The organism is Pseudoalteromonas sp. CNAT2-18.1 (assembly GCF_022347865.1).
GTDB lineage: Bacteria > Pseudomonadota > Gammaproteobacteria > Enterobacterales > Alteromonadaceae > Pseudoalteromonas > Pseudoalteromonas ruthenica.
The window spans coordinates 288357-402334 of the sequence record NZ_JAKRFR010000004.1; the positions used below are offsets into that span (position 1 = coordinate 288357).

A 113978-nucleotide genomic window follows, 5' to 3' on the forward strand; every position below is an offset into this window, starting at 1 on the left:
GTCTTGGTAATACTCAATGCCCTCATCGGTGAGTGCGAGGCTGATATTAAAATCTTTAAAGTTACTGCCATTAATGCCACCTCCTGCGGATAACGCATTGATCCATCCTTGATTTTTTAGCAGTGAGTGCAAGGAACCCGGGCCTTCGTAGCCTAATAAGTGAGCCAAAAAGCTCACCGTTTTGTGTTTATAAAAGGCATCAATGCTGGGCATAGCAAAACTAATTATGAGCTTTTGTAAGTGCTTGTGCGGCTCAATATGCAGCTCAACCCCCAAGTCCTGCTCTCGGTATAATGGCTCGGTGATCGCAGGTTTAGGTTGCTGGGTGCCAGAGATGGGGGTGAAAAGCTCCAGAGCCCATTGCTTGAGCTCAGACAAAGAGTGAGGGCCGCTCAATACCAATGTCATCCACTGGGCTTGATAATGTTGCTTAAAGAAAGCCAGCAAATCATCGCGAATAGCGTTTTGCTCATCACTTAATGTGTTGCTGTTGCCCACAGAGAACTTGGCAAAAGGGTGTTTTGGGTTCACCGTTTCTTTGTGCGCCTGGTATATGCGCCGGCCATCGTCCTTTATTTTAAGTTTAAACTCGGCGTCAATGGCGTTACGTTCTTTATCGACCTCTTCGGCGTTAAATAACGGTGCATAAAAAAGCTGGCTGAAGCGTGTTAACGCTTGGTAGTAATGCTCGTTGGCGACATCAAAGTAGTAGCAACTGTGTTCGGTGCCAGTCCAAGCGTTACTGCTACCACCATGATGACTGATAAAATCGTGGAATTCTCCGGAGGCAGGGAAATCTTTGGTACCGAGAAATAACATGTGCTCTGTGAAATGCGCTAACCCTTGTCGGTGCCAAGGATCATCAAAGTGCCCGGTATTCACTGTCAGTGCCGCAGCGGCTTTTTGGCTGTCTTGATCCTCAACCAACAACACCCTAAGACCATTGGGCAGTGTCAGCGGTTGGTAGAGTCTGTTATCATTGCGGCTGATATTCAAACAATGCTCCTGAAACTAGAGAAGTTGCAAGACGTTCAGGGCCAGCTGTTACGGCTTGGTGCCTACCCGAATATCGATGGTTAAGCTAGACTATAGCGAACATGCAACCAAGATGGCTAGCTTTTAGGTTAAAACTTTTTTGCTAATTAGTTGATTTCTTTGCAATGAAAACCATTTTAATCATGCGCCATGGGGAAGCTCAAGCGCTACAAGCGCAGGACCACTTGCGCGAACTGACTCAAAGAGGTCGGCAACAGGCTGATCATGTAGGCCAATGGTTAGCACAAAGGTTTAATCCACAAGGCTTGTTAGTGAGCCCTTATGTGCGCGCTCAGCAGACTGCCGAGTGTGTCAAAGAACATTGCCGAGGTTTCACCTTGGAGCAAACGTGCGATGACATTATCCCCAGCGCTAATGCGAAAACCGCCGTTGACTACTTACAAGCACTCACCGAAGTTCATACTGAAATAGACACTTGGTTGGTGGTGGCACACATGCCAATCGTCAGTTACATGGTCGCGGAGTTCTGCCCTGAGCAAATGCCCATTTTCGCAACCTGTGGGGTGGCTCATATTGACTATGATCCGGGCACCATGAGAGCGCGCTGGCAGGCGTTATATAGCCCTAACTAGAGGCTAACCGCCGGCAATTTTAACTTTGAAGCCCTGAGCTTCAAGCAAACCTTTAAGCTTGTTGCGATCGTCGCCCTGAATCTCAATCACTCCCTCTTTAACGGCGCCGCCTTGGCCCATTTTTGACTTCAGGGTTTTTGCCAGCTTTTTCATATCATGCTCGTTTGGATCAATGCCCACAACGAGCATGACTCCTTTACCTTTGCGTCCTTTGGTTTGACGCTCAATACGCAGTGCACCGTCTTTAAAAAGCTTAACATCCGGCTGTTCACTTTGTTTTTCAGGTCGAATGCGGCCAGAGTCGGTAGAGTAAACCAAGTTATTATCGCTCATGGGTTGCTCCAATTAATAAACATAAAGTGTCATCCTAACATATTTTGGTGTTGTCATTGCGAAATGGCTGGCAAGGTTTATATTTTAAACAGGTAGATTATCAGTGGCTTAGGAGCGGGTATGAGTTTACAACAGCATTATGTTGAGGAAAAACAAAAACTAGTGATAGTGATAAAGGAAAAGTTTGACTTTAATCTTGTGCAAGATTTTCGTACAGCTTATGCAGATGTTCATGCCGACACTAAGCACGTGGAAGTTGACTTGCGAGAAACCAGTTACATGGATAGCTCAGCGTTGGGTATGTTGCTCAATATGCATAAAGCTCTGAAGGGGCAGGTAGAGGGTATTACCATCAGCCATGCAAACCCGCAGTTAAAAAAGATTCTCCAAATTTCGCGTTTCGATAAGAAATTTACCATTGACTGAAAAGTACATTTCCTTTCCTTCACATGGGCTTAGCGAAGACTTGCCCTTAGTGCTCATTGTTGATGATGAGTCCATGAACCGGCGTATTCTGCGAGCGATGCTGGAGCGTGACAACTATCGCGTCATTGAAGCTGAAAATGGCATTCAGGCGCTAGCGCAATGTCAGGCTCACGATGTTGATGTGGTACTGCTGGATATTCTTATGCCCGAAATGGATGGCTATGAAACGGCAGCGGAGCTTAAACGCACCAATACACGAGTTTATACCCCCATTATTTTTATTACCGCTTTGGAAGATAACCCTTCATTGGCAAGATGTTTGGACGTAGGCGGTGACGACTTTATGCCCAAACCGTTCGATTTACAGATACTGCGAGCCAAGTTACATGCACACCTGCGTATTCGCCATTTAGTCAGCGAGTCAAATAAGCAAACGGACGCGTTGACCTATTATCAAAATCAAACCGAACGCGAACACGAACTAGTCGAGCATATTTTCAATAATGCCCTGCAACATAAGGATAAACCCAAGGGGGTCGACTCACACTTGTCGCCCGCTTCTATGTTTAATGGCGACGTGTTTCTCAATGCCTTGGGGCCAAATGGCTCGCAATATTATCTATTAGGCGATTTTACTGGGCATGGGTTAGCCGCTGCCACCGGGGCGCTGCCAGTGGCGCGTATTTTCTACACTATGGTGGAAAAAAACTTGGCCGTAGGAGATATAGCCAGAGAGTTAAATGCCGCTTTATACGATTTGTTGCCAGCGCATATGTTTTGCGCTGCAACTATTTTCGAAATTAGTGCCAATGCACAAAGTGCGACGTTTTGGATGGGCGGCTTGCCTGATGGTTACCTTATTGACCACTCGGGCTACATGCTTAGTCAGCTCGAATCAAAACACATGGCATTGGGTATTTTGGATGATGAGGAGTTTGAGCGTGATGTGCGCCATGTCACGCTTAATGAATATAGTCGTATTGTGGTTTACACCGATGGCATCATTGAGGCCGAAAATGCACAACAGCACCAATTTGGCTACAGCGGTTTGCTACGCACCTTGGCGTCGCAAGCGATGATCCGTACTGACAACATCATTGCCGCTGTGCATTATTTTACCGGTAATGAAGATCAACAAGACGATTACAGCGTGGTGATTATCGACCCACAACCTCAAGCGCCATTACAACCCATTAATCACACCATAAGTCCGCTCCCTATTGAGCTTGAGGTGGTGTTAAGTGCCGAGGAGTTAAAAACGGTGGACCCAGTGGCGCAATTGATGGACCTAGTTGGTCACTTGCCAGGGCTGAACACCCACAAATCGACACTGTTTATATTGTTATCAGAGGCTTATAACAACGCTCTAGAGCACGGTATTTTGGGGTTAGACTCTGCTTTAAAGGCCGATGACGACGGCTTCTTACAATACTACAGTGAGCGTGAGCAACGCCTAAGCGAACTCACCGAAGGTGAGATATGCCTGCGTGTTTGTTATCAGCCACAGCAACGAACATTGCTTTTAAGCGTTAAAGACTCGGGAGCTGGTTTTTCCCTCGAGCCAGCAGCAGGTAGCCAACTCCAACACAGCTATGGTCGTGGTATTGAGCTACTTAAAGAGCTGGCGGAAGATGTGGAATACAACCAAGCGGGAAATGAAATACGCATTCGCTACCATATCGACTAACCCTCTCATATTGCCTCCGAACCCTATTTTTGCCCTTAAATGACTGGCTTAGTGTCGAAGTGACGGTTTTGTATTGCACGGTAATAAAAAGGTGTGCTAGCATCCGGCTAAATGTTTAGATGTTTGGATGGCTAAATGCTTTTAAGCTACTTAGAAAATGCACAACTTAGCGCTGAGCCCAAGTTAGTGGCGAATAAACAACAGGCGCTACAGCAATACCTTAACAATGCGAGTGCCGATGTTCGTTGGCAATATCAAATTCCCGAGTTGGGCGAGGGTGGGGCGTGTAGTTTATTTGGTCATCTGCAAGAGCAGCCCTTCAATTTACGCGAACATTTGCCCTCAAGCAGTGAAGCAAAGTTGAGAAAGCTTCAAGCGATTGTCGATTTTGTTGTTCAAGAAAGTGGCGTAGACTGGTTTGGTATTTATCAAAGTCAACATATTGAAGGTCAGCCACAGCTACTTAAGCTCGCTTATTACGGCGCACCTAGTCGTCCTCTTTTTCCTATTAACCCTGACTTTGCAACAACCAGCAATAATGTGCAGGTTGCACTCAGCGGGGTTGCTCGGGTGATAAATGATGTGGAAGACTATGTTGCCAACGGTGGCGAATACTATACATGTGACCCCAAAGTGAAAGCAGAAAGCTGCTTGCCGCTTTATGACGAGACAGGTAAAGTAGTGGGCATTATTGATGCTGAAGCATTTACCGACAAGTTTTTTACCCCTGATCAGGTTGCGTTGCTAATAGCTGCGTGTTTAGAGATTAGCAAGCACTTACCAACCAGCCGTCAGGACTAACCTAACCTGAGATAATAAAGAGAGTTCCATGTTCTCACAATTAAAACCTTTACCGACAGATCCAATTCTTGGGCTTATGGCTGCGTTTAAAGCCGACACCAATGACAAAAAAATTGACCTAGGTGTTGGCGTATACAAAGACGAGCAAGGGCAAACCCCTGTATTGAAGGCCGTTAAAAAGGCTGAAGAGTTTCGTCTCGCCAATGAAACCACTAAGTCATACATTGGGCTGGCCGGTAATTTGGAATATTGTCAGAAAATGGAGCAACTGCTACTTGGCGATGCTCACCCGGCTTTGCTAGCGGACCGTGTGCGTACAGCTCAGGCCCCAGGTGGCACGGGTTCGTTACGGGTGGCGGCAGAGTTCATTAAGCGTTGTAATGAGCAAGCCACGGTGTGGGTGACTACGCCAACATGGGCTAACCACATTAGCCTATTTGAAGCGGCTGGCCTGAATGTGAAAGAGTACCCTTACTATGACTATGATAACAAAGGTTTGTTATTTGATGACATGGTGAATACGCTCAGCCAAGTGCCTGCGGGTGATGTGGTGCTGTTACATGCATGTTGTCACAACCCAAGCGGCATGGACTTGAATTTTGCGCAGTGGCAAAAAGTAGCTGAAATCGCTAAAGTTCAAGGCTTTACAGTACTGGTTGATATCGCCTATCAAGGTTTTGGTACGAGTTTGGATGAGGATGCTGCGGGTTTGCGCCATTTGGCCTCGCAGGTAGATGAGCTAATCATTTGTTCGTCATGTTCGAAAAATTTCGGCTTATACCGTGAGCGTATTGGTGCCTGTTCGGTGATCTCAAAAGATCAAGCCACCGCTGATATTGCTAATTCAGTGATGCTCAGTGTGGTACGCAGTATTTACTCGATGCCGCCGGCACACGGTGCGGATATTGTTAATACTATTCTTAGTAGCGATGAGCTAACTGCGATGTGGCACCAAGAGCTTGATGATATGCGCTCTCGTATCAATGGTTTGCGTTCATTGCTTAAAGATAAGTTAAACGACAAATGCGAAGGCATGGACTTCTCATTTATTGAACGCCAGCACGGTATGTTCTCTTTCCTAGGGATTAACAAAGAACAGATCGAACGCCTACAAAAAGAGTACTCAATCTACATTGTCGGTTCTAGCCGTGTAAATGTGGCAGGGGTAAGCAAAGATAATATCGATTACTTTGCCGATGCCGTTGCAGCGGTTACTAAGTAACGCGAATGATAAAAAAAGCCAGCAATGCTGGCTTTTTTTATGTCTAAGAAATAGCTTTACGCCTCTTTGGCTTTGAGCTCAGTAACATTTTCCTTATCACTTGGCTCTTTGCTGGCTTTTTTTGTGGCCTTTGCTGCAGGCTTGGTACCTTTAAGTACGTGCATAAAGTCGTCTTTTTGTTTTGCTATTTCCAACGACAGGCTTTCTACTTGTTGCTCACTTAAGGGAACATCAACGCCGCCTAATAACTCTTCTAAGCTTTCGGCAATATCGAGCATCTTATCATAGGCATCGGCTTCTTTTTTGCTAGTAAAGGTCATGCGCTCGACTCCGTCTCGTTCTACAACGTATTTAGTTACAACAGCCATGGCTTCTCCTCAAGGGTACTGTTTTTTTATACAGTAAGGGTAGTGGTTGGCGATTCGCCCGTCAAGGGTTTTAATTATTCCTTTTAAAGGGTTAAGCATTTTTACCACAAAAAAGCACGATTTTATCGTTAGTTTTATTTGACACATCTCAGTAATTATTCTTTATTTACTGTTGAAGTAACAAGGACTTTTACTTTAACTTCTAAGGAGAGAAGCATGAAGCTACTAACCGCACTCTACACCACCTGTGCGCTTGTACTTACCCCAGCGGTGGTCGCTGCTGAGGCACCTCAACAAGCGAGTGAGCAGGTAACCCCAGCCAAACTTGATATTAACCAAGCATCCGAAGAACAGCTACAATCGCTGCCGGGCATTGGCCCCACTAAAGCAGCCGCCATCATCGAATATCGTCAGGTGCAAGGCAATTTCCGTAGTGTTGATGAGCTAGATGCTGTGCCAGGTATTGGTGCAAGTACGTTGGCGCAAATTCGGGAATTGGTGAAGGTAAGATAGTGGCAAAGTATTGCTGATAAACCAAAGGGCAACGTTTAGTTGCCCTTTTTATGTGCGGCGATGGCTTCATCAAGGTGAAACAGCGCGAATGCATGGCGCACTGGGAGCACAATAATAGGATAGGCGATGCCGGCTAAGAGCAGCCATGGCAACATGTGCCAGCCTTCAAAGCGCACCAGCAGCAGAAATAGTGGGGTGATCAGCAGCAGTTTAATAATATTGAGCATGACTCGGCGCTGCGCTGATAGCCTGTTTAATGAATCCGCCACTATAGCGAGTCGCTCATTGTGACTGAGCGACTTGAGTTTCGGAATTTGACTGGGAAGAAAGTAAATCATGAAGCCTTAGGTTTATAAAAAAAGCTGCTTAAGGTAATGATAATTGCAACGACTGCCATCACCGCAAAGATCACTTGCATCCACCCAGGCATTGATAACCCCATAAATTGCCAATCAATGTTGCCACAATCACCGGTAGCAGCAAAAAAGCTCGGCAGCCACTCGTGTAAAGGCATAAAGCTTGGGAAGTTAGGTTCAAATTCGCATACGAAGGCAAACGGATCTGTGGTGGTTTGCATCATGATATGTTCTTTGGCGAGCAAGAACCCCCATATACTGGCAACCAGCCAACTCGCCAGCGCCACTAGGCGTAAATACATATTTTGTGGATTAATACAGCCTAGTAAGGCCGCAAATAGTACACCCAAGACTGCTGTACGCTGATAAATGCACATAATGCATGGCGCTAAGTCCATGGCATATTGGAAATACAAAGCCGTTGCTTCGAATACGGTGGCAATCACCGCTAACAGTACCCAAGGCGCACGTTGGTGCGATAGCTTACCTAACCAGCTCATAGTTAACTCACGTCGTTGTTGATGGGCTGATTATGCCACGCCTTCGGCGCTATGCAAGCGTCTTTGCGGGCGTAAAGGTAAGCTCATTGGCGTGCCTAAGCACTTAATTTAGCGCCATTTGTGTACAAGCTAGCGTTGTTAAGTGAACAAAAAAGCTAATGAATCATTTAAAGCGGTAGGCTGGCTTCCGTTTTTGCTTATGAATCAGTGAAAATGAACAAAAAAATTATTTATTGAATTGATCGAAGAGCTATACACAGTGCGGAGCTAATGCCGATATTGAACGAATCAAAGTCTCGGCTTTCGACTAAATAAGTCCTTAATCTCTGGAAAGTACTTATAGGGGAGCATAGTATTCTCAGCATCAATTAGTGTTATATTCGATTTGCAGGTGAATGTAATAAGGAGGTTGTATGCGGGGAATTATATCTAGGTGAGCATGAATAGAGTCGCAACGTTAGTTGGGTCACTTTGAAAAGCTTATCCGGAAATAGAATCTTGTAAATTCGAACTAATTTTTTCTTTCCCTACTGAAGAAGCGGCCAAAGAGTACTTCAGAAAAACCTATCACTGGGAACATCATGATGGGATGATTAAATATCAACTTAACGGTGAATGTTTCTCGGGCTTTAAGACTGAAATAGAATTAAATGCCAACTATATTAAACACTTAACGGGCTGTTATGTAGATTTGGCATCAGAAACCCAAGGTAGCCTTCACCGTTGGAAGCTATGGATTTGAGCCTTAATAAGAACGAGCACCAAATGGAAATCAAAGTAAGGAAAACTAAAACAACCGACAGTGGCACATTGTGTATGCTGTGGCAGTTTTACCAATATCACCAAAGTTCATTTGATCAAGAGGATGTAGGTACTGACGGGCGCTTTGATATTGATGAACAATACCTCAATTCCATTGTTTGCGGTGAACAAGAGTGTGCCGCTTATCTAATTTTTGTTTCTGACCAGGTTGCAGGCTTTGCCACTGTTGAGACGACCGAGATTCGGGGTAAAGAAATGCCGGAATTGGCTGATATATTTATCCTCCCTAAATATCGAAAGCAAGGTGTCGGGAAATTTGTCGTTCAACACTTGATGCAAGCTGTGAGCGAACAATGGCATGTAGCAGTTTATATAAACGACAGCTTGGCGTTGAAGTTTTGGAGTAACTTGTTTACTCAATTAAATGTGGCTCTTGTTGAGAAAGTGGAGCCTGCTGAAACAGAAGGCTTTCACGAGTTTGTCATTACCAATGCCTAACAGAATAAATACGTGAACGACGTTGTAAGCTTGGCTGACACTTGCTTCCCGCTCAAGCTTAAAACAGCTCGTATCATGGAGCAGAACACACAAGGAAAGTTATGATTAGAACTATCTTGATAATATCGGGGGCTTTTTTTGCCAACGTTTCTATTGGCAAAGAAATTAAAGATATATCTGAGCTCACAAAGCGTTTGGACGATGGTGTACCGCAAATTTTAGAAAAGCACAAAGCTCCCGGCGTTGCTCTGGCATTCGTTAGTGGAAGTAGAGTTGTGGGCTTTCGTTCCTATGGTTTTGCTGACGTTGCGGCTAAAACTGAAATTACTCAAAGGACTTTGTTCAATGTAGGCTCTATTTCTAAGCTGGTTACTGCTTGGGGAGCAATGCAATTAGTCGCTCAAGGCAAAGTAGATCTCGATACACCAATTAATCAATATCTTAAACGCTGGCAAATTCCCCAATCTGATTTTGATGTAAAAAAAGTCACACTAAGAAATATTCTGTCCCACACTTCCGGCCTGTCTTTGGGGCCTTATACCGGGTGGGAGTCTCGCGACAAGTTATCCTCTATTGTCGACTCACTAAATGGTAATAACAACGGCGCTGGACCCGTTGAACTTATCCATGCGCCAAATACAAAGTGGTCTTATTCCGGTGGTGGATATTCAGTGGTACAACTGTTAATTGAAGATGTATCCGGCATGACATTTGAAGCTTATATGCAGAAAAATGTATTCGAACCTCTGAATATGAAGGATTCAACGTTCAATATTACTGAGATAGTAATGAGTAAGTCGGCAACACCTTATGATGATACCGGTAAAGTCACGGGGATGGTGTACTTCAATGAACAAGCAGCGGCGGGCTTACAAACAACGGCTGTAGATTTAGCTCGCTTCAATATGGCAGTTTTGCGTAATAGTGATGGACATTACAACGGTTCAATTTTGTTGCCAGAAAAGCTCATAGATCTAATGATTAAGCCAGCTCCAAATACTAACGGGCGCTGGAGCATGAGCTATGTTGTGGACACAGAAAACAACAGTCTCGGATTTGCTGGATTTAATCGAGGCTGGGTCTCTCTATCACGTTCTGTCACAGACCTAAATTTTGGTTACGTGATATTAAATAATAGTAGTATCGGTGCTGTGAACAATGAAATTGATAGCCTCATACTTTCTACCGTTAAACAAGAGCGCAATTAAATTACATAAAAAACACTTTCAGTGGATAGACTGCGGTGCCTGCGTGTTATGTGTCGAGGAAGCTATGAAGCCCAAGAAGCCAACAATCATGGGAATGGCAGAGTTTGAGCCATCAGCGAGGTGTCCTAATTGTACATTGATAATGTATTTGGGAAACATATGTCCGCATTGTGATTATTTACTTAGCCAGTCAGAACAAAGAGCTCAAAATTTGTTTTGGAGAAAGTCTAGAAACACAGGTTATGTGTATGGCTTTATGTTTTTCATTATTTTCCTATTTATACTGCCTTGGTTGCTTAGCATGTAGCCTCAATCAAAGGTGTCTAAGTTTTATGCGGAGCTGTAAATTTAGCCAACTATGTTTAGTCGATTATAAAGGTGCTTGAAAAATCAAGGTTCAATATATGTTCTGGAGAAGTTTGTTAATTGGATTAACAACAGTGTTTGCTTGGCTACCTGCATCATTTCTTATGATATTTGCGCTAATCGGCTTGTTTGGTGGCGTTGCAAATATTTTCACTATGCCGATTGGTTTCAGCTTACAATGGATTCTTTGTTCCTTGGGTGGAATACTTGGCTATGTAGCATTAACCTCTGTGAGTTGGGGTTTCAAGCTCAAGCATAAAGTTCGATTGTTATTTCTTATTTTTGGCTTTTTGTCTCTAATATTCACTCATTCCTCAGTCATTGACCTTGATGGTGACTTATTCAAATTAGGTGATGGTTGGGTTGAGCTCTATATGCTTTTATGCCCAGCTATATTTTTAGCTGTTCACATAGTCTTGCACTTGTTTTGGATGTCGCAAGACAATTTAGCAAGTGCATAATCTATTAATGGGAGTTAAACCCTTGACTAGCGTTTGTCTTTCGCTCGCTTTAATCATGTGCATGCAGCTATGAACGGGCGTTACTTTCACAGGGGATGATATGGAAATCGAAGACTTAATAAGCATTTTACAATCTGGCAACGAACGTGAGATATCGGATATTTCATATAGCCTGATGAATGTGTCAGACAATACCTTTTTACAAAATCTCGCGGGCAGCCTTGAGTTAATAACGCCATTGTCTAGTTCTTCTTATTGGTCCTCTCAAGGAAATAAGCACCGCGTGCGTGTATCAATAGATAGAATTACAACGTTTCTCGAGGCTGTGAGAACAACGGGCTGCAGGTGCGCGAAATACCTCCAGCTACCTTACTTTGCCCACAGTGAAGCGGATAAAGGCATGATAGAAATAATATTAAATGAGGCAGACCCACAAACGAGGAAGTCGAAAATCACCTGTCAATGTACAGCTTGTGCTCAATACTATGTTGCGCATGAGTTCGACGCGGGATTTGGGCGCAGAGCTCAGTGGGAAAAGCTCGCAAAACCATGAAAAAGATGCCTTCTACTGTTATTCCAATTTAAGAATCGGCTCGGTTACGGTAGGGTTGTTTTTGAGAATTCATCACGTAAAGAGGAATACTTACTTGGAAACGGATCTTCAACAAAAATTGACAAATATTTTTAGCACCCGGCTGTTCAAATTTAACGGGCTTCCCGAAAAAGTAATATCAGAGCTTAATGCATTAATGCTTGAATATGGCGCAGAGCAATTACTGTTAGCCTGCCAAGCATTGCGACCTAAATTTGAACAAAACGCCGACTTCACACGCGGAAGTAGAGGAAAGTCTGGCTTAGGTGGTGAGTTTTATATGGCCGCTGCAATGGAGCTCAAATACCTTCAGGAAGCCATGGTTTATATAAGAAGCAAAACCACCGGGGCATCATAACCATGTAGTGTGGTGCTCTGCTATAAGGCTGGAGCATAAGCCAATTAGTTATGCAATGAAGAAAAGAAAGGGATGACTATGAATGAACACTTGGATAAGAAGTTATTAGGATTTATTGAAACGTATAACAAGCTATTATCAACTTTTGACTATGGAGTAGGTGAGTTTCAAAGAGATATTGCCTTAGGAATGATTTATGTTTTGGTCGACGCTCAGGCTGCTTGTTGGAACTCTCTAGAGGAGTTAAAGCTGCAGCTCGCAATCAATGCGTTCAACTCTGATGAAATGCTTAAAAACATTAGAGACGATGTGTCGGACAACACTTCTCTGAGTTTTAATTATTGCTATTCCCCAATTGCTATGAAGGCGTTTGCAGAGTTAGGCTATCTAAATCTTTCCACGCTTATTTATATACGAGATCGGTTGGCTCATGAAGTTCATAAGCACAGGAATGCTAGCCCAATGGCGGCCTGTATGCTTAACGTTCAGGGTGATTCTATGAATTGCAGCATTCTTAATGACTGCATTGAAATTATGGAGAAAAGAGTTAACGGAGCGAATGCATAAATAGTGCTTGCCATCAAAGTAGATTCAAGTATGGCCGCATCCATATTATTTATTAACTGCGTGGAAGGTGATATTCGCGCTCAAAGCAAGTCTAAAAATTGAAGCAGCGGTATGTTGGTGGCGAATATGGTGACTTTGAAAATATGCAAACACTGTGTATTAAAACAGTTTTAGCGCAGTCGCTCACATAGTCAAGGAAACGGCCCAATTGCGTGCTTTTGTCGCAAGATAAAAACGGGCAATAGCTATTTTTAATAATACTGGCAATGAGTTAACTAGTCTGTTAAGAATATATCATTCAGAAAAGTGAGCGGCAGCGTAGTAGAAAAACGCGCGGTTCGCTCGCTATAAACATGTCAGGGCTCACAACAGGACAAGTCATGATTGAGAAACAATCCCCTTACCTTGCTCATCAACATAGGCTTGCTGATGTAATCGCTGCAATCCAGGTAATGGGTACATATAGGTATTCGGGACGCAAGGTAGAGTCATGGGCTAATTTGCTCGGCGAAAATCCAAAGAGCGCGAATGACTGGCAATCCATTTTTAATGAGCATCCCGAATTTTTTCGGGCCGGTATAGGCGATGACGATTTTCAGTCACTAGTCGTTCGGCGCGCTCAACCTAGAGTCTATAACACACAGACTGAAGAAATAATTACGGTAGAGCAATTCAAAGCATTGCCGAAAGACAATAGGTCTCATATCTCCCGTTTGCCTCTGTCCTCGGAACAAATCCTTGCATTAATAGATGTAGCAGTGAAGCTACAAACTCAAGCAGTTGTTCGTCGTAAGGAGCTTCGATGGTGGGTACCGGTGGTCATCGGCGTGTTGTCCTCATTGGTTGGTGTATTTGTCGGAGCAGCAATTAAAGGTGGGTAGCGCTAAGTCACGCCCTAACAATCGCAGGCAATCCGACAGCTTTTCCGTTGCGCCAGCGGCTCCACAAAAAAGCTGCGGTTGCTGCGGGCTTTAGCCATCTATTCCGAGCCATGGCTTAACTACAGAGGAAGTAATGGAAAGTACACTAATTGAATTTGATGAAAAAGTAGCCGAGCTTAAAGATCATGTAGATCAATTAAAAGATTACATTGGTGATATTGCTGTTTCTAAAAAGATAAGAGATGGTTTTAAATCGTTCTACATGCATCTAGATAAGTATTCAACTTCTACAGATAATGAAGATATAGAAAACATTGCTAGCTCAGCAAAAACAGTTGCATTATATGGGCAAACTATTGGTCAAGGGATAGCTCAGTTTGAAGAAGCAGATAACCAAATGAAATCTCTTGGTTCAGTTCTGCTAGATAAGGCATCTTCTTTCAGAAATTGGATAGAAAAAAGTCCTCTTGAAATTCAACCAATGGAGTTCATTAATTCAAACAACTCTAATCTATCATTAGCTAGCTTTCAGTCAGTTAAAAATAATATGAAAAAGCTTGCCAATGATCACTTAGAGCATGACAAGAGAATAAAAAAGCTACTAACTGAAGGTGAGTCCAACGCAAATAATCTAAAAATCCGGATTGAGAAAATTGAGCGCGATGTAGAAGTTGAAATAGAAAAAATAACGTCTTTGTATAAAGATTCATTGGCTGAAATAGAGGCTAAAAAACAACAAATAGACGATATTCTAGGACATGTTTCAGGTCGAGCTGTTGCTGGTGATTTTGAAACAAGTTCAGCCGAAGAAAAGAAAATGGCAAATTGGCTAAGGTATTCATCTCTTGCTTGCATGGCTTTCATCGTTTGTGTTGTTGGTTATTCTTTTTGGGAAACAACAACTACCGAATTCCACTGGCAGAATTCTGTTTTTCGTATTGTTCTAGCTATTATGCTTTCAGTGCCAGCAGCATACCTTACCCGAGAATCAGCCAAGCATAGAGAGCAGCAGTATAGCCATTTGCAAACCTCGTTAGACCTAAAAGCCATTAGCCCGTATATAGCTTCACTACCAATTGACGAGCAACATAAAATAAAGATTGAGGTTGCTAGTAGACTCTTTGCGGCAAGGGATTACTCAAAAGTTGGAGCCGATCCTTACCCAGTCAATGTTCACGAAATAGTTATGGAACTAATTAAAAAACTAGAACTAAATAAACAAACCAAAAGCGATAAAAGTGGCTAACAAGTCAATCAACTTCGCGTCTTTCAGGCGCCGGACGCAGTAAACTGCGCCGGTGTTTGAGGCGTTACCAAATAAATACTCTAACTGGTTTCTGTCCAAAAACGAGTTAGATTCAATGTCCGTTCTTATGGCTTTATTAAATCTTTGCTGGAGTAGCTCAGCGGCTCAACTTGGCACATATCTGACTGCCAAATTCAACTAAGCCTATTTGTTAAGGTAGAGCAAGGTTACTGTGGTTATAAATTGATTTAATTCTTGCCTCTCCCCCCACCCTGAAACAATGAGGCTTAAAAGCTTATTGCTAAATTTGTCATTTAAGCTTCAAAGATAAATGACTCTTCACTAATCAAACCCTCTTCATGGGAGTGGTTAGAGTCTCACACTGTGTAACAATCTCACCTTTGCTGTGTATGACCAAAACCGTGACTGGGTGAGTGTGCTTGTTAGTTGCTTCGCATCTGGTACAATCAGTATGTTAAGATCAATAATAATATTTTTAGTAGTGAAGTGGACGTTAGATGAGAATATTCAAAGCCAAAAGCCCAGCTGGATTTGCTGAGGAGTACATAGTTGAGTCCATCTGGAATGGCGAGTTTCCGCCTGGCTCAATTCTTCCAGCTGAGCGTGAGCTATCGGAACTGATTGGCGTCACTCGCACTACCTTGCGTGAGGTATTACAACGCCTAGCCCGCGATGGTTGGCTGACCATTCAGCACGGCAAGCCCACGCGCGTGAACAACTTCTGGGAAACCTCAGGGTTGAACATTCTTGAGACCTTGGCCCGTCTTGATGAAGACAAAATGCCGGAGCTGACCGACCAGCTGCTTTCTGCACGTACGAACATCAGCGCCATTTACATGCGCGCAGCGATTAAGATAAACCCTGAACGTGTAAAAGAAATTGTTGCAGATAGAGAAACTGTAGAAGACACAGCGCAGGCCTTCGCCGATTATGATTACCTTGTCCATCACCAGTTAGCTGGGGCAGGGAACAATAAAATCTATGTATTGATTTTAAATGGCTTTAAAGGTTTTTACTCCAAAATTGGCTGCCACTATTTCTCTGACCCGCGTACTCGAGAGCTGGCGCGTCAGTTCTATTCAGACTTAGCCGAGCTGGCCGAGCAGCAAGATCACGATGGGGCGATTGCCTTGATGCGTCGCTACGGCCATAAGAGTGGCCAAATATGGCAAGAGATTCGTGGCAATATGCCCGAAGATATTATGGATTAAGTAACCTAAAAGCCCGCACTAGCGGGCTTTTTTGTGCCCAAGGCAAAGGCGTTGGTGTCAATCAGTTTTATCGATGATAGCTATCGCTAAATGCGATTGTTCTTTTGCGCACAGGGTCAGTACCATATTGCGCAGAATTAGGTGCAACGTGAATTTTGCGTGATGGGGTTGGTTTTTGCTTTTTCGTCACTATATTTAGTTGCACATACATAAAATGCTTTGACGCATTTGCCGTCAGAGCCACTGTGTTAACGATAAACTCAAACTATTGGAGATTACAATGGGTGTATTAGTAGGCCGCAAGGCACCAGATTTCACAGCAGCTGCAGTGCTAGGTAACGGCGAGATCGTTGAAGACTACAACCTACACGAAAAAATCAAAGGAAAGAAAGCGGTTATCTTTTTCTACCCACTTGATTTCACATTCGTTTGTCCTTCTGAACTTATTGCTTTCGACAAGCGCTATGAAGAGTTCCAAAAGCGTGGTGTTGAAGTAATCGGTGTTTCTATCGATTCACAGTTCTCACACAACGCATGGCGTAACACTGCTGTTGCTGACGGCGGTATCGGTAAAGTTAAATATGACCTTGTTGCTGATGTGAAGCACGAAATTTGTCAAGCGTTCGACGTAGAGCACCCTGAAGCGGGCGTTGCTTTCCGTGGTTCTTTCCTAATCGACGAGGAAGGCACAGTACGTCACCAAGTAGTTAACGACCTACCGCTAGGCCGTAACATTGACGAGATGCTGCGCATGGTTGACGCTCTAGCGTTCCACAGCGAGCACGGTGAAGTATGTCCAGCTGGTTGGACTGAAGGTAAAAAAGGTATGGACGCAAGCCCTGAAGGTGTTGCTAAGTTCCTATCTGAAAACGAAGGCGACCTATAAGTCGACCCCAGGTTTCAAGAAAAACCGCGCTTTAGCGCGGTTTTTTTATGTCTGAAAACAGCTGTAAGCCTGTACTACAATAACTAAAATCGGTACCTTCATCATAACTTCATTCTTCTCAACTAAGATTTTAGTTTTTATAACAAGGATATGTGACATGCGCGCAGTATTTTCTATGATGCTCATTCTGTTTTGTAGTGGGGCGGCTTACGGCCAATCGGCTACTCAAAATCCCGCCACGATGCCCGCCACGGTGATCATTTCCATCGATGGTTTTCGTCATGACTACATTGAGCATTTCGATACCCCGGCGCTGGCTAAACTAAGCCGTCAAGGAGTGCGGGCGCTGCGCATGAAAACGGTTTATCCGAGTAAAACTTTCCCCAACCACATCAGCATCGCCACAGGTCTGCTGCCCAGTCATCATGGTATCGTGGGTAACCGTTTTTGTGATAAACAGCGGCAACAGTGCTATGCCATGGGCAAAGGGCAAGCCGATACCAGCTGGGTGTCGGGTACGCCACTGTGGAATTTAGCTGAGCTACAAGGGGTGAAAGCCGCTACCTATTACTGGCCAGAATCGGATGCGCGTTTCAATGGCCGCACTGCGTCTTACTTTTATCCGTATTCTAGCCATGGCAAGCAGTCCCATCGCGTAGAGCAAATCATTCAATGGCTTAAGTTACCCAAGCAGCAGCGCCCCAAACTCATTATGAGCTACTTTTCTGAGGTTGATAGCCTCGGCCACAAGTATGGGCCCAACGCGCCGCAAACCAAAGCAGGGGCCTTAGGAATCGATCGCCTTATTGGTGAGCTGTGGCGCAGAATAAATACCGAGTTAGACACCGAGGTGAACCTGATTGTGGTCTCTGATCATGGCATGAGCGAAGTAAACCCCGATGCCGGCATTCCTTTAGCATCGCTCAACATCGATGATGGGTTTAAAGTGATTAACTCTGGTACCCGGGTGGCTATTTATCAACATAAGGCGTCTACGCGCGCTTTACAGGCACTGCGAGAGCGACTGCACAAGCAGGCGGCGGATCAATATCAGGTGATGAGTAAGGAGCTACTGGCTCAATATGGTGTCACTATGGGGCCGAGGCAAGCTGATATTGTGCTACAAACGCGCCCACCGGTGGTGTTTACGCAGCCTGATCATCATTATCTGGGCACCCATGGTTTTATCGATGATGGCAATATGGACGCTGTGTTCTTAGCGGTGGGCCCAAGTTTCCACCAAGGAAAAACGCTGGCACAGGTGCGTAATCTTGATATTTACCCTATGGTGGCACATATCCTCGGCTTAGAGATACTGACCCCCGTCGACAGTGACGGCGCTACCTTGTGGCCAGCCTTGTTGTCACCGCCAAAGCGCGAACCTGACACGCGCAGCAACTAGGAGTTGTTGCTAGGCTGAAATCCAGACACAAAAAAACCGCCATAACGGCGGTTTTTTATGTCATTTAAGGCTTATTGAAAGCTTACTGCTTTGCGCTCTTTACGCTGGCCACGGCCTTTAGCGTTAGGGTCGCGGAAACTACGCTTTTTGCCTTCACCTCGTGGTTCACGTGCCTCACGTGGTGCACGTGCTTCGCTTTGGCTAAGAGTCAGCTTCATAGGACGCTTGCAGATATACACTTTTTGGAAGTGAGCCAGCTTGTCCTCAGGCATACCCTTTGGTAGCTCAACGGTACTGTGAGCGTCAAATAAACGAATGTCGCCGATAAACTTGCTGGAGATATCCGCTTCATTAGCAATGGCACCGACGATATTTTTAACTTGTACACCGTGCTCGCGACCCACCTCAATACGGTACGTATCCATTGGCGTGTTAGCATCACGACGCTCGCGGCGAGGTTTTTCACCGTCGCGACGACGATCGCCTTTGCGCTCACTGCGTTCACCACGCTCTGGACGTTCCTTCGCTTTGATTTCCTCGACCTTCAACGGCGACTGTTGCTGTGCCAGATAAAGTAGCGCGGCGGCTAAGTCACCTTGGCTCAATTGCAACTTGTTACCTAGGGTATTGGCTACCTGTGCAAAGAACTCGCTGTCTTTGTGCTCCAGCGCAGCGGCCACTTTCTTCTCTAGACCATCAATACGCTTTTGCTCAACGACTTTAGCGCTCGGCAATTCCACCTGAGCAATGTCGCTCTTGGTGTGGCGCATGATGTTCTTAAGTAAGTAACGCTCATTGCCCTTAACGAACAAAATAGCTTTACCTTGACGACCTGCACGGCCAGTACGACCAATGCGGTGTACATAGGCTTCGCTGTCTTGTGGGATATCATAGTTAACCACTAGGCTGATGCGTTCAACATCTAGGCCTCGTGCTGCCACGTCGGTAGCTATAACAATATCAAGTAAACCATTTTTAAGGCGGTCAACGGTGCGCTCACGCGCCTGCTGGTTCATATCACCGTTTAATGGTGCGGCAGAGAAGCCTTCGCGCTCAAGGAGCTCAGCCAACTGCACAGTGTCGTTACGAGTACGCACAAATACAATGGCAGCATCAAAGTCTTCGGCTTCTAAAAAGCGCACAATGGCTTTGTTTTTGTGTACACGCGCTTGCCAGTACACTTGCTCGATAGTGGATACTGTGCTGTTGCGTGGCGTAATACGCACTTGCTCTGCGTCTTGCAAATAGGTTTTGCAAATAGACTGAATCTGTTTTGGCATGGTCGCCGAGAACAAACAAGTTTGCTTGTCTTCTGGTGTTTGCGCCATGATGCTTTCTACATCATCGATAAAGCCCATGCGTAGCATTTCGTCGGCTTCATCCAATACCAATGCACTTAAGCGTGATAAGTCGATAGATTTACGACTGATGTGATCAAGTAGACGACCCGGAGTCGCGACAATGATTTGCGCACCGCGACGTAGGGCGCTGAGCTGAATACCGTAGCTTTGGCCGCCGTAAAGCGCGAGCACTTCTACGCCCTTAGTAAATTTTGCGTATTGCTCGAATGCTTCTGCAACCTGGATTGCGAGTTCACGGGTGGGAGTAAGCACAAGCACTTGCGGATATTTCGCATCCGCATCCAAGTTATTCAACAATGGTAAGGCAAAGGCGGCGGTTTTACCCGTGCCTGTTTGTGCCATTCCCAATACGTCCTTTTTGTCGAGTAAAAGAGGAATACATTGAGCTTGGATCTCGGAAGGAGTCTCATAACCCAATTCGCTCACTGCTTTTAAAGTAGCAGGAGAAAGGTGTAACGACTCAAAGGTGACTGGTTCTGACATTAAAACGCCTCAGGGAATTCAAAGAGGCGCGCATTGTACAGGAATGAAGCAGTAATTGCTTGTATAAATTACAACTATTTCCTATGTGCTTGGTTTTGTATGAAATTTAACCAATGGTGTTCGTTGCACTTAGATTTAGTCACGGAGAAATCACGTAAATTTAACGGTTTAACGCGTGTGTACTCAGCCTGTTTTGTTGCTATAAATGCATTAAAAACTGACGGGCCAAAAGAGAGTTTGTCAGCTCGAAAATGGCGCGCAGGGGGCAAAAAAAGCCGAGTATGATCCCGGCTTTTTTATCGTATTAGTCTTGGTATAGACCTAAATTTTCTTTCGCGTAAGCTTCGAACTCAGTGAACCCACCAATATGCGCCTGATCGATAAAGATCTGCGGCACTGTTTCACATGGTTTGCCGGCTGATTTTTCTAAATCCGCTTTGCTGATCTCTTCTTTAACGATATCGATATAGCGGTATTTGAAATCATCGCGGCTTTGCGTCAGTTGCTCGGCAACATCTTTTGCGCGTACGCAGAAAGGGCACCCTTCACGGCCAAAAATAACAGTTAGCATAATTCTCTCCAGTGCAGTTAAAAACGTTAGGTTTGCAGTGTAGCGAGGTTCGTCGCCGGGGTAAAATAAGCAAAAACGATTTCTATATTCGCTAAAAGCGATTAACTACGATAAACGGTTTTAATTAGGTGGTAACCAAACTTGGTTTTCACCGGCCCGTGTACTTCCAATAGCGGTTTTTTAAACACCACATCGTCAAAGGCTTTGACCATAGTGCCGCGCTGAAATTCACCCAAATCGCCGCCACGTTTTTTTGATGGACAGGTGGAGTATTGTTTCGCGAGTTTATTAAAGTCGCCGCCTTTGTCTAACTTGGCTTTGATAGCCAAGCACTCTTCTTTGCTCTTCACTAATATGTGATATGCACACGCTTTTGCCATAACTGCGTCCTAAAATGAATATCGATAAGGGGTGACCACGTCGAGCACCTTTTGCTTTTCGCCCATGCCGCCAATGCGATAGGCGGTGCCTTGGTGACTCAGTAAACCCCGGTGGTCCATGGTGCCCTGTTGGGCATGCTCTAAACGTTGCCAACGATTAGAATCAGTATCGAAACGCCATACCTGATTTGACGGCGAACTGGGTTTACCATTATAGCCGATACCGTTGTAGTTATAAGGGTTAGGGGAGCCCGCCATAAACACCAGCTGGCCATTGATTGTTCCCGCAGCCATACGATAATGACTCTTGCCGGTGGGGTGGCTAATCATACGCCAATCAATTTTTGTTGGCTTGTCGGGGTGGATGATCCCTTTAAAACACTGGGCTTTGCCATCGAAGCCTCGGCGTTTATCAATATAAGCAACGGTTTTTACGCCATCACACACCACCATGATATTACCTTTAATTGCACCGGCGTGACCAAATACCGGCTCGCCTAAAAATGGCGACGCTTGCTGCCAAGTATTATTAGCAATATCATAGACTTGCACTAAGTTCACATTACCATCATTGTGCCAGCCACTGATCAAGTAGATAAACTTGTCTTGGTAATTCAACGCAACGCTATCATCGACAGGCACCGGCATATCCGCGAGGCGCTGGTAGCTGTTGGTTAGCACATCAAAACGATAGGCGTCGGGCGCTGAAATTTCACTGTGATCGTCGGCCACGGTATAGCCACCAAAAACATAAGCGTATGGGCCCACTCCCACAGCAGTCGCCGCCAATCGGCCTTTTAATTCGGTACTGGCGGGAACACTTTTTTTGCCTTGCCATTGCCCCTGGCCAATTTTTAATGCCCACACTTTATTGTGCACGTCCTCGTGACTTTTCCCAGCACCTAACCCCATGAAGCTAATAAAGTAAGGCCCTTGTTCCGTTGTCACTTGGGCGACCGCATTATTGGTCACGGGCTCGGGTAACGCTGGCAGGGGTTTTGTGGCCCACGTTGGCGCGCAGAGCATGCTCAGCGCCGCGACAAAGCAATGTCGTTTATTCATCTCTACCTCGGTATTTTATGCCTAATTCACTGGAGTAGCCCATAGAGCGGGCAGTTATGCGCAGTGATTCATCAATAACATAATAGGTTGGGAATGCAGATATTTTATATTGCTTAGCGGTTTGTGCGCTACCTAAAAGTATGGGCATGGATAAAGAGAGGTCAGCGACAAAATCTTGTACTTGTTGCTCACTTTGATAATCAAGGGCAACGGCCACAGCGTTAATATCGCCATCATCCATTGCCGATTGTAAGTTAGGCATGGACACCTTGCAGATAGAGCACCATGGCGCAAAAAAGTATACCACGGTGGTTTGCCCCTGGAGTTCTTTGATGCTGTATCGCCCCTGTTCATTGAGTTGTGTTAAGGCAAAGTAAGGCGCGGGGGTGTGATCGGTACTGAGCAGATTGCGCTGTTGAAATGCGCTGACAGCAAAGAAAACGATCGCAATAACAATAATCTGCAATAAAATTTTTTTCATATTTAACTTAAAATTCATAGGCTTAATAAATTAGACCGGATAGTGGCAGAAAAAATTTTGCATCTTTTTCTTGAAAATAAAGACGCTGTCCATACATCAGTTAGTGAGGACGCCGGAAAGGGTCCCAAACTAAGTAAACTTATTGATTTAAAACGTAAATGTTACTTGTTCATCGTGAAAAGTAGCAACTAATATCGCTTAATTATGAGGATATCATTATGCGTACAGTAGATTTATCACCACTATATCGTTCATTCATCGGTTTTGACCACCTTGCATCACTTATGGATGCGGCGGCACGCACCGATAAGCAGCCAAGCTACCCACCTTACAACATCGAGGCATTGGGCAAAGACCAGTATCGTATCACCATGGCGGTGGCTGGATTCAGCGAAGATGAGCTGAGTATTGAGTCAGAGAACAATACTCTGAAAGTCGCCGGTATTAAGGCTGACAAAGACGACAAGCAAGAGCGAAAATTCATTCATCAAGGTATTGCTGAGCGCAACTTCGAACGTAAGTTCCAGCTTGGCGACCACGTTAAAGTGCTCGGCGCAGGGCTTGAAAATGGGCTCCTAGTCATTGACTTAGAGCGAGAGATCCCTGAGGCCTTGAAGCCACGTAAAATTGAAATAGGCTCTGGCAATTTGCTTGAGAGCAAATAATTTCTAGTCATTCTCCCTGTGTTTACGCCGCCCAACCGGGCGGCGTTTTTGTGTGGATAAACCAATGCGTAAAAGCGATAAGAAAAAAGACAATGCACTGCGTAAAGCGCTGACCCGCTTTTGTAATGAACATTGTGAGCCATTGTCAGGTTTTGAGTGGCTGACCCATGTTATTGATTGGCAGCGAACCGACAACATCAAAGTGATTGTGGTGTTCACCACCGATGAACAGTTACGTTCCTTTTTAGGCTCACAAATGCGCCTGCAATTGGAAGCGCAGTTGATGGCGGTGCTCAAGGCCGAGGACTTAGCTATGCACAACCCGAAAAAACAGATAGTCTACGACACTGAACAGCAGTGCAAAGTAGGCCACAATGGTAACTGGGCACGGCGATTAAGCCACCTTTAGAGAGGATCTATGCCTACAGCGGCCATTTTTGTAGATGTACAAAATATTTATTACACCTGCCGTGAGAGCTTTGCGCGCAATTTTGACTACAACGCCTTTTGGCGCGAGGTAAGCGCTAAGTACGAAATAGTCACCGCCATCGCTTATGCCATTGATCGTGGCGATAGCAAACAACGAGAATTCCAAAATATCCTCCGAGCCATTGGCTTTGAGGTCAAGCTGAAACCCTATATTCAGCGTGCTGATGGTTCGGCTAAAGGCGATTGGGATGTGGGTATCACCCTTGATGCTATGGAGCATGGAACGCAAACGGATACCACCATTTTACTCTCTGGTGACGGTGATTTCGATATGCTCGTCGCCAAACTACGTCATGAACGTAATAAGCGTGTCGAAGTGTACAGTTGTGCACCGTTGACGGCGACATCTTTGATCAATGCCGCCAGCCATTTCCGCGCTATAGACGATACGCTATTGTTGGGCTAATTGCTCTTCCAACTGTTGCTTGGCTTGCTCTAAGGCGGCAATTTTATCCCGAGCAAACTGCAGCTGTTCCGGCGAGATGCCTTCTCGCTCTCCCCGCGCTAGCCAAGTTTTAAGGAGCGCAACTTTATCTTTTGCGGCACTGATATAGGCGCGTTTAAAGTCGTTGTGCTGGCGCTGTTGGTAGCGCTGATAAGCTAGGTGATCGTGCAAATCACCCTGATAAGCGCCGTCTTGTTGCCGGTCTTTGGCGATAGGAGGCACATATTCCGGCTCTGTGATAGGCGCTTGAGCGCTTATCTGTTTAGGGGGATCAACGGCTTGCGAATACTGTGTTTTACTCTGGCGAGCAGAGACCGCCTCTTCGGCTGCCACTGCGGGGGTATCACGCACAGACAGCAAGGTGGACGAGTCGCTGCGGGCTTTGATAGCCCCAGCATCGGCGCTCAAATACCAGGCTAGAGCGCCTATGAGCAGTATTAAAAGCACTGTGACTGGTTTCATCCGGCTGCCTCCATGTGCGCGCGCCACGCCTCAAATTGTGCTTCATAGTTCTGCTGTGCCTGCTCCTTAGCGAGTGCCTCAATGGCTTGGTAACGCACCGTTTCGCTGTTTTTAGCATAGTATTCATAGGCTTTTTCCGTGCTCATTAGTACTAGCCACTTGTTTGCAGGCGTGCGTACTGGGCGCGATAAGGTATCTGTTGGCAACGTGAATGCCAGTTGCTTGGCAAATACCGGGGCGCTGTCGTTATCGCGACTTAATACGCTATTTTGTTTGCCGAATACATTTTCTTTGTCGCCCATTGCGCTAATAAAACCCTGACTTTTGGCTTGTTGATAGAACTTTTGCGCTTGCTCATGCTGATCAAACTGAACACCGTAAGCTCGTACTTTGGCAATATAGCGAAAGCGCTCGCGGTGACGCTCATAATAGGCAACGATATCTTGCTCTTTGATGTCCTGTTTGAGGCGCTCCAGCTCACCGCTGCTGCCGTGCATGGTTTGTTGTACGCCGAGCTCGGTTAATAGGCTAGGGCGAAGAATATCTGCCAAAGCGATGTCTTGTAGGCGCTCAAGGCTGAGCTGATGGCTCTTGAGCAGAGGGCTCACCAATAGGGCGCTTTGACGAAATCGATGCCAACGTTGCAACTCGCTGTGAAATACGGACATGTCACCTTGATGCAACTTATATTTTATCTGCATCGACATGCTCTGGTAAAAATCTGCCATGTTTAAGGTGTTGGATAATGCGGTGGCATCCAGTAGCTTGATGCCTGCGAGCTTATTCACAGTGGCGCCCTCAAGAGCACCATCGGCCGGGTAGTTCCCCAGTGTGCGGCGTAACCAATCATCATTGTAAGCAGGGTTAAGCGCCAACGGCGCCATAGCATTGTCGTCTAACCAGCCTTGAGCCTGCCAAGCGCTCAGTAAGTAGCGGCGCACATGATAGTGATTGTTGAAGCCCACGGTAGCTTGGCGAACCACTAATGATGGAAAACGCTGATGTGCTTGGTGTAGCAAAAAAGCATTCTCCACCAACCTTTGACGGGTGTGCGCCGCTAAATCGGCACTGTGTTGTTGGTATACAGTGCGCATAAAGCGCACTTCAGCATTGCTCGGCAGTTGCGAGAATGACGAAAAAGATAGGCCAATAAGGCCTATCCAGATAAAAATCCTGAACCCCATTAACGCTGCTCCATGGCATGGTTAAGCAGGTGCACGACCATGGCAATAGCATGAGGAATAACAAGGCGTCCGGTGTTGACCCGATCGTAGTGATCTTCAGAGTTAAGTACGATGCCGCCTTGAGCGTAACTAAACGCCCCCCCTTGCGTGAGGAGTGGGCGAATATCTTGTTGTTGTGGGTCAAGGGCGCTAAAGCTATCCATGGCATCACGCACTAAGCTCATATCATTGAGCTGCTCTTGGTCATAATAGTCTTTTACCCAACCCTCCCAACTAGAATGGTTAAGTGCTGAGGTTGTCCAGGTATGGTGTGGTTGCAATAAGTCTGTGGTGTGAAAGACAAATCCCAGCACCTGCGGGTTGCCGCTTTGCAGATAGCTTTGATACCAGTACTGGCCTAGGTTATCTAAAGGTTGGAAGGGCATATCCTCAAAGTCATCGTACATACTGTATTGTGAGTGGCTATCGATACGATAGTTGCGCTCGGTGACGCCATAGCTATTGTATTTGCTACTGTCGGCATTGAACCAACCGGTCTCACCACCTTGACCATCATCGAGGTAGTCTCCCTTGAGCCATGTGGCGGCTAGTTTATCTACATCGCCCCAGACCGTGAGCTTTTGATAATTGTAGCCACCAAAATCATTGCCGTGCACGTCGGCACCTTGGCTGTGATTTTGAAAGTGCCAATAACTGGTGTATTTAACGATGCTTTTCGCAGCACCCCAAAGTGGCGCTTGAACGCACGACCCGGTTATTGCACCGCAAAAGAAGGTATCTTCAAAGTCATCCACATCATAAGCTGACTGGCCCAGTAAATCGGCGAGAATGTCCACCGACATATTGTTTTGTTGTGCATACTGCTCAAGCTCAGCATAGGCTGTGGTATTCGGATTCTGCTGCATGTAAGCAACGGCATCGATAACGATACGCTTATGAGTCTCTTGGCTAAAAGCATGTGCTTGGCTGGTGGCCGCACTTGCTATCAGCAGTGCGGCAATAAGGTGTTGTTTTTTCATAATGTTCCCGTTTTTTAAATGGTAAGTGTATTAAAATGGGAACGTCTTACATTGAGGTTACATAAAGGTTAATTATTTGATCTATTTTTATGTCTTTATAATTTCTCTACATTATCGATGCACCACTGCGCTCGTTCTAACACCTGCTGTTGCTGGCGCTTGTCTTGTTTATCCCAATTTCGGTAGATCATGCCGATGCGGTGATTATTCCCGAAGCGCTCGCGGTGGCGAACCATAAAGTGCCAGTAAAGACTGTTAAATGGGCATGCCTGCTCGCCTACTTTTTCGCGAACGTTATAGTGGCAGTGTTTGCAGTAATCGCTCATTTTGTTGATGTAGTTGCCACCACTGCTGTAAGGTTTGGTAGCAATAATGCCGCCGTCGGCAAATTGGCTCATGCCCCGGGTGTTGGGCATTTCCACCCATTCAATGGCGTCTACATAAATACCTAAGTACCAGGCATCGACGGCATCGGGGTCAACGCCAAGTAGTAGGCAAAAATTGCCGGTGATCATTAAGCGCTGAATATGGTGAGCGTAGGCATAATCAAGGCTTTGACCAATAGCATGGCTAAGACAAGCCATATTGGTTTTTCCATGCCAGAAAAACTCCGGCAGTGGCGCCGAGGCCTCTAGAGTATTCAACGAACTGTATTTGGGCATGTTAGCCCAATAAATCCCACGCACATACTCACGCCAACCGAGGATTTGTCGAATAAAGCCTTCTACCTGAGCTAGGTTTATGGCGCCATCACTTTGCTCATAGGCCGAAGTGGCCGCGTTGATCACTTGCATGGGGTGCAGCATTTTACTGTTTAGCGCGAATGATAACCGGCTGTGATAAAGGCTCCACTGGCTGTCACTTTGACAGGTCATGGCGTCTTGGAAGGTACCAAAACAAGGCAGTAAGTGGTCACAAAAATAGCGCAGTAATTGCTTGGCCTGTTTGCGGCTCACAGGCCATAATAACCTGTCACTGCCTTGGCCTATCGTATTTACCTTATGGCGGGTGATGCGCTCTTTGATACTGCGCACATCGTTGTCAAAGCACAGTGGCTGAGGCAGTTCGGCGAGGTCTTGTTGGTTTAGCTTATTGCGATTTTCTTTATCAAAATTCCACCGCTCTCCCAAAGGCTTGTCGCCCTGCATCAACACCTTAAAGCGTCGGCGCATTTTACGGTAAAACTGCTCCATAGTGTGATGGGTGTCGGCCTGAAAGTAATCGCTCAGCTCATTAAAGCCCAACAAGAAGTGTTCACTATCATAGGCGTTCAAGGTGATGTCTGCACCGAGGTTTAAGTCGCGCAGTTGCTCATATAAGCGATATTCATCAGGCAGTTGGTAGCTGAGGGTATTGGCACTAAAGCGCTTCACCTGCGCCTTGAGTAGGTGCGCTAAATCATCGTAACCCTGTGTATCATCGAGAGTCAGGTGAAGAACACGGTGCCCAGCTAATTCCAGGGCTTCGGCAAAGCGAGCCATGGCAGCGAAAAAAGCACACACTTTTTGAATATGATGCTGGGTATATTGCATTTCTTGGTGTAGCTCAGCAATGATATACAGTACATCGTCGCACTTGTGCTCAAACCAGCTATGCTGCGCATTTAACTGATCGCCGAGAATAAGGCGGATTTCTTTGTAGTTTTCACTCATGAGTCACGCCTTGTTGGGGCCAGCCGGTGTAATCTTGATAGTCGATGTCGCTTTGGCTCGCTTCGCCTTGCCAACGGCTAATAAACTCGCCATCGGGATCAAATTGCTGTTGTTGTTTCGCTAGATTGAAATGACGGCCGCCACGAGGGTCGGCGCCTACGCCCGCGATATATTGCCAATTGCCATAGTTGCTGGCGCTGTCGTAATCAATCAACATACGCTCAAAATAGGCGGCGCCATAACGCCAATCAAGATTGAGTTCGTTGACAAAGCAGCTAGCAACAATTTGTCTGCCCCGATTGGACATCCAGCCGGTGGTATTAAGTTCATGCATCAGGGCGTTAACCAACGCATAGGGGGTGTTGCCTTGGCACCACGCTTGGTAGCGCTGAGAGTAAAAGCTGGTTTGTGGCTTAGCGCCATTGGCGCCTGCAAAACAATATAATTGCTTACCTTGTTTTATAGCCAGCCACTGAAAGTACTCGCGCCACAATAGTTCAAAGTAAATCCAATACGTTGATTCGTTGGCACCGTGCTGTGCTTCATAGTTACGCAATTTGCTCAGCATCAGGCGTGCACTTAAAGCGCCGTTTGCTAACCAAGGTGACAGTGCCGTCGAAAAGTGCTGACCTTGAAGCGCGTTGCGCGTTTCTTTATAGCGACTGGGTGCATCCGTCGCAAAATAGTTCTCAAGCGCTTGCGCAGCGCTTTGTGCAAACCAAGGCGTGAGTACAGAGGTGGATGCATCACCTTGGACATAAAGGTTTTGCCTAACGGGGACGCTAGGAGCAAGCTGTGTTGGCGCTGCAAGCGGTTCATCGGCACTTAGCTCAGACTCAACGGCTTTGCGGAATTGACTAAAGGTGCTGGGTAACTTATCCACAGGGCCTGGGAGTTGTGCCAAGGTGAACAGCGTATGATCATGATCTTGAATCAGCTCAATAGCGTTGTAGCGCTCTTTAATATGAGCGATAGCCATTCGCTCATCCCAGCCATGCTGATGCCCTACGCCTAGGTGAGTGATGTCATGAACGCCAACCAGTTCGTCAAGTGTCTTAAGATTATCAATGCAGCACAGTGAGTGATGATAAGGCGCTAGTGCTTGGCCCAGGTGGTGTATTGTTTGCTCAACAAATGCAGTGCGCGCAGGCCCTTGCTCGCGAGCATTGTAAATGGCGCGCGATGGCACAGTGAGTGTGTGCAACGGACAATACGCCAATATAAGCCGATCAACTTGTGAAGATAATCGCCTAAGTGTCTGATTGTCTTCTAATCTCAGATCGTGATAAAAAAGATAGAGCCCCGTTTTCATGGTGCACCTCGGTTATTACGAATACCGCTGTGGTACGTTTGAAGGCCGCACATGGATCCTTCGCATGTGGCTATGCATCAGCTAGACTTGAGATAGGTACGCGCTCTGGCGCTTAGGAGAAAAAATGATTCGCTTGTTTGTTATAACAGTGTTTACCGCCGCTTTACCGGTGAGTGCTGGCACCACAGTATATCAATGCACCAAAAATGGCACTGTAGAATTTTCGCAGCTCCCTTGCTCTAAAGATGCCAAGACAGTGGTGGTTAATACCATTGCCGCCGACACTTCAAGCGCAGATAAGCCGCAAAGCGACAGTGATATTGAGGGGTATATACGCAATCAGCAGGCGGATAAAGAAATTGCCCAACACCGCGATAAAATAGAGACTTACACACGTCAAATGCAAGAAGAAATTGCGCGCTTGAAAGATCAGTCAGATGCCCAAGTTAATAACCTCACTGGAGCTGAAAAAGACCAAGCCATTGCCAAAGAAATGGAGGCGGTGAGTAAGCGTTATCAAGCGTTGATCGATCGGGAGCAAATGCATATTGACCGTTTGCTGGCCCAAAAAGAGATCTTTAAAGACAGTGCAGCAAATGCCCCAGACAGCATCGACAGTTTTATTCGCTTGCAGCAAATTGACCGCGATATGCGCCAGCATCTGGATAAAATTGACACCTATCACACGCGGTTAGACAATGAATTAGAAGCGCTGCAAGAGGAAGCGGCGCAAGCTCCGGATAACCTCGTTGATGCTACTTATGACAATGCCTTGTCGCAACGTATGTCAGCAGTAACGGCTAAGTACACCACCTTGATTGATGTTGAACAAAAAGGGTTAGCACGCCTATCTCAAGAGCGCGCCGAATTAATGCAAAAAGCCAAGGAAAACAAAGACACGAACTGATGTCCACCAGCGCGATTCTGAGACTCGCGCTGGTGGAGTAAGGTTAGCTTTTGAACTTCAGCTCTAGAGGGCTAACCCAATTGCGCCATGCTCAGTGCACTATCGACACTAATAACAGGCGCTTTGGCGAAGAAATTAAAATCAGTGCTCGTTGTCCATGTGTAAGCGCCCATATTAGCGGTAAATACTCGCTCGCCATCCTGCAGTTGCGCCATATTCACATGCTCTGTAATGACATCTATGCTATCGCATGTTGGCCCCGCTAAAACACACGGCTGCTCTGGGGCTTGGTGCAAAGTGTAAAAGCGTTGCGCAGGCTCGCCGTACACGCGGCCGCTAAACGCACCATATACCCCATCATCCATATAATACCAAGGCTTACCGCCGCGCAGGCTTTGGCCCATTACACTCATTACATGCACCATGGCCGAGGCAACAATATAACGACCAGGCTCTGCAATAAAATGGGTGGTTTGCGGCCACTGCGCCAACGCTTCGCGAATGGGTGCACAATAGCTATCGATATCAATGTTGTCGTTTTGATAACTCACCGGAAAGCCACCGCCAATATCCAATGTATTCATGGCAGGCAAACCCGCGCGTCGAGCTAATTCAAAGACTTCTTTACATTGCTCTATTGCTGCCACGTATTTATGAGGATCGCGTGTTTGTGAGCCTACATGGAATGACAGCCCGCGCACGCGAATACCCATGCTATGAGCTTGTTGCAACAATGGCAAAGCTTGTGCTGGTGTTACGCCAAACTTTTTCGACAAATCAGCAGCCGCATCTTCATTTAAGAAGCTTAAACGCAGTAACAGCTCAACCTCATGGTTATAAGGCGCAAACTTATGTAACTCATTGGCACAGTCGAATACAAAGGTATTGCACCCATAAGCCAAGGCATGCTCAATATCGGCCACGCGCTTGACCGGGTGAGTGTGAATGGTTTTACTTGCTGGCACAGCACACTGAGCCACCACATCCACTTCACCATTGGTCGCGAGGTCAAAACTACCGCCCAGCGCGTCTAAGGCGCGTACCACATCTGCATGAGGTAGGGGCTTTAGAGCATAGTGTAAAGTCACCCCCGGAAGCGCAGCATGAAGCGCTAGGTAGTTTTCGCGAACACGGTCAATATCCAGCACCAGTAAAGGGGTACCGTATTGATTGGCAAGTTGGTCGGCTTGTACGAATTGCTCGGTAAATGAGTGAGCAGGAGCTCGCAAAGAAGAAACAGACATAATAACTCCAAAATTGAATTTGGATAGTTACTCTTCGCCTTGGCTGGAGGGCTGTACTAGGATTGGCTATCGAATTAAAGTGGCGCAATAATAGTTAAATTATCGCGCCATGCAAGCAAAAATTTAAAATATTTTTAGTCTTTAATTTTCAATAGCTTATTGGGCTATATCAAAGGTAACTTGAGCGTCTTCACCGCTTGTCACCGTGACTGTCTGTTGCTGATACAGCGTAAACGACTCATCGAGGATTTCGGCGTCATCAATGTGTGCAGCACAAGTGTAGGCTAGCTGATATTCACCTGGAGCGACAAAGCCGATTTCGAACTCATAACGTTCATCTTCCTCATCGTAGCTCACGCCACCGGTCGCGATAGGTGCATCAGCCGCAACCGTTTCGCCGTCAAGGTACAAATCTTTAGGCTCACTGACATCGCTATTATAGAGATATACGGCATGACCGAACCCCCCGGTGGCAGGCGCGATATCTGCATTGTCAGTTTCGCAGTTTTGTACCAACTGCTGGCTAACTACACCCTCGATATCTTCCACTTGGGCAAGGTTTTCTAGGCGAATTCCTGTAGGTTTAAGCTTAACTTCGTTACTGTTACTTGGGTTGACCAAAGATTTTTTCAGGTCAAACTCAAGCACGAAGTCGTTGTCACCACTGACCAAAGTGAAGTCATTAATTTGAATTTCACCGATGCCGTCATTGCCTTTACGGGTGACAACAAGTGGCACGACAGTGTCATCGTTATAAACCAGATGTGAAGTCATCTCGATATTGGCCATGTCGCCATTGACTATATCAGCGCGTAGCCATTCGTAGTCACCGGCAGCAACAAGCTCATCATCGATAAGCGCAAACACATCATCACCAGTGTAGTCCAGTAAGTTTACCATCACGGGTTGATCTGGGTTCTCTTCAGAGCGGGTCTCAAAGGTTGGCATCTCACCATCGCCCGCGTTCAAGGTAATGCTGTCAAAGGCAACCCACACTGCTTTAACGTCACTTACTGGCGCATCAGATACGCCTAACGAGAACTCTGCTTGTGTCGGCTCTGGGTTGGTGATGTTGTCGTCATTATCGTCCGAACCCCCACAGCCACTAAGTAAAACGGTGCTAATTGCACTCGCAAGAATCAGTTTATTCATTAAATGTACTCCGTCAGATTGCCCACTTATCTAGCGTAGCAAAGTTACCTGAACACTGTTTTAACTGTGTGCTGCGAGGGAGTGATAAATTTCTTGATAGCCTTGCTTGTGGTTATCAAACAGGAACTGGCGCAGCTGTTTTTTGTTGGTGTTACGTATAAATGTGACAGCAATGAGTGAGCCTTGTTGCCGCGCTTTTTGCATCTCCAATTGCATTGGCGGATAGTCTGGCAGGATTAACTTGGCTGTGGCCCTTTGTGGCGCATGCTTGATTTGCTCAGCATCAATCACTGCGCCTGTAGAGGATAAAGAATGAATAGGAAGCTTTCGTCCGTCGTCGGTGAGCAAGTAAATACTCGTGGGATTATCAAAGCGCCAGCTGCGGTGCTGCCCAAGAGCCTCGAAAATTTCTGGTGCTTCCAGCGCGGGCTGTAAATCACCGTTTGCGGTTAATGACAGCGAGAGAGGAAACCAAAGTTCAAAGTGCCCGACCTCTGCCAACATACATAACCCAGGCTGCTCAAATAGGGAGGCAACATAATCCGGTAACTCCGAACGAAGGGACAAGCCGGTGGTGTTAACATCGTCGCCCTGCAACGTGTTTTCGCTAAATACCTGCTGGAAAAAAGCCAGCTCTTGTTCGGTGAACTCCATCTCTGTACCCCAAATAACCCTTTGCGACTATAAAAAAATAAAATCAAATATGCAAAATTTGGGCGCAAATTTAGCAGACACTCGCTGAACGTTTAAAGAACAACAAATTATAACCTAGAGCGTTATTCTAATTTTTGAATTAAATTGAATTAGTTTTGCTTAGCTTGCTTTGTGGCGAATGTCTTACAAAATTTTAAAAACAGGCAACTAGAAGACTGATTTATCGATATTTATACGTCCATAAAATCCCCGTTATATACCCAAGTAAACGGCCGTTTAGGGAAATGTTTAACGTTCATAAACGTGCTTCATCATAAACAAACGTTTTAAATCCCCAAATCTCAGTTAATCTTCTCATCGTTGTTTGAAGCACACCAATAACGGGTCAGGATGCGAAAGCAAAACGTTATAAAAATCTGTAAGTTGGCGCTAATGCTAGCAAGTTTAGATGGCTCCATAGCCACCGCAAATGAAGTTAGTCTAGCCATGTATGGATATATAAAAGCCCGTTGTTCTGTTGCGTTTCATCAACATGATGTTGAGTTGAGCAATACAAGGTCCTCTCAGGCTGAATTGGATTTACGCTGTAATTCACCCATGACCCTAACGCTTTATTCTCAAAATGGGGGGTTAAGCCATCATAACAATGATGTGTTAGTGCCTTACCGAGTGACGTTGACCGTGCCGAAAGCCAAACGGGAAACAGTATTTTCAGCCTTGCAGTTGAAGCAAGGAAAGGCGATTCACTTCGAGCAGGTGTTGTTCTCTGAACGCGCTTCTCTCGCGGTACAGCTGCAGCAGCAATTGGTTTTTGCCGGGCGCTATAGCGACGAAATTCGCCTTGAAATCACGCCTGATCTATATGGTCGAGGCCTATAACGATTATTATTTAAGCAAAAGGACATTACACATGAAAACAGTACTTATCTCTGCTGCGATTGCTCTGACTCTTAGCGCAACGGCGCATGCTTCAAGTAGCCTGAATCTTAACGGACAAGTTGATTCTGTATGCACCGTTTCTAACTTGACCAACAGCCAAACCTTCTCTTCTTTAAGTTCTGGTGCGACAGCGATGTCAGACGTTACATTGCTATGTAACGATGCTGATGGCGCGACTGTGAGCCTGACTTCAGCAGAAGGGAACCTGCAAAATACCGACAATGAAAACCGTGGTATTGACTACAAAGCCTCCCTTACCGCTGGCGCCGTTGCCCTACAGTTAATGGCCGACACCGGTGAAAACGAGAAACGTGTTAGCGTTGATGTTGACGGTTCAGAAGAGCTTGCTCGCGGCGTCAATGGTCAAATTCAGCTAGAGCTATTAGAAGATGCCTTGTATGCAGGCACTTATTCAGACACGCTGCAAATTGCTATTACCGCGCGTTAATCCAATTTCCATGTTGAGTTGGGCAGCCTTCGGGCTGCCTTTTTAGGTTTATGTTATGAGAATTGTACTGCTTACTCTTTTACTTTGGATAGTCGCCCCAGTTTACGCGTTCCAAGTACAGCCTATGGTGGCCGAGCTTGCGCCTATGGGCAAGCAAGCGCAGCGTAATATGCGTATCGTAAATATTGAGGATACACCTCTGACGGTGGAAGTCAGTGCTAAGAACTTGGTCATTAACAGCCAAGGTGAAGAGCAACTCACTAATAATGACAGCGACTTCTTAATTCTGCCAATGACAGCGGTTATTCCGCCAGGGCAAGCGCAAACAATCGTCGTGCGTTACATTGGTGAGCCGGCGCTAGTCGCGTCGAAAGCGTACCGTATTGTCATTGACCAAGTGGCTCTGCCAAATCAAGCGCAGTCCTCTGTAGGTATGGCTCTGAGCTTTCGTACCTTATTTAATGTGGCTCCTGAAAACGCTAAAGCAAATCTTGCGATTACTGACATTCGTAGCGACGAAAAAGCGTGGCAGGTCAATATCAGCAACTCAGGTAACAAGTATATTCGCCTTATTAAAACCAAATGGATACTACAACAAGGCGAAGAACAACGAATAGTACAAGGTCCGGCGCTGTCTGCGGCTTTGCAAACCAGTTTTATTCCTCCTAATAGCGCGCGCGTGATTGGGTTTACGCCTCCTCCTGGGTTTAAAGCTGAAACGACAAAAGTGCGCATTGAGCCCTTGAGTCACTAGTATGGCTAAGTGGTTGTTGCTCTTTGGCACTCTGATCACCAGCCACTTGCTAGGTGCTGTCGAGGTCACACCCATGGTGCAGCATATTAGCCATAAGCCGGGGAGCCGTGGTTATTTTGTTATTCATAACCCAAGTAATCGTGAGTTTGCGTTTGAGCTGGGTGTTGAGCGTATTCACTTTCAAGATCAAGGCTATAGTTCGAGTGAAAGTGATGACCTGATGGTCTTTCCGCCAGCGATGATTTTAAAGCCAGGGCAGTCGCAGCGTGTTCAGATAGTGGTCGACAACATACCAGCTAACGGTGTAGAGGCTAGTTACTTCGTGCGGTTATTGCAGCAGTCGCTGATATTATCGCAGCCACAACTGCAGATGTTATTAGATATTAATGTTGTTGTGCACTTGGATGTAGCGGGTGCAAGCAGTGATGTGCGCATAGTGGACTCGAACATTACTGCGCACAATGCAAGCTTAACGGTTCATAACCAGGGAAACGCGAGAGCATATCTTAGTTCACTACCTCTGGTACTTATCAGCGCTGATGGTGAAAAAGTTCTTTTACGCGACAGTGATATTGCGCGGCTCTCTGAGGACAGCTTATTGCCTGCTAAGAGCAGCCGTAATATTAGCTTAAGCTCGCAATGGCATCAGTATTTACTTTCAAAGGCAGTAGGGAAGGCGCCATGGCGGCTCGCGTTGCGCCAGTAATTAGCCTGTGCTTATTGTTACTGATTGGCTGCTGTTGCTCCGTTGCTCATGGGGCGCTGAATCCAACAGGCCAAGACCTGGATTTGAGTGTGGAGCTTGTCGTAAATGGTGCTAATTTGAGTGTGGTTGATATTCGCATTGCAGCAGATGACACCATTTATGTTGATAGTGATGAGTTTATACACGCGCTAACACCACTGGTACTGCCGACAATCACAGGCTCATTAGCGCAGCCACAGAAAAAATGGTTACCTTTGCTTACATTACGTGAGCAGGGCATTCGCGTGCAATTCGATATGAGTCAGTTCCAGCTAGTGACCTCTATTGAGCGTCAGCTATTGCAAAGCCGCACGGTGTCAGCGGCGCAACAGCAACCGTTCTTGGAAGCGCATAAAATGGCTCCCTACAGTGGTTATCTCAATAACTATCTGAGCGTTATTAAAGAGCAAGCATCGAAAGAGAGCCTCAGTGAGGAGCAACTTACCTGGCGCACCGAACTTGCACTGCGCGCCCATGGTTGGCTGTTGGAGTCGGAGCAGCAACTTCAACACGGACGCTCGGCTCGGGCGAGTCGATTAGGAACTCGTGTCAGCTATGACTATGCGGATATAGGAGCGCGTCTTAGTCTTGGTGATAACTACGTACTCGGTGGCTATTTTCAGGGCAGTGAGTCGAGTTTAGGCGTTGCCTTTGTTAAAAATTTTGCGCAAATTACACGCCACTCCCCACGTCCCTCTGCTTCACAGAGCTTCACTCTCGAGCGCCCCTCCAGCATTGATGTGATCGTTGAACAGCGAGTCGTAAAACGTTTACAGCTTGGTCCCGGAGTCTACACGCTTGCGGATATTCCGTTGCAAGAAGGCAGCAATGATGTGTCGTTAAAAATAACGGATGATGCGGGTAAAGTGGAGGTGATCGAGTTTGATATTACCACCGGCTTAGATTTGCTCGCCCAAGGCGATTTGCAACTGCAAAGTTTTGCTGGTGTATTAAGTCAAGCCTCTGCAACGGGGTATGACTACCTTTGGCAGCAACCCTTTATTAGCGCGAGCTTTGACTATGGGTGGTCGCCTAATCTAACCTTAGGCGCTGGGCTGCAATGGCATGAGCAAAGTACGCAATTGAGCGCTCGGGCTACCTATGCAATGCCGTGGTTTATTGCCGCCAGCGAATATGCGTTGAGTCATCACCCTCACTTAGGAGCTGCACAGGCCTACCGAGCATCTTTACGCAGCTACCGGTCTAACTCTGGCAGCGAATTTCAGCTCGGTTACGAATATGTAGCGAAAGCCTACACTCCGTTGCAGGTAAGTACTGTTAAAGCGGCTCGCTCATTGCCAGTGCAGCACCAGTGGCAGTTTGACTACAGCTATGTATTTGATAATGCCAACACAGTTAACTTTTCCCTCAATGCGCAAAAACGTCATCAACAAGGTAGCAAGAAACAATCTTGGCAGCGCAGTGCCACTTTGAGTGTAGGCGGGCATAGTTGGCAGCAAGGTTGGTCTTGGCGAGTATTTACTGGAGTTCGTGATGAGGGTCAGCGGGATTACAACTTAGGTTTCAACATCAGTTATCAATTTGCTCAAGGTAAGCGCCTACGTTTGTACGCACAACAGCGAAAACACCTTGAGCGCTTAGAATACAGTTTCCAGGGGAGTGCTCAACATATTGGTGTGAGCCAATTCACGGCTGGCATTGAAAACAGCATTGATTATCAAAGCGCCGTCGATGTGAGCATGCGATACAATGGCAACCGTTTTGGTAGTGCACTGGATCATGGCAGCTTTTATAAGCGTTTACAGGCTAATGAAGGGCGGCATCAAACCCGTCTCTCACTCTCAACGGCCCTGGCGTTCGCGCAAAATCAGTGGGGGGTGGGGCGTACAATTAACGATAGTTTCGCTTTAGTCGATACGCACTCGAGTTTAGATGGGTTAAAGGTACGTTTGACCGACCAAGGTCAAGCAATACGCGTTAAAAATGATGGCTTAGGGACCATGTTGCTGCCTGATCTTAACGCCTATAGCCAAGGTGGAGCGGCGGTAGATATTCCTAACTTACCCATTGGCTATGACATCGGCACGGGGTTATTGCGGTTCTATCCTCACTATCGCTCTGGTCATTACATCAAGGTCGGCTCCAGTGCCAATATTACCGTGATGGGAACACTTATTGATGACGATGAAACGCCCCTTGCTTTAACCGTGGGTGAAGCGGTATGTGGTGATGATGTGAAAGCTTTTTTTACTAATCGTCAAGGACGTTTTGCCATCACCGGCATGAAACCGTGTCGCTATCGCATTCGTTTTGATGATACCCACTTACCGAGTGTCTCGCTGGAAGTTGAGGATGAACAACAATTGCAAAGAAAAGGGGTGATTTATGTGCGTTAAATGGGTGTGTTTAGTATTAGCGCTTGCTGCTTTGCCAAGTACAGCACAACAAAGCTGCACGGATATGCAACTGCACATTGAAGAGCTCAGCGACACCTTGGCAAGCTACCGCCCTCAGAGCACGGCGCAGGCGAGCTATCTATTGCGTATTACGCCTAGGCAACACGAAGACTGTGAATTTCAACTCAGCTTACACTCTCAGCAGCAGTTCCGCCTACATGGGGATAAGGCGCGCCTTAGTTACGATGTGCACAACGACCAAGGTCAGGCACTGGCGATGCCTATGCATGTGCGCGGCGCTCAAAGCACCATTATCAATCTCAAATTAAGGCGTCAACAATCAGCACCTGCTGGGTTCTACGAAGACACTCTGCTTATTACCGGGCACTTCCAAGGGCAACTAATAACGCAAGCAAATGTGGTGGTTGATACTCATCTGCCACAGCGCTTTTCGTTGACCTGGTTAGGACACAATGCGCGCCAAGCGAGCGTCAATCTTGGTGAGCTGCGCAGTAACAAAGAGTATCATCACCTTCCTAGTTTACAGGTGCGTAGCAACACTGACTTGAGGTTATTGATGCGTTCACAAAACCAAGGGTATTTACTGCATGATACGCAAAAATCTGCTTGGCGTATTGGCTATTCGCTAGCTGTGGCTGGGCGTTGGTACGACCTACAACATGCGCGACAATTGCCAATCGCTGCACAGCAGTCTACTCAATTGCTGCCGCTGGCCATTCGCTTGCAAGATTTTGAACGTCAAGTGGCAGGCCGATACAGCGATATTATTTACTTTCGAGTAGAGCCTCGCGAGTTGTAATTGTTCAGGTCAGATGCTGCTGCGACCAAAGCATGGCTTGTTGTTTGTTTTTCACACCGATTTTTTGATAAATCTTATGTAGGTGAACACGCACGGTCGCATCGCTGATGAATAATCGCTCGGCAATGCTAATAAGCGGCATTCCAGAGGCCAGTAACTTAAGTACCGTCATTTCTTTTTCGGTCAATAGAGACTTTTGGCTTTGCTGGTGCTCTTCTGTGGCTAGGTAATGGCGCATCCAGTGATCCGTTACTTTACGTGGGAACCACAGCTTTCCTTCAGCAATGGCTTGCAGGCCTTGCATCACCTGCTCATCAGTACTTGGGGCAATAAAAACACCGCGCAGATTAGGCCAACGTTTAAGGTGGCCGAAGTTCATATCGCTGGGCACATTGGCTATGACTAAGTGCTTTAACTTGTTTTGATGCATAAAGCGGGTAACGGAGGTTGGGTCAACTAAATCACTGATTACCTGATAATCAAGTAATAGAGTATTGAATTGTGGGTAACTGCTGATTAGTTGGGTGGTCGTGTCCTTGACGTGCGCTGAAGTCATTTATCTCTATCCTTATCTTAACGACTTGCAACGGATACTAGCACATTTGTATTAGGGATGTGAATAAAGAAGGGACGCGCCACAATGCCATGACGCGTCGTAATCGCTTATTTAACTTCTTTACCTGCTGCTTGTTGGTCAGCATGATAGCTAGAGCGTACAAAGGGACCACAGGCTGCTTGGGTAAAGCCGATGTCATCTGCGTACGCTTTTAAAGCGTCAAATTCCGCTGGTGGCACGTAACGTTTTACCGGCAAGTGGTGTTTCGAAGGCTGTAAATACTGGCCTACTGTGAGCATATCGACATTGTGCTCACGTAAGTCGCGCAGCACTTCTTCGATCTCGCTCATTTCTTCACCTAACCCTACCATTAGGCCTGACTTGGTGCGCACCTCAGGGTGTGCTTCTTTAAAGCGCTTTAATAGCTCTAAAGACCATTTGTAGTCTGCGCCTGGACGAGCCAATTTATAAAGGCGTGGAGCTGTCTCTAAATTGTGGTTAAAGACATCTGGTGGTGTCTCGCTGAGGATCTCTAATGCTCGGTCCATGCGACCACGGAAATCTGGCACTAGAATTTCAATGGTAATGCCCGGGTTGTGTTTACGAATCTCGCGAATACAATCGGCGAAATGTTGGGCCCCTCCGTCACGTAAATCGTCGCGGTCTACCGAGGTGATCACCACGTAGTTGAGCTTCATGTCCTTGATAGTCAGTGCCAGCTTTTCTGGCTCTTGAGCATCAGGTTTCAGTGGACGACCATGAGCGACATCGCAAAACGGACAACGACGCGTACAAATGGCTCCTAAGATCATGAATGTGGCGGTGCCGTGATTAAAGCATTCAGAAAGGTTAGGGCAGCTCGCCTCTTCACACACGGAGTGCAAGCCGTGCTTACGCATTGCCTGTTTAATGCCATCAATGCGCTCGTTAGATTTAGGTAAGCGGATTTTCAGCCACTCTGGCTTACGTAGCATTTCGTCTTTTTCAGTCGGTAGGACTTTGACCGGGATAAGCGCCATTTTCTCAGCGTCACGTAATTTTACACCCGGTTGCATTCTTACTGATGATTTCGTCATTCTTTCGCTAACCCTTGTTGATACTCAACGTGTTCGGGGTTGAGTCGTTTAATTAATTGCTCGACAAGCCCTTGACCGGCTTGCTCTGTGGACTGAGGCCCATTTAAATCTTTACATTGCACCATTTGCATACCCGCATAGCCGCACGGGTTAATGCGCAAGAAAGGCTCCAAATCCATATTGACGTTCAAAGCCAAACCATGGAAGGAGCAGCCTCGACGCACGCGCAAACCTAAGGAGGCAATCTTGGCGTCATTAACATAGACCCCAGGTGCATCTTTTTTGGCGTAAGCGTCGATTCCATATTCACCAAGACTGTCGATGATACTGTCTTCTAGCCAGGTAACCAGGTCGCGTACACCGATTTTCAATCTTCGTAAGTTGAAAAGTACGTACAGCATTTGCTGTCCTGGGCCGTGATACGTGACTTGTCCGCCACGGTCTACTTTGACCACAGGAATGTCACCGGGCATTAGCAAGTGCTCGTCTTTGCCTGCTTGGCCTTGCGTAAATACAGGTTCATGTTCTACCAGCCAAATTTCATCGGCACTGGCCTCGTCACGGGTGTCTGTGAAGGTTTGCATTGCCTGCCAAATAGGCATGTATGGGCGAGAGCCCAATTGGCGTACTATTAAGGTGCTCAATGTCAGTCCTTAAAAGGCTTACAGAACGTAGCGTACATCATCAATGCTACCTAATTCAGTATAGATAACTTCGATATGCTCTTTTGATGTCACCGTCGCAACTAAAGTCACTGACTCATAATTACCTTTACTGCTCGGTTTCGTTTTTGGTGCATAGTCGCCAGGGGCGTGCTCTTGCATAACCGTTAATACCTGTTCCGTCAGGCTCACGTTAGCAAGACCCATCACCTTAAATGTGAAAGGACAAGGAAACTCTAGATATTCATCAAATTTGGTATTTTTGACCGGTTTGACCACGACAATAAACCCTCTTAACTACAGACGACGGTGTGTTTAAAGTATACGGAGCAAAGCTCTTAATAGTGCGTATTCTAGCATTTTTTAAGGTAAAAAAAACGCCCCAACAAGTGGGGCGCTCGGTAATGTGTGATCCGCTATAACAAATCAGCAGCGATTACATGATTTGTAAGCGCAAATAGTCGTAGATCTTGCTGAAAAAGCCACCTTCTTCAATACTTTCCAGTGTTACCAGTGGGTAGTTGGCCACATCTTCACCGTCAAGTTGTAAGTACAAAGTGCCTACTTTGGTGCCTTTCTCTAGTGGCGCTTCAAGTGTCGTATCGAGCTCAAAGTTCGCTTCTAGGTTCTTCTGTTGGCCACGAGGGATAGTGATAGGCGTGTCTTCTAAAATGCCTAACGCCACAGTCTCTTTGTCGCCCATCCAGATGCGTTGGTCGGCAAATTTGTCGCCAGCTTTATACGGTGTGATGGTTTCGAAAAAACGAAAGCCGTAGTTAAGCAGTTTTTTGCTTTCCACTTTACGTGCACGCTCAGAGCTGGCACCCATGACCACGGCTATTAAACGCATATCACCCTTAGTGGCAGAAGACACTAAGCTATATCCGGCTTCGCTAGTGTGACCAGTTTTAATGCCGTCTACGTCGAGGCCTTGATCCCACAGCAAACTATTGCGGTTAAATTGTTTGATACCGTTGTAGGTAAAGTCTTTTTCTTTATACAGCGCGTATTCGTCTGGCACATCACGGATAAGTGCAGCACCTAAGGTCGCCATATCCCGAGGGGTAGTGAAATGCTCGTTGGTGTCTAAACCATGGCTGTTGATAAAGTGGCTGTTATCCATGCCAAGCTTCTGCGCGTGGGCATTCATGAGATCGGCAAATGCCGATTCACTTCCCGCAATATGTTCGGCCATCGCTACACACGCATCGTTACCCGATTGAATGATGATACCGCGATTTAAGTCTTCAACGCTTACTTGCTTACCGACTTCGATAAACATTTTTGATGACTCTGGGAAATTTTTCGCCCATGCATTTTCACTGACGGTCACCATATCTGAGGGGGAGATGTTACCGGCATTAATTTCTGTACCGATGACGTAGCTCGTCATCATTTTCGTAAGGCTAGCGGGTGCCAATTTAGTGTCGGCTTCGCCTTCGGCGATCACCTTGCCCGTTGTGAAATCGACAAGAAAGTGGCCCTTAGCGTTAACTTCAGGTGGAGCCGGAATGATCTGCGCTTGAGCGGCAAACACTGAGCTTGCACACAGTAATCCGCCTAGGCCTTTGAGAAGAGAATGTTTAATTGATTTCATTATGCTTTTAAATATATTTTAGGTGAAAATGCGAATTGGTTAATATCTTAAAGGGCATGGTCATCATAAAGCAAGAAAGCTTGGGCGAATTGGCCACTTTTTAATTGCTTCAATAGCGACTGTGCCTGATTTTCATCAGTTATTGGACCTAAGCGTAAGCGAAAAATTCCATCATTTTGCTTTTTAATATTCGTTGGTACGTGATACTGCTGCTCCAATTGATAAGCCAATGCTTCAATATTAGCGAGTCTTGAGCCCGCAGCGACTTGAATATACTTAGTACGAGGTTTTGCGTCGGCAAGGGTAACTGCTTCGAGCTTAACCCGCGCTGTACCTTGGCGGTGATAGCCCAGTTTGTAGGCTGCTGAGTATGATAAATCAATAATCCGGTCGTCATGAAACGGGCCGCGATCATTGACGCGAACGATCACGCTTTTGCCGTTATCGAGGTTGGTCACTCGAACGAAGCTGGGTAAGGGCAGGGTTTTATGGGCTGCGGTCATGGCGAACATGTTGTAGGTCTCGCCATTGGAGGTGTGATAGCCATGAAACTTACGGCCATACCACGAAGCAATACCTTGCTGTGTAAACCCTCGTTCGTCAAAAATAGGCACGTAATGGCGCCCACGAACTTCATAAGGACGATTTGCAGCGGCACTTTTGGGTTCATCGGTGATCACCGCGTCTTGCAGCTCCAGCGCAGTAGGCTGGCGTAAAGGTGCGGCATCATGGCGCATATGATAGCGCCCCGATGGCGTACTACAGGCACTTATTAAAAGTGTTATAAGAGTAAGAAAAAGCGCACGAACTGCCATTATTTATTTAACATCCGTTTTTCTGTGGCGATACTCATAATAATGCCAAAACCCGCCATCAGAGTCACCATTGAGGTGCCGCCATAACTGATCAGTGGCAAGGGGACGCCTACGACAGGTAATAATCCAGACACCATACCGATGTTGACAAACACATAAACGAAGAAAGTTAGGGTTAAAGCCCCTGCGAGTAACTTACCAAAGGCTTCTTGGGCATTCACGGCGATGTAGAGGCCGCGAGCGATAATGAATAAATACACCCCTAAGAGGATTAACACGCCAATTAGGCCAAACTCTTCACTCAGTACTGAGAAGATAAAGTCGGTATGGCGCTCAGGTAAAAACTCCAACTGCGATTGGGTGCCTTGCAACCAGCCCTTGCCTTCTATGCCGCCCGAGCCAATGGCGATTTTTGACTGAATAATATGGTAGCCAGCACCGAGGGGGTCGCTTTCCGGGTTTAAGAAAGTAAGGACTCGCTGCTTTTGATAGGCGTGCATACCATAGTGCCAAAATAAGGGAGCACCGGCGCCAACGAGCACAGCCAAAGAGCCAATCAGCTTCCAGCTTACACCGGCCAGAAACAACACAAAAATCCCCGAGCTGGCGATCAGAATAGATGTCCCCAAGTCGGGTTGTTCTTTAATTAGCAAAGTGGGCACCATGACGATAACCAGCCCGATAAACAAATGCCCCAAGCGAGGCGGCAGATGATTGCGGCCAATATACCAAGCAACGCCCATGGGCACCGCAAGCTTCATAATCTCTGAAGGCTGAAAACGAATACCAATGTCGAGCCAGCGCTGTGCACCCTTGGAACTGACACCGACAAACAACACCGCGATGAGCATCAAGGTGCCCATCAGATACAAAGGCACAACAACACGCTTTAACGTAGGTGGAGAGACCTGTGCAAACACTAACATAGCCACTAGAGCGCCACCCATCCGGGTGCCGTGGCGCATCATCATATTCCAATCTTGGCCGCTAGCACTGTAGACGATGCACAAGCTTGCGAACATCATGGCGAGCAAGGCTAAAAACAGCGGCAGGTCGATATGCACGCGTTGCCATAAAGAGTTGTGCTGATGTAATGGCGTCATTGCGATTCATCCTGTACTTCGCTGGCAATGGGGTTCGCAAGGAAATAGTAGTCCATTACCTCGCGGGCGATTGGGGCGGCCACCGAGCTGCCACCACCACTGTTTTCAACAATGACTGTGACAACGATTTGCGGGTCGTCAAACGGAGCAAAACCAACATAAATGGCGTTATCACGATGGCGCTCTTTGAGCTTATCAGCGTCGTAACGCTCGCCCTGGGCAATGCTCACCACCTGTGCGGTGCCTGTTTTACCGGCTGGATCATAATTAGTCCCTTTGAATGCCTTATGCGCCGTACCTGTGACTTTTTTCACGGTATTATGCATGGCATCTAAGGCAATTTGCCAATGCTCAGGTTTTTGTAATTTTACCGGTGGCTTTTCGTCGTCATTAACGGTGGTAATATCGCTATCACGGCGTAATTGATGAACTAGGTGGGGCGGATTGTGTACGCCGCGATTGGCCATGATGTTGACGGCATTAGCAATTTGAATCGGGGTTGCTGTCCAATACCCTTGGCCGATCCCTACAGAAATCGTATCGCCACGCCACCAAGACTCGCGAAAACGGTCTTCTTTCCACTCCTTGGAAGGCAAAATAGCCGTCGTTTCCTCGTGGATATCAATACCGGATAAATCGCCAAAACCAAACTGCGCCATAAAATTACTAATTTTGGTTATGCCAGCACGGTAAGCGATGTCGTAAAAATAAGTATCGCATGACTCTTCTATGGCTTTATAAACGTCGACATGGCCATGACCCCAGCGCTTCCAGTCGCGCCATTTGTGTTCAACGTTGGGAATTTGGAAAAAGCCAGGGTCCCACATTTTTGTTTCTTCGGTCACCAATCCCTGCTCTAAGCCAAAAATCGCCATATGTGGTTTGATGGTTGACGCCGGGGCATAGCGGCCTTGGGTAGCACGGTTTATAAGCGGTCTATCAGGGTTAAGCAGGGCTTTGTAATTTGCTGAGCTAATACCGTGAACGAATAAGTTAGGGTCATAGCTGGGGTTAGAGTACAGCGCTAAGATGCCTCCCGTTTTTGCATCTAATGCGACAATGGCACCACGTTTATCCTTTAATGTCATTTGCGCGATTTGCTGCAGCCCAATATCGAGGGTCAGCATTAAATCTTTACCGGGCACCGGAGGCGTTTCCTCAACGCGACGTAATACTCGGCCTCGGTTATTAATCTCCACCGATTGCGAGCCTACCTGACCATGTAACTGCGACTCATAAAACTTCTCAAGCCCGAGCTTACCGAAATCCCGGGTGGCGCGATAATTGGTGGCCAAGCCTTGCGCTTCCAGGTTGGTTAGTTCTTTTTTATTCAGTTTGGCAACATAACCAAGAGCATGAGTGAGGGTATCTCCGAAGGGGTAGTACCGGGCTAAGCGAGCCTCGACACTGAACCCTGGGAATTTATGTTGGTTTACAGAAAATAGCGCTACTTCTTTGTCATTCAAACGGCTTTTTAGCACCTGACTCTGGAAGCGGCGGTTGTGGCGGATATCGTCGAGAAACTCTGCACGCTGCTGCTCGCTAATATTGAGTAATGCGCTAATATCGTCCAGCGATTGTGTTAGGTCATCCACCTGTTCGGGGATCACCTCGAGGTTATAAACCGGCTTGTTCTCGGCCAGCAAAGTGCCGTTCCTATCGTAAATTAAGCCTCGGTTAGGGGCCACAGGCAACACTTTAATTCGGTTATCGTTGGAACGGGTTTGATAGGTTTTGTGCGCCACCACCTGTAGGTTGTAGAGATTCGAAATTAAAATGGCGACCAGAATAAGAACAAAAATAAAAGCCGTAAAAGAACGGCGCGCAAACAAATTGGCCTCGGCGGAATGATCGCGGATAGGAGTGCGTTTACGCAGCATAAAAACGGCTATTCTCGGTGATAGGGGTGATTGTTATTTAAGCTCCAGCCTCGATATAGGCTTTCCGCTACGATAATGCGAACCAGCGGGTGAGGCAAGGTTAAATTCGATAACGACCACTTTTGCTCGCTGCGGGCAATGCACTCGGGAGCTAGCCCCTCAGGGCCTCCGATAAGCAAACTGACATCACGACCATCGAGTTGCCACTTTTCCATGGCCTTGGCAAGCTGGTGCGTGTCCATCGCTTTGCCTGTCACTTCTAAGGTAACAATACGATTTCCCTTTGGAATGGCCGCTAAGGTGCGCTCACCTTCTTGCTGTAAAATACGTTTGATATCGGCATTTTTGCCGCGTTTACCAGCGGGTATTTCAATCAGCTCTAGAGCCATGTCCTTGGGAAACCGGCGTTGATACTCGCTAAACCCTGTCTCTACCCAAGATGGCATTTTGGTCCCCACAGCGACCAGTTGGATTTTCACCGTTAACCCCAGAGTTTCTCGAGTTGGTAAAAGTCACGAGTTTCATCTTGCATCACATGCACGACCACGTCACCTAAGTCCACCAATACCCATTCACCGATGTCTTGTCCTTCCATGCCTATCACATCTAAGTCATGTTCCTTGGCCTCTTTGGCAAGATGTTGGGCGATGGATTGAACTTGGCGTTTGGAATTACCCGAACAGACAACCATGAAATCAGTAATGTTCGATGTGTCGCGAACATCCAAGGTAATGACGTCACGCGCTTTCATATCGTCAATTTTATCTAATGCAAAATCAAGAAGATTGTTGGTTTGCAAAATGCACTCTCTAAGTTAGTTAAAGCTTTCTAAGCGGCGTATTTTACCACTATTATCAACCTATATACAGGCGCTTATCGCGGATATATTGGTACACGGGCGGCGTAAGCAGTTCCTCACAAGGCTGCTGACGTTGTAATTTGGCGCGCACCTCGGAGGATGAAACCGCCAGCTGCGGGCCGGGTAAAAAGTAAACAAGCCCGCTGCGTTGGTTATTGAGCGCCGCCCCTTGCTGACACTGATGCTGTGATAAGTATTGTGTGAGTGTTGCGGAGAGGTCAAGGCGCTCTTGTGGACGCTGATAGACCACTAAATGACACAAAGATGTAATTTGCTGCCATTGATACCACGAATCAAAGCTGTTGAATGAGTCCAAGCCCATCAAAAAGAGTATTGGCTCTTGGTGATTACCGGCACTATCTAGTTCTTCACGTAACTCTTGTAGGCTCAGTAGTGAGTAGGATGGACCTTCGCGATGCAGCTCGCGCTCATCGATTTTAAAGCGCGGCTCGGAGGCTATGGCTAAGCGTAACATCGCCAGTTTGTCAGCATTACTGATGTTGCTCGCCTGCTTGTGAGCAGGGACGCGGTTAGGCATAAAAAATAGTTGCTCACTATTGAAGTGATTTAAGCACTGATTAGCCATATTAAGATGGCCGATATGAACCGGATCAAAAGTACCGCCGAACAGAAGCATATTTACTCCGAAAAAATAGGCGCAGAAAATGGTAAGGTGCGACAGAAGCTCATACTGATGTGTGCAAGCATGGGGTAGGGTGAAGATAACTTGCCGCTTTTAAACTGGCTATCAAAATCACTGAGTAAATCACAAAGTTGCTCTATACGTGCCATGTCTAAGCGCTGCAGGGCTCTTTGATACAAAGGTTGCTGATTCTTCCAAATCCCCAGTTTTTTACACGCGCTATTAAAATCCTGTCCTTGATGGCGCAACTCTGCGAGTGTGAGGAGTTGCTGCGCTTCCTTGCCAAGAGCCCAAGCGATGGCGGTGGGCTCGGTGTTATCATTTTGTAATCGTGCCAACACCTGCATCGCTTTGTCACCCTCGCCACCAAGGACCGCATTAGCCAAATCAAAAATATCAAACTTATTTTGATTCAATAACATGCCTGTAAGGGTACGCCCATCAATGGCTTTATTTGCGTACAGCAAAGCCAGCTTTTCTAGCTCTTGGTGACAGGCCAGGAGGTTCCCCTCTGTGGTATCGAGCAGCACCTGCTTAGCATCCCCTTCAAGATTAAGACCTAGACGTTGACAGTGGTTATCAAGCCAGCGCCGTAAGTGATTGCCGGTTAGTGGGTAGCAGGGGACAAAGATGCCTTCTTTATCAAGCGCTTTAAACCAGGCTGAACGCTGGACGTCTTGCGATGCTTTCATGCCACGGATCACAATAATGCAATCAGGATTCACGCCTTGTGCACATCGCTTCAGGTGCTCGGCGCCGGTTTTCGCAGGCTTTTGGCCGTTTAAGTCTAATTCTATTAAGGTGCGGGAGCTAAATAGCGACAGGCTGTGGTAGTGGCCGTCTAACTCTTGCCAGTCAAATTGCGCCCCGGCGGTGAGTTTAATGACCTCATCAAAGCCTTGTTGGCGCGCATTTTGGCGAATATGGCGGATACACTCATCAACTTGAAAGGGTTCATCGCCAAACACCATGTAAAAAGGTGCCAGCCCACGGGATAGTTGCTGTGCCAGTTGATTCGCGTAGATGCGCATTAGAGCTGTGCTAACTCCCTAACAATGCGGCGACTCGCCTGTTTACGTAGCTCCTCCAACAAAATCGTCATTTCATTGGCTTTAGCTAAGGCATTGTCTGGATCGTCTTGGTAATTGCGATAAAGCTCAAAATATTGCTCGATAGGGTCTTCACCTGCTCGCTTAAGCGTGTAAGACACCGAGTAAATAAGCTCGTATTCTGCGACCTGACCGTTTTTAAACAGCGACAGTGTTCGTCTGTCTAGGCGGTCGGAGGTGAGTCGTAACATCGGAGAGTTAGCGCGCAACCCTTTATTGACCTGCACATTACTGCGTGCAAGTTCACTCAATAGTTGCTCATACAGAGCTGAATTAGGATCGCTGGCGTTGACTTCCAAAGTCATGAGATCTTGCGGTAGATCCGAGGCCTTTTTAAGGTGAAAACCACAGCTGCTTAGTAATAATACTAAGCAGCTGATCACTAGGCTATGGCGTAGTGCACTGGCAGCGAACATCTTAGTTCGCCACCACATTAAGCACTTTGCCTTTGATGTAGATGACTTTACGCACGGTGAGTCCATCGGTGAACTTCTGTACGTTGGCATCTGCAAAGGCTGCTTGCTCAACGGCCTGCTGATCTGCATCGGCCGCTAGAGTCAGCTTGGCGCGGACTTTACCATTGACTTGAACTACCACCAGCTTCTCACTTTCAACCATGGCTGATTGATCGGCAACAGGCCACTGTGCGTCAAGGATATCGCCAGGCTTAGCGAGGTCTTGCCACAACTGATGTGATAGGTGTGGGGTAATCGGTGCCAGCATAATCAGCATTGCTTCTAACGCTTCATTGGCTACGGCCTTGTCACCGTCATCAGCTAATGGTGCCTTAATCAGCTTGTTCGATAGTTCCATTACCGCTGCAATGGCGGTATTGAAGGTTTGACGACGGGCTAAATCATCAGTGATTTTAGCGATGGCTTTGTGCAACTCGCGACGCAGTTCTTTTTGCGCTTTCGTCAAGCTGGCAACATCTAGCTCAACAAAGCCCGCTTGCTTCACATCATAGGCATACTTGTATACCCGTTTGATAAAGCGATGCGCGCCTTCAACACCGGAGTCAGACCATTCCAGTGTTTGCTCTGGTGGCGCCGTAAACATCATAAACAAACGCACGGTATCGGCACCGTATTGGTCGATTACCGTTTGTGGGTCAATGCCATTGTTCTTGGACTTAGACATCTTGCTCATGCCGGCGCTTTCAACCGGTTGACCATCATCCTTGTGCCAAGCTTTAATGATACGGCCTTTGTCATCAGTTTCTACTTCGACATCACTGGGTGAGAACCAAATATCACCGCCTTTTTCATCTTTGCGGAAGTAGGTGTCGGCCAGTACCATGCCTTGGCAAAGTAGGCGCTCAAATGGCTCATCAGAGTCGACCAAGCCAAAATCACGTAATAATTTGTGGAAGAAACGCGCATAAAGCAGGTGCAAAATTGCGTGTTCAATACCGCCAATATACTGGTTGACTGGCAGCCAATAGTTAGCTGCGCCTGGCTCAAGCATGCCTTCGTCGTAACGCGGGCTGCAATAACGAGCGTAGTACCAAGATGATTCCATAAAGGTATCGAAGGTATCGGTCTCGTGGAACACGGTTTCACCGTTGACGCTTGCCTTGGCCCATTCAGGGTCTGATTTAATGGGGGAAGTCACGCCGTCCATCACCACATCTTCTGGTAGGCGCACCGGTAGCATATCCTCTGGCGCTGCCAGTTCGCTGCCATCTTCTTTATTCAACATTGGGATAGGTGAACCCCAATAGCGTTGGCGGCTAACGCCCCAATCGCGCAGGCGGAAATTAACCTTACGCTCACCTACGCCAAGTTCAGTTAACTTATCGGCAATGGCATTAAAGGCGGCATCAAAATCCAGACCATCGAATTCACCAGAATTGATGAGCGTGCCTTTTTCTGTGTAAGCGGCTTGGGATAAATCACACTCGTCACCTTCATTGGCAGCAATAACCTGCTTGATCTCTAGACCGTATGCTGACGCAAACTCAAAATCACGTTGATCGTGTCCTGGTACTGCCATAACTGCACCTGAGCCGTAGTCCATCAACACAAAGTTAGCTATCCAAATCGGTACTTCTTTACCGGTTAGCGGGTGAACTGCGTTCAGACCCGTGGCGATGCCTTTTTTGTCCATGGTGGCAACGTCGGCTTCGGCTACTTTAGTGTTTTTACACTGTTCAACAAACGCCGCAACATCGGCATTGGTCTTCGCAGCTTCTTGAGCAATAGGGTGGCCTGCGGCAACAGCCACATAGGTAACACCCATAAAGGTATCTGGGCGTGTCGTGTAGACACTGAATTCGCCTTGGTTATCGGCGCGTTTGAAGGTAATGTCGACGCCTTCAGAGCGGCCAATCCAGTTGCGCTGCATGGTTTTAACTTGCTCAGGCCAGTGCTCAAGCTTGTCTAAATCATCTAATAACTCTTGCGCGTAGTCGGTGATTTTAATAAACCACTGCGGAATTTCTTTTTGCTCAACCACAGCACCAGAGCGCCAACCACGACCATCAATCACCTGCTCGTTTGCCAAAACAGTCTGATCTACAGGGTCCCAGTTAACAGTGGACATTTTTTTGTACACTAGGCCTTTTTCGTACAGCTTAGTGAAGAACCATTGTTCCCACTTGTAGTAATCTGGGTGACAGGTGGCAATCTCACGGTCCCAGTCGTAACCAAAGCCTAATAGTTTGAGCTGGTTACGCATGTAATCAATATTTTGATAGGTCCATTTGGCTGGGGCGGTGTTGTTTTTAATTGCGGCATTCTCTGCCGGCAAGCCAAAGGCGTCCCAACCCATGGGTTGCATAACATTTTTACCTTGCAAGCGCTGGAAGCGAGAAACAACGTCACCAATGGTGTAGTTACGCACGTGACCCATGTGCAGTCGACCACTCGGGTAGGGGAACATGGACAGACAGTAAAACTTCTCTTTTGAGTCGTCTTCACGAACTTGGAAAACCTTGTTTTCTTCCCAGTATGACTGGGCCTTAGCTTCTATTTCCTGCGGGTTATATTGCTCTTGCATCTACTATTCCAGACTTCTTGCAAAATGATGACAAATTTGCCGATAGCATACCCCAAATCGATATCTAATCACAGCAAGGCACAGGCTTTTTTATCGCTGTTATTGAATTGTCGGTAAGCGGGCTATAGTTACAAAGAGAGAGGCTGTTAAATTCAAAAGGAGCGAACATGGCAGATTATCGTCAATGGTTGGGTCAGTTTAGTGATTGGCTCAAAGATGTGAAAGAGCATGAAGTGAAAGACATGGTGTCCTCCTTTATGGAGTCGAAGCAGGCTTTGCAGGAGCTGAGTAAAGACAAGTACGAGCAATATAAACAATATTTACAGCGCGACATCGACCACCTCATTGAACACGAGAAACACTACAACGAGCTAGCATGGCAAGAACTTAAGGAGTCGCTGTGGTTCGAGTTATCACATATCGAAGATAAGTCACAATTGGAGTGGCAAGCGCTTAGCCAAGACTTTAAGCATAAAGGCGTTTATCACGCTGGAGAATGGATAGCCATGGGCACCTTAGTGTGCCAAAATTGCCATCATCAGGTGGATATTTACCACGCCAGTGAGATTCAGCCTTGCAGTCAATGCGAAGGCATTCACTTCAGCCGTCAGGCACTGCAGCCATAACGCAGTGCTCAGCGGATAATAATTGGGGCCCGCTAATAGGGCCCACTACAAGATGTGTCGAATGAAAGATAAAAGCAATAACGGTGTTACTCCTCTTAGTGCCAATGCGTTGGCCCCACAAATTTCAGCAAATCATGTGCGCACTTGTTTAGCGCATCCCTACCCCGAGGACTTACCTTTTATCGGCCAGCAGCGTGCCGACAGTGCTTTGGAATTTGCCCTGGGTATGCAGCTTCCTGGATACAATGCTTATGTGATGGGAGAGCCAGCGTTAGGGCGCTTCACGTTAGTGCAGCATAAGCTGCAACAACATGCCAAAGAGCGCGAAACGCCGCGTGAGTGGCTCTATGTTAATAATTACGATGATCACCGCGAGCCCATCGCCTTGTTAATGAATCCGGGCGAGGGACAAGTCCTAGTCGACGATATTGATGCGTTGCTGGATGAGATTCTCGATACCTTTCCGGCTGCGTTCGATAACCCTGGGTTCCAACGCAAGAAAAAGTCCATCGATCGTGAATTTGAAGATAAGTACGAAGATGCGTTGGCTGCGGTGGAAGACTTGGCCAATGCCCGCAGTGTCGAGTTGATCGAGGATGAGAATAACGTAGGTTTTGTGCCAATCGTCAACAATCAGCGCCTCAGCGATGAGCAATTCAGTGCCCTTGATGAGCCCACGCAAGAGCGCTTTCTCGACGCTATCGCAGAGCTTGAAGACGCATTAATTGATGCCCTTATTGAGCTGCCAAAATGGAAGCGCGAGTCTAGCGAGGCATTGCGTAAGCTGAAGAAAAGCACCGCCGAAGCGGCAATCAAACCGCTTTTACGTGAGCTTGAGCACAAGTATGCCACCCATGTTGGGGTATTGCGTTACTTAAAAGATTTACGCTCAGAATTAGTCGATACGGTACTCGAGTGGCTTGATGAAGAGCAAGGCAGTGAAGATAACAAAGATGAGTATGATCGTGATGAAATGCTCACCGAATTCTTTGCTCCCAATTTATTGGTGTCTTTTAAAGAAGACGACCCCGCGCCAGTTATTTATGAGCCTAATCCGACCTTTGGTAACCTGTTTGGCAAAATAGAATATTCAACATCGCAAGGGTCGTTGGTAACCAGTTATCGCAGCATTCAGCCTGGCGCACTGCACCGTGCCAATGGTGGTTATCTGATTATGGATGCGGAAAAAGTAATGACCAACGCGCAAGTGTGGGATGGCTTAAAACTATCATTAAAAACACATCAGATAAAAAATGATTTACCTTACCAAGACAGCTCGGTAGGTAGCAGCTTCACCTTACGACCGCAATTGATCCCGCTGGATGTAAAAGTGATTTTACTGGGTTCTCGGGATTTGTATTACACCCTCAATGAATACGACGAAGAGTTTGCCGAGCATTTTCGCGTTCTGGCTGATTTTGATTATTACCTGCCAGGCTCAGATAAATACCAATATCAATTTATCACTAAAGTGATTGAGTATTGTCGAGAAAAGCTGAAAATTGAGCCTAATAATGAGGCGATGGCACTGTTGTTGCGTTTCAGCCACCGCCAGGCTGAGCATCAACAAAAGTTGTCAGCACGCTTTGCCGATGTACTTGAGTTAGTGGCTGAAGCAAGCTTTTACGCTCGTCAGGACAGCAGTGAACAGATCCTAGCTGCCCACGTAGAAGAAGCAATTGCTGGGAAAGAATATCGCACTGGGCAAATGAGCGAAAACATGCTGAGTGATATTCGTGAAGGACACATTCTCATTGATACACAAGGTGAGGCAGTCGGTATTGTTAATGGCCTTACCGTGTTGCACGTGGGTGATACCTCATTTGGCACTCCGGCGCGTATGAGCGCCTCGGTTTATGCAGGCAGTGATGGGGTGATTGATATTGAGCGCGAAGCCGAATTGGGTAAGTCTATTCACTCAAAAGGCGTCATGTTGCTAACCGGCTACTTAGGGAATAAATACGCGCAGGATTTCAGCCTGACTCTCAGTGCCAACATCGCAATTGAGCAAAGCTATGGCTATATCGATGGTGACAGTGCCTCGCTGGCTGAGTTATGTGCTTTGGTCTCAAGTATTACCCAAGTGCCCATAAAGCAAGGCATTGCACTGACTGGTTCAATCAACCAACGCGGTGAAGTGCAAGCCATTGGCGGTGTTAACGAAAAGATTGAAGGGTTCTTCAAACTTTGCCAAATGCGCGGTTTAGATACTCAGCAAGGGGTCATTATTCCCAAGTCAAATTGTTTGAACCTGGTGCTCAACCAAGAAGTAATAAGTGCCGTTGAGCAGGGAAAGTTCCATATTTATCCAGTTTCGAGTGTCGATGAAGCCCTCAGTCTGCTAACTGGTAAGCAATGCGGGCAATTTCATCAGGGCCAATATCCCGAAGGAAGCTTGCACGACTTAGCCATGAAACGCTTGCGGGCTATAGCTGACATTGTTGCTGGTGAGGAAGAAAAGGATGATTAATGCGTTATTAGTTCTCGCCATTGTCGTGTTGTTGGTACTGACCTTTCGCGGCCATCGGCGCAATCAAGCGGCAGCAGCAGAAAATGGCGATGCCGAGGCGCAATTTCTGGCCGAGAACAAACACAAAGAAGGAGTTGTAGAGCTTGATTGTGGGGTGCAAATGCTGTGGCATACTCGCAATCAGGCTGGTGAGCAGCCAAGCGCTAAGTCGAAAGTAACGGTGCACTATCGGGGTACATTGCTTGATGGCAGTGAATTCGATAACTCCCAGAAGCGAGGCCAACCCCTGACCTTCAAATTAAACCAAGTGATCAGTGGCTGGCAGCAAGGGCTGCTTGCCATGCATGCTGGAGAGCGGGCCACGCTGTATATTCCAGCTAAACTTGCCTATGGTAACCGCCGGGTGGGGAATATCGCCCCAGCAAGCTTGCTAATCTTCGACGTTGAGCTTATTGCTGTTAACTAAGCTGCTGTAAATACGCTAGGTCAGCGTAACTGATTTAGCGTGTACCCTGTCAATTTCATGTCCCCTATATAAGTAAAATTGAAAATACAATGTAAAAATATATTTGACAACGCTGTCTTTGTGGCAACAATAAACGGTGGGAGGGCTCAGTGATCAGTGCATGAGTAGCTGGTCGGTCTTACAACGAAAAAATGAGTCAAATATGTCTACAACAACACAACTATTCACCGTGCTGGGGATCAGCGCAGCCGTCTCCACAGCGGCCCACGCCATTAATGTACAACCCGATCCACAGAACCCCGAGGGCTATGTCGTCGCCAAAGCCGATATTGAAGCCATGGCAGCGGCGAAAACAGCCGATCCTATGTATCAAGTGTGGGCGCAGGCACTGCGTACTCGCGACAATGCCGTGGTTGAAGCTATTGTCCCAGGGAGCGCCACAAACCCCGAAAACGTGCAGCGCGCACAACGGGTATTTCCACAGCAGCAGTGGGACTTCCTCACGCAAATGGCGGCGCCAGAGTACACCTACACACGGTTCCTAAGAGCGATAGGTAAATTCCCCGCGTTTTGTGGCGATTACGACGATGGTCGCGATGCCGATGCTATTTGCAAACGCTCAATAGTCACAGCCTTTGCTCACTTTGCCCAAGAAACTGGCGGTCATATCAGTAAAGACAACGTCTCTGATAACCCTTTGGGGTTAGAGGAGTGGCAACAAGCGTTAGTGCATGTGCGAGAAATGGGATGGTCCGAGGGCGAAGAGGGCTACACCACAGGCTGCGGTCAAAATGACTGGCAAAACCGTCGTTGGCCATGCGCTCCAGGTCAGGGCTACTTTGGTCGCGGCGCAAAACAGCTCTCTTATCATTTTAACTACGGCGCATTCTCAGAAGTCATGTTCGATGGTGACGCCACCGTATTGCTAAATAACCCGGCGTTAGTGGCGGACTCGTGGTTAAACTTGGCTTCAGCAATTTGGTTTTTCCTCACTCCGCAAGCCCCGAAACCGGCAATGTTACACGTGATTGACCGTACCTGGGTGCCGTCGCAGCGTGAGCGTAATGCCGGGATTGGTTATGGCTTTGGCACCACCATTAATGTTATCAATGGTGGTATAGAGTGCGGCGAGCAAAATAAATATAAGGGCCAACCAGTCAATCGCATTCGTTATTGGCAGGGCCTCGCTCATCACTACAATATCGTTATAGAAAGTGACGAAGAGGACACCTGTTGGCAACAAACCCCGTATGGCAGTCTTAATCTTGAGGGCGCGACAGATGTGTTATACACCAATTGGGAAGGTGATTGGGGCTACTATGCCGACCGCCCCGGTGGCTATTCCTTCGAATGTAAGTTAGTAGGTTATCAAACGGCTTATTCGGCCTTGGTCCCCGGTGACTATGAGAAATGTGTTACTAACTTCTATCAGTCTCATGCCGGCTGGCCGCAAGTGCGCGTTAGCGACACCTTGCCTAGTGAGCCGCCCACAGAGCCGCCTGTGGATGGCGTTGCAGCGTGGGATGCAGCAACGGTCTATGTACAAGGTGAGCAAGTGAGCCAAGGTGGGCAAATCTATGAGGCCAAGTGGTGGACTCAAGGTGATGATCCTCTTAATGGTGGGCCATGGCAACTTATTGACAGTGGCGGCCAAAGCGAGCCGACACCGCCAAGCGATCCGGTAGACCCTGCACCCGGTGACGGGGCGAACACCTGGGATGCGGCGACTATCTACGTCGGGGGTGACCAAGCCAGCAAAAATGGTGTCCTGTATCAGGCTAAATGGTGGACACAAGGTGACGACCCCATCAATGGCGGGCCTTGGCAGCGCGTCAATAATTAAGCTCATGAGTATAGCCTGCCTTCGCGCAGGCTTTTTTATGTCATTGGTCGCAACCCACTGTTTTTCACCTAAGTGTTACATTAGCGTTAATACCGAGGTGTAAGCACCCACCATTATTCAACAGGGGAACAATCCATGACAAAGCTTTCGGTTTTAGGCCAAGCGCTATTGCTGGCAGGTATGTTTAGTGTCACATCAAGCGTTGCGGCCGCTGATTTAGACCAACAAATTCAACAAGCCAATGAACAGGTTGCCGATAAGGTGATCACTTGGCGACGTCATATTCACCAATATCCGGAATTGAGTAACCGTGAGTTTAAGACCGCGCAGTACGTGACCGAACACTTACAAAGCTTGGGCCTTGAGGTGGAAACCGGCGTGGCTCATACCGGGGTGGTAGCCAGGCTCAAGGGTGATAAACCGGGACCCTTGATTGCCTTGCGTGCGGATATGGACGCACTGCCTGTGACCGAGCAAGTAGACTTGCCTTTTGCTTCGCAGCAGAGTGCCACTTACCGTGGTCAAAAAGTGGGGGTGATGCATGCCTGTGGTCACGATGCCCATGTCGCTATCCTTATGGCTGTGGCTGAGTCCTTGGTGGCGTTAAAGTCGGAACTAGCTGGGGAAATACTGTTTGTGTTCCAACCAGCGGAAGAAGGCGCTCCTGAGGGAGAGCAGGGCGGTGCCGAACTGATGCTTAAAGAAGGCTTATTTGCACAAAAGCCTGAGGCGGTGTTTGGTTTGCATGTCACCTCATCACTTAATACCGGGCAAATTGGTTTTCGCTCAGGGCCGTTGATGGCCAGTGAAGACTCATTTAACATCAAGGTCAAAGGTCGTCAGACTCATGGTTCACGACCTTGGAATGGAGTCGATCCCATTGTCGCTTCTAGCCAAATCATTATGGCTACACAAACCATTGCTTCGCGCCAAGTCGATGTCACCAAAGCGCCTTCGGTGATTTCTTTTGGTGCCATCAATGGTGGGGTACGCAGTAATATTATCCCTGATGAGGTGGAGATGGTGGGCACTATTCGCACCTTTGATCAGCAAATGCGCGCTGACATCAAGCAGCGTTTGCAAAAAACCGTGGAGTTAACCGCCCAGGCAGCTGGGGCAAAGGCTGATATCCATATCGACCATGGTTACCCGGTCACCGTGAATGACCCGCAGTTAACGAACATGATGACCCCCACGCTGCAACGAGCCGCAGGCAGTGACAATGTCATCACCACGGATCTGATCACCGGCGCTGAAGACTTCTCTTACTACGCCCTGGAAACCCCTGGACTGTTCTTCTTTTTGGGAGTGACGCCAAAGGATCAGGATGCCAAAACGGCGCCAAGCAACCACTCGCCGCACTTTTACATTGACGAGAAAGCGTTGCCGTTAGGGGTCAAAGCGATGACTAACTTGGTGTTTGATTACCTCGACAAGCAATAAAAAAAGCGCCGTTAGGCGCTTTTTTTAACTCTTCTAGAATAGTACAGACTCAGGCCCAGTAAGCACAGCAGCGCCAACCACGTAGGCCAACGACCATACTGGGCGTATAGGCTGTCGCCAGAGATCAAGCGAACATCAGCGCGCAGTACATCCGCATCAAATTGCGCAAGGCTAAGTTGTGATTGCGAAATCGGGTCATACACGCCAGTCACCCCAGTATTAGTCACTCGTACCAGTGGACGCTGCAGCTCGAGCGCGCGCATGCGTGAGATTTGCATATGTTGATGAGGTCCGTGGGAGTCGCCAAACCAGGCATCATTACTCACGGTAAAGAGGATATCCGAATCACTGCGGTAATTATCTCTGACTAAATCCGGAAAAGCGATTTCGTAACAGATAGCCGCAAGGATGTGGTAGCCGTTGGCAATTAGGTTATCTTGCACGCGTTCACCGCGACTAAAACTCGACATTGGCAAGTCAAACAGCGGTGCCAAAGGGCGTAATAAGTCTTCAAAAGGCACAAATTCGCCAATAGGTAGTAACTGATGTTTGCGATAGCGGTTTTTATGGAGATAGCGGTACTGACCTGCGCTGCTGTCTTGTTGTTTTTTGCCCACCACCACTAAGGTGTTGTAAACATTGCGGGTATCATATTGATAGTCGACGATGCCGGTGATAAGCGCAGTATCGTTAAATACCGCCGCCTTATCCAAGGATGTGAGGTATTCCCCCGCTAACTGTTCGAGCTCGGGGATCGCAGCCTCAGGCCACACCACCAGATCGGCATCCCAATGTAGGCGCGTCATATCTTGGTACTTGAGCATGGTGGGCCAGAAATTCTCAGGTTGCCAGCGCATGCTTTGCTTGATATTACCTTGTACTAAGGCCACATTCAGCTGTTTGCCAGAATACTGGTTATAATTGAATACTGTTGCTAGGGCTGCAACTAGGGCGCCTGCGGCGAGTGTTGCCACAAGGGGTTGCCAGACCTTGGCACAAAATAAACGATAAAGGCCATAACCCACGGCCAGCACCAGCACACTTAAGCCAAATTCACCCACCATCGGCGCGAGAATATTTACTGGTGAATCGGTTTGGGTGTAGCCCAGTGATAACCAAGGAAAGCCGGTTAGTAGTGTGCCGCGCAGCCATTCGCTGAAGGCAAAGCTGATTAACAGCGGAGCCAGCCAAGCGCCGCTGTGTTTGTGTATAAACGCCGTGAGTGCCAGTGCCAGTGCAGGATAAAGTGCTAAATACACCACCAGTAAGGCCATAATGGCAATGGAGGCGGGCAGTGGCATACCACCAAACTGGGCTATGGAGACGTGCACCCAGCTTATTCCCGCAGCAAACCAGCCGATGGCAAAGATAAATCCGTACCAAGCAGCTTGTTTGACCGGTGCCTGATAACTGCAATAACACAGCACCGCAATACTAAAAAAAGCTAAAGGCCAGGCGCCGAAAGGGGCATAAGCAAAGGTTAAAACAAGGCCGGCAACCAGTGCCAGCCATGTTTTTTTATCACTAAATTGCTGTTTAAGCCGCGTCAGTATCTTCGCCATCGCTCGATTTCGGCAAGGTAACTTGCAGCTGCAAAATACGACGGCTGTCGGAATTTGTGACCTTAAACTGCAAAGGATCAATGTCTATGATTTCACCGCGCCCAGGCATATGGCCGAAGGCATGTAACACAATACCACCAATGGTATCGGCTTCGCTGGTGTTGAAATCGGTTTTAAACACGTCGTTAAACTCTTCAATAGGCGTCAGAGCCTGTACAGAGTAAACGTGCTTAGAAACCTTACGGATGGCTTTACTTTCGTCTTCATCATCATGCTCGTCTTCAATCTCGCCGACAATGATTTCGAGAATGTCTTCAATGGTTACTAAGCCAGACACACCACCATATTCGTCGATAACAATCGCCATGTGGTAGCGCTGTTGGCGAAACTCGTTCAGTAGCGTATCAACCCGCTTACTTTCCGGGACGACTACCGCCGGGCGGAGCATATCGCGTAGGTTTGGTAAGGCGGCCTCTTTGTCCATCAGTAATGGCAATAAGTCCTTGGCCAATAAGATACCTTCGACGTGGTCTTTGTCTTCACACACCACCGGAAAGCGCGAGTGCGAGGACTCGATCATCATCGGTAGTTGATCGAACAGTGGTTTATCTACATCTAAGGTGATCATGTGTGAGCGTGGGATCATGATGTCGCGCACTTTCAGCTCCGACACACCCAATACGCCTTCCATCATTTCTTTGGTCTCAGGGTCAATCAGATCGCGTTCTTGCGCATCTGAGATGACTTCAACCAATTCTTCCTTATTTTGGGGTTCTCCTTGGAACATCTGGGTGATGCGATCCATCCACGATTTTCCAGAAGAACCCTCTCTACTATGCGAGTTTTCGTCGCTCATTAGCTTTATGCGCTCCAAGTTGAATTAATTCCGATAGTGAGCAGAGCCTCACTATTGGGATTAACACTCATCATCCCTGTATGGGTCGCTGATATCAATGGTTGCCAACAGGCGTTTTTCAATCGCTTCCATTTCTTGGGCATCAGCGTCATTTATATGGTCATAGCCAAGTAAATGCAAGCACCCGTGTACCACCATGTGGGCAAAGTGGTCATGAAAGCTTTTTTGCTGCTCCAAAGACTCACGATATACCACTTCGGGGCAAATAATCAAATCCCCAACTAAAGGTAGCTCTACACCTGGGGGGGCATCGAACTCAAAAGACAAAACATTGGTCGGTTTATCTTTGCCTCGGTAACTATGGTTGAGGCTTTGGCTTTCCTCTGCATCGCTGATACGAATAGTGATTTCGCTGTTGGGCTTAAGCTCATCAAGCACCAACGCGGCCCAGCGCTGAAATTGCTCAGCGCTCGGTAAATTATCAAATTCACAAGCAAGTTGCAGATCGACAGTGGTGGTCATGAGTCAGACTCTTTTTTATTTTGCTCTTTAGCGGCGCGTTTGGCACGCTGTGCTTCATCATGGCTTTCGTAAGCTTCAACAATAGCAGCGACCACGGGGTGGCGCACCACATCATGAGCTTGGAAAAAGTTAAAGCTGATAGCCTCAACATCACTGAGCACCTCAATTGCATGACGCAGGCCTGAGCGCGCGCCGCGAGGCAAGTCGACCTGCGTAATATCACCGGTGATCACCGCTTTTGAATTAAAGCCAATACGGGTTAGGAACATCTTCATTTGTTCCACTGTGGTATTTTGGCTCTCATCAAGAATGATAAAAGCGTCATTCAACGTGCGACCACGCATATACGCCAACGGGGCCACTTCGATGACGTTTTTCTCTATGAGTCGCTCAACCTTCTCAAAGCCAAGCATTTCAAATAAAGCATCATAAAGCGGGCGCAGGTAAGGATCGATTTTTTGGGTAAGGTCACCAGGTAAAAAGCCTAGTTTTTCACCCGCTTCAACCGCTGGGCGGGTCAATAGAATACGGCGAATCTCTTGGCGTTCGAGGGCATCGACGGCAGCGGCTACGGCTAAGTAAGTTTTCCCGGTCCCTGCTGGGCCAATACCGAAGCTAATGTCGTGATTTAAGATATTAGCTACATACTGACTTTGATTGGGGTTACGCGGTTTGATGACGCCACGGCGGGTTTTAATAAACACTTCTTTACCCCACACACTGGGCTGCTCTTGTTCGAGCACATCAGCTTCGGTGATGGCTAAGTGTACGTGTTCAGGTTCGATCTCTTTTTGCTTACCTTTAACAGGAGCCGTATCAACGTAAAGATTTTTTAGAATTTCCCCGGCAGCTTTTGCAGTGTGCGGCTTGCCGGTGACTTTAAAGAGATTTTCGCGGTGTGCAATTTCAACTCCCAGACGACGCTCGATGTGCTTAATATTTTCGTCGAAGGGTCCACACAAAGAAGAAAGGCGGGCATTGTCTGACGGTTCTAAGTAAATATCGATATTCTTCAGCTGGTTACTCAAAGTTGCTTCCTGTTGCTTGGCGCTGCGTAAACGCAGCGCACGATTATTTTAATTCGGGGTGAATGTACCGACGCCGATGTCATTGGCTTGCGGCTCGCTCGGTGCTTTAGCAAGAATGTCGCTCGGCGCGACATCGCGACGTAAATTCATTTCATCTTCAGTGCGCAGCAGTTCTCCACGCAGTGAATTAGGCAACGCTTCAGTGATACGGACATCAACAAATTGGCCGATCACAGAATGTGGACCCTCGAAGTTAACTACACGGTTATTTTCGGTGCGTCCACGCAGCTCCATAGGGTTCTTTTTCGAAGGGCCTTCCACCAAAATACGCTGCTCAGTAGCAAACATATCACGGCTGATTTTCTGTGCCATTTGGTTGATGCGGTCTTGTAAAATGTATAGGCGCTGCTTTTTCTCGTCTTCGCTGACGTCATCCGGCAAGTCTGCTGCGGGTGTACCAGGGCGGGCACTGTAAATAAAGCTGAAGCTCATATCAAAGCCGATGTCGTTGATAAGCTTCATGGTTGCTTCAAAGTCTTCGGTGGTTTCGCCTGGGAAGCCGATAATAAAGTCTGAGCTCATACTGATATTAGGGCGAATCTTGCGCAGCTTGCGAATAGTCGACTTATATTCAATGGCCGTGTGGCCACGCTTCATTAGGTTTAACACGCGGTCTGAACCACTTTGTACTGGCAAGTGCAAGTGATCAACTAACTCAGGTACATCAGCATAGGCATCAATAATATCAGGCGTAAACTCAACAGGGTGCGAGGTCGTGTAGCGAATGCGATCAATACCATCGATGGCGGCAACATAACGCAGTAAGTCAGAAAAGTAACAGATTTCGCCGTCATGCGTCTCGCCACGATATGCGTTAACGTTTTGACCCAGCAGATTCACTTCACGCACGCCTTGCTCAGCCAGTTGCGCAACTTCTAAAAGTACATCATCCAGAGGGCGGCTTACTTCTTCACCACGAGTGTAGGGCACCACGCAGAACGTGCAGTATTTTGAACAGCCTTCCATGATTGATACAAAGGCACTGGGTCCTTCCGCTTTGGGCTCTGGCAAACGGTCAAACTTTTCGATTTCAGGAAACGTGATATCAACCACTGAACCTTCTTTCGCCTGCACTTGTTGAATCATTTCAGGCAAGCGGTGCAATGTTTGTGGGCCGAACACGATATCTACGAAAGGCGCGCGTTGGCGAATGGTATCACCCTCTTGTGAAGCTACGCAGCCACCAACACCGATAACTAAATCGGGGTTTTGCTCTTTGAGTAGTTTCCAGCGGCCAAGTTGATGGAATACTTTTTCTTGTGCCTTCTCACGGATTGAGCAGGTGTTAAGTAAAATGACATCCGCATCGCTGGCTTCTTCGGTCAACTGATAACCATTGGTGTCATCAAGTAGATCGGCCATTTTCTGAGAGTCATATTCATTCATCTGACAACCCCAGGTTTTTATATGCAGCTTTTTACTCATTGAGATAATGCCTCGCTTTCAATCCGGTAGATAATGCACGACAGAGCTTTGGGTTGGACTAATGGCCCGAGCTTCGCCTAAAGGACGCGTATTTTATATGCTATCGCGCTATGAGCCAAGTATAGATTTGATATTTACACTGTGACACAGGATGACATCAAAGCAACACGCTTTAGCCTGCGCTTAGACTGCCACCATTGCCTTAACTGAGTTACAATCACCATAATATTGAAGCATTTAGAGGCAATAGGCCATGAGTGTAAAAAATGTGCTAATCGTCGGTGGCGGGATGGTCGGAGCTGCTTGTGCCATTAAGCTAGCGCAACAAGGCATGAAGGTGACGGTATTTGAGCGCCACTTTCCAGATGCCACTACTGATTTGCAAAACAGCCGTGTTGATATTCGTGTCTCAGCGATAAATCGTGCCTCCGAGCGATTGCTTGATGAACTCGGAGCTATGGCGACGATTAAAGCGACGCGTAGCGCGCCGTACACTGAGTTAGAAGCCTTTGAGCAGCCCAACGCGCGTTTATTATTTTCCGCCGAACAACTGGGTTTAACCCATTTAGGTCACCTCATTGAAAACAACGTGATTCAAGCAGCGTTATGGCAACAATTCACACAGTACGATATTACCGCTATCGAAAGTGCTGAGCCAATAAGTGCGATTGACGATGACGGTGAGCAAGTAACACTGACCTTAGGGGCAAAGCAGTATCAAGGCGAACTACTCATTGCTGCCGATGGCGGGCGTTCCGCTGTACGCTCGATGTTAGGAATAGGTAGCGAGGGGTGGCAATATCAGCAACATTGTATGGGCATATTGGTTAAGCTTGATGCCCCGCAGCAGGTGCGTACTTGGCAGCAATTTCAGCGCACCGGGCCAGTGGCGTTTCTACCTATGCAGGCGCCTTATGCCAACTTGATTTGGTATCACCACGGTGATCACTTAGCTCGTTTAAAGGCTTTACCAAAAGAGCAACTGAAACAAGAGATTATTACTCATTTCCCAAGCTTGCCAGGTGATTTTGATATTGAGTCTGTGGCGGTTTTTCCGCTTACCAGAGCCCATGCTCAGCGCTATGTTCAAGGACGCTGCGTGTTAATCGGGGATGCCGCTCACACCATCAACCCGTTGGCAGGGCAAGGGGTCAATCTCGGCTTTGCTGATGTAGTGGCGCTCAGTGCACAGTTGCAAAATGACAACCCCATTGATATTTCATTGCAGCGTTATTGGCAAGCGCGCCGTTATGCCAACTTGGCCATGATGAGCACAATGGATGCATGTTATTGGGGGTTCTCTAATGAGAGTGGGCCATTAAAATGGGGGCGTAATCTATTTTTACGCGCGGCAAACCAGGCTGGGCCGATAAAAGATTGGGTACTAAAATACGCGATTGGTCACTAGATCAATCGCCATCTTGCAGCCGTGCCGGATTTTTTTATTAAGTGAATTCTATAAATGCTTATAGGTGGTCGCGATAAGCAAGTAGTGCTTAGACTATGGTGATGTATAAAAGGTGAGATAATAAAAATGGTGCGGAAGGAGAGACTTGAACTCTCACATCCGAAGATACTGGAACCTAAATCCAGCGCGTCTACCAATTCCGCCACTTCCGCATTTTTTACTTTACCTAAAGAAACCTAATTAGAGCGTCTAGTTAGAGACACTAGGCTCATTCCTCAACTTTAGGAAAGTTGGCTGGAGTACCAGGATTTGAACCTGGGAATGGCGGGATCAAAACCCGCTGCCTTACCGCTTGGCGATACTCCAACGAAATCTCAAATCTATTTGTGGACCAGGATTTGAATCTGGGGGTGGATGAGTGAGGGATCAAAACCTCTCTCTTCTGCCCTTACCGCTTGGCGATACTCCAGCAATCCAGGATGATTATTTTAGTTCTTATCGAGAACATGGTGCGGAAGGTGAGACTTGAACTCACACATCCGAAGATACTGGAACCTAAATCCAGCGCGTCTACCAATTCCGCCACTCCCGCATAGTGTATTTTTCATTTTCTTATTGGTAGAAAGAAAATGGTGGCTACGCCCTGATTTGAACAGGGGACCCCATCATTATGAGTGATGTGCTCTAACCAACTGAGCTACGTAGCCAATGGCTGGAGTACCAGGATTTGAACCTGGGAATGGCGGGATCAAAACCCGCTGCCTTACCGCTTGGCGATACTCCAACGAAATCTCAAATCTATTTGTGGACCAGGATTTGAATCTGGGGGTGGATGAGTGAGGGATCAAAACCTCTCTCTTCTGCCCTTACCGCTTCCACTTCGTGGCGAGGCGATACTCCAACGAAATCAAGTTTGATAATTTTAGTTCCTATCAAGAACATGGTGCGGAAGGAGAGACTTGAACTCTCACATCCGAAGATACTGGAACCTAAATCCAGCGCGTCTACCAATTCCGCCACTTCCGCAATATAATCTGGAGCATTTTGGAACTTAAGCCTAGGCTCATTCCTCAACTTCAGAAAGTTGGCTGGAGTACCAGGATTTGAACCTGGGAATGGCGGGATCAAAACCCGCTGCCTTACCGCTTGGCGATACTCCAACGAAATCAAATTTGATAATTTCAGTTCCTATCAAGAACATGGTGCGGAAGGAGAGACTTGAACTCTCACATCCGAAGATACTGGAACCTAAATCCAGCGCGTCTACCAATTCCGCCACTTCCGCAATATAACCTGGAGCATTTTGGAACTTAAGCCTAAGCTCATTCCTCAACTTCAGAAAAGTTGGCTGGAGTACCAGGATTTGAACCTGGGAATGGCGGGATCAAAACCCGCTGCCTTACCGCTTGGCGATACTCCAGCTATAGAAAATGATAATTTCAGTTCTTATCGAGAACATGGTGCGGAAGGAGAGACTTGAACTCTCACATCCGAAGATACTGGAACCTAAATCCAGCGCGTCTACCAATTCCGCCACTTCCGCATAAAGTAATTTTCATTTTCTTATTGGTAGAAAGAAAATGGTGGCTACGCCCTGATTTGAACAGGGGACCCCATCATTATGAGTGATGTGCTCTAACCAACTGAGCTACGTAGCCAACTTTTACTTGTTCATCATCGCTGATGCGGGGCGTATTATGCTGATCTGCCGAAAGCGCGTCAACACCTTTTTAGTAAAAACATAACGAGGATGAATTGTTTGCCTGAAAAACAAGCGAAGCGAATAAAAAACAGCTTCTTTTTCTCACTCACAAACAAAAAAGCCCGCTAATAAAGCGGGCTCATTGAAGCGGTGTTTATTACACGTTGAACAAGAAGTTCATTACATCGCCATCTTTAACAATGTAGTCCTTGCCTTCTTGACGCATTTTTCCAGCTTCTTTTGCGCCATTTTCGCCCTTGTATTCAATATAGTCATCAAACGCGATTGTTTGTGCACGGATAAAGCCTTTTTCGAAATCCGTATGTATTTTTCCTGCTGCTTGTGGCGCTGTTGCACCAACAGGAATCGTCCAAGCACGAACCTCTTTGACGCCCGCAGTGAAGTAAGTTTGCAGCTGTAGCAACTCGTAGCCGCCACGAATCACTCGGTTTAAGCCTGGTTCTTCAAGGCCTAAATCTTCCATAAATTCGTTGCGCTCGTCTTCTTCAAGCTCTGACAGTTCAGCTTCTATGGCTGCACAAACCGGAATAACCACAGCATCTTCATTCGCAGCAATCTCGCGCACGGTTTCCAAATGCGGGTTATTTTCAAAGCCATCTTCGTTGACATTGGCGATGTACATAGTTGGCTTAATGGTTAAGAAGTTCAAGTAATCAATGGCTGCTTTTTCTTCTTTTTCCAAGCGTAGTGAGCGCAGTGTTAAGCCTTCATCTAAATGCGCTTTTACTTTCTCAAGCACACTTATCTCGAATTTTGCGTCTTTGTCGCCGCCTTTGGCTTTCTTTGCTTGACGCAGTAGCGCTTTATCAGCACTGTCCATGTCAGCCAACACAAGCTCAGTGTTGATAACTTCAATATCATCGGCAGGGTCGATTTGCCCGGCAACGTGGACAATATTGTCATTTTCAAAGCAGCGCACAACATGACCAATCGCATCGGTTTCGCGAATATTGGCGAGGAATTGGTTCCCAAGACCTTCACCTTTCGAAGCGCCTTTTACCAAACCAGCGATATCAACGAACTCCATAGTCGTAGGTAGAACACGTTGTGGGTTAACAATCTCTGCAAGCTGATTTAAGCGTGCGTCGGGTACTGGAACAACGCCTGTATTTGGCTCGATAGTACAAAAGGGGAAGTTTTGCGCTTCAATACCAGCTTTGGTAAGCGCGTTGAAAAGGGTTGATTTACCAACATTAGGCAAGCCAACAATACCACATTTAAAACCCATATTATGTATACCTGTTTGTGTTCAAGCCACGCGTCATTATGGCTTAAATGAGTGGAGTCTGTTTTGTGCTTTAAGCACACCGTCTTTCGCCAAAATATCCATGCAGCGCACAGCCTCATCAACTGCGGCGTCGATCTTTTCCTGATCAGCTTGAGGCGCCTTACCTAACACCCAACCGGTCACTTTATCACGGTGACCTGGGTGGCCAATACCTATACGCAAACGCATAAATTCTTTGTTGTTAGCCATTTTCGCAATGATATCTTTTAGTCCGTTGTGACCGCCGTGTCCACCGCCTTTTTTTAACTTAGCGATGCCCGGTTCTAAATCCATCTCGTCATGAGCAACAAGAATATGCTCAACGGGGATTTTGTAAAAGTTAGCTAAACTGGCCACAGATTTACCACTGAGATTCATATAAGTGGTTGGAATCAGAAGCTTAAATTCGCTGTCACCGATAATAACTTTGCCGGTTAAGCCGTGATGTTTTGCGTCAGGTTTTAGAGTGCAGTTATAGCGTGCGGCCAGTTCTTCGATAAACCAGGCCCCTGCATTATGGCGGGTCTTTTGATATTCGGGGCCTGGATTAGCCAGGCCCACTAGCATTTGAATAGTATTCAAGGTGCTAACACCTTAAACCTTATTCTGCGTCGCTATCAGACGCTTCTTCTGAGTCTTCAGCTGGAGCAGCTTTGTTAGCGTTGACAGTTACAACCGCTTGGTCGTGGTCAGCGCCTTTAGCTAGTTCTACTGAAACAACACCTGCTGGTAGTTTGATCTCAGATAGGTGTAGTGAATCACCAGGAACTAGGTCAGCTACGCTTACTTCGATGAACTCAGGTAACGCTTTAGGTAGACACGTGATTTCGATTTCAGTTAGTTGGTGAACAGCAGTTGCACCTTTTTTGCTAACTTCTTCATCACCGATGAAGTGAATTGGCACGTTAGTGTGGATCTTAGAATTCGGGTCAACACGTTGGAAGTCTAAGTGTGTGATCTTAGGCTTGAACGGGTGACGGTGAATGTCTTTAAGAATCGCTTCAACAGACTCACCACCGATGTTCAGGGTAAGAATGTGCGTGTAGAAACCTTCGTGGTCTTGTGCTTGGTTCACTTTGTTGTGGTCAAGCGTTAGTGATACAGCGTCTTTGCCTGCACCGTAAAGGATCGCAGGAACTTTGTCTGCACGACGTAGGCGGCGGCTCGCACCAGTACCTAGCTCTGTACGTACTTCTGCATCAAATGTGTAAAAATCGTTAGACATGATGTCTCCAAATTATCAAATTAATATAGTGTAAGACCTTCGCGACCAAAGGCCTTAACCCAATTGGCAAGCGATGTAACACCACAGCCAATTAAAAAAGGCGCGCTATAGTACCACCGGCCTTGGTTAAAATAAACAGCAGAATAAAAAAAACACCGCCTCGGCGGTGTTTTCTATTTGAGCTCATCGGCGAAGCAGCTTTAGTGCTCAAACATCGCCGAAATAGATTCTTCGTTGCTAATACGACGGATGGTCTCGGCCATCATATCAGCCAAGGTTAATACCTTGATATTGTCCAAGGCTTTAAGCTCATCTGACAACGGAATTGAGTCGGTGACAATGACTTCGTCAATTACTGAATTACGCAGGTTTTCAGCTGCATTACCGGATAATACTGGGTGCGTGGCATAAGCAAACACGCGTTTAGCACCATGTTCTTTTAATGCTTCAGCAGCTTTACAGAGTGTGCCGCCAGTATCAATCATGTCATCAACAATAATACAGTCACGACCTTTGACATCACCAATGATGTGCATAACCTGAGAGACATTGGCTTGAGGACGACGCTTATCAATAATAGCGAGGTCTTTGTCATCAAGTAACTTCGCAATAGCACGGGCGCGAACTACGCCACCAATGTCAGGTGAGACAACGACGACGTCGTCAAAATCACGCTGAGCCATGTCTTCGATAAGTACAGGGCTGCCAAATACGTTGTCCACCGGCACATCGAAAAAGCCTTGGATTTGCTCGGCGTGGAGGTCTACCGTTAGCACACGGTCGACGCCAACACTTGATAAGAAATCAGCAACAACTTTGGCAGTGATTGGCACACGAGCAGAACGCACACGGCGATCTTGACGGGCATAACCGAAGTACGGCAGTACAGCGGTGATACGCCCAGCTGAAGCGCGGCGCAGCGCATCAACCATGACGATTAATTCCATCAGGTTGTCGTTGGTCGGCGCACAGGTAGACTGGATAATAAAAACGTCCGAGCCACGGACGTTTTCATTAATAGATACACTGATTTCACCGTCGCTAAAACGACCAACTTCGGCATCGCCTAGTTCGATATATAAACGTTTTGCAACTTTTTGAGCTAGGTCAGGCGTTGCATTACCAGCGAAGAGCTTCATGTCTGGCACGGTAGGGTTCCTCGGGCACTGAAATTTTGGACTAACATGCAAGTGAATTTGCAGGCTAACTTAAACACTTTACTTCTACATTAGTTTAAACCAAGCGCTGTATGAGCAGGAGATTGATTTAAACTTTTGGCAACAAAGCCTTGCCACTCGGTGGGCAGCTTTTCTAGAACGTCTAACGCTGCGCGTTCGCTATCGAACGCGGCGAAACAACACGCCCCAGTGCCAGTCATTCTCGACGGGGCGTATTTTAGCAACCACTGCAGTGTTTTTTCAACCTCGCTGTAGAGCTTTTTGACCAGTGCTTCACAGTCATTTCTATGCTCTGCATGCTGCCATTGCTGTGGTAGGGGGGCGCTATCTCGAGGTAAATCAGGGTGGCCAAATACCGCTGCGGTGCTTATATGCACTTGTGGATGTACTACCAAATACCAGTGTTGTGGTACATCAACCGCTTGTAATTGTTCACCAACCCCTCGCGCTAGGGCACTGCGCCCGCCTATAAACACGGGCACATCGGCACCGAGTTGAATGCCTAATTCTGCTAGCTCATCCAGGCTCAGCTTGTTGCCCCACAGTGAATTAAGAGCAAGTAGGGTTGTTGCCGCATCCGATGAACCACCGCCGACGCCGCCGCCCATAGGCAATCGCTTGTCGATATCAATATTCACTCCGCACACTTCGAGACCACGCTGCTGATAGGCTTGGCGCAAAAGTTCGCCAGCGCGGAAAATAAGGTTATCCTCGTTGGCTACACCACTGATGGGCGCTAATTCAATGCGTGAGTCTTGGCGTGGTTGAAAGTGCAACTCATCGCCGTGGTCAAGAAAAGTGAAAAGGGTTTCCAATTCATGATAGCCGTCATCTCGGCGTCCCGTTATATGCAAAAACAAATTAAGTTTAGCCGGTGCTATCACGCTAAGTGCACATGAGTTCATTGCAGTTGCCATTCATTAATTAATAACTTAACGCGCAGAGTATCGTGGCTCAGGGTGATACGCGTTGGTAGCCAAACGCCCTGAATAGCCTCGTAATTTTGGTAACGAATCTGCCACTGACGATTATCCGGGCTCAGCCAGCTGGCGCTGCGTACGCGTTGTTGTTGATCAAACTTAGCTGACTCGGCGTCGTAGGCCGCTAACAGCCATTGTTCTGGGGTATCTAAAGGTAACAGCCAACCGCTTAAACGATACACTAAGCTCTGTGCGTTATGTCCTTGATATTGTTCGCCATCGATATCCAGCTCAACGATATAGGGGTGGCGTTTTAAGCGCAAAACGTTGGTGCCGATAAAGGTGTTTAAATCGAGGCTGTATTCATCGCCTTGTTGTTGCCAAACAAAATTAGCTGATTGCCGCTTCTGTGGTGAAATAAACGCCATTTTACCTTCACTGCGAAAGTGTTTTATTTGCTTGAGGGAGGTGCGCCAAGTGTCGCTAGGTGGTGTGGATTCCGGGATTGTTTGTACACAGCCTGTGAGAAACAAAAAAAACACCAGCAAAATCAATCGAAAGTTAATCAAATGTCTTTCCCGCCTTTCCTTATTCGCTTGATTTTCGTAAAATTATTCGCTTGAAGCAGGTTCAGACCAATGTTATTGCAAGCGATTTTCATTTAGCGTCGACGAATTCGTTTACTGCCATCGATAAAATCCGTTTGGCAGAAGCTATCCATCTATGCGCTAATTTAAAGAATGAGTAAGTATTTAATAAAATTGGTTGTTAAGCAATAGTTGTCCACCATGACCATAGTCGCACTGGGTATTAATCACAAAACAGCATCGGTTGATTTGCGCGAGAGAGTAGCCTTCTCTCCTGAACAACTTGACCGTGCACTACAGCAACTCACAATGCAAGATGAGTTTGCCGAGTCCGTGATCGTCTCGACCTGCAATCGCACTGAAATATATTGTTCACTTGAGAGCGGTACTCCGGAGCAAGTGTTGCAGTGGCTCGCGCAGTTTCACCAACTTGATAGCAAAGAACTGGCGGAAAACGTGTACAGCTTTGATCACAGCCAAGCTATCTATCATTTGATGAAGGTGGCCTGCGGTCTTGATTCATTAGTACTGGGTGAGCCGCAAATTCTTGGGCAAATAAAACAAGCGTACGCCAGCGCTAAAAAGAATGGCGGCGTTGGGGTCTTATTCGAGCGCTTATTTCAAAAAACGTTCTCTGTCGCGAAACAGGTGCGTACCGAGACGAATATTGGTGCCAGTGCGGTGTCGGTGGCCTACGCTGCAGTGAATTTAGCCAAACATATTTATGGCAAGCTGGATAACACTCGTGTGCTACTCATTGGCGCTGGTGAAACCATTGAGCTGGTTGCCAGACATATTCATCAGCACTCCCCCCAATCAATGACTGTTGCCAACCGTACCATTGACCGTGCCCGAAATTTAGCCGACGAGTTCGCCGCTGGCGTGATATCCTTAGCGCAGTTGCCGGAACAATTACCACAGGCCGATATTGTCATCAGCTCAACGGCCAGTACGCTGCCCATTATCGGTAAAGGGGTGATTGAGCAGGCGCTTAAAAAGCGTAAAAACAAACCTATGCTGTTGATTGATATCGCTGTTCCACGGGATATCGAAAGCCAAGTAGCGGAGCTGGATAACGCCTATTTATATTCAGTGGATGACTTGCAAGCGATCGTCAGCGAAAATATGGCAACGCGAGAGCAAGCAGCAAAAGAAGCCGAGCAGATTATCACTGCGCGAGTCAGTGAGTTTGATAATTGGCTAAAGTCTCTCGATTCAGTGGGACTCATCCGCGATTATCGTAATGATGTGACGCAAACGAAAGAACAACTCCTTGAGCGAGCAATGGCTCAGCTAGCCAGTGGCAAAGAGCCAGAGAAAATCATGGTTGAGCTCGCGAATAAACTCACTAATCGACTGATGCATGCGCCTACTAAGGCGATTAAAGATGCGGCCGAGAAAGGCGAAGTGGGGCAGCTGGCACAAATGCAAAAAATGTTAGGAATTAATCAGGAATAACAAACACATGAAAGAGTCGGTATACCGCAAGTTAGAAACCTTAGTGGAGCGTTATGAAGAAGTTCAAGCGCTACTGAGTGATCCCGAAGTGATAGGTGATCAAGATAGGTTTCGTGCTTTGTCCAAAGAATATGCAGAATTAGAAGAAGTGGCTAAAGCCTTTACCGCCTATCAGCAAGCACAAGAAGATGTGAGCACAGCACAAGAAATGCTCAAAGATTCCGATCCTGATATGCGTGAAATGGCGCAAGAAGAATACAAAGAAGCAAAAGCTCAAGTGGAGAGCTTAGAAGAGCAATTGCAAGTATTGATGTTGCCTCGCGACCCTCGTGATAACAACAATGTGTTCTTAGAAGTGCGGGCCGGTACGGGCGGTGATGAAGCGGCTATTTTCGCAGGCGATCTATTCCGTATGTACAGCCGCTATGCAGAAACTCAGAAGTGGCAAGTAGAGCTAGTCAGCGCTAACGAAGGTGAACACGGCGGTTATAAAGAGGTGATTGCCAATATCAAAGGCGACGGCGTATACGGTAAGCTAAAGTTTGAATCCGGTGCGCACCGAGTGCAGCGTGTGCCGGAGACAGAATCGCAAGGGCGTGTTCATACCTCTGCATGTACGGTCGCGGTTATGCCTGAGATCCCAGAAGCCGAAGCCATCGAAATTAATACCGCAGATATTAAAGTAGATACCTTCCGTGCCTCAGGTGCCGGTGGACAGCACGTTAACAAAACCGACTCTGCTATTCGTATTACCCACATTCCCACAGGCGTTGTGGTTGAGTGTCAGGATGAACGTTCACAACATAAAAACCGCGCTAAAGCAATGTCGGTTCTTGCTGCTCGCTTAGAGCAAGCGGAAACAGAAAAACGTCAGGCAGAAGAGGCCAGCCAGCGTCGTAATTTGGTGGGCAGTGGCGACCGCTCAGAGCGTATTCGTACCTACAATTACCCACAAGGGCGTATTACTGACCACCGTATTAACCTTACCCTGTATCGTTTGAATGAGGTGGTTGCCGGTGATTTAGGCGCTGTGATTGACCCATTATTGATAGAACACCAAGCCGATTTGCTTGCTGCAATGGGTGACGATTAATTGTCGGATTCGACTATTGATGCCGTGCTGCGTAATGCAGCAACGGCGCTCGCAGACAGCAGTGAATCACCACGCCTAGATGCACAAGTATTATTATTACACGTGCTGCGTAAACCACGCTCCTACCTATTTGCTTGGGGCGATAAGGCCCTCGAAGAGCGTCAACTGCGTGAGTTTGAAAAGCTATTAAGTCAGCGTTTGCAGGGGGTGCCAGTTGCCCATTTAACGGGCACCCGCGAGTTTTGGTCCTTACCATTGGCCGTCAACAGTAGCACCTTAATACCGAGACCCGATACCGAGACGCTTGTTGAACAGGCGTTGGCGCTCGACTTACCTGAGAATGCGCAGGTTTTAGACCTCGGTACAGGCACAGGGGCAATAGCTTTGGCGCTGGCTAGTGAACGTCAGCAATGGCAGGTACAAGGGGTTGATGCCAGTACCGATGCCGTTACCTTAGCGATGCACAACCAACAGTCCCTCGGTATTGCAAACGTGCGCATCTACCAGAGCGATTGGTTCAGTGCTATTGCCACTCAGCGCTTTGACCTTATTGTTAGTAACCCGCCCTATATCGATGAGAGCGACCCTCACCTGAGTGTTGGAGATGTGCGCTATGAACCTCTCAGCGCCTTGGTTGCCAGAGACAATGGCTTAGCCGATATTGACCATATCATTGCCCAAGCACGCGCTTATTTGCACCCAGGTGCAACGCTGATGTTAGAGCATGGCTTCGAGCAAGGGCAGGCTGTACGGCAACTGTTGACTAATTACGGGTACGTTAATGCGCGGACAGTGGTCGATTTAGGTCAAAATGAGCGCATCACCTTGGCTGAATACACAACTTAGGCCTATGCTTAGGGAGTGACATTGGTCGTTGATTTTTAAAAGGAACTAACATGTCCGAAGACTTTTTATTCAGTGATGAGGAAATTGAAGAAGTCGAGCAAGATAGCCTTGGAACTTGGAAAATCCTTATTGTTGATGATGAACCAGAAGTCCATGCTGTGACGAAACTCGCGCTTAGTGATTTCGAGTTCCAAGAAAAACGGCTGGAGTTTATCAGTGCCTACTCAGGCAGCGAAGCGAAGCAGCTAATTAATCAGCACCCAGATGCAGCCATTGTGCTACTCGATGTGGTTATGGAAACCGATGATGCCGGCTTGAAGGTTGCAGAGTACATCCGCCATGAAGCCAAAAACCATCATGTGCGTATTATTCTCAGAACAGGTCAGCCTGGCCAGGCGCCAGAGCGCCAAGTAATCGTTAATTACGATATCAACGATTACAAGTCGAAAACTGAACTGACAGCGCAAAAGCTGTTCACCGTAGTGATGTCCAGCCTGCGCTCGTATCGTGACATTTTAGCCATCGAGCAATCGCGCCAGGGACTGGAAAAAATTATCACTGCTTCGCGAGATATATTTGCTTCACACTCCATGGAAACCTTTATTCACGGAGTCATTCAGCAGCTCACTTCCTTACTCGGCTCAGTTGATAAGGCCATGTATGCGACCTCTTTAGTTGCCAGCAGTGAGCAAAAGGACGCGAAAAACTTAGTGGTTTTTGCCGGTCAGGGGGAGTTTGAACAAAGTGAGGGTAAATCTCTAGATCAAGTCCTCAGTGCAGAGCAGTTTAGCGCCTGTACACAAGCGCTCAATGAAAAAACCATTATTTATAAAGACGATTATCTGTTTGCCCATTGCTCTAGCCAATACAATAACAGCGCCTTGCTTTATATCTCCGGAGTGCCTAAAAACCTGACTACCACGCAACGACACTTAATTGAAATCTTTGCTCAGAACGTGCAAATTGCGTATGAAAATGTACAGCTGCAATCGGAAATAGAAGACACTCAGCAGGAGCTGGTGTGGCGCTTAAGCGAGGCGTTAGAGCAGCGCAGTAACGAGACAGGCAATCACGTTCGCCGGGTGTCGCATATCTGCTATGAGTTGGCGCGGGGCTTGGGGTTGAGTGAGCAAGAGTGTGAACTGGTGCGCAGTGCGTCTCCTCTGCATGATGTCGGCAAAGTGGGCGTGCCTGACGCTATTTTACACAAGCCAGGGAAGCTCGATGAGAACGAATGGCAGGTGATGAAACAGCATGCGCAAAAAGGTTACACTATTTTAGCTAATTCTAAACGGCCCTTAGTACAAGCAGGAGCCACGATTGCTCAAGAGCATCATGAGTGGTGGGATGGCAGTGGCTATCCACAAGGTAAAAAAGGCCAAGATATTCACGTGTTTGGCCGCATAGTGGCGTTGGCAGATGTCTATGATGCCTTACGTCATCGGCGCAGTTACAAAGAACCTTGGGGTAAAGCCGAAGTCGTGGAAGAAATTCAACGCTTACGCGGGACCCAGTTTGAGCCCAAGCTCGTAGATGTATTTATTGAAAAACTAGACACGCTAGAAACAATTCTAGCGCGCTACCCAGATTAAGGAATGGTATGGATTATATTGCGCTAAAACACACCCATGTGTTGTTTGTAGTCTTGAGTGTGGTGCTTTTTTACACCCGCGCTTTCTCACGTATCGGTGGTGGTAAAATTGCTGCGAATAAAGCAGTATTTATATCCAGCCATATTGTTGACACCTTGCTGCTACTGAGTGCGATTGCGCTGCTTGTGGTGGCCAGTATCAACCCCCTTGCAGTGCCATGGCTATGGCAAAAAATTATTTTAGTGGTCGCTTACATTGTTATCGGTTTTAAGTTGCTAAAAGCGCCTACACAAGGCCAAAAATGGTTATGGTTAGGGGTTAATACTCTCGTGCTTTTAGCGATTGGCTACTTGGCTGGGTCGAAATCTGGCTTCTTTAGCTAACAATTAACCACTAAAAACTGCCGAAATTGGTATATCTTCACGATCCTAGGTAAACTAGCGCTCAGTTTTTTTAGCTCGTGAGATGTACCCTATTCTATGTCTGATGTGTGGTTAGATGACCAATTCGATCTAGAGCACAGCTACAGTGTCAGTGCCATCACTCAGTGTATTCAAGCTGAAGCTCGGTGGCATGCACAAGCTAATGTTGACGATGCCTTTGCTCAACTCAAACAGTTACAACAAGCCGCCAGCGAGGTGTATGCGCGTTACAGCGATAAACACCAAGCGCTTGATGCTATCGTTGATTGTTTTTACAGTGACTGGAGCTTCAGTGGCACGCAACAAGAGATGCCAGAGTATCGCCTAAACAGTGTTTATTTTACCTTGCTATACCGCACAGGTAACAGCCTATCATTGGCGATTGTACTGCAAGCCATTTTAGAACATTGTCGCTTTAACGCCGATATTGCACTGATTGATCAAAGTGTTATGGTGCAGGTATCGTTTAGTGCACAGGAATACTACCTCATAGAACCCGCCTCTGGGCAACAGATATGGCATTTGCAGCCTGAAAACGCGGAAACTGATAATGAGACATTACCTGAGATGGTGTTCGATGAAGAGGCATATAAGCTGTATCTGGCACATCAAAAATGGGCGTTTATCGGTGCTGAGCGTTTTGGCGATGCGCTTGCCTGTGTGGAATTACTGATTGAACTACTCGGTGATGATCCCTATGAGCGGCGCGACAGAGGGTACTTGCTTAACCAAATTGACCGACCAGAACTGGCCAAGGCTGATTTACGTTTTTTTGTCGATGAATGTCCCGACGACCCAGCCATTGAGCTAGTCCGTCATCAAATTGACGAGCTGGATAACAATAACAACACACTCCATTAGGGTAAGGATTTTTTATGGCTCAACCTCATGAGGCACTGATCACCAACGATGCGGTGGTGATGGGTATGCTCGCCGTGATCCTCGGCGTTATATTTAAAACGGCACATAGCCAGCATCGTTTCTGGCAAAAGTTTTATAAGTATGTTCCCGCGCTTTTACTGTGCTATTTTTTACCGTCGTTGCTTAATACTTTTGGCATCGTTGACGGCCACAGTTCCAATGTTTACTACGTTGCTTCGCGGTTTTTGCTACCTGCATGTTTAATATTATTGACCATTAGCATAGATTTAAGAGCGATTATTAATCTCGGCCCTAAGGCGCTGATTATGTTTTTAACCGGCACCGTGGGCATTGTGATTGGCGGGCCTTTAGCTATTTTAGTGATGAGTGCCATCTATCCTGAAGCGGTTGGCGGTCATGGCCCTGATGCCGTATGGCGGGGAATGACGACAATTGCCGGCAGCTGGATTGGTGGCGGAGCTAACCAAGCATCAATGAAAGAGATGTTTGAGGTTGGCGGCGATATTTTCTCGGCAATGGTGACTGTGGATGTGATTGTTGCCAATCTATGGATGGCGGTACTGTTGCTAATGGCCGGTAATCACAAAGCCATAGATGCGAAAACGGGTGCCGACACCACTGCCATTGAGGATTTGAAAAAGCGGGTCGAAGCTTACCATGCTGAGCATGCGCGTATGCCCACACTGAATGACTACATGACCATTATCGCCATCGCGTTTGGTATTACCGGTTTTGCTCATTTTTGCGGTGATCTGTTAGCCCCGTACTTTGACCAATTTGCATGGGCTCAGGAATACAGCCTAAATAGTAAGTTTTTCTGGCTCATCGTTATTTCGACTACCATAGGCATTAGTTTGTCTTTTACTCGGGTACGCCATATTGAGGCTTTTGGAGCGTCAAAGGTGGCCTCAAGCTTCCTCTATATTTTGGTTGCATCCATCGGCTTACACATGAATATTACCGCCATTTTAGACAGCCCGTTGTATTTCGTAGTGGGTGCTATTTGGATGCTTACCCATGCCAGCTTGATGCTGATTGTCGCCAAACTGATCAAAGCGCCGTTGTTCTACATGGCGGTGGGTTCGCAAGCCAATGTCGGTGGCGCCGCATCAGCGCCGGTGGTGGCATCAGCCTTTCACCCCTCCTTGGCTCCTGTGGGCGTACTACTGGCGGTGTTAGGTTACGGTGTGGGTACTTACATGGCTTATATTTGTGGCTTGATTATGCAATCAGTCGCCCCTTAAGGAAATGACAATGACGATTGAAAAGTTAACTATCGGTGCCATTGAGTTGGCAAACAAAAACCCCTTTGTGCTGTTTGGTGGTATGAACGTACTCGAATCTCGCGATTTGGCGATGCGTATCGCAGAGCACTATGTGGAGGTCACGAATAAACTCAATATTCCTTATGTATTTAAGGCCTCTTTTGACAAAGCAAATCGGTCGTCTATTTCCTCATATCGTGGTCCGGGTATGGAAGAAGGGCTGAGGATTTTTGAAGAGATTAAGCGTACTTTTGATATTCCATTGATTACCGATGTGCATGAACCCTATCAGGCTGCCCCTGTTGCTGAGGTCGTGGATGTTATTCAGCTCCCGGCATTTTTAGCACGGCAGACGGATTTGGTAACGGCCATGGCGAAAACTGGCAACGTAGTAAACGTCAAAAAGCCACAGTTTTTAGCCCCTCATGAGATGCGCCATATCATCAATAAGTTTGCCGAAGCGGGTAACGAGCAAGTGGCTTTGTGTGAGCGAGGAACTAGTTTCGGCTATAACAACTTAGTGGTTGATATGCTCGGCATGGATGATATGAAAGCCATGGCACCGGTTATTTTTGATGCCACTCATGCGCTACAACGCCCGGGTGGACGCAGTGACAGTGCCGACGGTCGCCGTGCTCAAGCGGCTGAATTGGCGCGCAGTGGTATGGCTCTTGGCATTGCTGGACTATTCATTGAAGCTCACCCAAATCCTAACGAAGCTAAATGTGATGGCCCATGTGCACTGCCACTGGCGAAACTGGAAGGGTACCTGACACAAATGAAAGCCATTGATGATTTGGTAAAGAGCTTCCCGGCGCTTGATACCAGTGCCAGCGATTTAGGCTAATATCTTAATTTGTATCGCGCTTTTCAGAGCCAGCGTGTTGCGCTGGCTTTTTTGTTAATAAGTGTTTTTCATATACTTGAGCAAAATTGTCGAAGTATTCACTTAACCAACTACTTTGGTGTTGCCGGTACGACTCACTGGGTAAAATATGGTCGCGGATAATAGGGTTAATACGGTTGATAAAGGTCGTAGCAAAGTCATTATCAGCGCGCTTGGCACAGCCGATGGCACCAAACACGAGGCTTTCTTGGTTATTGGCTATGGGTAAAGTGACAAGCTGAGCGTCATGATGACGGTTGTAGTAAGTGGCGATAAAGGGGTAGTCGATGCCGAAGTCGATGCGTTCGTTGACTAACATATCGCCTAACACCGAGGCCTGATCGGCACCACGGTAATTAAGCGTTACCGCTTGATTATTTTGTACTCGCGATTTGATTTGCTCAATCCATGGGCTGTATTTCCGTCCGGCACCTTGTCCATAGCGCAAACCTTTATCGTTTAAGAGCGAATAAAGGCGCACGGGGCTGCCATGTTTTTCGGTTATAGAGCGCTGTTTCTGTGCTGTGGTGACGATACCCATTGGCGGATAAACGCTGGTGCGCGTAGAGAATGTCACTAAAGGATGATTGTCGCGTTTGATTAGGCAGGGCACACATACATTTTTGCCTAGTTCAAAATACCCCTTCAAGCGCATTTGCGGTAAATGAATGGAGTCATGTTTTAAATCCGGAGTCCGGGCGATAATCTCATCAACGATATCATCGCAAATGCCTGAATCAGAGCTGCTGGCGGGCATGGAAAATGGTGGCGCATTAATGCGTAACCAAGTCACATCGTAGTCATTGGCAAAAGCTGGAAAAGCAACACTTAGTAGCAAATATAGAAACTTCATAAAAGCAGATTATGACGTTTTTACTTATTAGTCTAGAGGGAGACGTTCTGTTGCTTTACCGAGCAGTGATTTTGGGCCGTGTTCTTAATCTGTCTTTTATCAAGTTTATTGTCTGCACCTAATCTAATGTTATACTTTACCCACATAAAAAAAACTAATCGTTAGTTATGGCTCGGCGACTCCCCCCTCTAAATTCTCTAAAGGCTTTTGAAGCAGCGGCAAGGCACTTAAGCTTTACCAAAGCAGCAGAAGAGCTGTATGTAACTCAAGCAGCCGTAAGCCATCAGATCAAAACCCTAGAAGAGCATTTAGGGTTGAAATTATTTTTGCGAAAAAATCGCTCCTTGCTATTAACTGAAGAGGGGCAAGGGTACTTTCTCGATATTAAAGAAATTTTTGCACAATTAGTGGATGCTACAGAAAAACTGTTAGCGCGTGGAGCCAAAGGGTCGTTAACGGTGAGCCTGACTCCAAGCTTTGCGATTCAGTGGTTGGTGCCTCGGTTAAGTTTGTTTAACGAGTTACACCCAGAGATCGATGTGCGTATTAAAGCGCAAGACCAGGACGACAATTCACTTCAAGATGATGTTGATATTGCTATCTATTATGGTCGCGGTCATTGGAGTGGCGTGGAAACTCATAAGTTGCACACCGAATACTTGGTGCCTTTGTGTAGCCCTATGCTATTGAACGGCCCTAAGCCGCTGAACGAGCCACAAGATTTGCAGTACCACACACTGTTGCACGATACCACGCGCCGACCATGGAAGTTATGGATGAAAACCGCTGGAGTACGCAATGTGCAAGTTAACCAAGGGCCGATATTCTCGCACTCGTCGATGGCGATGCAGGCTGCTGCCCACGGTCAAGGTGTGGCGCTTGGCAACTTGGTGCTGGCGAAACCAGAAATTGATGCGGGGCGATTAATTGTGCCGTTTAATCATACTTTAGAAAGTAAAAACGCTTACTACCTAGTCTTTCGCGAGTCGCAATCGGAGCTCGGTAAAATCGTCTCATTTAAAGAGTGGATGCTAGGGTTAGTGGAAAAAGAACAGGAGCAGCTTTAATGCAGTGGATTGAAGCGCAATCACCGATTGCTCAGTTTATTTTTGCCCACGGTGCAGGGGCAGGCAGTGACAGTGACTTTATGCAGCAAATGGCAGCGAACATGGCCGCTTTGGGTGTGAGCGTGGGGTTATTCGATTTTCCATACATGCAGCGTGCTAAGCAAGAGAACAAACGTCGACCACCGGAAAAAGCCGATAAGCTGTTAGCCAGCTTTAACGAACACCTTGAGCAGCGTCGCGCAGGTTTGCCGCTGTTTATTGGCGGCAAATCCATGGGCGGGCGCATGGCTAGTATGTTGGTTGCTGAGCACCCAAGTGATGTCCAAGGCGTGATTGCCTTCGGGTATCCGTTCCACCCGCCAGGAAAAAAAGACAAACTGCGCGTCGCTCATTTCGCCGATATCAAAGTACCTTTTTGTGTGCTGCAAGGAGAGCGCGACACTTTTGGCAAGCAATCAGAGTTGCTCGAGCTTGTCGATACACGTCCCGCTCAGCTCCATTGGTTAGAAGATGGCGATCATTCTTTGGTGCCGCGCAAAAAAAGTGGCTTTACCCAACAACAGCAATGGCAAAAGGCAGCGGAGCTCGCCGTGAGCTTTATCAAGGAGCATTTATGAGTCAGTTATTTCTTATTAGTGGAGCGCTTTTCGCGGGGCTCAGTGTTATACTTGGCGCCTTTGCTGCCCATGGCTTGAAAAGTCGCTTATCGGAGTACGCGATTGGCGTTTTCCAAACCGGTGTTGAATACCAAATGTATCATGCCCTAGGGTTGATTTTGCTCGGCATATTGGCCAAGTTTGGTGTCAACCTTACCATTAGCGGCTACTTTATGATCGCCGGCATTGTGCTCTTTAGTGGCAGCTTGTATGCCTTAGCCCTAACAAGTATCAAGTGGTTTGGGCCGATTACTCCGATCGGGGGTCTGTGCTTTATTATCGCTTGGGCCGCCATGATCATTAAACTGTTACAAATGAAATAAGTCACCACCATGTCCTGTATTGTTATTTATTGTCGCGCTGGTTTCGAAAATGATGCCGCCGCAGAAATCACCCACCATGCCAGTCAACATGGCGTCGGCGGCTATGTAAAAGCCAAGCCAAACTCGGCATTGGTGGTGTATCACTGCTACAGCCATGATGAAGCGGAATACCTGCTTAAGAAAATTCCATTTAAAGATATGGTGTTTGCTCGGCAATGGTTTGTCGGCAAGCAAATAGCGCGTATGCCTATCGATGACCGTGTTACCAGCTTATGTGAAGCGGCCAAGGAGTTTCCATTATGTGGCGAACTGCGCGTGGAAACCTGTGACACCAACGACGGCAAAGAGCTCTCTAAGTTTTGTAAAAAAATTAGCACGCCACTGGCGAAAGGGTTAGAGAAACAAGAAACCTTACTGCGCCAGCAAGTGAAAAACCGACCGATATTACACGTGTTATTTATCGCCAGTGACACAGCTTATGTGGGCTATTCGTTTAGTTTTAATAATTCAGCACTGTATATGGGGATCCCCCGTTTACGTTATCCGAAAGATGCACCGAGCCGTTCAACGTTGAAACTAGACGAGGCCTTTATGGTGTTCGTCCCAGAAGACGAACAAGAAGACAGGGTGCGCTCCGGAATGAAAGCGGTCGATTTAGGCGCCTGTCCTGGCGGCTGGACATATCAATTAGTGCACCGAGGAATGTTTGTGCAAGCTATTGATAATGGCCCTATGGACCAAGCGTTAATGGAAAGCGGACAAGTGAAGCATTACCGCGAGGATGGCTTTAAGTTCCGCCCAGAGCGTCGCAACATCGATTGGTTAGTATGTGACATGGTAGAAAAACCCAGCCGTGTTACCGAGCTTATGATTGATTGGGCGGTGAATGGCTTCGCCAAAGAGCTCATCTTTAACTTGAAACTGCCAATGAAGAAACGCTTTGACTGTGTATATGAAAATATGCAGCGCATTGAACAAGAGTTGCGCGAGTATGGAGTGAAGTTTAACTTACAGGCTAAGCACTTATACCATGACCGCGAAGAGGTGACGGTGCATGTACAGGTGCTGCGCGTACCGCAAAACGTCTATAGCTAGTCAACAAAAGCCGGGCAATAACCCGGCTTTAATCTTTATCTCTCGGTTGGTTGTGCCTGTCGCTTCAATACCCATGCCAGCACCATACTAGCGGCAATAATACCGAGTAAATCGGCGCTTAAATCGACTAAATCAAATGTACGCGTGGCAATAAACGCTTGGCTTATCTCTTCAATCAGCGCAAATGCAAACACCAAAAGAGCGCCCCAATACACCTTCACTTTACCGTAAAGCGGCATTGCTCTCGCGCCGAGCGCAAGCGTAGCTAACAGTGTAAAAGTCGCAAAAAGCACAAAGTGGCCAAGTTTGTCGCCGTAAGGTATCGCTGCGACCCATTGGAAGAAAAGGCTGTTTTGGCCGCTATTGGCCAAATAAATAATCCAGCCCAAGAATGCGGCAAAGGCTATTGCCGCAACAACAAATACAGCAGTGAAGTTCGGCTTTATCACAAGTTACGATACTGGCTGCGATAATTTTCTACCCATAATTTCGTGGCACCACAGACCGCCACAGGCATGATGATCATATTTAAAATAGGCACCGCAGCACATATCATCACTCCGGCACCAAAGCCGTAAGACAAGCCTTGGTGGGCTTTAAGGTCGCGTTTCATATCCTTGAAGCTGACCTTGTGATTATCAAACGCATAGTCTTTATATTGCACCGCAAACATCCAACAGGTGAACAGGGCCCAAATGATCTGTCCGATCACCGGTAAAAACCACATGAGGATGAAAAAGCCAAGGGCGCGAGGTAAGTAGTAGCATAGCTTAGTCCACTCTCGCCCAAGCATACGTGGCACATCGCGCATGGTATCGAGCAAGCCATCATCGTTAATGCGTTGCCCGGTTAAGTGCATCTCCACTTTTTCCGAGAGAATGCCGTTGAACGGTGCGGCAATAAAGTTAGTGATCACCGTGAACACCATAGAGTAGCTAAATAGCAGCACCAATATAGCCAATGGCCATAAAATAAATTCCAGCCAAGTCAGCCATTCCGGCAACTGTGCATTGAGCCAGGCAAACGCATCGGTGAGCCAGCCATAGATAAAGAATAAAGACGTGCCGAAAATCACTAAGTTGATCAACAGCGGGATAAGAACGAAGCGCTTTAGGCCTTTTTGGGTGATCAGCGTAAAGCCACTAAAAAAGTATTCAAAACCACGACCTAACTGCATGGCATACCTCTACTATTTGGATCTCGATGGTTCCGCAGTATAACTAAGGCGTAAACAATTAACAGACTCTATTCATGCTTTGTTGCAAAAAGGCCCAACTTGAGTTGGGCCATAGCCATTATTTATTTTCTTCTAGTTGCTGGGTGTCTTGGCGTTCACGAAAGCCGCCCGCTTTATCATCGCTCAGCTTAGGCGTGCCATCTTCGGCGCGCGAGGCTTGGTTCACCTTGAGTATATTTTCTGCGTGCTGGAGGTCGGCTGTATTGGAAAAACCAGCGATGGTCTCACGGCCTTTTAAGAAGCCATCTATTTCATCAACGATGGTATTGAGCTCTTGCTCGTTTTTCTCCATGGTCATCACATAGCGCGGCATTTCCACATTGTCGCTGCCACTACTGGCAAAGGTGCTAGTGTGGATGCGCGAGCTAACAATCCACGGCGTGATTGATGATTTAACAATGACATTTTCACTGCGAGTGGAATCGTGAATGGACATACCGGTGGAGATCTTAGACTCGGTAAAGGTGCCTTCCGTTTTCATATACAGCAGCAGCGAACTAAAGCGCAACTCGGCCCAAAATACATGGCTAAAGTTCTCCAGCATACGTCCGATGGTGCTGAATATTTGCCAGAAGAAAAAGCCACTGAGTAACGTTACGACCAATGCTGATAACTGCCCAAGCCACTGCTGCATTGCAGCACCGTCGCCTCGTTCGGCACTGCGCACAAAGCTGTCTACGTTGTCCCATGACTGGGCTAGAAAGTCGTACAAGCCCTGAACTTTTGCGGCCAAAGCAAACAACAAGCAGGCGCCGATGACCACGCAAAGTTGCGCCGCGATGGTGCTAAATAAGCGCGTCGCTTTGAACCCTTGCGGCGCTGGAGTTGGCGTGAACTCAGGCTGAGTTTCGATTAACAGCTCACCACGAAAATCGCCTTTGCCCTGCGACTGCTCATTCAACGTGGGATCAAAGTCAATGTAGGTGCGGTTGGGGATCTCTCGATAGCGTCGATTGGCCAGCACGATATTTTCAATGTTGATAAAAATTTCATTAGGGTGCACCGACTCTTGTAAGTTGGCGCGATATTCGCTCACTTCCGTTTGCGCGTTGCTTTGCTGCGCTCTCGTCGTCAACAAGTAAAACAGCGCGACACTGGCTATGGCACCCAGTGCCAATAAGGTGATAAGGCTAGGCCAGGCAGAAAAGCTAACGACTTGCTCGGTCACACTTTGCCATTGCTGCAATTCATGGGCTGAAGGAGCAAATACATTGTGATAAATAAGACCGATGACCACCGGGAAAATCACCGAAAAAGCGATGACTTTTGCCAATGATGCAGCCCCCACATCTTTGAGCTGTTTAACGCGTTTAAGACTGACAGCCTTGGCTGCACTGCGCCAACATAGCAGTAGGTAGACTAAAATAAGCGCTGAAAAAATAGGAATAATAATATGGCCCGCTTTACCGGCAAGCCCAGAAGAAGACACAAAATACGTCAATGCGAAGGCAATAAGCGCGAGTACTGTCTGCAACAACACCGCGACAATTTCTTGTGCGACATTACGCATTGGATAAGGTAAAAACACCAGCTTTGGCATAATCGAATGCACCAAGCGGCCAACCCAACCTTTGGGTTCGCTAAACGTGGTGTTTTTGCGGCCCATCAGCATCGACTCTAGGGTTTTTGCGCTGTAGGCTAACGATCCCTTTCGGCGCTCCAACTCTGCATTTTCTTGCTCGCTTTTAGTGAGGTTTAGCGCCAAGGAGCTAGGCACAGAACGACCAACAAAAAACTTAAACAACTGGAACAAGCCGCTGCCACAGCGCTGTAACCCCATAATCAACAGCACAAGGCCAAAGCCGGCGTAGATCCAAGCCGCGACCAAGTTGTGCTCGGTGAGAGTGGTTACTTTAAAAAGGCTATATAGGCCTAATAGGGCGATACATAGGCCGCCGATGGAGCGAATTAACCCCTCCGCTTTAAAGGGGTTGGTTATGCCTAAGCCTTTTGAACCAAAATCATACGCCATAAGGGTTCCTTTTATTCTTGGGCTTGTTGAGCCCGTTCAATACGTTCAGAAATAGCAGGGTGAGAAGATAAGTACTCCCACTGCGAATCTTGCTGAGGGTCCAACTCATGAGCCTGTGCGAGCGCTTCCATGGCCTCAGCAAAGGCTTTCGATGAATAGCCTAAGCGTTTAAGTTCGCGTAATGCGTAATCATCGGCTTGGCGCTCCATATCGCGGGAAAATTGCTGTTGTAGCAACGTCGAGCCGGTGCCCATGATAATCTCAGCAAACCCTTGCAAGTCGCCAAATAAGAGCGCCAACGATACCGAGGCACCCGCTGATTGCGCCGCTAAGGTGAGACCGTGCTGATACTCGACATGACCAATTTCATGCAACAGCACCGCCAGCAATGCGGTGTCCTTCTCTTTTAATGCGTCGGCCAACTCATCAGTTAACACGACTTGCCCATCGGGCAGAGCAAAGGCATTGGCTCCGATTTTCGGGGCGCTAAAAAAGTGCAATTGTAAATGCGAAGGTGGATTCTCTATTTTCTTTATATGATTATGCCACAGAGTGCGAATATGCTGTTTACGCGCGTCACTCAGTTCGCTGGGTTCAAGGTAAAGGTATTTAACCGCTTCGAAACTTTGTTCAGAGGCAGCATGGACAATGGGTTCAGGCAGGGCGCGAGCCACCGTTGCAGCGGTGCTGGGAATAATTTTGAAAAATAAGGCCCAGCACAGTAAGGCAGCGGCCAAAACACAGGCGCAAAGGGCCAACTTATGGCGCTCAATAGCTTCCAATGCTTTGTCCCAGCGCGACTCACTCGGCCAGCGATGCTGAGCGTCGTGAGGCACAAAGCGACTGCCATCGGCAAAGGTCAATTCCACCGGTAGGCCTGTTATTTGTTGCCCTTGCTGATAATCATCAAACTGCGCGATGAGCTCATCATCACTGAGCAGTTGCACACCAGCATCACAAAGCCAAAGCGTGGCGTGCACACTTTGGCTTTGCTTATGCAAGTAATAAACGCCCGTTACTTGCATGGCTTATCCTAATGAAAGGTCAACATCAAAGAAATCAGCTGCTTCTTCAGCAAATGATGAGTTTTGCTCACCTTGCGCGTCAGTCAGTGTTTGCGGATCGCATAAGAAGGTGATCTCAGTGGCTCGGCATAGCATTTTTGCAGTGCGTACTTTTGCCCACGGGATGGCTAAACCGAGAGTACATAACACGGCAAGGGCATTGGTGAGAGTCAGTAAGGTGTAATCCACTATGCGTAAGTCGGATTTAAAACTGGCGATACCTTCGATCTCACTGCTATTGAGCAAGTGGTTACGAACATGAGTTTGATACACACCCATGTAAACGGCAAAAATAGCGGTATAGCCAACAACGAATAAGATGATTAATGCCACTGCGCTAATGGCGGTGAGCGATTGTTCAAACCCTTCAGGGTCCAGCATCATGGTTTGTAAACTCAAACCAAATACGCCAGCGATCGTCATGACTATTACACCGACAATGGCACAGGCAACATAGGCCAAAATCACAGCCAAGTAATACTCACCGCCTTTGGTGTTCACAGTGATGGGTTTATCGGCATAGCTAATTTCGCTATGTAGGTATTTATCAATGCGCTTGAGTACGTAAGGCAGCAACAAATAAAGCGTGAATACACTTACGATAGGCAACACGATAAAATTCAAAAATGCATCGCCATAGTTACCTTTAAACGCAAAGCGTACATTGCGATAGCGACTCATGCGCATATTAAAACGCATGCCCTGATTGACCATCCACGGCATTAAAAATAGCAATCCGAACACCGCTAAAACACCGAGAATAGGCACAAATTGAGTACAAAACATATAAATAACAAATAAAATAAAGGCGAGAATGCGGCCTTTTAAAATTTGTATAGGCGATGCAAGGTAATCAAAACGGTGACCATCAAGCTGGGTGTGACCATAAAAATAGCGATAAGTGCGCACTTTGGCCCAAGCGGAGTATATGCCTAGCGTCAACAACGTGAGCACGATGTTAACGATCCAAATTGAGAAAAACTCTTTCCCGGAGCCGGAAAATTCTACGCGGCGAGAGTAGGCTTCAAACTCTTGCGAGCGCGCGGATGGGGTGGGGGTAGTATCTAAGTCCATTTAAACGTCCATAAGTCCTAAGTAAATTTAAGAGCGTTAATTTAGCGTTAAGCTTAAAATATTGCAACCTGTGCAATGCAACCTTTGATCAGGGCTCCGCTTTATGCTCGCGCATGTGTATAATCGCGACTATTGTCTAGGGGAATGACGAAGGCACTGTATGCTGTCCAAAAACCAACAAAAATATTTGCGCCAGTTAGGGCAAAAGAAATATCGCCGTCAACATCATATGTTTTTAGTACAAGGGGCGAAAAACGTCCTTGAGCTATTGCAAAGCGACTATGATATTGACAGTGTCTTTGCCAGCGAAAGTTTTTTAGCGCAGCATCACCAACTGCTGGGCTCTCGTCTCGATGCCCGCCATATTCACCAAAGCGATGAGGGGAGTCTCTCGAAAGTCAGTACGCTGGTGACCAATAACGAGGTTATTGCTGTTGCACCTATGCGCGATGTCACTATTCAGGAAACACCTTGGCAATTGGCCCTTGATGGTGTTAGCGACCCTGGCAACTTAGGCACCCTGATCCGTTTAGCGGATTGGTATGGCTTTTCGCAGATTTTACTTTCACCGAATTGTGCCGATCCATACAACCCCAAGGTGATCAGTGCCACTATGGGTTCATTCACGCGTGTGTCGTGCGCCACAGTTGATTTACCTGAGTACCTGCAACAGCTTGATAAACCTGTTTACGGTGCATTTCTAGGAGGCACTAACGTGCACCATGTCGAATTTGCTCAGCAAGGAGTGCTCGTTATGGGCAGTGAGTCTCATGGTATTAGTGAGGCGGTGGGTCAAGCTATCTCAGAGCGAATTACCATTAACGGGTACGGCGGGGCAGAGTCGCTGAATGTGGCTATTGCCAGTGGCATAATTTTAGATAATATAAAGCGTTGTAGCGGTTAGGCCGCAGCCACCAAACATAAAATCATAATAACTGGGGCATCAATGCGCTTAAGCAGCATTAAGCTGGCGGGGTTTAAGTCCTTCGTCGAGGCAACAAAAATACCTTTTCCCGACGCCATGACCTGTGTCGTCGGCCCTAACGGCTGTGGCAAATCGAATGTGATTGATGCCGTGCGTTGGGTGTTAGGAGAAAGCTCGGCAAAGAATTTACGTGGCGACGCGATGAGCGACGTTATTTTTAATGGTGCAGCCACCCGAAAGCCGGTCTCCCAAGCCGCCGTTGAACTCATTTTTGATAACACCCAAGGGCGTTTGCCCGGCACTATGGCATCACGTAACCAAGTAGCCATTAAGCGTGTTGTTACCCGCGATGGTCAATCCCTGTATTACCTCAACGGCAGTAAATGTCGCAAGCGAGATATTACCGATATTTTCCTTGGCACTGGCTTGGGCCCGCGCAGTTACGCCATTATCGAGCAAGGGATGATTTCCCGGCTTATCGAAAGTAAACCTCATGAGCTGCGGGTGTTTATCGAAGAAGCCGCTGGTGTGTCGAAATACAAAGAGCGCCGCAGAGAGACACAGACTCGCATTCGCAGCACCCGCGAAAACCTTGAGCGCTTGCTCGATGTGCGTAGTGAACTGCAAGCTCAACTCGATAAACTTGATACTCAGGCGCAGCAAGCCCAACAATACCGTGAACTCAAAGCCCGGCAACGACAGCTAAAAAGTGAACTGGCGGTGTTGAAATGGCAAAAACTGCATGCCCAGCAACTGGAAAAATCGCAACAACTCGCGCAGTTAAAAGAGCAGCTCACCTTTATTAAAGAAGCACACAGTGGTGAGCAAGATGTACTCAGCGCCTATCAACAGCAAGTTGATGATACCCAGCACGCTTTAGCCGCTGCACAGCAACAGCAGTTCCAAACTGATAATCAGTTGGCGCGAGTCGAGCAGCAACATATTCATAGCAAACAGCAGCTGCAGCAGTTGCATGCAACATTGCAGCAAAGTGATGAAAAGCACCAAGCGCTGGTGGTTGATAAGCGCCAGCAAAAAGACGCGGTGGCGCAAAAGCAGCGAGAGTTAGCGCAGGTGCGTGAACAGTTGGAATTATTGCAAGCACAAGCAGAGCAGTTAACTGAGCAGCACCTTGTCGCGCAAGAACAATTTGAGCAACTGCAAAACCAGCAACATCAACAGCGTGAGCAGCTGTACCAAAACCAGCGGCAAGTCCAACAAAGCCAGCATGAGTTGCACGCACTGAGCGCGGAGCAACGAAGTAACACTGAGCAACTGCAAGAGGTGCAAGAGCAACTCAAGGCGCACCACGAGCAACCTATTAATCAACAGCTGCAAGATAGTGAAGCTGAGGTCAAAACCTTGACCACCCAGTTAGCCAGTGCCAAAAGTGAGCAGCAGCGTGTCGAAAAGCAATTAACTGCGGCGCAACAGGCCTATCAACAGGGCAAAAACGAATATCAACAACACCAAGATCAAGCGCGTCAACTGAGTGCCAAACAACAAGCGATGGCGGAGTTGCTCGCACAGCACCAAGAGCAGCAAAGTCTATTGTTTCAGCTCGAGGTGCAAAGCGGTTATGAAGCGATAATTGAGGCGGCACTGATGCAGTTACAGCATTTGCAGTTAACTGAGCAGCGCCAGGGGAGTTGGCTACAGCCCACCGAGCACCAGGTTAAAGCCGAGGCTGTCAGTGCGTTTATCCAGCAAGGCGAGTACCCGGACCTGCTTGACCGTATCGCCTATGTCGAAAATGGTGATATTACGCTGTTGGCAGATGACTATTGGTTTGCGGTGGTTGACAGTCAAGGTACTTTGCACGGTCGTCATTGGGCGCTCGAAAACGAGCAAGCACAACAAGGCATCTTAGCTAAGCGTCAGCAACTGGCGCAACTTGATAGCCTGCTTGAGAGTGCACAGCGACAGCAACAACAAAGTGAGCAATATCTACAACAGCTGCATGAGGAGCGAGGGCAGTATACGCAGCAACTGGACAATAGTAAGAAGCAAGTGCATGAGCTTTCACGTAGCCATGCCAGCATGCAAACCCGGTTGGAATTATTGCGCGAGCAACAACAACAATGGCAACAGCAACAACAACGCCTCAGTGAAAAACAACAAGCGTTGATGACCCGAGACCGTGAGCTTCAAGATAAGTATGCACTTACTGATGAGCAGTTCCAGCAGGCACAGGAACTGTTGGAACAAGCGCAGCAGCACAATGAGCAATTGCAGGGTCAGTACGAGCAGGGTCAACAGCACCTGCGCCAATGCGAGCAGCAGTTGCGGGAGCATCAAGCTCGAGTCGCAGATATGCGTCTTAGCGCAGAGCGTCAGCAAAGTGAGTTGTCCCTCAGTGAGAATAAGCTGGCACACATCGACAATGAGTTAAGCCGCTTGGCGTTAACAGTGGAGCAGGCTCAGGCGCAGCAGCAAGCGCTGGAGCAGCCGCTTGAGCAAATGGCCGAGCAAATTGAAACCTTGTTGCAGGAAAAAGAGCGCCTGAGCGAGCAGCAGGTTGATTTGCGCCATCAGCTTGATTCAGTACAGCAAAACTATGAGCAAAATAAGTCACGCTTAGCCCAAGGTGAGCAGCAGCGTGAGCAGTTGCAAGAGCAGATTCAGCAGGCGCTATTGGCGGAGCAAACCCTGACACTGAAAGCGCAGCAGGCGCTAGCACCATTAGAAGAGCTCAAAGTCACGCTCAAAGAGGTGCTCGAAAGCCTTGATGACGATGCCGCAGTGGGTCGCTGGCAAGCGCAGCTTGCGCAAATTGATAAGCAGTTAGACACGCTTGGCGCTGTTAACTTGGCGGCGATTGATGAGTTTGCCAGTGCCAAGCAGCGCAAAGCTTACCTTGATGAGCAGCTACAAGATTTAACCGATGCCTTGGAGATTTTAGAGTCGGCGATTGCTAAAATTGACCGCCAGACCAAAGCGCAATTTAAAAGTACCTTTGATCAGATCAATGATGATCTCAAAGAGTTGTTCCCTAAGGTCTTTGGCGGCGGCTCAGCCTATTTGGAATTAACCAGCGATGATTTGCTGGAAAGCGGGGTCGCTATCATGGCTCGTCCGCCAGGCAAGAAAAATTCAACGATCCATTTGCTAAGTGGTGGAGAAAAAGCGCTGACCGCATTATCATTGGTGTTTTCAATATTCAGGCTCAATCCAGCCCCGTTTTGTATGCTTGATGAGGTGGATGCACCTCTGGATGATGCCAATGTCGGTCGTTTTTGTCGTTTGGTCGAGGAAATGTCGCAAACAGTGCAGTTTATTTATATAAGTCATAACAAAATAGCCATGGAGATGGCAGGGCGTTTAACCGGCGTGACCATGGCTGAGCCTGGTGTGTCGCGTATGGTTGCGGTGGATATTGAGCAAGCAATGGAAATGGCTCAAGCCAGTTAAGTTAAACAAACACAGAATAAAGGTGAGGGGATGGCCGAAAATCTCAGATGGGTATTAATTTTAATCAGTGCAGTGGTCATTGGTGGTTTGCTAGTTCATGGCTTGTGGTCAGTACGCAAACGCTCTCAAGCAGTCGAGAACAAACCTGCTAAAGCTAAACCACAGCCAAAGGCAGAGCCCCATGAACCGCACAACACGCAAGACACGGTGAGTCGTTCTGAACCTGAGCCAACATCAGTGCAGCATGACGAGCCCAGCTTTGGTGCTATCGACGATGAACCAAGCATTGGCGAAATTAACATTGATGACGAGCCCGCAGCGGCGCATGAAGAAACTGAAGCGAACAGTGACAGCGAGCAGCCAGCAGAAGATTTTGTGATCATTCACGTGCATATGCCTGAAGGGCTGCAAATGCAAGGAGCTAAGTTATTACCCTTAGTGCTGACCTTAGGGTTTAAGTATTCCGACGATGGCTTTTTCCACCGTCACGAGCAAGCCAGCGGTCAGGGCCCAGTGTTGTTCCGTATGGTTAACATGTACAACCCAGGCACTTTTGACGTTGACAATATGGAGCAGTTCAGCACTGCAGGCGTGAGCTTATTTATGACTTTGCCTAACGATGGCGAAGCCATGGCCACCTTTAATATGTTGCACAGCGCGGCGAAGAAAGTGGCAGATGAGTTTGGCGCTGAGTTGTTAGATCATAACCGCCAGCCACTGAGCGTCAGCACCGTGCGTGAATATGTCGAAAAAGTACGTGAATACGCTTAATACCACATTCTGTAAGTAGTAGCAGCCACCCACTTGATGCGGTGGCTTTTTTATGAGGAACTTATGAGTAGCACGCCAGAGCAACGCATTGCACAATTGCGCCTTGAGATAGAAGAGCACAATTACAACTACTACGTATTGGATAACCCCAGCATTCCTGATGCCGAATATGATCGTTTGCTGCGCGAGTTACAGGCGCTCGAAAACGAACACCCACATTTGCTTAGCCCTGATTCTCCCAGCCAAAAGGTCGGCGGCACAGCACTGAGCAAGTTTGCTCAAGTCACCCACCAAGTACCGATGTTATCCTTGGATAATGCCTTTGATGAGAGCGAATTCAACGCCTTTAATAAGCGTATTCAAGACCGCTTGGCAGACACGCAAGCACTGACGTTTTGCTGCGAGCCCAAGCTAGACGGTTTAGCGGTGTCGATTTTGTACCGCGATGGCGTATTAGTGCAAGCGGCAACGCGCGGCGACGGCCAAGTTGGTGAAAATATTACCGAGAACGTTAAAACCATTCGTAATATTCCCCTAAAGCTGCGGGGTGATTACCCACAAGAGTTAGAAGTGCGCGGCGAAGTGTTTATGGATTTAGCGGGTTTTGCGCGCCTTAACGAAGAGGCGACAAAAAACGAGGGCAAAGTGTTTGCCAATCCACGCAATGCCGCAGCGGGAAGCCTGCGTCAGTTAGACTCTAAAATTACCGCTAAGCGGCCATTGATGTTTTATGCCTACTCGATGGGGCAAATTTCCGGGGCCGATTTGGCCGACGGCCACTATGAGCAGCTGCACCAATTAAAAGACTGGGGATTGCCGCTGTGCCCGGAGACCAAGCTTGTCAACGGCACAGAGCAAGCGATTGCTTACTATCAAGACATTTTAACCCGCCGAGGCGAGCTTAAATATGAAATTGATGGGGTGGTAATTAAAGTGAATAGTAAGGCTCATCAGCAACGTTTAGGCTTTGTCGCCCGAGCGCCGCGCTGGGCTATTGCCTATAAATTTCCGGCGCAAGAAGAGATCACCCAGTTACTGGATGTGGAATTCCAAGTGGGTCGTACTGGGGCAATTACCCCCGTAGCCCGCTTGCACCCGGTGTACGTAGGGGGGGTGACAGTATCCAACGCCACACTGCACAATGGTGATGAAATAGCCCGCTTAGGGGTAAAAGTTGGTGATACCGTGGTGGTGCGCCGAGCTGGTGATGTGATCCCTCAAATAACTCAAGTGGTGCTTGAGCGCCGCCCCGCAGATGCCAAGGAGATTGTCTTTCCGCAGCAGTGCCCAGTCTGTGATTCCCACGTTGAGCGTATAGAGGGCGAGGCTGTGGCGCGTTGCAGCGGTGGTTTGGTATGTGCTGCACAGCGTAAAGAGGCCATTAAACACTTTGCCTCACGCAAAGCCATGGATATCGATGGCCTCGGCGATAAAATTGTTGAGCAACTGGTGGAGCGCGAATTAATCCACACGCCAGCAGAGCTTTTTCAACTGCGTCAGGGTCATTTTGAGGGCCTTGAGCGTATGGGGCCCAAATCTGCAGCCAACCTAGTCAGTGCCCTTGAAGCGGCGAAAGAAACTACCTTGGCTAAGTTTATTTACGCGCTGGGGATCCGTGAAGTGGGAGAGGCCACCGCACAAAACTTGGCCATGCACTATCGCAGCCTCGACGCGCTAATGCAGGCCGATGTCGAAAGCTTACAAGAGGTCAGCGATGTCGGTGAAGTGGTGGCTAAACACATAGTGAGTTTCTTTAGTGAGACGCTAAACCAGCAAGTGGTTGAGGAATTACTAAAGCAGGGGCTGCACTGGCCGGCCATTGAAGTGAAAGCCGATAACGAGCAACCACTCAATGGTCTAACCTATGTGATCACCGGTACCTTAAGCCAGCTAAGTCGCAATGACGCCAAAGCGAGATTACAAGCATTAGGGGCGAAGGTTGCGGGCAGCGTATCGGCTAAAACTCATGCCTTAGTGGCTGGGGAAAAAGCGGGCTCGAAGCTAACCAAAGCGCAAGAATTGGGAGTGGATGTGCTCTCAGAAGAGGCGCTGCTCGAATTGCTAAGCGAGCATGGCGGTTAATATGAGTGACTTCATTAACTGGCTGAAATCAGGCCTTTATCAACTGGGACAATGGCTATCGCCTTACCTTGGTGATATTGCCTTGGTGTTTGTGGTGTGCATCATCGGCCTGTATGCCGCTGATGTGATCAAGGCGGTGAAAAAAGTAGTTGCTGCGAAGCACTTTATGCTGCGCACCTTAGTGTTTGTGCTGGTGAGTGCATTCGGCTTGGGAGCGCTTACGCTGTGGGTAAGTCCTCTGATCGCTAAATTATTGATGCTCTTTGGCAGCACTTATCTGCCACTGACTGTACTGGCGGCGTTTATATTGGTGGGTGTGTTAGCCGATAGGAAGTCGCAGCTGTGAATCGCTATGGCCCCGAGTATTGGGATAAACACGGTGCTTATCGCACCCCTATAGGCTTTACTTTGTCCCTACTGGTGCTGCTTCGGGCTTATCTAATTTGGGCGTTTGCAGCGATTTCGCGACGCCCTGAGCTTGATTTAGTCGCCTTGGTATACCAACAAAAACGTGACTTCTTTATTGCCTTAGGGATTGGTGCCATTGCCTTAGTCCCTGCGGTGCTTTACTCATTGCGCCGACCCAGCTCGAGCCAGAAACTCAAACCTTTATGGCGGTTTATGCGTTGGCCGTTATTAGTGTGCGCGATATTGGATTTTACTTGGATCATGCTCCAAGCCGCTCAGCAGTATTATCAGTTCTCTCTCCATTTAGCCCTACAGGGAGTCATGGTTGCGTGGGTCATACTGTATTTATTGCGTAGTCGCTACCTCAAAGTCTTTTTCGCTGACTGGCCGGATGAACTGGAAAGCAAAAAAGACGGTGCAGATAAGCGCTAACCAGATGAAGGTCGTCAACGCCGCCCGAGCTGTGGATGTAATGCTTGCTAAATACACCTTATTGGCTCTACCCGTGGTGGCGTTAATTATGATTTTGACGTTATCTTGGCCTTGGTTAACACTGATCATCGGGGGTGGCTACTTGGTGGCGCTAAGCTCATGCCTTTATCGTCTCACGGCGCTGTTCAGGACGCGCAACCCCATTAGCAATTTTATTCATCGTCAGCAGGGTCAACTCAGAGTGTGCTCACTCGCAGGGGTTTATGATCTCCATGGCCCGTGGCAGAGTATTCCCTTACATAATATCAGACACATTAGGGTGTACGACCATCGTATGTGCATTGTCACTAGCAATAGCGAGTGTGAGCTGAGTTTAGTCGCTACGCGTGACGCGCTATTGGCATACATGCGCGCTATTATGGCCGATACACAGGTCGATATTACATAGCTCATGTGGCTAAGCAGTGGCCCTAAAAGCAGCCTCGCTGTGGCGTTAGCTTTGCTGTTATATCATCTTAAGGCATTATCAAATTTAAGGAGTGTTTATGCTTAATTGGCAAGACATCATGCGTATGAGTGAAAAAGGCAATCCCGAGCCTCCTTATCGTGTGGAAAAAAGCGATGAACAGTGGCGGCAGCAACTCAGTGACGAAGCGTTTTATGTGACTCGCCAAAAAGGCACTGAACGTCCATATAGTAGCGATTCATGCACGCTTTTTGAGCCAGGGCGTTACCTTTGTGTGTGCTGCGATAACGTTTTATTCGCCGGTGATGAGAAATTCGACAGCGGCAGCGGTTGGCCTTCTTTTACGCAACCGGCACAAGCCAATGCTATCGCCTACATCAGTGATAGTAGCCATGGGATGCAGCGGATTGAAGCGGTGTGCAACGTGTGTGATGCGCATTTGGGGCATGTGTTCCCTGATGGCCCGCCACCGTCTCACCTGCGCTACTGTATTAACGCAGTGGCTATTTATAAAGGCAAGGATTAAAGAATTACGGGGCGAGAGAGCTCGCCCCATGCAAAGGTTATTGTTGACTGGCTATCCAAGCATCAATGTCTTGCTCAACAATCGCCATGGGGCGAGCCCCGGGAGTGAGAACAACATCGTGGAACGCTTTTATGTCGAACTTGTCGCCTAGTGCTGTACGCGCTTTATCACGCAGCTCGACCAGTTTGATCATACCTAGTTTGTAACCTAAGGCCTGACCTGGCCACGCAATATAGCGGTCAATGGCAGAGACCACATCACTCATAGCGGTGCCTGTGGCCTCGGCAAAATAATCAATGGCCTGCTGGCGAGTCCATTTTTTATAGTGCAGGCCGGTGTCTACCACCAAGCGTGCAGCGCGGTACACTTCAGCCTGTAATCGTCCTAAGTCACCAAACGGGTCGTCCTGATACATCCCCATCTCATAAGCGACGAGCTCGGAGTAAAGCGCCCAGCCCTCGACATAGGCATTAAAGGAGGCATTTTGGCGCATCAGGCCAATATCTTGTTGCAACATATTCAATGCGATTTGGAAATGGTGTCCCGGTACAGCCTCATGGTATGTGAGTGTTTTCATGCCGAAGCTGGGAACTGCTTTCATATCCTTGAGGTTAATAAAGAATACACCAGGGCGTGAACCGTCCAGCGATGGGCCGTTATAATAGCCGCCGGCGGAGCCTGCCTCAACAGCGACAGGAATACGACGCACCTCTACTTTTTGTGGTGGTAAGGTGGAGAAATACTGCGGCGCTTTGGCGACGATTTTGCTTATCTCACCGCGTAAAAAGGTGAGTAGCTCGGCTCGCCCTGCATCGCTATCTTCATATAAAAAGCGAGGTTCGTTATTGAGTTGCTGCATGCGCTTGCCAACGCTGCCTTCACTGTAGCCGTTGGCTTTAAGGATTTCATCCATACGCTCGGTAATGCGCGCGACCTCATCAAGGCCTAGCTGGTGGATTTGCTCGGCAGTGAGCGTGGAGTCCCCTAAGTAAGTGATTTCATGCTGATAGAAAGCATCGCCATTTGGTTGCGCCCAAATACCGACATCAGTGGGCGCGTGCTTTTCAAGCGCCGCCATGTCTTTGCTTACACCCGCAAAACCAGGATAAATCTCAGTGCGTACGAGTGTCTCGGCAGTGTTTATGTAATCCTGGCGTTGGCGCTCATCAAGACCGTCGATAGCACTTAGCTTGTCGGCGAATGAGGCAACAAGCGGGTGCTCGCTGGGTTGCACAGCGGTAAAATTAGTTAAATAACCCAATGTGTTTGCAAACAAGGGTTTCGGTAATATGACTCCAAGCTTGGCGTCGGCTTTAAGTTTTTCTCTGACCTGTGCAATAACCTCGGCAAAACCACTTAGACGAGCAAGGTAATTGTCAGCATCTTCAATGTCTGAGACCTCATGCTGATCTTTAAGCAGGTTGGGTAAATCGATGAGCGGGCCGGACAGTTGGTTGACCACGTAAGGTAGGTGCCCGCCCCAGGTATCGATATAGCCCGCTGCAAAGTCTTCGTCACCAGCATAATAGCGAGCAATTACCTCATTGACGCGCAGGTGCAATAACTCATCCGCAGCCAGATCAGGGTGTTGCAGTGCTGCTAATTGCTCGCCAGCGCGGCGCATATCTTTTTGCAGTTGCTGCATACCGGCCACCGAATAATCAGGGAGCTGGCGGTTATAGTCACCATAACTTTGCTCTGGTAGCTTAAGCGACGTGGCTAGGGCGCTTTGATGGCTGATAAAGGTTTTGGTGTATTGCTCTACGGCATTATGAACTTGTTCAGACGTTGGCGCTTGATTGCGTTGCTGAGTTGGTTGCTCTGCTTTTACAATGGTTTGGGGGGCTTCAGAGCAGCCTACTAAGGCCAAAGTGATGGCAAGAGCAAGGGTGTTGATTGGCTTCATTGTTGTCCGTGTTTTTTATTGTCGTTGGGTAGTGACTTAATATACACGCTTGGCATAGCAAAGCTAGCAAGGTGCGGGCAACAACCTCGGCGGCTAAGCAATATGTGAGTGCTTGTTAATATATTTCTGCTTTATCTTTTCAAAGCGTTCGCTCATCTCCGCATCTAAATCCGCCTGTTCCAGTAAGCTTACACACTTGTTGGCAAGTTGCTGGTTAAACGTCATGCCTTGGCGGGTGCTGCCTTCATACAAGCACTGCAATAAGTTTAGGGCAATACTGCGGTTTTTCGGCATCACCCGAAAAGCCTGAGTAAAAGCTTCTAGTGCCAATAGGTAATTGCCCTGTTTAAATTTCTCTACCGCATGGTTGTTCAACTCACGCGGCCCCATGCGTAAATCTCGGCGCTCACTTTGCTGTTGAATGACGCTTTTTAGTTGCAATTCAGAGCGTCTCTCAGGGTAGCGCTCACAATGATCGATAATCTTATTAAACAATGCCTGTGCTTGCGTGTGAAAGCCTAGCTCATGGTATGCCTTGGCTTGATCAAGGGCACCATCAATAGAGCGGATAGGGGAGTCATCAATGACCAGCTGCTCGATAAGCATTTTGGCTTTGTGGTGTTCATCTTTTAAATAATGAAGCCGCGCGTTAAGAACATCCACCTGGGTTTGTTGCTGGGCATCAGGAAACTGCTTTTTTAGGTCATTAAGGTATTTGGTTGTTTGTCGGGTAACGCGGGATATTTGCTCGCCTTGATCGGTTGTCAGGGCATAATCAATACCTGCTCGAGCGGCATTAAGGTAGACCTCTGGGTTATCGTGTACTGAGTGGCGAGCAAACTTAGCAATATCACGTTTAGCTAGGTAAGTTTGTTCATAATCATGATTGATCTGCGCTACCTGCGAGAGAGACTCTTGACGCTCTAGGTTGCGCGGAGCCATAGTGGTAGCCGCACTTAAGTACTCTTGGGCCTGCTCGAATTGATTCAATTTTATCTCTAACTGCCCTAATAAGTCATAAGCAACAAGACGGGTTTCAGTACGCTCTAGCAGGGTTTTGAGCATGCGGTGGGCGAGGTTATGCTCGTTGTTTCCAATAAGCGCTTCAACTAAGCCAATGCGCGCCCAGGTAAATTTTTGAATATCCAATACAGATTTAAAGAAGGTTTTTGCCTGCTCATATTGCTGCTGCAGTAGCAGAGCATCTCCCTTAAGGCGCAGTAGCACTGCCGCATAACCTTGTTGGCTGGCAAGTTTAGTATCGATCATCTTTACCGCTTTGGAGTAATTCTCATCATCCATAAGCTGGAAAATATCCTTGAGCGCGCGTTTGCGTTTCACTACGCGCTCGATACGGCTTTTCAGTTCTAGGGTATTGAAGGGTTTTACTAAAAAGTCATCGGGGTGTAGCTCAAGCACACTGTGTACTAATGCCCCCGAGGTTTCTGCAGAAATAAAAATAAAGCCGGTGGCGCCCTTGATCAGCTTATTTACCTTGAGCTCTTCATATAATTGATAGCCATCTTGGTGCTTGCTTAAGTTAAACGCACAGATGATCAAGTCGAAAGCGTCTTCTTTACATAATGTTTTGGCGACAACGGCATTTTCAGCAAAGCGTAAGCGTCTGTAGCCCAAACGCTCTAAAGATTGCTTCATATAGCTAAGTGCTAATGGCTGCTCTTCAATGATTAATATATGCGCTGAGCTGGAAACTTGCTGGGCCATACCGCTACTAGGGAGATGTTATTTAAACCGACTATATAAACTAGTCTAGCTGCTGACAAGTAAATCGCGAATAAAGCCAGAAAATGCTGGTGAAGAGAGTAAAAGCTGTGCAGTCATGGTTAATGTGCAGGCGTTGGATAATAAGAAGGTGGTATGTTGAGTACCTAAGGCTTTATATTACAAGGCGTTTATATATTGTGCTTTATATCTAAAGAGTATCTATATAGTGGGTTGTACTGGTTTTGAGCCGGTGATTTTTGCCTTGGAATAGGGACTGAGCGCGATGCTGAGTATCGAAGGTTTTATATCTGGTGAGTGTCTATATGGTGGGTTGTACTTAGTTTGAGCCAGTGATTCTAGCCTTGGGTTAGGGACTGAGTGCGATGCCGAGCATCGAGGGTTTTATATCTGGTGAGTGTCTATATGGTGGGTTGTACTGGGTTTGAGCCAGTGATTTTTGCCTTGGAATAGGGAACGAGTGCGATGCTGAGCATCGAGGATTTTATATCTGGTGAGTGTCTATATGGTGGGTTGTACTGGTTTTGAGCCAGTGATTTTTGCCTTGGAATAGGGACTGAGTGCGATGCCGAGCATCGAGGGTTTTAAATCTAGTGAGTGTCTATATGGTGGGTTGTACTGGTTTTGAGCCAGTGATTTTTGCCTTGGAATAGGGAACGAGTGCGATGCTGAGCATCGAGGGTTTTATATCTGGTGAGTATCTATATGGTGGGTTGTACTGGACTTGAACCAGTGACCCTCGCCTTGTAAGGGCGATGCTCTCCCAACTGAGCTAACAACCCATATAGAGTGGTGCGCATGAGGCACGGTAGAATGGTGGGTTGTACTGGACTTGAACCAGTGACCCTCGCCTTGTAAGGGCGATGCTCTCCCAACTGAGCTAACAACCCGGGTCTAATTTATTCTATATGCGGTACTCGAAGATGAGTAAATGGTGGGTTGTACTGGACTTGAACCAGTGACCCTCGCCTTGTAAGGGCGATGCTCTCCCAACTGAGCTAACAACCCATATAGAATATGCAGATGTCTCACTTTAAAATGGTGGGTTGTACTGGACTTGAACCAGTGACCCTCGCCTTGTAAGGGCGATGCTCTCCCAACTGAGCTAACAACCCGGGTCTAAGTTATTCTATATGCGATACTCGAAGATGAGTAAATGGTGGGTTGTACTGGACTTGAACCAGTGACCCTCGCCTTGTAAGGGCGATGCTCTCCCAACTGAGCTAACAACCCATATAGAATAAACAGATGCGTCACTTAAAAAGTGGTGGGTTGTACTGGACTTGAACCAGTGACCCTCGCCTTGTAAGGGCGATGCTCTCCCAACTGAGCTAACAACCCACATCTGGCAACAAAGAGTGAGGAAACCTCTCTCGCTGTTGTGGGGCGCTATTATAGATAGAGACGAAAGACTGTCAACACTTGAGTTGCACATTTTGTTTTATATGCGGGTTTTATAAACAACCTGTTCATCAACTACGCACGCGAAGCCTGCACTCCCGCTTATGTGAGTCACGGTTGTGCGCGTGGTAACAAGGGATGTGCGTTCATAGGGCTATATAGGTATCGATACCAGCGCAATAATGAAGGCATTATTTATGGAGCGCATTATGAATCACAGTCTTTTTATCTCCCACGGGGGAGGGCCGTTACCTCTATTGGCTGAACCAAGTCACACAGGTATGTGTGATGCATTAGCAAAACTAGCGACTCAAATCCCTAAGCCTCAGCTTGTTATTGTAATAAGCGCGCATTGGCTTTCACAGGAGGGAGTTGCTATTAATACCCAGCAACAGCCCAACTTACTCTATGACTATTACGGTTTTGATAGGGCGGCCTATGATATTGCTTATCCTTGCACGGGTCATACTCGAGTTGCCAACTACTTAGCCAGTTATTTACAACACCAAGGTATACCTATTCTTATTGAGCAGCAACGAGGGCTAGATCATGGTGTCTTTGTACCGTTAAAGTTAATGTATCCAGATGCAGACGTCCCTTGTGTACAAATATCATTGCATGGCGGTTTAGATGAGCGCTTTCATGTAGAGTTAGGGCAACACCTCGCAAATGCTGTTGCTGATCTTGATAACGTATTATTGCTTGGTTCAGGTTTCACCTTTCATAATATGGCTGCATTTAAAAAAGGGCCGATTGATGATACTCAGGGGTATAATCGACAGTTTGAAGATTGGCTCATACACACTTTGCAGGCGCCAATGAGTGAAAAGCAGCGCCAACAGCAGTTAATTGCGTGGCGAACAGCACCTGGTGCACTTTATTGTCAGCCCACGTCAGAGCACTTGTTGCCTTTACACTGTGCATATGGAGCAGCTCGATGTCGACCTGATACCCATATCTCAACGGAAATTATGGGGTGGCAAGCCAGCTTTTTATCATGGCAACTAGAGACATAAGTGCTCGTTGCGATTAAGGTGATACGTTGGCTGACGAAATAACCATAATAGATACCGATATTTGCCTGTATCAAAGTAGGTAAGTGGTTAATAAAGAGCCACATTTGACTGTTTTTGTCTAACCTTTGCGCGTCTTGGCTAAAATTGCTTCGGTCAGTAAAAAGTTACTTAAAAAGTGTTGACTTTGTTTAGGGGGGTGCATAGAATGCGCCCCGCACTCAACGAGATGAACACCGCAAGTTTGGCAGTTAATCTCAAGCTGTTTGGGGCTATAGCTCAGCTGGGAGAGCGCTTGCATGGCATGCAAGAGGTCGGCGGTTCGATCCCGCCTAGCTCCACCAAATTCTATAGTGCAACACACGTTTCTATCTCGGTAGGCTAAACTTCGAATGTTTAGGTGTGATACTCGTATGGTAAGAGTTTAAATAACCAGTCCTAGTGACATTAAATTCAGCGTTTTTGCTAAGGCCGCTTCGCCTCACTGGTTCGGCTCAGCCTTTACAAAAATTTATCGAAGTTGTACTTCGATAGCGAAATTTGTGTCCCCTTCGTCTAGAGGCCTAGGACACCGCCCTTTCACGGCGGTAACAGGGGTTCGAATCCCCTAGGGGACGCCATTTTACTCGTATGGTAAGAGTCTAAATAACCAGTCCTAGTGACATTAAATTCAGCGTTTTTGCTAAGGCCGCTTCGCCTCACTGGTTCGGCTCAGCCTTTACAAAAATTTATCGAAGTTGTACTTCGATAGCGAAATTTTTGTCCCCTTCGTCTAGAGGCCTAGGACACCGCCCTTTCACGGCGGTAACAGGGGTTCGAATCCCCTAGGGGACGCCATTTTACTCGTATGGTAAGAGTCTAAATAACCAGTCCTAGTGACATTAAATTCAGCGTTTTTGCTAAGGCCGCTTCGCCTCACTGGTTCGGCTCAGCCTTTACAAAAATTTATCGAAGTTGTACTTCGATAGCGAAATTTTTGTCCCCTTCGTCTAGAGGCCTAGGACACCGCCCTTTCACGGCGGTAACAGGGGTTCGAATCCCCTAGGGGACGCCACTTTACTCGTATGGTAAGAGTCTAAATAACCAGTCCTAGTGACACAGAATGTAGTGAGCTTGTTGCTCTTACAGGTTCTGCTTGGATGAATAAGGCCATTCGCTTTCGCGGGCTCAAGCTCATCTTACGCAGAATAAGCAAAGTACACTTTGCTGAATCAATTCTGCGTCCCCTTCGTCTAGAGGCCTAGGACACCGCCCTTTCACGGCGGTAACAGGGGTTCGAATCCCCTAGGGGACGCCACTTTCTTCAAGTACTCACTTGAAAAACACCATCTCTTCATAGCTATTAATATCCATCGCTTATAAAAAATTCCCGTTATTTTTTCTTTTCTTGCCACAGAAGTGCGAATTAAAGCGTGGTTTATGGGAAGGATAGGAGCCAAGGGACAACCTTGACTCAGGAGCGTAGCTTAAAAGCTGTTATCAGCCTTTTTCTGGATCAGTTCAATTGCATAGCCATCAGGGTCTTTAACGAAGGCTATTTCCGTAGTACCTCCTTTTACCGGACCCGGTTCGCGGCTTACTACGCCACCGGCGGCACGAATTTGCTCGCAAGCCTGGTAAATGTCGTCATACTCAATAGCAATATGGCCATAAGCATTGCCGAGATCGTAGCTATCTTCATCCCAGTTGTACGTAAGCTCTAACACGGTAGTGTCTTTCTCCTCACCATAACCGACGAAGGCGAGGGTGTAGCGGTATTGTTCGTTGTCAGCACGGCGTAGCTCTTTCATGCCCAGTACATTGGTATAAAACTCGATCGAGCGCTCTAAGTTGCCAACACGCAACATGGTGTGTAATAAACGCATTTATGCTACCTCAGTCTTGTCTTTAAATTCACATAAGTCTTCGATAATACAGCTGCCACAGCGCGGTTTGCGCGCCACGCAGGTATAGCGGCCATGGAGAATAAGCCAGTGGTGTACATCAACCTTAAATTCTTTCGGCACGACTTTTTCAAGCTTTTGCTCCACCGCGACCACATCTTTACCCATAGCAAACTTGGTACGGTTAGAGACACGGAAAATGTGGGTGTCAACGGCAATGGTTGGCCAGCCAAAGGCGGTATTAAGCACGACATTTGCGGTTTTGCGACCAACGCCGGGTAATGCTTCTAGGGCCTCACGGTTTTCAGGGACTTCCCCGCCATGTTGTGACACCAAAATCTCGCACATTTTGTACACATTATTGGCTTTGGAATTATATAAGCCGATGGTTTTGATACTCTCACGCAGTGCCTCAAGACCGATATCCAAGATAGCTTGCGGCGTATTGGCACGCGGAAAAAGTTTTCTGGTCGCCTTGTTGACCCCGACATCGGTGGCCTGTGCAGATAAAGTCACTGCCACTAAGAGCTCAAAAGGAGAGCTATATTCCAGCTCGGTCTCTGGGTGCGGATTGGCATCGCGCAACCGCTCAAGGATGAGTCGGCGCTTGTCTTTGTTCATTGTTGCCCCTTGATTGTATGTCGTTAAAACGAGCCTAATCTAAACTGGTCACGCGTGCTCGTGGACCTTTTACTTCCTCAGCGCTAGGCGCGTGTTTGGCTTTAAGCTGCGCGTCAATTAAGTTTTTAGCTGCAATCAGCAAGCCTAAACCAATAAATGCTCCCGGAGGTAAAATCGCCAGCAAGAATTGGTTGTCAAAGTGAATAATGTCTAAACGTAGGCTTTGTGCCCATGGCCCCAGTAGTAAGTCGGCGCCATCGAATAAGGTACCTTGACCAATGAGTTCACGCATAGCACCCAATAGCACTAAGATCATGGCAAAGCCTAGGCCCATCATGAGCCCATCCCATGCACTCAACAACGCATTGTTTTTAGAAGCAAAGGCTTCTGCGCGGCCGATAATGGCACAGTTAGTGACTATCAGAGGGATGAAAATGCCTAAAGACTGGTATAAACCAAAGGTAAAAGCGTTCATCAGCAATTGGATAATGGTTACAAACGCGGCGATGATCATCACAAACACGGGAATGCGGATATCTTTAGGCACCCATTGGCGCACCAGGGAGACCGTTACATTAGAGCCCACTAATACCAGTAATGTCGCTATTCCCAGTCCCAGTGCGTTAGTGACTGTGCTGCTGACTGCCAGCAACGGACACAGGCCCAGCAATTGCACTAGCGCTGGGTTGTTGCCCCATACACCTTCTTTAAATAAGGTTTTATATTGGCTCATGATTGCTCCTCAGCTAAGCAATGATTGTCTGCTGTTGCGAGCGTGTCAAAGTGTTGTTGTGCATATAAAACGGTGCTTTTCACTGTTGTCACCACTGCGCGAGGAGTAATGGTTGCGCCGGTGAACTGATCAAACATGCCGCCATCTTTTTTCACTGCCCAACGCTCATCGTCTGCGCCTTGCACTTGCTTATTGGCAAACGAGTAAATCCAATCACTGCGTTTAGTTTCTACTTTATCGCCGAGCCCTGGGGTTTCGTTGTGTTTGGTAACTCGCACTCCACTGACGGTGCCGTCAGGATAAACAGCACTGATCATATCTATATTGCCACTGTAGCCATTGGCAGCGGTACTTTGTAGCACTAAGGCGATGACCTTGCCTTGCCTGCGAGCACGATACACTGTGTAGCTCTCACGCGGGCCTAACTGCGGGGTATTGACGGTGGTGCAGTCTAAATAAAGGTCGTTGTCATATTGCGATGCCGGCAACACTTGTTGTAACAAGCCTTGTAACTGCTTTTTCTCTTGGATCGCAATTTTGGGCGCGGTGTATTGCTGCACTAAGGTCACAGCACCTGTAGTAATAAGCGCGAATGCAGCTAAAATCCCACCATTTTTCGCCATCGAAGAAATAATCATGATTTTGCTCCGTGACCATAAGTACGAGGCTGGGTGTAATGATCTATGAGTGGCACTGCCATATTCATCAGTAACACCGCAAAGGCGACGGCATCGGGGTAGCCACCAAAGCTACGAATAAGATACACAATAACGCCTATGGCGGCGCCATAAATTAACCGGCCGCGATTCGTGGTTGATGCCGAAACCGGGTCGGTAGCAATGAAAAACGCACCGAGCATAGTGGCTCCGCTTAACATATGAAATGCCAGCCCAGGTTGGTTGCCCGAGTCGAAGATATAGCCGATGCTTGCACACACAGCCAAGGCACTGAGCATCGCCACCGGAATGTGCCAATTGATCACACGTTGTTGTAGCAATAACACGCCACCAACGAGATAGGCCATGTTGACCCATTGCCAAGCGATCCCAGCGTACTCGCCAAACACAGGTTTTTCCATGCTCTCGGCTACAGTTAGGCCATGGCTAATATCGGTGCGTAGGGTGTCCAGTGGCGTGGCCATGGTAACGCCATCAACACCGACACGGATCTGTTCGAGGCTAAAGCCGGCTTCGGTATAGTGTGTGAAGATGAGTGACAGTTCATCGCTAAAACTTAGCGTGTGCTGCATAAGCTCGCTCGGGGGCACCCATAAGGTCATTTGCACCGGGAAGGAAACAAGCAATAGCACATAGCCTGCCATGGCCGGATTAAATAAATTATAGCCCAGCCCGCCATAGAGCTGCTTAACAAAGACAATGGCAAAAAAACAGCCAATGACAATAACCCACCACGGGGCGAGGGGAGGAATACTGATAGCCAGCAGAAGTCCCGTGAGCCAGGCACTGCCATCTTGCAAGGTTGGCCAAATTTTACGCCCGCGAATCGCTAGCATAGCGGCTTCGAATACACTCACGCACACTAAGGCTAAAACTAATTGCACTACTACACCCGCGCCGAAAAAATACCACTGTGTGGCAATGCCTGGAAGCGCCGCGAGCGCCACCAAAAGCATTAATTGCGTCACTGATTTATGGCTGTGCTTATAAGGTGAACTCATCATATTGAGCTTCATGATGACTCCTCATCATCGTTTTTATCGGCTTCTCGGGCGGCTTTCTTGGCTTTGGCTCGAGCTATTGCGGCGGCCACAGCGGCTTTTTTCTTTTCCTCAGGGGAGGGGGCCTCAGTCTCGTCTGAGGAGCCTTCAGTGGCAGCATCGGGGTGTTGCGCAGACGCTTCGGCTTTCGCTGCTTTTTTCGCTTTGGCGCGAGCTATTGCGGCGGCCACAGCGGCTTTTTTGTTATCCTCAGCAGAGGATGCCTCGGTCTCGCTTTCGGTGCTGTCAGCTGCCCCATCGGGCTGCTGCGCAGATGCATCGGCGTTCGCCGCTTTTTTCGCTTTGGTGCGAGCAATGGCAGCGGCCACAGCCGCTTTTTTGTTATCCTCAGGGGAGGGTGCTTCGGTCTCGCTTTCGGCGCTGTCAGCTGCCCCATCGGGCTGCTGCGCAGATGCATCGGCTTTCGCCGCTTTTTTCGCTTTGGCGCGAGCAATGGCGGCGGCCACAGCGGCTTTTTTGTTATCCTCAGCAGAGGGTGCCTCGGTCTCGCTTTCGACATTTTCAGCTGCCTCGTCGGGCTGCTGCGCAGATGCATCGGCTTTTGCCGCCTTTTTCGCTTTGGCGCGAGCTATTGCGGCGGCTACGGCAGCTTTTTTGTCTTCTGCGGCTGTGGGCTGGCTATCGCTTTGTTCACCTTGCTGGGCTTTTTTCGCCTTAGCACGAGCAACAGCTGCAGCGACTGCGGCTTTTTTGTCATCCGTTGTAGCGCTTGGTGCTTGCTCAGGCTGTTGTTTTTGTGCCTTGTATGCACGAGCCTGCTCTTTTCTTTGCGCACGAGCTTGAGCAACCTCTGAGTTATCTGGCTCAGGGGCTTCACCTTGCGCTTTTTTGGCTTTGGCGCGAGCAATAGCTTCGGCGACTTTTGCCTTGTTATCACCTGGCTCTGTTTTCTTTGCTTTCACGCGAGCCAGGGCTTCAGCCACTTTTTCCTTACTTTCACTGCTTTTAGCGGCGCTTCGGCTGGGCCGTTTGTGGCGGTTACGGCGCTCTTCTTGCTCGCGCTCTAAGCGTGCTTTTCTCGCTTCGAAGCGTTCGCGTGCACGCTCAGCTTTTACTTGCTCTATCTGTTGTTCGCGAATTTCAGCTTTTGCGACTCTGTAATACTGTACCAGCGGAATTTCACTTGGGCATACGTAGGCGCAAGCACCGCACTCAATACAATCAAATAACTTATGTTCTTCGAGTTTTTGGTACTCTTTGGTTTTGGCAAACCATTGCAGCTGCTGGGGTAATAAACTAGCAGGGCAGGCATCTGCGCAGGCACTGCAGCGAATGCAAGCGCGCTCATCACCGGGCGCCGGCATTTCTTGGTTACTGGGAGCTAATATACAGTTGGTGGTTTTGACTACAGGTATGCGCACACTGGGCAAGGTAAAGCCCATCATTGGCCCACCCATAATCACGCGCTGCATTGGCTCAGGATTAAAACCTTGGAAAGCTAATAAATGCTTTATTTCCGTTCCCAGTAAAGCCCAGACGTTACCTTGTTGCTCAAGGGTTTCGCCTGCAAGGGTGACAACGCGTTCGATCAGCGGCTTGCCGAGCTCGACAGCTTGCTGTATCGCATATAAGGTGCCCACATTTTGTACCAGCACACCGATATCGGCAGGGATCCCGCCAGCAGGCACCTCTTTAGAGGTGAGTATCTGAATAAGCTGCTTTTCGCCGCCCGAAGGGTATTTGGTTTCAATCGCTCGGACGATAATATTGTCGTAGTCGGCGCAGGCCTGAGTCATCGCCTCGATGGCCTTCGGCTTATCATCTTCAATTCCAATGATAGTCAACTCAGGGCCTAGTAAGTGCTGGATGATATGGATACCGCGCACGATTTCTTCACTGTGCGCTTGCATAAGCACATCATCGGCGCTGATATAAGGTTCACATTCGGCGCCATTAACAATCAAAATATCGATTGGCTGTTTGCTTGCGGTTTTAACATAGGTCGGAAAACCCGCACCGCCCATGCCAGAAATACCAGCATAATGAATGATATCAACTAGTCGCTCGGCACTAAGCTGCTGATAATTAGGGTGAGGCACAAGCTCACACCAAGTCTCTTGGCCATCGGGTTCAATAATAATACTCAGCTCAGGAATGGCTGAAGGGTGCGCCGAGGGCATAGGCGTGATATCCACTATACGACCCGAGGTTGGTGCATGCACGGGCACTGACCAATTAGCATTGGGGCGAGTGAGAGCCTGGCCTTTTAATACCTGCTCACCTGCGCTTACTAATAACTGCCCCTCAGCACCAATGTGCTGTTTGATTGGCAGCACCAGTTTTTCGGGCAAAGGCAAGCTGTGAATAGGGAGCGAGTTCGTTTTATGTTTATGGGTAGTCGGATGA

Annotated in this window: 110 protein-coding genes and 22 tRNA genes (2 of these 132 cut by a window edge); 58 read left to right on the forward strand and 74 right to left on the reverse strand. The window is 47.5% G+C overall.

All coding sequences use genetic code 11. The features are described from left to right. Positions 1-996: the 5' end (the start) of an insulinase family protein gene (locus MHM94_RS10600; protein ID WP_235419908.1), read on the reverse strand. The gene continues 1713 nt to the left of window position 1, outside the view; 996 of the gene's 2709 nt are visible here — the first part of the coding sequence; its start codon is at positions 994-996; its stop codon lies off the left edge, out of view. Between the two features lie 164 nt (positions 997-1160). Here MHM94_RS10600 and sixA point away from each other — a divergent pair, with 164 nt between their 5' ends. After that, positions 1161-1628, forward strand: coding sequence for a phosphohistidine phosphatase SixA (gene sixA, locus MHM94_RS10605; RefSeq protein ID WP_235419909.1), 468 nt, complete (start codon positions 1161-1163; stop codon positions 1626-1628). A gap of 3 nt (positions 1629-1631) precedes the next feature. Here the strand turns inward: sixA and MHM94_RS10610 are convergent, their stop codons facing one another. After that, positions 1632-1961: a stress response translation initiation inhibitor YciH gene (locus MHM94_RS10610; RefSeq protein ID WP_235419910.1), complete on the reverse strand. Its 330-nt coding sequence runs from the start codon at positions 1959-1961 to the stop codon at positions 1632-1634. A 120-nt stretch (positions 1962-2081) separates the two neighbouring features. On the opposite strand from MHM94_RS10610, the gene MHM94_RS10615 reads away from it, so the two are divergent. The 4 genes from MHM94_RS10615 (at position 2082) to MHM94_RS10630 (ending at position 6097) form a co-directional block, all read left to right on the forward strand. Next, a complete protein-coding gene (locus tag MHM94_RS10615) occupies positions 2082-2387 on the forward strand; it encodes an STAS domain-containing protein (RefSeq protein ID WP_022944742.1) in 306 nt (101 codons plus the stop codon). Continuing rightward, positions 2380-4074, forward strand: a complete 1695-nt coding sequence (locus MHM94_RS10620; RefSeq protein ID WP_268838331.1) for a fused response regulator/phosphatase — start codon at positions 2380-2382, stop codon at positions 4072-4074. The genes MHM94_RS10615 and MHM94_RS10620 overlap by 8 nt, the downstream gene beginning before the upstream one ends. 135 nt (positions 4075-4209) lie before the next feature. Then, positions 4210-4875 carry a GAF domain-containing protein gene (locus MHM94_RS10625; RefSeq protein ID WP_235419911.1) on the forward strand — a complete coding sequence of 222 codons (666 nt, stop codon included), beginning with the start codon at positions 4210-4212 and terminating at the stop codon, positions 4873-4875. A gap of 28 nt (positions 4876-4903) precedes the next feature. Next, entirely contained in the window at positions 4904-6097 is a 1194-nt protein-coding gene (locus tag MHM94_RS10630) for an amino acid aminotransferase (RefSeq protein WP_022944739.1), read from the forward strand. 56 nt (positions 6098-6153) lie between these two features. On the opposite strand, the gene MHM94_RS10635 is transcribed toward MHM94_RS10630, so the two are convergent. Then, positions 6154-6465 carry a YebG family protein gene (locus tag MHM94_RS10635; protein ID WP_053911165.1) on the reverse strand — a complete coding sequence of 104 codons (312 nt, stop codon included), beginning with the start codon at positions 6463-6465 and terminating at the stop codon, positions 6154-6156. Between the two features lie 216 nt (positions 6466-6681). Here MHM94_RS10635 and MHM94_RS10640 point away from each other — a divergent pair, with 216 nt between their 5' ends. Continuing rightward, positions 6682-6978, forward strand: coding sequence for a ComEA family DNA-binding protein (locus tag MHM94_RS10640; RefSeq protein ID WP_071209407.1), 297 nt, complete (start codon positions 6682-6684; stop codon positions 6976-6978). Between the two features lie 35 nt (positions 6979-7013). On the opposite strand, the gene MHM94_RS10645 is transcribed toward MHM94_RS10640, so the two are convergent. Beyond that, positions 7014-7316, reverse strand: coding sequence for a DUF6170 family protein (locus MHM94_RS10645; RefSeq protein WP_022945072.1), 303 nt, complete (start codon positions 7314-7316; stop codon positions 7014-7016). Continuing rightward, complete coding sequence (dsbB, locus tag MHM94_RS10650; protein WP_022945073.1) at positions 7313-7834, reverse strand: disulfide bond formation protein DsbB; 522 nt, start codon at positions 7832-7834, stop codon at positions 7313-7315. Before dsbB ends, MHM94_RS10645 begins: the two co-directional genes overlap by 4 nt. A 765-nt stretch (positions 7835-8599) precedes the next feature. Here dsbB and MHM94_RS10655 point away from each other — a divergent pair. The 10 genes from MHM94_RS10655 to MHM94_RS10700 all read left to right on the forward strand — a co-directional run bounded on the left by MHM94_RS10655 (position 8600) and on the right by MHM94_RS10700 (position 18293). Next, positions 8600-9094 carry a GNAT family N-acetyltransferase gene (locus MHM94_RS10655; protein WP_235419912.1) on the forward strand — a complete coding sequence of 165 codons (495 nt, stop codon included), beginning with the start codon at positions 8600-8602 and terminating at the stop codon, positions 9092-9094. A gap of 101 nt (positions 9095-9195) precedes the next feature. Continuing rightward, entirely contained in the window at positions 9196-10302 is a 1107-nt protein-coding gene (locus MHM94_RS10660; RefSeq protein WP_235419913.1) for a serine hydrolase domain-containing protein, read from the forward strand. A gap of 404 nt (positions 10303-10706) precedes the next feature. Then, a complete protein-coding gene (locus MHM94_RS10665) occupies positions 10707-11129 on the forward strand; it encodes a hypothetical protein (RefSeq protein ID WP_235419914.1) in 423 nt (140 codons plus the stop codon). A 419-nt stretch (positions 11130-11548) separates the two neighbouring features. Then, the gene (locus MHM94_RS10670) at positions 11549-12079 is read left to right on the forward strand and encodes a hypothetical protein (RefSeq protein ID WP_235419915.1); all 531 of its coding nucleotides are present in this window, start codon (positions 11549-11551) and stop codon (positions 12077-12079) included. Between the two features lie 78 nt (positions 12080-12157). Beyond that, positions 12158-12646, forward strand: coding sequence for a hypothetical protein (locus MHM94_RS10675; protein WP_151172428.1), 489 nt, complete (start codon positions 12158-12160; stop codon positions 12644-12646). A gap of 380 nt (positions 12647-13026) precedes the next feature. Further along, positions 13027-13527, forward strand: a complete 501-nt coding sequence (locus MHM94_RS10680; RefSeq protein WP_235419916.1) for an N-carbamoyl-L-amino acid amidohydrolase — start codon at positions 13027-13029, stop codon at positions 13525-13527. 133 nt (positions 13528-13660) lie between these two features. Continuing rightward, positions 13661-14773 carry a hypothetical protein gene (locus MHM94_RS10685; RefSeq protein WP_235419917.1) on the forward strand — a complete coding sequence of 371 codons (1113 nt, stop codon included), beginning with the start codon at positions 13661-13663 and terminating at the stop codon, positions 14771-14773. Between the two features lie 518 nt (positions 14774-15291). Beyond that, the gene (gene fadR / locus MHM94_RS10690) at positions 15292-16005 is read left to right on the forward strand and encodes a fatty acid metabolism transcriptional regulator FadR (protein WP_235419918.1); all 714 of its coding nucleotides are present in this window, start codon (positions 15292-15294) and stop codon (positions 16003-16005) included. A 280-nt stretch (positions 16006-16285) separates the two neighbouring features. Then, entirely contained in the window at positions 16286-16891 is a 606-nt protein-coding gene (locus MHM94_RS10695; RefSeq protein ID WP_022946413.1) for a peroxiredoxin C, read from the forward strand. Between the two features lie 157 nt (positions 16892-17048). Continuing rightward, positions 17049-18293, forward strand: coding sequence for an ectonucleotide pyrophosphatase/phosphodiesterase (locus tag MHM94_RS10700; RefSeq protein ID WP_235419919.1), 1245 nt, complete (start codon positions 17049-17051; stop codon positions 18291-18293). A gap of 71 nt (positions 18294-18364) precedes the next feature. On the opposite strand, the gene MHM94_RS10705 is transcribed toward MHM94_RS10700, so the two are convergent. The 5 genes from MHM94_RS10705 to MHM94_RS10725 form a co-directional block, all read right to left on the reverse strand. After that, on the reverse strand, positions 18365-20137 hold the full coding sequence (locus tag MHM94_RS10705) for a DEAD/DEAH box helicase (protein WP_138547581.1): 1773 nt from the start codon (positions 20135-20137) through the stop codon (positions 18365-18367). 304 nt (positions 20138-20441) lie between these two features. Then, positions 20442-20708, reverse strand: coding sequence for a GrxA family glutaredoxin (locus MHM94_RS10710; RefSeq protein WP_235419920.1), 267 nt, complete (start codon positions 20706-20708; stop codon positions 20442-20444). A gap of 101 nt (positions 20709-20809) precedes the next feature. Then, a complete protein-coding gene (locus MHM94_RS10715; protein ID WP_022946409.1) occupies positions 20810-21088 on the reverse strand; it encodes a peptidylprolyl isomerase in 279 nt (92 codons plus the stop codon). Between the two features lie 9 nt (positions 21089-21097). Next, a complete protein-coding gene (locus tag MHM94_RS10720) occupies positions 21098-22150 on the reverse strand; it encodes a galactose oxidase (RefSeq protein ID WP_138547582.1) in 1053 nt (350 codons plus the stop codon). Continuing rightward, complete coding sequence (locus MHM94_RS10725; RefSeq protein ID WP_026111316.1) at positions 22143-22631, reverse strand: TlpA disulfide reductase family protein; 489 nt, start codon at positions 22629-22631, stop codon at positions 22143-22145. Before MHM94_RS10725 ends, MHM94_RS10720 begins: the two co-directional genes overlap by 8 nt. Before the next feature lie 218 nt (positions 22632-22849). Here MHM94_RS10725 and MHM94_RS10730 point away from each other — a divergent pair, with 218 nt between their 5' ends. The 3 genes from MHM94_RS10730 to MHM94_RS10740 all read left to right on the forward strand — a co-directional run bounded on the left by MHM94_RS10730 (position 22850) and on the right by MHM94_RS10740 (position 24191). Further along, entirely contained in the window at positions 22850-23296 is a 447-nt protein-coding gene (locus MHM94_RS10730; protein ID WP_022946406.1) for an Hsp20 family protein, read from the forward strand. Positions 23297-23360: 64 nt separating this feature from the next. Continuing rightward, on the forward strand, positions 23361-23705 hold the full coding sequence (locus MHM94_RS10735; protein WP_235419921.1) for a hypothetical protein: 345 nt from the start codon (positions 23361-23363) through the stop codon (positions 23703-23705). Positions 23706-23714: 9 nt separating this feature from the next. Next, positions 23715-24191: an NYN domain-containing protein gene (locus MHM94_RS10740; RefSeq protein WP_045979830.1), complete on the forward strand. Its 477-nt coding sequence runs from the start codon at positions 23715-23717 to the stop codon at positions 24189-24191. Here MHM94_RS10740 and MHM94_RS10745 read toward each other — a convergent pair. The 5 genes from MHM94_RS10745 to MHM94_RS10765 all read right to left on the reverse strand — a co-directional run bounded on the left by MHM94_RS10745 (position 24177) and on the right by MHM94_RS10765 (position 29859). Beyond that, complete coding sequence (locus MHM94_RS10745; protein WP_235419922.1) at positions 24177-24692, reverse strand: hypothetical protein; 516 nt, start codon at positions 24690-24692, stop codon at positions 24177-24179. The genes MHM94_RS10740 and MHM94_RS10745 overlap by 15 nt on opposite strands. Continuing rightward, positions 24689-25876: a peptidylprolyl isomerase gene (locus MHM94_RS10750; protein WP_235419923.1), complete on the reverse strand. Its 1188-nt coding sequence runs from the start codon at positions 25874-25876 to the stop codon at positions 24689-24691. Before MHM94_RS10750 ends, MHM94_RS10745 begins: the two co-directional genes overlap by 4 nt. Further along, positions 25876-26895 (reverse strand): phospholipase, encoded by a 1020-nt coding sequence (locus MHM94_RS10755; RefSeq protein ID WP_235419924.1) that lies wholly within the window; start codon positions 26893-26895, stop codon positions 25876-25878. Before MHM94_RS10755 ends, MHM94_RS10750 begins: the two co-directional genes overlap by 1 nt. Positions 26896-26990: 95 nt before the next feature. After that, positions 26991-28547 (reverse strand): cryptochrome/photolyase family protein, encoded by a 1557-nt coding sequence (locus MHM94_RS10760; RefSeq protein ID WP_235419925.1) that lies wholly within the window; start codon positions 28545-28547, stop codon positions 26991-26993. Then, positions 28540-29859, reverse strand: coding sequence for a DASH family cryptochrome (locus tag MHM94_RS10765; RefSeq protein WP_235419926.1), 1320 nt, complete (start codon positions 29857-29859; stop codon positions 28540-28542). The genes MHM94_RS10760 and MHM94_RS10765 overlap by 8 nt, the downstream gene beginning before the upstream one ends. 124 nt (positions 29860-29983) lie before the next feature. Between MHM94_RS10765 and MHM94_RS10770 the strand changes: the two genes are divergently transcribed. Next, a complete protein-coding gene (locus tag MHM94_RS10770; RefSeq protein WP_151172441.1) occupies positions 29984-30766 on the forward strand; it encodes a DUF4124 domain-containing protein in 783 nt (260 codons plus the stop codon). A 71-nt stretch (positions 30767-30837) separates the two neighbouring features. Here MHM94_RS10770 and MHM94_RS10775 read toward each other — a convergent pair whose 3' ends face one another. The 3 genes from MHM94_RS10775 to MHM94_RS10785 all read right to left on the reverse strand — a co-directional run bounded on the left by MHM94_RS10775 (position 30838) and on the right by MHM94_RS10785 (position 33816). Continuing rightward, a complete protein-coding gene (locus tag MHM94_RS10775) occupies positions 30838-32010 on the reverse strand; it encodes a type III PLP-dependent enzyme (protein WP_235419927.1) in 1173 nt (390 codons plus the stop codon). A gap of 156 nt (positions 32011-32166) precedes the next feature. Beyond that, positions 32167-33162: a DUF4382 domain-containing protein gene (locus MHM94_RS10780; protein ID WP_235419928.1), complete on the reverse strand. Its 996-nt coding sequence runs from the start codon at positions 33160-33162 to the stop codon at positions 32167-32169. Between the two features lie 60 nt (positions 33163-33222). Then, positions 33223-33816, reverse strand: coding sequence for a hypothetical protein (locus MHM94_RS10785; RefSeq protein ID WP_022946395.1), 594 nt, complete (start codon positions 33814-33816; stop codon positions 33223-33225). A 432-nt stretch (positions 33817-34248) separates the two neighbouring features. On the opposite strand from MHM94_RS10785, the gene MHM94_RS10790 reads away from it, so the two are divergent. The 6 genes from MHM94_RS10790 to MHM94_RS10815 are packed head-to-tail and all read left to right on the forward strand — an operon-like array spanning position 34249 to position 39879. After that, the gene (locus MHM94_RS10790) at positions 34249-34695 is read left to right on the forward strand and encodes a hypothetical protein (RefSeq protein ID WP_138547593.1); all 447 of its coding nucleotides are present in this window, start codon (positions 34249-34251) and stop codon (positions 34693-34695) included. A 31-nt stretch (positions 34696-34726) separates the two neighbouring features. After that, entirely contained in the window at positions 34727-35203 is a 477-nt protein-coding gene (locus MHM94_RS10795) for a hypothetical protein (protein WP_022946393.1), read from the forward strand. Between the two features lie 55 nt (positions 35204-35258). Beyond that, positions 35259-35957 carry a molecular chaperone gene (locus MHM94_RS10800; RefSeq protein ID WP_235419929.1) on the forward strand — a complete coding sequence of 233 codons (699 nt, stop codon included), beginning with the start codon at positions 35259-35261 and terminating at the stop codon, positions 35955-35957. Between the two features lies 1 nt (position 35958). After that, the gene (locus MHM94_RS10805) at positions 35959-36663 is read left to right on the forward strand and encodes a hypothetical protein (protein ID WP_235419930.1); all 705 of its coding nucleotides are present in this window, start codon (positions 35959-35961) and stop codon (positions 36661-36663) included. Beyond that, positions 36639-39059, forward strand: a complete 2421-nt coding sequence (locus MHM94_RS10810) for a fimbria/pilus outer membrane usher protein (RefSeq protein WP_235419931.1) — start codon at positions 36639-36641, stop codon at positions 39057-39059. Before MHM94_RS10805 ends, MHM94_RS10810 begins: the two co-directional genes overlap by 25 nt. Further along, the gene (locus MHM94_RS10815) at positions 39049-39879 is read left to right on the forward strand and encodes a hypothetical protein (protein WP_235419932.1); all 831 of its coding nucleotides are present in this window, start codon (positions 39049-39051) and stop codon (positions 39877-39879) included. Before MHM94_RS10810 ends, MHM94_RS10815 begins: the two co-directional genes overlap by 11 nt. A 4-nt stretch (positions 39880-39883) precedes the next feature. Here the strand turns inward: MHM94_RS10815 and MHM94_RS10820 are convergent, their stop codons facing one another. From MHM94_RS10820 to leuS, 14 genes are all read right to left on the reverse strand, one after another. Continuing rightward, positions 39884-40435 (reverse strand): LuxR C-terminal-related transcriptional regulator, encoded by a 552-nt coding sequence (locus MHM94_RS10820; RefSeq protein ID WP_022946388.1) that lies wholly within the window; start codon positions 40433-40435, stop codon positions 39884-39886. 107 nt (positions 40436-40542) lie between these two features. Continuing rightward, positions 40543-41511 (reverse strand): lipoyl synthase, encoded by a 969-nt coding sequence (lipA, locus tag MHM94_RS10825; protein WP_138589182.1) that lies wholly within the window; start codon positions 41509-41511, stop codon positions 40543-40545. Beyond that, on the reverse strand, positions 41508-42161 hold the full coding sequence (gene lipB, locus MHM94_RS10830) for a lipoyl(octanoyl) transferase LipB (RefSeq protein ID WP_026111315.1): 654 nt from the start codon (positions 42159-42161) through the stop codon (positions 41508-41510). The genes lipA and lipB overlap by 4 nt, the downstream gene beginning before the upstream one ends. Positions 42162-42173: 12 nt before the next feature. Beyond that, positions 42174-42452 (reverse strand): DUF493 family protein YbeD, encoded by a 279-nt coding sequence (gene ybeD, locus MHM94_RS10835; protein ID WP_022946385.1) that lies wholly within the window; start codon positions 42450-42452, stop codon positions 42174-42176. A gap of 157 nt (positions 42453-42609) precedes the next feature. Further along, positions 42610-43770: a serine hydrolase gene (locus MHM94_RS10840; protein WP_022946384.1), complete on the reverse strand. Its 1161-nt coding sequence runs from the start codon at positions 43768-43770 to the stop codon at positions 42610-42612. A 47-nt stretch (positions 43771-43817) separates the two neighbouring features. Continuing rightward, on the reverse strand, positions 43818-44585 hold the full coding sequence (locus tag MHM94_RS10845) for a septal ring lytic transglycosylase RlpA family protein (protein WP_235419933.1): 768 nt from the start codon (positions 44583-44585) through the stop codon (positions 43818-43820). Next, the gene (gene rodA / locus MHM94_RS10850) at positions 44585-45688 is read right to left on the reverse strand and encodes a rod shape-determining protein RodA (protein WP_022946382.1); all 1104 of its coding nucleotides are present in this window, start codon (positions 45686-45688) and stop codon (positions 44585-44587) included. The genes MHM94_RS10845 and rodA overlap by 1 nt, the downstream gene beginning before the upstream one ends. Then, positions 45685-47568 (reverse strand): penicillin-binding protein 2, encoded by a 1884-nt coding sequence (mrdA, locus tag MHM94_RS10855; protein WP_045979816.1) that lies wholly within the window; start codon positions 47566-47568, stop codon positions 45685-45687. The genes rodA and mrdA overlap by 4 nt, the downstream gene beginning before the upstream one ends. Before the next feature lie 8 nt (positions 47569-47576). Beyond that, on the reverse strand, positions 47577-48047 hold the full coding sequence (gene rlmH / locus MHM94_RS10860; protein WP_022946380.1) for a 23S rRNA (pseudouridine(1915)-N(3))-methyltransferase RlmH: 471 nt from the start codon (positions 48045-48047) through the stop codon (positions 47577-47579). A gap of 2 nt (positions 48048-48049) precedes the next feature. Beyond that, positions 48050-48367: a ribosome silencing factor gene (gene rsfS / locus MHM94_RS10865; protein WP_022946379.1), complete on the reverse strand. Its 318-nt coding sequence runs from the start codon at positions 48365-48367 to the stop codon at positions 48050-48052. A 55-nt stretch (positions 48368-48422) separates the two neighbouring features. Next, a complete protein-coding gene (gene nadD, locus MHM94_RS10870; RefSeq protein WP_152441013.1) occupies positions 48423-49064 on the reverse strand; it encodes a nicotinate-nucleotide adenylyltransferase in 642 nt (213 codons plus the stop codon). 2 nt (positions 49065-49066) lie between these two features. Further along, on the reverse strand, positions 49067-50101 hold the full coding sequence (gene holA, locus MHM94_RS10875) for a DNA polymerase III subunit delta (protein ID WP_045979814.1): 1035 nt from the start codon (positions 50099-50101) through the stop codon (positions 49067-49069). Further along, positions 50101-50595: an LPS assembly lipoprotein LptE gene (lptE, locus tag MHM94_RS10880; RefSeq protein ID WP_022946376.1), complete on the reverse strand. Its 495-nt coding sequence runs from the start codon at positions 50593-50595 to the stop codon at positions 50101-50103. Before lptE ends, holA begins: the two co-directional genes overlap by 1 nt. Before the next feature lies 1 nt (position 50596). Further along, on the reverse strand, positions 50597-53179 hold the full coding sequence (leuS, locus tag MHM94_RS10885) for a leucine--tRNA ligase (protein ID WP_235419934.1): 2583 nt from the start codon (positions 53177-53179) through the stop codon (positions 50597-50599). A 167-nt stretch (positions 53180-53346) separates the two neighbouring features. On the opposite strand from leuS, the gene MHM94_RS10890 reads away from it, so the two are divergent. The 5 genes from MHM94_RS10890 to MHM94_RS10910 all read left to right on the forward strand — a co-directional run bounded on the left by MHM94_RS10890 (position 53347) and on the right by MHM94_RS10910 (position 60027). Further along, positions 53347-53805, forward strand: coding sequence for a hypothetical protein (locus MHM94_RS10890; RefSeq protein WP_022946374.1), 459 nt, complete (start codon positions 53347-53349; stop codon positions 53803-53805). Between the two features lie 61 nt (positions 53806-53866). Next, on the forward strand, positions 53867-56275 hold the full coding sequence (locus MHM94_RS10895; protein WP_235419935.1) for an ATP-binding protein: 2409 nt from the start codon (positions 53867-53869) through the stop codon (positions 56273-56275). Further along, positions 56268-56741 carry an FKBP-type peptidyl-prolyl cis-trans isomerase gene (locus tag MHM94_RS10900; protein ID WP_235419936.1) on the forward strand — a complete coding sequence of 158 codons (474 nt, stop codon included), beginning with the start codon at positions 56268-56270 and terminating at the stop codon, positions 56739-56741. The genes MHM94_RS10895 and MHM94_RS10900 overlap by 8 nt, the downstream gene beginning before the upstream one ends. A gap of 202 nt (positions 56742-56943) precedes the next feature. Next, complete coding sequence (locus MHM94_RS10905; RefSeq protein WP_235419937.1) at positions 56944-58584, forward strand: chitinase; 1641 nt, start codon at positions 56944-56946, stop codon at positions 58582-58584. A gap of 135 nt (positions 58585-58719) precedes the next feature. Further along, positions 58720-60027 (forward strand): amidohydrolase, encoded by a 1308-nt coding sequence (locus tag MHM94_RS10910; RefSeq protein WP_235419938.1) that lies wholly within the window; start codon positions 58720-58722, stop codon positions 60025-60027. A gap of 11 nt (positions 60028-60038) precedes the next feature. Here the strand turns inward: MHM94_RS10910 and lnt are convergent, their stop codons facing one another. Genes lnt through miaB form a run of 5 tightly spaced genes read right to left on the reverse strand, consistent with a single transcriptional unit; the run spans position 60039 to position 65480 of the window. Beyond that, positions 60039-61589: an apolipoprotein N-acyltransferase gene (gene lnt / locus MHM94_RS10915; RefSeq protein WP_138589174.1), complete on the reverse strand. Its 1551-nt coding sequence runs from the start codon at positions 61587-61589 to the stop codon at positions 60039-60041. After that, entirely contained in the window at positions 61564-62445 is an 882-nt protein-coding gene (corC, locus tag MHM94_RS10920; protein ID WP_022944677.1) for a CNNM family magnesium/cobalt transport protein CorC, read from the reverse strand. Before corC ends, lnt begins: the two co-directional genes overlap by 26 nt. Before the next feature lie 60 nt (positions 62446-62505). Then, positions 62506-62967 (reverse strand): rRNA maturation RNase YbeY, encoded by a 462-nt coding sequence (gene ybeY / locus MHM94_RS10925; protein WP_053911201.1) that lies wholly within the window; start codon positions 62965-62967, stop codon positions 62506-62508. Then, positions 62964-63995: a PhoH family protein gene (locus MHM94_RS10930; RefSeq protein WP_022944679.1), complete on the reverse strand. Its 1032-nt coding sequence runs from the start codon at positions 63993-63995 to the stop codon at positions 62964-62966. Before MHM94_RS10930 ends, ybeY begins: the two co-directional genes overlap by 4 nt. A gap of 48 nt (positions 63996-64043) precedes the next feature. Then, entirely contained in the window at positions 64044-65480 is a 1437-nt protein-coding gene (gene miaB, locus MHM94_RS10935) for a tRNA (N6-isopentenyl adenosine(37)-C2)-methylthiotransferase MiaB (protein WP_022944680.1), read from the reverse strand. Between the two features lie 253 nt (positions 65481-65733). On the opposite strand from miaB, the gene MHM94_RS10940 reads away from it, so the two are divergent. Further along, complete coding sequence (locus MHM94_RS10940) at positions 65734-66888, forward strand: FAD-dependent oxidoreductase (protein ID WP_235419939.1); 1155 nt, start codon at positions 65734-65736, stop codon at positions 66886-66888. A gap of 127 nt (positions 66889-67015) precedes the next feature. Here MHM94_RS10940 and MHM94_RS10945 read toward each other — a convergent pair. The 17 genes from MHM94_RS10945 to lolB all read right to left on the reverse strand — a co-directional run bounded on the left by MHM94_RS10945 (position 67016) and on the right by lolB (position 73770). Further along, positions 67016-67100: transfer RNA gene (locus MHM94_RS10945), tRNA-Leu, on the reverse strand. 79 nt (positions 67101-67179) lie between these two features. Further along, a tRNA-Gln gene (locus MHM94_RS10950) sits at positions 67180-67254 on the reverse strand. 141 nt (positions 67255-67395) lie between these two features. After that, positions 67396-67480: transfer RNA gene (locus tag MHM94_RS10955), tRNA-Leu, on the reverse strand. Between the two features lie 38 nt (positions 67481-67518). Further along, positions 67519-67595, reverse strand: a tRNA-Met gene (locus MHM94_RS10960). Positions 67596-67597: 2 nt separating this feature from the next. Then, positions 67598-67672: transfer RNA gene (locus tag MHM94_RS10965), tRNA-Gln, on the reverse strand. Positions 67673-67829: 157 nt separating this feature from the next. Beyond that, a tRNA-Leu gene (locus tag MHM94_RS10970) sits at positions 67830-67914 on the reverse strand. A gap of 59 nt (positions 67915-67973) precedes the next feature. Further along, positions 67974-68048 (reverse strand) — tRNA-Gln (locus MHM94_RS10975). Between the two features lie 40 nt (positions 68049-68088). After that, positions 68089-68173, reverse strand: a tRNA-Leu gene (locus tag MHM94_RS10980). A 60-nt stretch (positions 68174-68233) separates the two neighbouring features. Next, a tRNA-Gln gene (locus tag MHM94_RS10985) sits at positions 68234-68308 on the reverse strand. Between the two features lie 38 nt (positions 68309-68346). Then, a tRNA-Leu gene (locus MHM94_RS10990) sits at positions 68347-68431 on the reverse strand. A 38-nt stretch (positions 68432-68469) separates the two neighbouring features. Next, positions 68470-68546, reverse strand: a tRNA-Met gene (locus MHM94_RS10995). Between the two features lie 201 nt (positions 68547-68747). Further along, entirely contained in the window at positions 68748-69839 is a 1092-nt protein-coding gene (gene ychF / locus MHM94_RS11000) for a redox-regulated ATPase YchF (RefSeq protein WP_022944682.1), read from the reverse strand. 36 nt (positions 69840-69875) lie between these two features. After that, positions 69876-70460, reverse strand: coding sequence for an aminoacyl-tRNA hydrolase (pth, locus tag MHM94_RS11005; protein WP_022944683.1), 585 nt, complete (start codon positions 70458-70460; stop codon positions 69876-69878). Between the two features lie 19 nt (positions 70461-70479). Further along, positions 70480-71103, reverse strand: a complete 624-nt coding sequence (locus MHM94_RS11010; protein WP_022944684.1) for a 50S ribosomal protein L25/general stress protein Ctc — start codon at positions 71101-71103, stop codon at positions 70480-70482. 200 nt (positions 71104-71303) lie between these two features. Continuing rightward, on the reverse strand, positions 71304-72251 hold the full coding sequence (locus MHM94_RS11015; RefSeq protein ID WP_022944685.1) for a ribose-phosphate pyrophosphokinase: 948 nt from the start codon (positions 72249-72251) through the stop codon (positions 71304-71306). 80 nt (positions 72252-72331) lie between these two features. After that, on the reverse strand, positions 72332-73186 hold the full coding sequence (gene ispE / locus MHM94_RS11020; protein WP_130146558.1) for a 4-(cytidine 5'-diphospho)-2-C-methyl-D-erythritol kinase: 855 nt from the start codon (positions 73184-73186) through the stop codon (positions 72332-72334). After that, a complete protein-coding gene (lolB, locus tag MHM94_RS11025) occupies positions 73183-73770 on the reverse strand; it encodes a lipoprotein insertase outer membrane protein LolB (protein WP_235419940.1) in 588 nt (195 codons plus the stop codon). Before lolB ends, ispE begins: the two co-directional genes overlap by 4 nt. A gap of 219 nt (positions 73771-73989) precedes the next feature. Here lolB and hemA point away from each other — a divergent pair, with 219 nt between their 5' ends. The 8 genes from hemA to kdsA all read left to right on the forward strand — a co-directional run bounded on the left by hemA (position 73990) and on the right by kdsA (position 82193). Next, on the forward strand, positions 73990-75246 hold the full coding sequence (gene hemA, locus MHM94_RS11030) for a glutamyl-tRNA reductase (protein WP_045979735.1): 1257 nt from the start codon (positions 73990-73992) through the stop codon (positions 75244-75246). Positions 75247-75253: 7 nt separating this feature from the next. Continuing rightward, positions 75254-76339: a peptide chain release factor 1 gene (gene prfA, locus MHM94_RS11035; protein ID WP_045979734.1), complete on the forward strand. Its 1086-nt coding sequence runs from the start codon at positions 75254-75256 to the stop codon at positions 76337-76339. Beyond that, positions 76340-77185 carry a peptide chain release factor N(5)-glutamine methyltransferase gene (gene prmC, locus MHM94_RS11040; RefSeq protein WP_235419941.1) on the forward strand — a complete coding sequence of 282 codons (846 nt, stop codon included), beginning with the start codon at positions 76340-76342 and terminating at the stop codon, positions 77183-77185. Between the two features lie 50 nt (positions 77186-77235). Further along, positions 77236-78777, forward strand: a complete 1542-nt coding sequence (locus MHM94_RS11045; RefSeq protein ID WP_045979732.1) for a response regulator — start codon at positions 77236-77238, stop codon at positions 78775-78777. Positions 78778-78785: 8 nt separating this feature from the next. Further along, the gene (locus MHM94_RS11050) at positions 78786-79160 is read left to right on the forward strand and encodes a SirB2 family protein (protein WP_022944692.1); all 375 of its coding nucleotides are present in this window, start codon (positions 78786-78788) and stop codon (positions 79158-79160) included. Positions 79161-79256: 96 nt separating this feature from the next. Further along, the gene (locus MHM94_RS11055; RefSeq protein ID WP_022944693.1) at positions 79257-80060 is read left to right on the forward strand and encodes a tetratricopeptide repeat protein; all 804 of its coding nucleotides are present in this window, start codon (positions 79257-79259) and stop codon (positions 80058-80060) included. Between the two features lie 14 nt (positions 80061-80074). Then, positions 80075-81325: a DUF819 family protein gene (locus MHM94_RS11060; RefSeq protein ID WP_022944694.1), complete on the forward strand. Its 1251-nt coding sequence runs from the start codon at positions 80075-80077 to the stop codon at positions 81323-81325. Positions 81326-81335: 10 nt separating this feature from the next. Then, complete coding sequence (kdsA, locus tag MHM94_RS11065) at positions 81336-82193, forward strand: 3-deoxy-8-phosphooctulonate synthase (RefSeq protein ID WP_235419942.1); 858 nt, start codon at positions 81336-81338, stop codon at positions 82191-82193. A gap of 4 nt (positions 82194-82197) precedes the next feature. Here kdsA and MHM94_RS11070 read toward each other — a convergent pair whose 3' ends face one another. Beyond that, positions 82198-83085, reverse strand: a complete 888-nt coding sequence (locus tag MHM94_RS11070; RefSeq protein WP_235419943.1) for a hypothetical protein — start codon at positions 83083-83085, stop codon at positions 82198-82200. 167 nt (positions 83086-83252) lie between these two features. Here MHM94_RS11070 and MHM94_RS11075 point away from each other — a divergent pair, with 167 nt between their 5' ends. The 4 genes from MHM94_RS11075 to rlmM are packed head-to-tail and all read left to right on the forward strand — an operon-like array spanning position 83253 to position 86226. Beyond that, entirely contained in the window at positions 83253-84152 is a 900-nt protein-coding gene (locus tag MHM94_RS11075) for a transcriptional regulator GcvA (protein WP_022944697.1), read from the forward strand. Continuing rightward, positions 84152-84769 (forward strand): alpha/beta fold hydrolase, encoded by a 618-nt coding sequence (locus tag MHM94_RS11080; RefSeq protein ID WP_235419944.1) that lies wholly within the window; start codon positions 84152-84154, stop codon positions 84767-84769. Before MHM94_RS11075 ends, MHM94_RS11080 begins: the two co-directional genes overlap by 1 nt. Further along, entirely contained in the window at positions 84766-85131 is a 366-nt protein-coding gene (locus tag MHM94_RS11085; RefSeq protein ID WP_022944699.1) for a DUF423 domain-containing protein, read from the forward strand. Before MHM94_RS11080 ends, MHM94_RS11085 begins: the two co-directional genes overlap by 4 nt. Positions 85132-85140: 9 nt before the next feature. Beyond that, the gene (gene rlmM, locus MHM94_RS11090) at positions 85141-86226 is read left to right on the forward strand and encodes a 23S rRNA (cytidine(2498)-2'-O)-methyltransferase RlmM (protein ID WP_235419945.1); all 1086 of its coding nucleotides are present in this window, start codon (positions 85141-85143) and stop codon (positions 86224-86226) included. 35 nt (positions 86227-86261) lie between these two features. Here rlmM and MHM94_RS11095 read toward each other — a convergent pair whose 3' ends face one another. From MHM94_RS11095 to MHM94_RS11115, 5 genes are all read right to left on the reverse strand, one after another. Then, positions 86262-86675, reverse strand: coding sequence for a VanZ family protein (locus tag MHM94_RS11095; protein WP_235419946.1), 414 nt, complete (start codon positions 86673-86675; stop codon positions 86262-86264). Continuing rightward, positions 86672-87403 (reverse strand): sulfate transporter CysZ, encoded by a 732-nt coding sequence (gene cysZ, locus MHM94_RS11100; protein WP_022944702.1) that lies wholly within the window; start codon positions 87401-87403, stop codon positions 86672-86674. Before cysZ ends, MHM94_RS11095 begins: the two co-directional genes overlap by 4 nt. A 118-nt stretch (positions 87404-87521) precedes the next feature. Beyond that, positions 87522-89435 (reverse strand): hypothetical protein, encoded by a 1914-nt coding sequence (locus tag MHM94_RS11105; RefSeq protein ID WP_235419947.1) that lies wholly within the window; start codon positions 89433-89435, stop codon positions 87522-87524. A gap of 11 nt (positions 89436-89446) precedes the next feature. Beyond that, on the reverse strand, positions 89447-90460 hold the full coding sequence (locus MHM94_RS11110) for a M48 family metallopeptidase (RefSeq protein ID WP_235419948.1): 1014 nt from the start codon (positions 90458-90460) through the stop codon (positions 89447-89449). A 3-nt stretch (positions 90461-90463) separates the two neighbouring features. Beyond that, a complete protein-coding gene (locus MHM94_RS11115; protein WP_045979726.1) occupies positions 90464-91573 on the reverse strand; it encodes a YjgN family protein in 1110 nt (369 codons plus the stop codon). 160 nt (positions 91574-91733) lie between these two features. Here MHM94_RS11115 and MHM94_RS11120 point away from each other — a divergent pair, with 160 nt between their 5' ends. The 8 genes from MHM94_RS11120 to msrB all read left to right on the forward strand — a co-directional run bounded on the left by MHM94_RS11120 (position 91734) and on the right by msrB (position 100594). Continuing rightward, the gene (locus MHM94_RS11120; protein ID WP_130146576.1) at positions 91734-92477 is read left to right on the forward strand and encodes an RNA methyltransferase; all 744 of its coding nucleotides are present in this window, start codon (positions 91734-91736) and stop codon (positions 92475-92477) included. A 42-nt stretch (positions 92478-92519) separates the two neighbouring features. After that, complete coding sequence (locus tag MHM94_RS11125) at positions 92520-95909, forward strand: AAA family ATPase (RefSeq protein ID WP_235419949.1); 3390 nt, start codon at positions 92520-92522, stop codon at positions 95907-95909. A 30-nt stretch (positions 95910-95939) separates the two neighbouring features. Further along, positions 95940-96680, forward strand: coding sequence for a cell division protein ZipA (gene zipA, locus MHM94_RS11130; RefSeq protein WP_138508924.1), 741 nt, complete (start codon positions 95940-95942; stop codon positions 96678-96680). A gap of 63 nt (positions 96681-96743) precedes the next feature. Next, entirely contained in the window at positions 96744-98762 is a 2019-nt protein-coding gene (ligA, locus tag MHM94_RS11135) for an NAD-dependent DNA ligase LigA (protein ID WP_235419950.1), read from the forward strand. A gap of 1 nt (position 98763) precedes the next feature. Next, positions 98764-99108: a DUF3392 family protein gene (locus MHM94_RS11140; protein WP_053911885.1), complete on the forward strand. Its 345-nt coding sequence runs from the start codon at positions 98764-98766 to the stop codon at positions 99106-99108. Further along, positions 99105-99602: a DUF2919 domain-containing protein gene (locus MHM94_RS11145; protein WP_235419951.1), complete on the forward strand. Its 498-nt coding sequence runs from the start codon at positions 99105-99107 to the stop codon at positions 99600-99602. The genes MHM94_RS11140 and MHM94_RS11145 overlap by 4 nt, the downstream gene beginning before the upstream one ends. Positions 99603-99606: 4 nt before the next feature. Next, the gene (locus MHM94_RS11150; RefSeq protein ID WP_045979721.1) at positions 99607-100050 is read left to right on the forward strand and encodes a hypothetical protein; all 444 of its coding nucleotides are present in this window, start codon (positions 99607-99609) and stop codon (positions 100048-100050) included. Between the two features lie 97 nt (positions 100051-100147). Continuing rightward, a complete protein-coding gene (gene msrB, locus MHM94_RS11155; RefSeq protein WP_235419952.1) occupies positions 100148-100594 on the forward strand; it encodes a peptide-methionine (R)-S-oxide reductase MsrB in 447 nt (148 codons plus the stop codon). A 37-nt stretch (positions 100595-100631) separates the two neighbouring features. On the opposite strand, the gene MHM94_RS11160 is transcribed toward msrB, so the two are convergent. The 8 genes from MHM94_RS11160 to MHM94_RS11195 all read right to left on the reverse strand — a co-directional run bounded on the left by MHM94_RS11160 (position 100632) and on the right by MHM94_RS11195 (position 105584). Continuing rightward, positions 100632-102500 carry a DUF885 domain-containing protein gene (locus MHM94_RS11160; RefSeq protein ID WP_235419953.1) on the reverse strand — a complete coding sequence of 623 codons (1869 nt, stop codon included), beginning with the start codon at positions 102498-102500 and terminating at the stop codon, positions 100632-100634. A 93-nt stretch (positions 102501-102593) separates the two neighbouring features. After that, positions 102594-104225: a response regulator gene (locus MHM94_RS11165; protein ID WP_022944715.1), complete on the reverse strand. Its 1632-nt coding sequence runs from the start codon at positions 104223-104225 to the stop codon at positions 102594-102596. A 724-nt stretch (positions 104226-104949) separates the two neighbouring features. After that, positions 104950-105025: transfer RNA gene (locus MHM94_RS11170), tRNA-Val, on the reverse strand. Positions 105026-105057: 32 nt separating this feature from the next. Continuing rightward, positions 105058-105133, reverse strand: a tRNA-Val gene (locus MHM94_RS11175). A 42-nt stretch (positions 105134-105175) separates the two neighbouring features. Continuing rightward, positions 105176-105251 (reverse strand) — tRNA-Val (locus tag MHM94_RS11180). Between the two features lie 31 nt (positions 105252-105282). Continuing rightward, a tRNA-Val gene (locus MHM94_RS11185) sits at positions 105283-105358 on the reverse strand. 42 nt (positions 105359-105400) lie between these two features. Beyond that, positions 105401-105476, reverse strand: a tRNA-Val gene (locus tag MHM94_RS11190). 32 nt (positions 105477-105508) lie between these two features. After that, positions 105509-105584, reverse strand: a tRNA-Val gene (locus tag MHM94_RS11195). Positions 105585-105853: 269 nt separating this feature from the next. On the opposite strand from MHM94_RS11195, the gene MHM94_RS11200 reads away from it, so the two are divergent. The 6 genes from MHM94_RS11200 to MHM94_RS11225 all read left to right on the forward strand — a co-directional run bounded on the left by MHM94_RS11200 (position 105854) and on the right by MHM94_RS11225 (position 107954). Continuing rightward, complete coding sequence (locus MHM94_RS11200) at positions 105854-106660, forward strand: class III extradiol ring-cleavage dioxygenase (RefSeq protein ID WP_235419954.1); 807 nt, start codon at positions 105854-105856, stop codon at positions 106658-106660. A gap of 265 nt (positions 106661-106925) precedes the next feature. Further along, a tRNA-Ala gene (locus MHM94_RS11205) sits at positions 106926-107001 on the forward strand. A 200-nt stretch (positions 107002-107201) separates the two neighbouring features. After that, a tRNA-Glu gene (locus MHM94_RS11210) sits at positions 107202-107277 on the forward strand. A gap of 141 nt (positions 107278-107418) precedes the next feature. Further along, a tRNA-Glu gene (locus MHM94_RS11215) sits at positions 107419-107494 on the forward strand. A gap of 141 nt (positions 107495-107635) precedes the next feature. Next, positions 107636-107711: transfer RNA gene (locus MHM94_RS11220), tRNA-Glu, on the forward strand. A gap of 167 nt (positions 107712-107878) precedes the next feature. Beyond that, positions 107879-107954, forward strand: a tRNA-Glu gene (locus MHM94_RS11225). A 169-nt stretch (positions 107955-108123) separates the two neighbouring features. Here MHM94_RS11225 and gloA read toward each other — a convergent pair. The 6 genes in view from gloA to rsxC are tightly spaced (at most 34 nt apart) and all read right to left on the reverse strand, a layout consistent with a single transcriptional unit that may run on beyond the window. Next, a complete protein-coding gene (gloA, locus tag MHM94_RS11230) occupies positions 108124-108522 on the reverse strand; it encodes a lactoylglutathione lyase (RefSeq protein ID WP_022944716.1) in 399 nt (132 codons plus the stop codon). Next, positions 108523-109161 carry an endonuclease III gene (nth, locus tag MHM94_RS11235; protein WP_138547626.1) on the reverse strand — a complete coding sequence of 213 codons (639 nt, stop codon included), beginning with the start codon at positions 109159-109161 and terminating at the stop codon, positions 108523-108525. A 34-nt stretch (positions 109162-109195) separates the two neighbouring features. Further along, the gene (locus MHM94_RS11240) at positions 109196-109894 is read right to left on the reverse strand and encodes an electron transport complex subunit E (RefSeq protein ID WP_022944718.1); all 699 of its coding nucleotides are present in this window, start codon (positions 109892-109894) and stop codon (positions 109196-109198) included. Further along, positions 109891-110532, reverse strand: a complete 642-nt coding sequence (gene rsxG, locus MHM94_RS11245; RefSeq protein WP_138547627.1) for an electron transport complex subunit RsxG — start codon at positions 110530-110532, stop codon at positions 109891-109893. Before rsxG ends, MHM94_RS11240 begins: the two co-directional genes overlap by 4 nt. Continuing rightward, the gene (gene rsxD / locus MHM94_RS11250; RefSeq protein ID WP_235420090.1) at positions 110529-111587 is read right to left on the reverse strand and encodes an electron transport complex subunit RsxD; all 1059 of its coding nucleotides are present in this window, start codon (positions 111585-111587) and stop codon (positions 110529-110531) included. The genes rsxG and rsxD overlap by 4 nt, the downstream gene beginning before the upstream one ends. Beyond that, a protein-coding gene (rsxC, locus tag MHM94_RS11255) for an electron transport complex subunit RsxC (protein ID WP_235420091.1) crosses the window boundary here: on the reverse strand, positions 111584-113978 show its 3' portion. 59 nt of this gene lie beyond the right edge of the window; only the last 2395 of its 2454 coding nucleotides appear in the window; the start codon falls outside the window, past its right edge; its stop codon occupies positions 111584-111586. The genes rsxD and rsxC overlap by 4 nt, the downstream gene beginning before the upstream one ends.

Bases quoted from the DNA above. Each gene is read 5' to 3' on its own strand.
- sixA (WP_235419909.1), top strand. From the start codon at position 1,161: ATGAAAACCATTTTAATCATGCGCCATGGGGAAGCTCAAGCGCTACAA.
- MHM94_RS10610 (WP_235419910.1), bottom strand. From the start codon at position 1,961: ATGAGCGATAATAACTTGGTTTACTCTACCGACTCTGGCCGCATTCGA.
- MHM94_RS10615 (WP_022944742.1), top strand. From the start codon at position 2,082: ATGAGTTTACAACAGCATTATGTTGAGGAAAAACAAAAACTAGTGATA.
- MHM94_RS10625 (WP_235419911.1), top strand. From the start codon at position 4,210: ATGCTTTTAAGCTACTTAGAAAATGCACAACTTAGCGCTGAGCCCAAG.
- MHM94_RS10630 (WP_022944739.1), top strand. From the start codon at position 4,904: ATGTTCTCACAATTAAAACCTTTACCGACAGATCCAATTCTTGGGCTT.
- MHM94_RS10635 (WP_053911165.1), bottom strand. From the start codon at position 6,465: ATGGCTGTTGTAACTAAATACGTTGTAGAACGAGACGGAGTCGAGCGC.
- MHM94_RS10640 (WP_071209407.1), top strand. From the start codon at position 6,682: ATGAAGCTACTAACCGCACTCTACACCACCTGTGCGCTTGTACTTACC.
- MHM94_RS10645 (WP_022945072.1), bottom strand. From the start codon at position 7,316: ATGATTTACTTTCTTCCCAGTCAAATTCCGAAACTCAAGTCGCTCAGT.
- dsbB (WP_022945073.1), bottom strand. From the start codon at position 7,834: ATGAGCTGGTTAGGTAAGCTATCGCACCAACGTGCGCCTTGGGTACTG.
- MHM94_RS10655 (WP_235419912.1), top strand. From the start codon at position 8,600: ATGGAAATCAAAGTAAGGAAAACTAAAACAACCGACAGTGGCACATTG.
- MHM94_RS10660 (WP_235419913.1), top strand. From the start codon at position 9,196: ATGATTAGAACTATCTTGATAATATCGGGGGCTTTTTTTGCCAACGTT.
- MHM94_RS10665 (WP_235419914.1), top strand. From the start codon at position 10,707: ATGTTCTGGAGAAGTTTGTTAATTGGATTAACAACAGTGTTTGCTTGG.
- MHM94_RS10670 (WP_235419915.1), top strand. From the start codon at position 11,549: ATGAGGCAGACCCACAAACGAGGAAGTCGAAAATCACCTGTCAATGTA.
- MHM94_RS10675 (WP_151172428.1), top strand. From the start codon at position 12,158: ATGAATGAACACTTGGATAAGAAGTTATTAGGATTTATTGAAACGTAT.
- MHM94_RS10680 (WP_235419916.1), top strand. From the start codon at position 13,027: ATGATTGAGAAACAATCCCCTTACCTTGCTCATCAACATAGGCTTGCT.
- MHM94_RS10685 (WP_235419917.1), top strand. From the start codon at position 13,661: ATGGAAAGTACACTAATTGAATTTGATGAAAAAGTAGCCGAGCTTAAA.
- fadR (WP_235419918.1), top strand. From the start codon at position 15,292: ATGAGAATATTCAAAGCCAAAAGCCCAGCTGGATTTGCTGAGGAGTAC.
- MHM94_RS10695 (WP_022946413.1), top strand. From the start codon at position 16,286: ATGGGTGTATTAGTAGGCCGCAAGGCACCAGATTTCACAGCAGCTGCA.
- MHM94_RS10700 (WP_235419919.1), top strand. From the start codon at position 17,049: ATGCGCGCAGTATTTTCTATGATGCTCATTCTGTTTTGTAGTGGGGCG.
- MHM94_RS10705 (WP_138547581.1), bottom strand. From the start codon at position 20,137: ATGTCAGAACCAGTCACCTTTGAGTCGTTACACCTTTCTCCTGCTACT.
- MHM94_RS10710 (WP_235419920.1), bottom strand. From the start codon at position 20,708: ATGCTAACTGTTATTTTTGGCCGTGAAGGGTGCCCTTTCTGCGTACGC.
- MHM94_RS10715 (WP_022946409.1), bottom strand. From the start codon at position 21,088: ATGGCAAAAGCGTGTGCATATCACATATTAGTGAAGAGCAAAGAAGAG.
- MHM94_RS10720 (WP_138547582.1), bottom strand. From the start codon at position 22,150: ATGAATAAACGACATTGCTTTGTCGCGGCGCTGAGCATGCTCTGCGCG.
- MHM94_RS10725 (WP_026111316.1), bottom strand. From the start codon at position 22,631: ATGAAAAAAATTTTATTGCAGATTATTGTTATTGCGATCGTTTTCTTT.
- MHM94_RS10730 (WP_022946406.1), top strand. From the start codon at position 22,850: ATGCGTACAGTAGATTTATCACCACTATATCGTTCATTCATCGGTTTT.
- MHM94_RS10735 (WP_235419921.1), top strand. From the start codon at position 23,361: ATGCGTAAAAGCGATAAGAAAAAAGACAATGCACTGCGTAAAGCGCTG.
- MHM94_RS10740 (WP_045979830.1), top strand. From the start codon at position 23,715: ATGCCTACAGCGGCCATTTTTGTAGATGTACAAAATATTTATTACACC.
- MHM94_RS10745 (WP_235419922.1), bottom strand. From the start codon at position 24,692: ATGAAACCAGTCACAGTGCTTTTAATACTGCTCATAGGCGCTCTAGCC.
- MHM94_RS10750 (WP_235419923.1), bottom strand. From the start codon at position 25,876: ATGGGGTTCAGGATTTTTATCTGGATAGGCCTTATTGGCCTATCTTTT.
- MHM94_RS10755 (WP_235419924.1), bottom strand. From the start codon at position 26,895: ATGAAAAAACAACACCTTATTGCCGCACTGCTGATAGCAAGTGCGGCC.
- MHM94_RS10760 (WP_235419925.1), bottom strand. From the start codon at position 28,547: ATGAGTGAAAACTACAAAGAAATCCGCCTTATTCTCGGCGATCAGTTA.
- MHM94_RS10765 (WP_235419926.1), bottom strand. From the start codon at position 29,859: ATGAAAACGGGGCTCTATCTTTTTTATCACGATCTGAGATTAGAAGAC.
- MHM94_RS10770 (WP_151172441.1), top strand. From the start codon at position 29,984: ATGATTCGCTTGTTTGTTATAACAGTGTTTACCGCCGCTTTACCGGTG.
- MHM94_RS10775 (WP_235419927.1), bottom strand. From the start codon at position 32,010: ATGTCTGTTTCTTCTTTGCGAGCTCCTGCTCACTCATTTACCGAGCAA.
- MHM94_RS10780 (WP_235419928.1), bottom strand. From the start codon at position 33,162: ATGAATAAACTGATTCTTGCGAGTGCAATTAGCACCGTTTTACTTAGT.
- MHM94_RS10785 (WP_022946395.1), bottom strand. From the start codon at position 33,816: ATGGAGTTCACCGAACAAGAGCTGGCTTTTTTCCAGCAGGTATTTAGC.
- MHM94_RS10790 (WP_138547593.1), top strand. From the start codon at position 34,249: ATGCTAGCAAGTTTAGATGGCTCCATAGCCACCGCAAATGAAGTTAGT.
- MHM94_RS10795 (WP_022946393.1), top strand. From the start codon at position 34,727: ATGAAAACAGTACTTATCTCTGCTGCGATTGCTCTGACTCTTAGCGCA.
- MHM94_RS10800 (WP_235419929.1), top strand. From the start codon at position 35,259: ATGAGAATTGTACTGCTTACTCTTTTACTTTGGATAGTCGCCCCAGTT.
- MHM94_RS10805 (WP_235419930.1), top strand. From the start codon at position 35,959: ATGGCTAAGTGGTTGTTGCTCTTTGGCACTCTGATCACCAGCCACTTG.
- MHM94_RS10810 (WP_235419931.1), top strand. From the start codon at position 36,639: ATGGCGGCTCGCGTTGCGCCAGTAATTAGCCTGTGCTTATTGTTACTG.
- MHM94_RS10815 (WP_235419932.1), top strand. From the start codon at position 39,049: ATGTGCGTTAAATGGGTGTGTTTAGTATTAGCGCTTGCTGCTTTGCCA.
- MHM94_RS10820 (WP_022946388.1), bottom strand. From the start codon at position 40,435: ATGACTTCAGCGCACGTCAAGGACACGACCACCCAACTAATCAGCAGT.
- lipA (WP_138589182.1), bottom strand. From the start codon at position 41,511: ATGACGAAATCATCAGTAAGAATGCAACCGGGTGTAAAATTACGTGAC.
- MHM94_RS10840 (WP_022946384.1), bottom strand. From the start codon at position 43,770: ATGAAATCAATTAAACATTCTCTTCTCAAAGGCCTAGGCGGATTACTG.
- MHM94_RS10845 (WP_235419933.1), bottom strand. From the start codon at position 44,585: ATGGCAGTTCGTGCGCTTTTTCTTACTCTTATAACACTTTTAATAAGT.
- rodA (WP_022946382.1), bottom strand. From the start codon at position 45,688: ATGACGCCATTACATCAGCACAACTCTTTATGGCAACGCGTGCATATC.
- mrdA (WP_045979816.1), bottom strand. From the start codon at position 47,568: ATGCTGCGTAAACGCACTCCTATCCGCGATCATTCCGCCGAGGCCAAT.
- nadD (WP_152441013.1), bottom strand. From the start codon at position 49,064: ATGCTTCTGTTCGGCGGTACTTTTGATCCGGTTCATATCGGCCATCTT.
- holA (WP_045979814.1), bottom strand. From the start codon at position 50,101: ATGCGCATCTACGCGAATCAACTGGCACAGCAACTATCCCGTGGGCTG.
- lptE (WP_022946376.1), bottom strand. From the start codon at position 50,595: ATGTTCGCTGCCAGTGCACTACGCCATAGCCTAGTGATCAGCTGCTTA.
- leuS (WP_235419934.1), bottom strand. From the start codon at position 53,179: ATGCAAGAGCAATATAACCCGCAGGAAATAGAAGCTAAGGCCCAGTCA.
- MHM94_RS10890 (WP_022946374.1), top strand. From the start codon at position 53,347: ATGGCAGATTATCGTCAATGGTTGGGTCAGTTTAGTGATTGGCTCAAA.
- MHM94_RS10895 (WP_235419935.1), top strand. From the start codon at position 53,867: ATGAAAGATAAAAGCAATAACGGTGTTACTCCTCTTAGTGCCAATGCG.
- MHM94_RS10900 (WP_235419936.1), top strand. From the start codon at position 56,268: ATGATTAATGCGTTATTAGTTCTCGCCATTGTCGTGTTGTTGGTACTG.
- MHM94_RS10905 (WP_235419937.1), top strand. From the start codon at position 56,944: ATGTCTACAACAACACAACTATTCACCGTGCTGGGGATCAGCGCAGCC.
- MHM94_RS10910 (WP_235419938.1), top strand. From the start codon at position 58,720: ATGACAAAGCTTTCGGTTTTAGGCCAAGCGCTATTGCTGGCAGGTATG.
- lnt (WP_138589174.1), bottom strand. From the start codon at position 61,589: ATGGCGAAGATACTGACGCGGCTTAAACAGCAATTTAGTGATAAAAAA.
- corC (WP_022944677.1), bottom strand. From the start codon at position 62,445: ATGAGCGACGAAAACTCGCATAGTAGAGAGGGTTCTTCTGGAAAATCG.
- ybeY (WP_053911201.1), bottom strand. From the start codon at position 62,967: ATGACCACCACTGTCGATCTGCAACTTGCTTGTGAATTTGATAATTTA.
- miaB (WP_022944680.1), bottom strand. From the start codon at position 65,480: ATGAGTAAAAAGCTGCATATAAAAACCTGGGGTTGTCAGATGAATGAA.
- MHM94_RS10940 (WP_235419939.1), top strand. From the start codon at position 65,734: ATGAGTGTAAAAAATGTGCTAATCGTCGGTGGCGGGATGGTCGGAGCT.
- ychF (WP_022944682.1), bottom strand. From the start codon at position 69,839: ATGGGTTTTAAATGTGGTATTGTTGGCTTGCCTAATGTTGGTAAATCA.
- MHM94_RS11010 (WP_022944684.1), bottom strand. From the start codon at position 71,103: ATGTCTAACGATTTTTACACATTTGATGCAGAAGTACGTACAGAGCTA.
- ispE (WP_130146558.1), bottom strand. From the start codon at position 73,186: ATGAACTCATGTGCACTTAGCGTGATAGCACCGGCTAAACTTAATTTG.
- hemA (WP_045979735.1), top strand. From the start codon at position 73,990: ATGACCATAGTCGCACTGGGTATTAATCACAAAACAGCATCGGTTGAT.
- prfA (WP_045979734.1), top strand. From the start codon at position 75,254: ATGAAAGAGTCGGTATACCGCAAGTTAGAAACCTTAGTGGAGCGTTAT.
- MHM94_RS11045 (WP_045979732.1), top strand. From the start codon at position 77,236: ATGTCCGAAGACTTTTTATTCAGTGATGAGGAAATTGAAGAAGTCGAG.
- MHM94_RS11050 (WP_022944692.1), top strand. From the start codon at position 78,786: ATGGATTATATTGCGCTAAAACACACCCATGTGTTGTTTGTAGTCTTG.
- MHM94_RS11055 (WP_022944693.1), top strand. From the start codon at position 79,257: ATGTCTGATGTGTGGTTAGATGACCAATTCGATCTAGAGCACAGCTAC.
- MHM94_RS11060 (WP_022944694.1), top strand. From the start codon at position 80,075: ATGGCTCAACCTCATGAGGCACTGATCACCAACGATGCGGTGGTGATG.
- kdsA (WP_235419942.1), top strand. From the start codon at position 81,336: ATGACGATTGAAAAGTTAACTATCGGTGCCATTGAGTTGGCAAACAAA.
- MHM94_RS11070 (WP_235419943.1), bottom strand. From the start codon at position 83,085: ATGAAGTTTCTATATTTGCTACTAAGTGTTGCTTTTCCAGCTTTTGCC.
- MHM94_RS11075 (WP_022944697.1), top strand. From the start codon at position 83,253: ATGGCTCGGCGACTCCCCCCTCTAAATTCTCTAAAGGCTTTTGAAGCA.
- MHM94_RS11080 (WP_235419944.1), top strand. From the start codon at position 84,152: ATGCAGTGGATTGAAGCGCAATCACCGATTGCTCAGTTTATTTTTGCC.
- MHM94_RS11085 (WP_022944699.1), top strand. From the start codon at position 84,766: ATGAGTCAGTTATTTCTTATTAGTGGAGCGCTTTTCGCGGGGCTCAGT.
- rlmM (WP_235419945.1), top strand. From the start codon at position 85,141: ATGTCCTGTATTGTTATTTATTGTCGCGCTGGTTTCGAAAATGATGCC.
- cysZ (WP_022944702.1), bottom strand. From the start codon at position 87,403: ATGCAGTTAGGTCGTGGTTTTGAATACTTTTTTAGTGGCTTTACGCTG.
- MHM94_RS11105 (WP_235419947.1), bottom strand. From the start codon at position 89,435: ATGGCGTATGATTTTGGTTCAAAAGGCTTAGGCATAACCAACCCCTTT.
- MHM94_RS11110 (WP_235419948.1), bottom strand. From the start codon at position 90,460: ATGCAAGTAACGGGCGTTTATTACTTGCATAAGCAAAGCCAAAGTGTG.
- MHM94_RS11115 (WP_045979726.1), bottom strand. From the start codon at position 91,573: ATGGACTTAGATACTACCCCCACCCCATCCGCGCGCTCGCAAGAGTTT.
- MHM94_RS11120 (WP_130146576.1), top strand. From the start codon at position 91,734: ATGCTGTCCAAAAACCAACAAAAATATTTGCGCCAGTTAGGGCAAAAG.
- MHM94_RS11125 (WP_235419949.1), top strand. From the start codon at position 92,520: ATGCGCTTAAGCAGCATTAAGCTGGCGGGGTTTAAGTCCTTCGTCGAG.
- zipA (WP_138508924.1), top strand. From the start codon at position 95,940: ATGGCCGAAAATCTCAGATGGGTATTAATTTTAATCAGTGCAGTGGTC.
- ligA (WP_235419950.1), top strand. From the start codon at position 96,744: ATGAGTAGCACGCCAGAGCAACGCATTGCACAATTGCGCCTTGAGATA.
- MHM94_RS11140 (WP_053911885.1), top strand. From the start codon at position 98,764: ATGAGTGACTTCATTAACTGGCTGAAATCAGGCCTTTATCAACTGGGA.
- MHM94_RS11150 (WP_045979721.1), top strand. From the start codon at position 99,607: ATGAAGGTCGTCAACGCCGCCCGAGCTGTGGATGTAATGCTTGCTAAA.
- msrB (WP_235419952.1), top strand. From the start codon at position 100,148: ATGCTTAATTGGCAAGACATCATGCGTATGAGTGAAAAAGGCAATCCC.
- MHM94_RS11160 (WP_235419953.1), bottom strand. From the start codon at position 102,500: ATGAAGCCAATCAACACCCTTGCTCTTGCCATCACTTTGGCCTTAGTA.
- MHM94_RS11165 (WP_022944715.1), bottom strand. From the start codon at position 104,225: ATGGCCCAGCAAGTTTCCAGCTCAGCGCATATATTAATCATTGAAGAG.
- MHM94_RS11200 (WP_235419954.1), top strand. From the start codon at position 105,854: ATGAATCACAGTCTTTTTATCTCCCACGGGGGAGGGCCGTTACCTCTA.
- gloA (WP_022944716.1), bottom strand. From the start codon at position 108,522: ATGCGTTTATTACACACCATGTTGCGTGTTGGCAACTTAGAGCGCTCG.
- nth (WP_138547626.1), bottom strand. From the start codon at position 109,161: ATGAACAAAGACAAGCGCCGACTCATCCTTGAGCGGTTGCGCGATGCC.
- MHM94_RS11240 (WP_022944718.1), bottom strand. From the start codon at position 109,894: ATGAGCCAATATAAAACCTTATTTAAAGAAGGTGTATGGGGCAACAAC.
- rsxG (WP_138547627.1), bottom strand. From the start codon at position 110,532: ATGATTATTTCTTCGATGGCGAAAAATGGTGGGATTTTAGCTGCATTC.
- rsxD (WP_235420090.1), bottom strand. From the start codon at position 111,587: ATGAAGCTCAATATGATGAGTTCACCTTATAAGCACAGCCATAAATCA.